Annotated in this window: 100 protein-coding genes and 2 tRNA genes (2 of these 102 only partly in view); 52 read left to right on the forward strand and 50 right to left on the reverse strand. The window is 38.9% G+C overall.

Going from position 1 to position 115,343, the window contains the following annotated elements:
- Nucleotides 1–609, reverse strand: the start of a protein-coding gene (locus tag AC0IWT_RS11645) for a DUF2130 domain-containing protein (protein WP_471797344.1). Its footprint begins 645 nt before the window's first position; the window shows 609 of its 1,254 coding nt (coding positions 1–609); its start codon is at nt 607–609; its stop codon lies beyond the left edge, outside the window.
- Nucleotides 610–698: 89 nt separating this feature from the next.
- Nucleotides 699–1,079 (reverse strand): OsmC family protein, encoded by a 381-nt coding sequence (locus AC0IWT_RS11650; RefSeq protein WP_056870008.1) that lies wholly within the window; start codon nt 1,077–1,079, stop codon nt 699–701.
- 106 nt (nt 1,080–1,185) lie between these two features.
- Between AC0IWT_RS11650 and AC0IWT_RS11655 the strand changes: the two genes are divergently transcribed.
- Both AC0IWT_RS11655 and AC0IWT_RS11660 read left to right on the forward strand, forming a co-directional pair.
- Complete coding sequence (locus AC0IWT_RS11655) at nt 1,186–1,551, forward strand: YtxH domain-containing protein (protein ID WP_056870007.1); 366 nt, start codon at nt 1,186–1,188, stop codon at nt 1,549–1,551.
- 53 nt (nt 1,552–1,604) lie between these two features.
- Nucleotides 1,605–2,354 carry a YdcF family protein gene (locus AC0IWT_RS11660; RefSeq protein ID WP_471797345.1) on the forward strand — a complete coding sequence of 250 codons (750 nt, stop codon included), beginning with the start codon at nt 1,605–1,607 and terminating at the stop codon, nt 2,352–2,354.
- A gap of 29 nt (nt 2,355–2,383) precedes the next feature.
- Here AC0IWT_RS11660 and obgE read toward each other — a convergent pair whose 3' ends face one another.
- The 5 genes from obgE to AC0IWT_RS11685 form a co-directional block, all read right to left on the reverse strand.
- Nucleotides 2,384–3,379, reverse strand: coding sequence for a GTPase ObgE (gene obgE / locus AC0IWT_RS11665; RefSeq protein WP_056870005.1), 996 nt, complete (start codon nt 3,377–3,379; stop codon nt 2,384–2,386).
- 116 nt (nt 3,380–3,495) lie between these two features.
- The gene (locus AC0IWT_RS11670) at nt 3,496–4,065 is read right to left on the reverse strand and encodes an adenylate kinase (protein WP_471797346.1); all 570 of its coding nucleotides are present in this window, start codon (nt 4,063–4,065) and stop codon (nt 3,496–3,498) included.
- Between the two features lie 73 nt (nt 4,066–4,138).
- Nucleotides 4,139–4,212, reverse strand: a tRNA-Arg gene (locus tag AC0IWT_RS11675).
- Between the two features lie 98 nt (nt 4,213–4,310).
- Nucleotides 4,311–4,775 carry a redoxin domain-containing protein gene (locus AC0IWT_RS11680; protein ID WP_471797347.1) on the reverse strand — a complete coding sequence of 155 codons (465 nt, stop codon included), beginning with the start codon at nt 4,773–4,775 and terminating at the stop codon, nt 4,311–4,313.
- Between the two features lie 94 nt (nt 4,776–4,869).
- Nucleotides 4,870–5,778 (reverse strand): SDR family oxidoreductase, encoded by a 909-nt coding sequence (locus AC0IWT_RS11685; protein WP_471797348.1) that lies wholly within the window; start codon nt 5,776–5,778, stop codon nt 4,870–4,872.
- A 400-nt stretch (nt 5,779–6,178) separates the two neighbouring features.
- Here AC0IWT_RS11685 and atpD point away from each other — a divergent pair, with 400 nt between their 5' ends.
- The 19 genes from atpD (at nt 6,179) to AC0IWT_RS11780 (ending at nt 25,852) form a co-directional block, all read left to right on the forward strand.
- Nucleotides 6,179–7,681: a F0F1 ATP synthase subunit beta gene (atpD, locus tag AC0IWT_RS11690; RefSeq protein WP_056870000.1), complete on the forward strand. Its 1,503-nt coding sequence runs from the start codon at nt 6,179–6,181 to the stop codon at nt 7,679–7,681.
- An 81-nt stretch (nt 7,682–7,762) separates the two neighbouring features.
- Nucleotides 7,763–8,008 carry an ATP synthase F1 subunit epsilon gene (gene atpC / locus AC0IWT_RS11695; protein WP_056869999.1) on the forward strand — a complete coding sequence of 82 codons (246 nt, stop codon included), beginning with the start codon at nt 7,763–7,765 and terminating at the stop codon, nt 8,006–8,008.
- Between the two features lie 558 nt (nt 8,009–8,566).
- Nucleotides 8,567–9,457 (forward strand): aminotransferase class IV, encoded by an 891-nt coding sequence (locus tag AC0IWT_RS11700; RefSeq protein ID WP_471797349.1) that lies wholly within the window; start codon nt 8,567–8,569, stop codon nt 9,455–9,457.
- A gap of 110 nt (nt 9,458–9,567) precedes the next feature.
- Nucleotides 9,568–11,250 carry a dihydroxy-acid dehydratase gene (ilvD, locus tag AC0IWT_RS11705; RefSeq protein WP_471797350.1) on the forward strand — a complete coding sequence of 561 codons (1,683 nt, stop codon included), beginning with the start codon at nt 9,568–9,570 and terminating at the stop codon, nt 11,248–11,250.
- 47 nt (nt 11,251–11,297) lie between these two features.
- Entirely contained in the window at nt 11,298–11,522 is a 225-nt protein-coding gene (locus AC0IWT_RS11710) for a hypothetical protein (RefSeq protein ID WP_471797351.1), read from the forward strand.
- Nucleotides 11,523–11,588: 66 nt separating this feature from the next.
- A complete protein-coding gene (gene ilvB, locus AC0IWT_RS11715) occupies nt 11,589–13,340 on the forward strand; it encodes a biosynthetic-type acetolactate synthase large subunit (protein ID WP_471797352.1) in 1,752 nt (583 codons plus the stop codon).
- A 119-nt stretch (nt 13,341–13,459) separates the two neighbouring features.
- A complete protein-coding gene (gene ilvN, locus AC0IWT_RS11720) occupies nt 13,460–14,098 on the forward strand; it encodes an acetolactate synthase small subunit (protein WP_056088599.1) in 639 nt (212 codons plus the stop codon).
- 98 nt (nt 14,099–14,196) lie between these two features.
- Nucleotides 14,197–14,580 (forward strand): glyoxalase superfamily protein, encoded by a 384-nt coding sequence (locus AC0IWT_RS11725; RefSeq protein WP_056869993.1) that lies wholly within the window; start codon nt 14,197–14,199, stop codon nt 14,578–14,580.
- A 1-nt stretch (nt 14,581) separates the two neighbouring features.
- Nucleotides 14,582–15,064 carry a DinB family protein gene (locus AC0IWT_RS11730; protein ID WP_471797353.1) on the forward strand — a complete coding sequence of 161 codons (483 nt, stop codon included), beginning with the start codon at nt 14,582–14,584 and terminating at the stop codon, nt 15,062–15,064.
- Between the two features lie 290 nt (nt 15,065–15,354).
- Entirely contained in the window at nt 15,355–16,836 is a 1,482-nt protein-coding gene (ilvC, locus tag AC0IWT_RS11735) for a ketol-acid reductoisomerase (RefSeq protein WP_056869991.1), read from the forward strand.
- A 123-nt stretch (nt 16,837–16,959) separates the two neighbouring features.
- Nucleotides 16,960–18,366 carry a 3-isopropylmalate dehydratase large subunit gene (gene leuC, locus AC0IWT_RS11740; protein ID WP_471798498.1) on the forward strand — a complete coding sequence of 469 codons (1,407 nt, stop codon included), beginning with the start codon at nt 16,960–16,962 and terminating at the stop codon, nt 18,364–18,366.
- 54 nt (nt 18,367–18,420) lie between these two features.
- Nucleotides 18,421–18,708 (forward strand): antibiotic biosynthesis monooxygenase family protein, encoded by a 288-nt coding sequence (locus tag AC0IWT_RS11745; protein ID WP_056869989.1) that lies wholly within the window; start codon nt 18,421–18,423, stop codon nt 18,706–18,708.
- 7 nt (nt 18,709–18,715) lie between these two features.
- Nucleotides 18,716–19,399 (forward strand): class I SAM-dependent methyltransferase, encoded by a 684-nt coding sequence (locus tag AC0IWT_RS11750; RefSeq protein WP_056869988.1) that lies wholly within the window; start codon nt 18,716–18,718, stop codon nt 19,397–19,399.
- Between the two features lie 60 nt (nt 19,400–19,459).
- Nucleotides 19,460–20,041, forward strand: coding sequence for a 3-isopropylmalate dehydratase small subunit (leuD, locus tag AC0IWT_RS11755; protein ID WP_471797354.1), 582 nt, complete (start codon nt 19,460–19,462; stop codon nt 20,039–20,041).
- A gap of 54 nt (nt 20,042–20,095) precedes the next feature.
- The gene (locus AC0IWT_RS11760; protein WP_471797355.1) at nt 20,096–21,556 is read left to right on the forward strand and encodes an ATP-binding cassette domain-containing protein; all 1,461 of its coding nucleotides are present in this window, start codon (nt 20,096–20,098) and stop codon (nt 21,554–21,556) included.
- A gap of 2 nt (nt 21,557–21,558) precedes the next feature.
- On the forward strand, nt 21,559–22,650 hold the full coding sequence (gene leuB / locus AC0IWT_RS11765; protein ID WP_471797356.1) for a 3-isopropylmalate dehydrogenase: 1,092 nt from the start codon (nt 21,559–21,561) through the stop codon (nt 22,648–22,650).
- Between the two features lie 10 nt (nt 22,651–22,660).
- Nucleotides 22,661–23,821: a 2-isopropylmalate synthase gene (locus AC0IWT_RS11770; protein WP_082491350.1), complete on the forward strand. Its 1,161-nt coding sequence runs from the start codon at nt 22,661–22,663 to the stop codon at nt 23,819–23,821.
- Nucleotides 23,822–24,130: 309 nt separating this feature from the next.
- Nucleotides 24,131–25,381 (forward strand): threonine ammonia-lyase IlvA, encoded by a 1,251-nt coding sequence (gene ilvA, locus AC0IWT_RS11775; protein ID WP_471797357.1) that lies wholly within the window; start codon nt 24,131–24,133, stop codon nt 25,379–25,381.
- Nucleotides 25,382–25,504: 123 nt separating this feature from the next.
- On the forward strand, nt 25,505–25,852 hold the full coding sequence (locus AC0IWT_RS11780) for a cupin domain-containing protein (protein ID WP_471797358.1): 348 nt from the start codon (nt 25,505–25,507) through the stop codon (nt 25,850–25,852).
- An 81-nt stretch (nt 25,853–25,933) separates the two neighbouring features.
- On the opposite strand, the gene AC0IWT_RS11785 is transcribed toward AC0IWT_RS11780, so the two are convergent.
- Nucleotides 25,934–26,494 (reverse strand): DUF4230 domain-containing protein, encoded by a 561-nt coding sequence (locus tag AC0IWT_RS11785; RefSeq protein ID WP_056869983.1) that lies wholly within the window; start codon nt 26,492–26,494, stop codon nt 25,934–25,936.
- Between the two features lie 135 nt (nt 26,495–26,629).
- On the opposite strand from AC0IWT_RS11785, the gene AC0IWT_RS11790 reads away from it, so the two are divergent.
- Complete coding sequence (locus AC0IWT_RS11790) at nt 26,630–27,040, forward strand: hypothetical protein (protein WP_056869982.1); 411 nt, start codon at nt 26,630–26,632, stop codon at nt 27,038–27,040.
- Between the two features lie 7 nt (nt 27,041–27,047).
- On the opposite strand, the gene AC0IWT_RS11795 is transcribed toward AC0IWT_RS11790, so the two are convergent.
- The 14 genes from AC0IWT_RS11795 to hemA all read right to left on the reverse strand — a co-directional run bounded on the left by AC0IWT_RS11795 (nt 27,048) and on the right by hemA (nt 42,120).
- Nucleotides 27,048–28,040: an ABC transporter ATP-binding protein gene (locus AC0IWT_RS11795; RefSeq protein WP_471797359.1), complete on the reverse strand. Its 993-nt coding sequence runs from the start codon at nt 28,038–28,040 to the stop codon at nt 27,048–27,050.
- Nucleotides 28,041–28,160: 120 nt separating this feature from the next.
- Nucleotides 28,161–28,973, reverse strand: a complete 813-nt coding sequence (locus AC0IWT_RS11800; RefSeq protein WP_471797360.1) for an outer membrane beta-barrel protein — start codon at nt 28,971–28,973, stop codon at nt 28,161–28,163.
- A gap of 132 nt (nt 28,974–29,105) precedes the next feature.
- On the reverse strand, nt 29,106–29,849 hold the full coding sequence (locus AC0IWT_RS11805) for a hypothetical protein (protein ID WP_471797361.1): 744 nt from the start codon (nt 29,847–29,849) through the stop codon (nt 29,106–29,108).
- Nucleotides 29,830–30,399, reverse strand: a complete 570-nt coding sequence (locus AC0IWT_RS11810; RefSeq protein WP_056869978.1) for an RNA polymerase sigma factor — start codon at nt 30,397–30,399, stop codon at nt 29,830–29,832. The genes AC0IWT_RS11805 and AC0IWT_RS11810 overlap by 20 nt, the downstream gene beginning before the upstream one ends.
- Nucleotides 30,400–30,770: 371 nt before the next feature.
- The gene (locus AC0IWT_RS11815; RefSeq protein ID WP_471797362.1) at nt 30,771–31,925 is read right to left on the reverse strand and encodes a hypothetical protein; all 1,155 of its coding nucleotides are present in this window, start codon (nt 31,923–31,925) and stop codon (nt 30,771–30,773) included.
- Nucleotides 31,926–32,125: 200 nt separating this feature from the next.
- Nucleotides 32,126–32,686: a CopD family protein gene (locus tag AC0IWT_RS11820; RefSeq protein WP_471797363.1), complete on the reverse strand. Its 561-nt coding sequence runs from the start codon at nt 32,684–32,686 to the stop codon at nt 32,126–32,128.
- Between the two features lie 15 nt (nt 32,687–32,701).
- Nucleotides 32,702–33,727 carry a uroporphyrinogen decarboxylase gene (gene hemE, locus AC0IWT_RS11825; RefSeq protein WP_471797364.1) on the reverse strand — a complete coding sequence of 342 codons (1,026 nt, stop codon included), beginning with the start codon at nt 33,725–33,727 and terminating at the stop codon, nt 32,702–32,704.
- Between the two features lie 186 nt (nt 33,728–33,913).
- A complete protein-coding gene (locus AC0IWT_RS11830; protein ID WP_471797365.1) occupies nt 33,914–34,429 on the reverse strand; it encodes a hypothetical protein in 516 nt (171 codons plus the stop codon).
- The gene (locus AC0IWT_RS11835) at nt 34,429–35,133 is read right to left on the reverse strand and encodes a response regulator transcription factor (RefSeq protein WP_025146905.1); all 705 of its coding nucleotides are present in this window, start codon (nt 35,131–35,133) and stop codon (nt 34,429–34,431) included. The genes AC0IWT_RS11830 and AC0IWT_RS11835 overlap by 1 nt, the downstream gene beginning before the upstream one ends.
- A gap of 8 nt (nt 35,134–35,141) precedes the next feature.
- On the reverse strand, nt 35,142–36,008 hold the full coding sequence (locus AC0IWT_RS11840; RefSeq protein WP_124912747.1) for a sensor histidine kinase: 867 nt from the start codon (nt 36,006–36,008) through the stop codon (nt 35,142–35,144).
- A gap of 345 nt (nt 36,009–36,353) precedes the next feature.
- Nucleotides 36,354–37,724, reverse strand: a complete 1,371-nt coding sequence (gene hemL / locus AC0IWT_RS11845) for a glutamate-1-semialdehyde 2,1-aminomutase (protein WP_471797366.1) — start codon at nt 37,722–37,724, stop codon at nt 36,354–36,356.
- A gap of 142 nt (nt 37,725–37,866) precedes the next feature.
- The gene (gene hemB, locus AC0IWT_RS11850) at nt 37,867–38,835 is read right to left on the reverse strand and encodes a porphobilinogen synthase (RefSeq protein ID WP_471797367.1); all 969 of its coding nucleotides are present in this window, start codon (nt 38,833–38,835) and stop codon (nt 37,867–37,869) included.
- A gap of 185 nt (nt 38,836–39,020) precedes the next feature.
- A complete protein-coding gene (hemC, locus tag AC0IWT_RS11855; protein WP_471797368.1) occupies nt 39,021–40,601 on the reverse strand; it encodes a hydroxymethylbilane synthase in 1,581 nt (526 codons plus the stop codon).
- Between the two features lie 292 nt (nt 40,602–40,893).
- The gene (gene hemA / locus AC0IWT_RS11860) at nt 40,894–42,120 is read right to left on the reverse strand and encodes a glutamyl-tRNA reductase (RefSeq protein WP_056869970.1); all 1,227 of its coding nucleotides are present in this window, start codon (nt 42,118–42,120) and stop codon (nt 40,894–40,896) included.
- Nucleotides 42,121–42,224: 104 nt separating this feature from the next.
- Here hemA and AC0IWT_RS11865 point away from each other — a divergent pair, with 104 nt between their 5' ends.
- Entirely contained in the window at nt 42,225–42,617 is a 393-nt protein-coding gene (locus AC0IWT_RS11865) for a DoxX family protein (protein ID WP_471797369.1), read from the forward strand.
- A 35-nt stretch (nt 42,618–42,652) separates the two neighbouring features.
- On the opposite strand, the gene AC0IWT_RS11870 is transcribed toward AC0IWT_RS11865, so the two are convergent.
- Nucleotides 42,653–42,880 carry a YtxH domain-containing protein gene (locus tag AC0IWT_RS11870; protein ID WP_056869968.1) on the reverse strand — a complete coding sequence of 76 codons (228 nt, stop codon included), beginning with the start codon at nt 42,878–42,880 and terminating at the stop codon, nt 42,653–42,655.
- Nucleotides 42,881–42,938: 58 nt separating this feature from the next.
- Between AC0IWT_RS11870 and AC0IWT_RS11875 the strand changes: the two genes are divergently transcribed.
- Nucleotides 42,939–43,763, forward strand: coding sequence for an alpha/beta hydrolase family protein (locus AC0IWT_RS11875; protein ID WP_471797370.1), 825 nt, complete (start codon nt 42,939–42,941; stop codon nt 43,761–43,763).
- 92 nt (nt 43,764–43,855) lie between these two features.
- On the opposite strand, the gene AC0IWT_RS11880 is transcribed toward AC0IWT_RS11875, so the two are convergent.
- The 6 genes from AC0IWT_RS11880 to AC0IWT_RS11905 form a co-directional block, all read right to left on the reverse strand.
- Nucleotides 43,856–45,130: a mechanosensitive ion channel family protein gene (locus AC0IWT_RS11880; protein ID WP_471797371.1), complete on the reverse strand. Its 1,275-nt coding sequence runs from the start codon at nt 45,128–45,130 to the stop codon at nt 43,856–43,858.
- Nucleotides 45,131–45,289: 159 nt separating this feature from the next.
- A complete protein-coding gene (gene ispG, locus AC0IWT_RS11885) occupies nt 45,290–47,272 on the reverse strand; it encodes a (E)-4-hydroxy-3-methylbut-2-enyl-diphosphate synthase (RefSeq protein ID WP_471797372.1) in 1,983 nt (660 codons plus the stop codon).
- A 65-nt stretch (nt 47,273–47,337) separates the two neighbouring features.
- The gene (locus AC0IWT_RS11890) at nt 47,338–47,946 is read right to left on the reverse strand and encodes an RDD family protein (protein WP_471797373.1); all 609 of its coding nucleotides are present in this window, start codon (nt 47,944–47,946) and stop codon (nt 47,338–47,340) included.
- 59 nt (nt 47,947–48,005) lie between these two features.
- Nucleotides 48,006–48,983, reverse strand: coding sequence for a LiaF transmembrane domain-containing protein (locus AC0IWT_RS11895; protein WP_471797374.1), 978 nt, complete (start codon nt 48,981–48,983; stop codon nt 48,006–48,008).
- Between the two features lie 5 nt (nt 48,984–48,988).
- A complete protein-coding gene (locus AC0IWT_RS11900) occupies nt 48,989–49,663 on the reverse strand; it encodes a PspC domain-containing protein (RefSeq protein ID WP_471797375.1) in 675 nt (224 codons plus the stop codon).
- Nucleotides 49,664–49,682: 19 nt separating this feature from the next.
- Nucleotides 49,683–50,372, reverse strand: coding sequence for an SDR family oxidoreductase (locus AC0IWT_RS11905; protein WP_056870252.1), 690 nt, complete (start codon nt 50,370–50,372; stop codon nt 49,683–49,685).
- A gap of 146 nt (nt 50,373–50,518) precedes the next feature.
- On the opposite strand from AC0IWT_RS11905, the gene AC0IWT_RS11910 reads away from it, so the two are divergent.
- The 6 genes from AC0IWT_RS11910 (at nt 50,519) to AC0IWT_RS11935 (ending at nt 55,913) form a co-directional block, all read left to right on the forward strand.
- The gene (locus AC0IWT_RS11910; RefSeq protein ID WP_056869961.1) at nt 50,519–51,253 is read left to right on the forward strand and encodes an MlaE family ABC transporter permease; all 735 of its coding nucleotides are present in this window, start codon (nt 50,519–50,521) and stop codon (nt 51,251–51,253) included.
- A complete protein-coding gene (locus AC0IWT_RS11915) occupies nt 51,253–52,005 on the forward strand; it encodes an ABC transporter ATP-binding protein (protein WP_056869960.1) in 753 nt (250 codons plus the stop codon). Before AC0IWT_RS11910 ends, AC0IWT_RS11915 begins: the two co-directional genes overlap by 1 nt.
- 69 nt (nt 52,006–52,074) lie before the next feature.
- Nucleotides 52,075–52,956, forward strand: a complete 882-nt coding sequence (locus AC0IWT_RS11920) for a class I SAM-dependent methyltransferase (RefSeq protein WP_056869959.1) — start codon at nt 52,075–52,077, stop codon at nt 52,954–52,956.
- A gap of 101 nt (nt 52,957–53,057) precedes the next feature.
- Nucleotides 53,058–54,104 (forward strand): hypothetical protein, encoded by a 1,047-nt coding sequence (locus tag AC0IWT_RS11925; protein ID WP_471797376.1) that lies wholly within the window; start codon nt 53,058–53,060, stop codon nt 54,102–54,104.
- 61 nt (nt 54,105–54,165) lie between these two features.
- The gene (locus tag AC0IWT_RS11930) at nt 54,166–55,578 is read left to right on the forward strand and encodes a hypothetical protein (RefSeq protein ID WP_471797377.1); all 1,413 of its coding nucleotides are present in this window, start codon (nt 54,166–54,168) and stop codon (nt 55,576–55,578) included.
- Nucleotides 55,579–55,769: 191 nt separating this feature from the next.
- Entirely contained in the window at nt 55,770–55,913 is a 144-nt protein-coding gene (locus tag AC0IWT_RS11935) for a hypothetical protein (RefSeq protein WP_471797378.1), read from the forward strand.
- Nucleotides 55,914–55,931: 18 nt separating this feature from the next.
- Here AC0IWT_RS11935 and AC0IWT_RS11940 read toward each other — a convergent pair whose 3' ends face one another.
- From AC0IWT_RS11940 to AC0IWT_RS11960, 5 genes are all read right to left on the reverse strand, one after another.
- A complete protein-coding gene (locus AC0IWT_RS11940; protein ID WP_471797379.1) occupies nt 55,932–57,020 on the reverse strand; it encodes an acyl-CoA dehydrogenase family protein in 1,089 nt (362 codons plus the stop codon).
- Nucleotides 57,021–57,085: 65 nt separating this feature from the next.
- On the reverse strand, nt 57,086–57,706 hold the full coding sequence (pnuC, locus tag AC0IWT_RS11945) for a nicotinamide riboside transporter PnuC (RefSeq protein WP_471797380.1): 621 nt from the start codon (nt 57,704–57,706) through the stop codon (nt 57,086–57,088).
- A gap of 537 nt (nt 57,707–58,243) precedes the next feature.
- Nucleotides 58,244–59,554: a DEAD/DEAH box helicase gene (locus AC0IWT_RS11950; RefSeq protein ID WP_056869954.1), complete on the reverse strand. Its 1,311-nt coding sequence runs from the start codon at nt 59,552–59,554 to the stop codon at nt 58,244–58,246.
- Nucleotides 59,555–59,953: 399 nt separating this feature from the next.
- Complete coding sequence (locus AC0IWT_RS11955; RefSeq protein WP_471797381.1) at nt 59,954–61,291, reverse strand: MFS transporter; 1,338 nt, start codon at nt 61,289–61,291, stop codon at nt 59,954–59,956.
- 219 nt (nt 61,292–61,510) lie between these two features.
- Nucleotides 61,511–62,848 carry an APC family permease gene (locus tag AC0IWT_RS11960; protein ID WP_471797382.1) on the reverse strand — a complete coding sequence of 446 codons (1,338 nt, stop codon included), beginning with the start codon at nt 62,846–62,848 and terminating at the stop codon, nt 61,511–61,513.
- A 459-nt stretch (nt 62,849–63,307) separates the two neighbouring features.
- Between AC0IWT_RS11960 and AC0IWT_RS11965 the strand changes: the two genes are divergently transcribed.
- Nucleotides 63,308–65,176, forward strand: a complete 1,869-nt coding sequence (locus tag AC0IWT_RS11965; protein ID WP_056869950.1) for a DNA topoisomerase IV subunit B — start codon at nt 63,308–63,310, stop codon at nt 65,174–65,176.
- A 41-nt stretch (nt 65,177–65,217) separates the two neighbouring features.
- A complete protein-coding gene (locus AC0IWT_RS11970) occupies nt 65,218–67,359 on the forward strand; it encodes an ATP-binding protein (protein WP_471797383.1) in 2,142 nt (713 codons plus the stop codon).
- A gap of 7 nt (nt 67,360–67,366) precedes the next feature.
- Here AC0IWT_RS11970 and AC0IWT_RS11975 read toward each other — a convergent pair whose 3' ends face one another.
- From AC0IWT_RS11975 to AC0IWT_RS11985, 3 genes are read right to left on the reverse strand one after another with little or no spacing between them, the layout of a single operon-like run.
- Nucleotides 67,367–68,389, reverse strand: a complete 1,023-nt coding sequence (locus AC0IWT_RS11975; protein ID WP_471797384.1) for a YihY/virulence factor BrkB family protein — start codon at nt 68,387–68,389, stop codon at nt 67,367–67,369.
- A 7-nt stretch (nt 68,390–68,396) separates the two neighbouring features.
- Entirely contained in the window at nt 68,397–70,697 is a 2,301-nt protein-coding gene (tamL, locus tag AC0IWT_RS11980) for a translocation and assembly module lipoprotein TamL (protein WP_471797385.1), read from the reverse strand.
- Nucleotides 70,681–75,678, reverse strand: coding sequence for a translocation/assembly module TamB domain-containing protein (locus AC0IWT_RS11985; protein WP_471797386.1), 4,998 nt, complete (start codon nt 75,676–75,678; stop codon nt 70,681–70,683). The genes tamL and AC0IWT_RS11985 overlap by 17 nt, the downstream gene beginning before the upstream one ends.
- Nucleotides 75,679–75,826: 148 nt before the next feature.
- Here AC0IWT_RS11985 and AC0IWT_RS11990 point away from each other — a divergent pair, with 148 nt between their 5' ends.
- The 3 genes from AC0IWT_RS11990 to AC0IWT_RS12000 all read left to right on the forward strand — a co-directional run bounded on the left by AC0IWT_RS11990 (nt 75,827) and on the right by AC0IWT_RS12000 (nt 81,170).
- Entirely contained in the window at nt 75,827–76,315 is a 489-nt protein-coding gene (locus tag AC0IWT_RS11990) for a cytidine deaminase (RefSeq protein WP_471797387.1), read from the forward strand.
- 23 nt (nt 76,316–76,338) lie between these two features.
- Nucleotides 76,339–78,018: a PNGase F N-terminal domain-containing protein gene (locus AC0IWT_RS11995; protein WP_471797388.1), complete on the forward strand. Its 1,680-nt coding sequence runs from the start codon at nt 76,339–76,341 to the stop codon at nt 78,016–78,018.
- 266 nt (nt 78,019–78,284) lie between these two features.
- The gene (locus AC0IWT_RS12000; protein WP_471797389.1) at nt 78,285–81,170 is read left to right on the forward strand and encodes a DNA gyrase/topoisomerase IV subunit A; all 2,886 of its coding nucleotides are present in this window, start codon (nt 78,285–78,287) and stop codon (nt 81,168–81,170) included.
- A 165-nt stretch (nt 81,171–81,335) separates the two neighbouring features.
- Here the strand turns inward: AC0IWT_RS12000 and AC0IWT_RS12005 are convergent, their stop codons facing one another.
- Complete coding sequence (locus tag AC0IWT_RS12005; protein ID WP_471797390.1) at nt 81,336–84,608, reverse strand: leucine--tRNA ligase; 3,273 nt, start codon at nt 84,606–84,608, stop codon at nt 81,336–81,338.
- A gap of 237 nt (nt 84,609–84,845) precedes the next feature.
- A complete protein-coding gene (locus AC0IWT_RS12010) occupies nt 84,846–85,250 on the reverse strand; it encodes a hypothetical protein (protein ID WP_056869943.1) in 405 nt (134 codons plus the stop codon).
- Between the two features lie 202 nt (nt 85,251–85,452).
- Between AC0IWT_RS12010 and AC0IWT_RS12015 the strand changes: the two genes are divergently transcribed.
- The 10 genes from AC0IWT_RS12015 to AC0IWT_RS12060 all read left to right on the forward strand — a co-directional run bounded on the left by AC0IWT_RS12015 (nt 85,453) and on the right by AC0IWT_RS12060 (nt 94,586).
- Nucleotides 85,453–86,331, forward strand: a complete 879-nt coding sequence (locus AC0IWT_RS12015; protein ID WP_056869942.1) for a cell division protein FtsX — start codon at nt 85,453–85,455, stop codon at nt 86,329–86,331.
- Complete coding sequence (locus AC0IWT_RS12020; protein ID WP_056869941.1) at nt 86,331–86,558, forward strand: DUF3098 domain-containing protein; 228 nt, start codon at nt 86,331–86,333, stop codon at nt 86,556–86,558. The genes AC0IWT_RS12015 and AC0IWT_RS12020 overlap by 1 nt, the downstream gene beginning before the upstream one ends.
- A gap of 37 nt (nt 86,559–86,595) precedes the next feature.
- A complete protein-coding gene (gene vapB / locus AC0IWT_RS12025; RefSeq protein WP_056869940.1) occupies nt 86,596–86,799 on the forward strand; it encodes a type II toxin-antitoxin system VapB family antitoxin in 204 nt (67 codons plus the stop codon).
- Nucleotides 86,799–87,185, forward strand: coding sequence for a type II toxin-antitoxin system VapC family toxin (locus tag AC0IWT_RS12030; protein WP_471797391.1), 387 nt, complete (start codon nt 86,799–86,801; stop codon nt 87,183–87,185). Before vapB ends, AC0IWT_RS12030 begins: the two co-directional genes overlap by 1 nt.
- 18 nt (nt 87,186–87,203) lie before the next feature.
- On the forward strand, nt 87,204–87,998 hold the full coding sequence (locus AC0IWT_RS12035) for an undecaprenyl-diphosphate phosphatase (protein WP_056869938.1): 795 nt from the start codon (nt 87,204–87,206) through the stop codon (nt 87,996–87,998).
- 26 nt (nt 87,999–88,024) lie between these two features.
- Nucleotides 88,025–88,756, forward strand: a complete 732-nt coding sequence (truB, locus tag AC0IWT_RS12040; protein ID WP_471797392.1) for a tRNA pseudouridine(55) synthase TruB — start codon at nt 88,025–88,027, stop codon at nt 88,754–88,756.
- Nucleotides 88,753–89,613 (forward strand): YitT family protein, encoded by an 861-nt coding sequence (locus AC0IWT_RS12045; protein ID WP_471797393.1) that lies wholly within the window; start codon nt 88,753–88,755, stop codon nt 89,611–89,613. Before truB ends, AC0IWT_RS12045 begins: the two co-directional genes overlap by 4 nt.
- 133 nt (nt 89,614–89,746) lie before the next feature.
- Nucleotides 89,747–90,742: a bifunctional riboflavin kinase/FAD synthetase gene (locus AC0IWT_RS12050; protein ID WP_056869935.1), complete on the forward strand. Its 996-nt coding sequence runs from the start codon at nt 89,747–89,749 to the stop codon at nt 90,740–90,742.
- A gap of 514 nt (nt 90,743–91,256) precedes the next feature.
- Nucleotides 91,257–93,470: a cation:proton antiporter domain-containing protein gene (locus AC0IWT_RS12055; protein ID WP_056869933.1), complete on the forward strand. Its 2,214-nt coding sequence runs from the start codon at nt 91,257–91,259 to the stop codon at nt 93,468–93,470.
- A 72-nt stretch (nt 93,471–93,542) separates the two neighbouring features.
- Nucleotides 93,543–94,586 carry a DUF2157 domain-containing protein gene (locus AC0IWT_RS12060; protein WP_471797394.1) on the forward strand — a complete coding sequence of 348 codons (1,044 nt, stop codon included), beginning with the start codon at nt 93,543–93,545 and terminating at the stop codon, nt 94,584–94,586.
- Nucleotides 94,587–94,651: 65 nt separating this feature from the next.
- On the opposite strand, the gene AC0IWT_RS12065 is transcribed toward AC0IWT_RS12060, so the two are convergent.
- Both AC0IWT_RS12065 and uvrA read right to left on the reverse strand, forming a co-directional pair.
- A complete protein-coding gene (locus AC0IWT_RS12065) occupies nt 94,652–95,305 on the reverse strand; it encodes a LysE family transporter (RefSeq protein ID WP_056869931.1) in 654 nt (217 codons plus the stop codon).
- Nucleotides 95,306–95,313: 8 nt separating this feature from the next.
- Nucleotides 95,314–98,127 carry an excinuclease ABC subunit UvrA gene (gene uvrA, locus AC0IWT_RS12070; protein ID WP_471797395.1) on the reverse strand — a complete coding sequence of 938 codons (2,814 nt, stop codon included), beginning with the start codon at nt 98,125–98,127 and terminating at the stop codon, nt 95,314–95,316.
- 262 nt (nt 98,128–98,389) lie between these two features.
- Between uvrA and AC0IWT_RS12075 the strand changes: the two genes are divergently transcribed.
- From AC0IWT_RS12075 to recA, 5 genes are all read left to right on the forward strand, one after another.
- The gene (locus tag AC0IWT_RS12075) at nt 98,390–98,974 is read left to right on the forward strand and encodes an RNA polymerase sigma factor (protein WP_056869929.1); all 585 of its coding nucleotides are present in this window, start codon (nt 98,390–98,392) and stop codon (nt 98,972–98,974) included.
- Between the two features lie 87 nt (nt 98,975–99,061).
- Nucleotides 99,062–99,256: a hypothetical protein gene (locus tag AC0IWT_RS12080; protein ID WP_056869928.1), complete on the forward strand. Its 195-nt coding sequence runs from the start codon at nt 99,062–99,064 to the stop codon at nt 99,254–99,256.
- 131 nt (nt 99,257–99,387) lie between these two features.
- On the forward strand, nt 99,388–100,572 hold the full coding sequence (locus AC0IWT_RS12085; RefSeq protein ID WP_471797396.1) for an MFS transporter: 1,185 nt from the start codon (nt 99,388–99,390) through the stop codon (nt 100,570–100,572).
- A 392-nt stretch (nt 100,573–100,964) separates the two neighbouring features.
- Entirely contained in the window at nt 100,965–101,630 is a 666-nt protein-coding gene (gene nth, locus AC0IWT_RS12090) for an endonuclease III (protein ID WP_471797397.1), read from the forward strand.
- A gap of 136 nt (nt 101,631–101,766) precedes the next feature.
- Nucleotides 101,767–102,780 (forward strand): recombinase RecA, encoded by a 1,014-nt coding sequence (gene recA, locus AC0IWT_RS12095; protein WP_056869925.1) that lies wholly within the window; start codon nt 101,767–101,769, stop codon nt 102,778–102,780.
- Between the two features lie 68 nt (nt 102,781–102,848).
- Here recA and AC0IWT_RS12100 read toward each other — a convergent pair whose 3' ends face one another.
- Together AC0IWT_RS12100 and tsaD are read right to left on the reverse strand one after the other, a co-directional pair.
- Nucleotides 102,849–103,052 (reverse strand): hypothetical protein, encoded by a 204-nt coding sequence (locus AC0IWT_RS12100; RefSeq protein WP_056869924.1) that lies wholly within the window; start codon nt 103,050–103,052, stop codon nt 102,849–102,851.
- A 132-nt stretch (nt 103,053–103,184) separates the two neighbouring features.
- Nucleotides 103,185–104,186: a tRNA (adenosine(37)-N6)-threonylcarbamoyltransferase complex transferase subunit TsaD gene (tsaD, locus tag AC0IWT_RS12105; protein WP_471797398.1), complete on the reverse strand. Its 1,002-nt coding sequence runs from the start codon at nt 104,184–104,186 to the stop codon at nt 103,185–103,187.
- A gap of 74 nt (nt 104,187–104,260) precedes the next feature.
- Here tsaD and AC0IWT_RS12110 point away from each other — a divergent pair, with 74 nt between their 5' ends.
- Nucleotides 104,261–108,691 carry a translocation/assembly module TamB domain-containing protein gene (locus AC0IWT_RS12110; RefSeq protein WP_471797399.1) on the forward strand — a complete coding sequence of 1,477 codons (4,431 nt, stop codon included), beginning with the start codon at nt 104,261–104,263 and terminating at the stop codon, nt 108,689–108,691.
- 92 nt (nt 108,692–108,783) lie between these two features.
- Here AC0IWT_RS12110 and AC0IWT_RS12115 read toward each other — a convergent pair whose 3' ends face one another.
- The 3 genes from AC0IWT_RS12115 to AC0IWT_RS12125 form a co-directional block, all read right to left on the reverse strand.
- Nucleotides 108,784–109,995: a bifunctional 3,4-dihydroxy-2-butanone-4-phosphate synthase/GTP cyclohydrolase II gene (locus tag AC0IWT_RS12115; RefSeq protein WP_056869921.1), complete on the reverse strand. Its 1,212-nt coding sequence runs from the start codon at nt 109,993–109,995 to the stop codon at nt 108,784–108,786.
- A gap of 140 nt (nt 109,996–110,135) precedes the next feature.
- Nucleotides 110,136–111,560 carry an LptF/LptG family permease gene (locus AC0IWT_RS12120; RefSeq protein WP_471797400.1) on the reverse strand — a complete coding sequence of 475 codons (1,425 nt, stop codon included), beginning with the start codon at nt 111,558–111,560 and terminating at the stop codon, nt 110,136–110,138.
- A gap of 29 nt (nt 111,561–111,589) precedes the next feature.
- On the reverse strand, nt 111,590–111,970 hold the full coding sequence (locus AC0IWT_RS12125) for an START-like domain-containing protein (protein ID WP_056869919.1): 381 nt from the start codon (nt 111,968–111,970) through the stop codon (nt 111,590–111,592).
- A 137-nt stretch (nt 111,971–112,107) separates the two neighbouring features.
- Between AC0IWT_RS12125 and AC0IWT_RS12130 the strand changes: the two genes are divergently transcribed.
- A tRNA-Met gene (locus AC0IWT_RS12130) sits at nt 112,108–112,181 on the forward strand.
- Here the strand turns inward: AC0IWT_RS12130 and AC0IWT_RS12135 are convergent.
- From AC0IWT_RS12135 to AC0IWT_RS12150, 4 genes are all read right to left on the reverse strand, one after another.
- Complete coding sequence (locus AC0IWT_RS12135; protein WP_471798499.1) at nt 112,141–113,754, reverse strand: recombinase family protein; 1,614 nt, start codon at nt 113,752–113,754, stop codon at nt 112,141–112,143. The two genes, AC0IWT_RS12130 and AC0IWT_RS12135, sit on opposite strands and share 41 nt — an antisense overlap.
- 51 nt (nt 113,755–113,805) lie before the next feature.
- A complete protein-coding gene (locus tag AC0IWT_RS12140) occupies nt 113,806–113,994 on the reverse strand; it encodes a hypothetical protein (RefSeq protein WP_265836352.1) in 189 nt (62 codons plus the stop codon).
- Nucleotides 113,995–114,172: 178 nt separating this feature from the next.
- Complete coding sequence (locus AC0IWT_RS12145; protein WP_471797401.1) at nt 114,173–114,652, reverse strand: hypothetical protein; 480 nt, start codon at nt 114,650–114,652, stop codon at nt 114,173–114,175.
- Nucleotides 114,653–114,843: 191 nt separating this feature from the next.
- A protein-coding gene (locus AC0IWT_RS12150) for a DNA adenine methylase (RefSeq protein WP_471797402.1) crosses the window boundary here: on the reverse strand, nt 114,844–115,343 show its 3' portion. It continues 325 nt past the right edge of the window; the window shows 500 of its 825 coding nt (coding positions 326–825); its start codon lies beyond the right edge, outside the window — the gene reads right to left on this strand; its stop codon occupies nt 114,844–114,846.

Consider the following 115,343-nt stretch of genomic DNA (forward strand, 5'->3'; position numbering starts at 1 on the left):
TAATTCCTGAACCTCACCCTGCAACTGCATGCTGCCTTGTTCGGCTTTTCGTTTCATTTCTTCGGCTAATTTCTTCTGGTCGTCGAGTTGCTTTTCGAGTTCCTTTAAACGCAGCTGATGTTCAGTATCTTTAATGCTATTTTTTTCGGCTTCCTGTTTACGAATTTGCTCCACCAATTCAGTTCTTTGCTCCTGCATTTTACGCTGCAGAGAAAGTTCCATTTCCTGTTCTTTTAAAAGCAAACTTTCCTCCCGTTTCAAAAACTGAAGTTCCTTTTCGCGGGCAAGCTTTAATTTTTCGGCATTATCTTTTGCCGAACCCTCCAACATCTGCAGTTTAGTTTCGTAGTCGGAAGCAATACTTTTTCGCAGATTCTCTTCTAAATCAGTCTTCAGCTTATGCTTCTCCTCAGCCATTTTGGTATCAAAGGCTTTCTGCTGCAACTGCTTTTCATTTTCGAGCGTTGCTAATTTGCGTTGAAATTCTTCATCTTTCTGCCTCGTAAAGGCGACCATTTTCTCACGCAACTCTTTCTTATAATCTTCGGCCATGGCTTCTTCCATAGGAAAAACATGAGCACAGCTAGGACATTTAATTTCGGTGGCCATAATAATTTATTCACTTCAGAAAAAACTGAAAGCCTACAAATATATTAAAGCTTTTTAGCATTGTGTAAACGAGTTTTGCACCGTTGCCTTTACAGTACTTTCGAACGAATATCATGGCCGGCAGCTAAAATTTTGCTTACCGGACACTTTGAAGCAATATCTTCAAGCCTGAGTTTCTGTTCATCCGTTAATTGGCCAGTGCAGGTAATTTCTTCTAAAAATATCGTTTCGGCATTTTCAACACTAATGTTAACTTCTACATCGATTTTATCTACCTCCCACCCTTTTCTGTCGATGTACATTCTCAAAGTAATTGCAACACAAGAAGCCAGCGATGCCATTAACAAACCTTTTGGAGCAAAACCTTTGTGTGTTCCGCCTAATTCAATCGGTTCATCTACCACAATTTCGTGCGAACCGTTCGTTACAGAACAGGCATAATGTTCTTTATTTATCGTTGCTTTTACCATTTTTTTTGAAGTTAATTGAACGATAAACTTAACAAATAATCTACTTATTAAGATTTTTATGAAACATTATAACATAGGATTTGTTCCTTTAAAAAAATGCTACGTTATGAAATACAGAAAGTTAATCGGAAAATATTTAACGAAGAAATCGGATAATAACGCACAAATCGCACTAGCTCTGGTTGCGGGTTTGGCTGCTGGGGCAATCATAAGTATTTTATTTGCTCCGGATAGCGGCGCTGGCACACGAGGCAAAATTGCCGGTGGCGCTAAAAATTTACGTTACGGATTTCAGGATAAATACAATTTGCTAAAGGAAAAAGTGTTCGGAGTTGAGGCAATTGAAAATGATATAGTGGAACATGAAGTTCCTCATTTTAAGCACACCGTTGCTAAAAAGCCAAAATCGAGCGTTAAAGAAATATTAGAAAACGCCCACGAAAACACTCAGGTTCAGGAAGGCCAGGGTTAAGGGACAAAACACAATCGAAACATTTTATTAGTTTTACAGGATAATATCAACCCATGATTTTTATCCTCTCGAAGATTCTATTGTTTCTGATTAAGCCCTTTTTCTGGTGCTGCAGCATGTTGGTTACCGCTTTTTTTATAAAAAGCCCGAAATTAAAAAGACGATTTTTTAGTTTCGGGCTAATCATTTTATTGTTGTTTTCTAACGGTTTCATCATCAGGAAAGTTTATAATTTGTACGAACCTGAATATCCCAAAGCAATAAAAAATTATGATGTAGCCATTGTGCTGGGCGGCTTTTCTGGCCTAAACAAACGTAATAACGATATCCAGTTTAACAGAACCAGCGACAGACTTTTTCAAACCATTTCCTTATACAGGAAGGGGAAAATCAGAAAGATTTTGATTGCTGGTGGCAACGCCGACCTAACTGATAACCAGGCTAAAGAAGCCGATTTGGTAAAGGTATTTCTCCATCAAATTTGTATACCTGATTCTGACGTGCTTATTGAGAATCAAAGCAGAAATACAGTAGAAAACGCCAAATTCAGCAGGGCGATAATTGATAAGTATAATCCAAGCGCAAAGGTTATTGTTGTAACCAGTGCATGGCACATTCCGCGGGCAAAACTAATATTCGACAGAACCCTTGCAAATAAGCCAGACTATTTGCCTACAAATTACAATGGCGAGGTTTCGAAAATATCTTTCGACGATTTTGTTCCGGAAGCGGGCGCAATGTCTTCCTGGGATACACTATTTAAAGAATGGATTGGACTGGCTGTTGATAAAATCAGGAGTTAACGAATTGTTTCAAGCAAGTCGTTGTATGATTATCCTTCTATAGCTTTAACCAACATATCCTTCAACTCTAAGATGTTTTTCTCAGCAACTGATGAAATAAAAATTGAAGGAATATTTGGCAAATCCTGCTTCATTTCGTCCATAAGTTCCTCATCCAGCATATCAGATTTTGTAATGGCCAAAACGTGCGGCTTTTGCATTAATTCCGGATTGTAGGATTCAAGTTCGCTTTTTAAAATTTCATATTCTTCTTTAATGCTTCGGCTAGTATCTGCGGGCACCATAAAAAGCAGTACAGAATTACGTTCGATGTGGCGTAGAAAACGGTAACCTAAACCCTTTCCTTTTGAGGCACCCTCGATGATGCCGGGAATATCTGCCATTACGAATGATTTACCGCCTCGATAACTTACAATGCCCAGGTTAGGAACAATTGTAGTGAAAGGATAATCGGCAATTTCGGGCTTAGCAGCAGAAACCACAGATAATAAAGTAGATTTTCCGGCATTTGGAAAACCAACCAGACCAACGTCGGCCAAAACCTTTAGTTCGAGAATATTCCAGATTTCTTTTCCAGGCTCACCAGGTTGCGCATAACGGGGAGTTTGTTGAACCGCATTTTTAAAATGTGCATTCCCTAATCCTCCACGGCCACCTGGCGTAAGTATTTTAGTCTCGCCATCTTTAGTTATTTCGAAAAGAACTTCTCCTGTTTCAGCATCTCTGGCAATTGTTCCAAGCGGAACTTCAAGAATTTCATCAGTACCTTGTTTCCCGAATTTATGCGAGCTTCCACCAGCACCACCATCCTCAGCAATGATGTGTTTTCGGTATTTAAGGTGTAATAAAGTCCATATGTGCACACTTCCTTTTACAATGATATGGCCTCCGCGACCGCCATCACCACCATCAGGACCGCCCATTGAAGTTAAAATATCACGATGCAAATGTGCAGAACCTGCCCCGCCTTTACCAGAACGACAACAAATTTTTACATAATCTACGAAATTTGAACCTTGTGACATATTGATTTTACATTTTAGATGGGCAATTTTTGTTGACAAAATTCGCTAAAAAACAAACATCCGCAAAAAACAACTAATGCTTTTTTTGCGGATGTTAAAACTTTAAATTCTACGGTTTAAAACTGATCGATTACAGCGCAAAGATCATTATAAACTGTTTCTATTTCTCCGATTCCGTTTACTTTTTTCAACTTTCCCTGCGCCTCATAATAAGGCAATACATGAATCGTTTTATCGAAGTATTCCGAAATTCGTTTCTTTAATTTCTCGGCATCATCATCCGGCCTGCCACTAATTTTGTGGCGCTCAGCAATGCGTTTGGTCAATTCGGTCTGGTCTACATCTAAAGCGATTACGCCGGCAATTTTACTGCCCTTGCGCTCCAAAAATAAATCGAGTTCTTTTGCCTGAGGAACAGTACGTGGAAAACCATCAAATACAAATCCCTTAGCTTCCGGATTTTTATCTACCTCTTCTTCAAGCATCGCAATCGTAATTGCATCTGGCACGAGTTCTCCATCCGCTAACAACTGACTAACTTTTTTCCCTAATTTGGTTTCTCCCTTAACATGCGCTCTGAACAAATCGCCGGTTGAAATATGTATTAATTGATATTTTGATATCAATTTTTCGGATTGGGTGCCTTTACCCGCCCCCGGAGGGCCAAAGAGAACTAAATTAAGCATCAACGTGGTTTAGGTTATCTTTAAAATTAATAAAGCCTCACCGCCATGGGGCGACAAGGCTTCATCCAAATTGTGCACTTGTAGGGATTCGAACCCCAAACCTTCTCATCCGTAGTGAGATGCTCTATCCAATTGAGCTACAAATGCAATTCCGTTTGTTAACGGACTGCAAAAGTAAGATTTGAGTTTTAAATTCGCAATTAAATTTGAAAAAAAATCCAGCTCCTACCTTGCTTTTAATGAATTTAAGCTTTCAATGAATCATTAATCGCTTTAAAATCAGGCAAATCACCAGCATTCTCCAAAACTTCAGCATAAGCAATTTTACCCTCTTCATCTATTACAAAGGCTGCTCTTTTCGAAACACCTTTTAATCCGAACACAAATTCATCGTAAAAAGCACCGTAAGCTGAAGAAACATCTTTGTTAAAATCAGACAGTAGTGGGAACTGATAGTTTTGAACTTCTTTAAATTTAGCTAACGAGAACGGAGAATCTACAGAAATACCCAGCACCTGTGCATTAATACCTTCATAGAAACTAAAATTATCTCTCATGGTGCAAAGTTGTTCGGTACATGTACCGGTAAAAGCCATCGGAAAGAAATGGATAATTACTTTTTTTCCTTTAAAGGCTGATAAAGAAACTTCAGCTAATTCTGAACTGTATAATTTAAAATCAGGGGCTTGATCGCCAATTTGTACTGACATATATTTTTTGTTTTGTTTTTTGTTTAAGTTTATTTCGTCATTGGTCATTCATTATTTCGTTTGCTAAATGACCAATAAACTAATCACTAATGAACTAATTTACCTTTTTAATTTGCTCATCCACAATCTTCAAACCTTCCTCAAAGCTATGTGGATTGTAACCTAAATCTTTAACCGTTTTATCGAGTATAAAACCAGTTTTCACGGGTCGTTTTGCCGTTTGGTTTAAGCTCTCAGAACTTATTTCTGTAATTATCGATCTATCAAGCGCCCAATTATCGGCAACTTTCCGCACTAAATCTGCAATACTCATGTAATCTTTACCCGATACATGATAAATGCCGCTCGCATTCTGTTCAACAGCCAGCAAACAGGCTTCTGCCAAATCTTCCGCCAGGGTTGGCATCCGATACTGATCATTCACCACATTAATTGGCAAACCCTTTTCTAGCGCACCTTTTGCCCAAAGCACAATATTGCTTCGGCTCATATCATTGTTAATGCCGTAAACCAATATCGTTCTTAAAATTGCCCAATCGGCTTTTGAGTTCTTTATTAATTCTTCGGCCAACACTTTCGATTCACCATAATAACTAACCGGATTGACGGCATCATCTTCTTTATAAGGCCCATCCGCGCCGTCGAAAACGAAATCGGTACTTAAATGGATGAGTTGAGTATTCTTTTCTTCGCATAGCGATACTAAAGTTTTCACAGCATCAACATTTAACTGACGGCAAAGTTCTTTATTCGCCTCGGCAGTATCAACATTCGTCATTGCAGCGGTGTGTATAATCGCATCTGGCTTATGTTTTTCAATAACTGCTCTAACCTGAGCTGGATTTAGAATATCCATTTCTGCGTATTCATAACCATTTATTATGGGGTAACGATTCGCACCTTTTGAAGTTGCTATCAATTTCACCCTTCCCTCCGCTAAAACCTTTTCAGTTATTTTTTGCCCTAATAAACCGTTGCTTCCTGTTGTTAAAATGGTTTTCATTTATATTATTATAGTAATAAGTAATAAGCTACGATACCTTTGTTACGATCATCCCTATTAAAGATTGAAATTAACACAATTATAAATATGGAACAAACAAACTATATTTCTGCTTAACAAAAATGTAAAAGTGCCAAAAGAGAAAATAATTTCTCGTCAAACAACTAGTTCTATCACTTCTGATGATGACGTTCGGAAATTTAAATTCATCCATAAACAGTAAAAAAAATAGCTCCATTTTGGCATTAGCCCAAACTGAAACAACCCCTTTTAATCATGTTGAAAAAATTTGTAATATATATTTAAAATTAAGCAAGAATAACTTAACTTTGCCAACCGAATTGGAGCCCCTACAAACAGCTTTAATTCATTGATTGTAATAAATTTACTCACAACAGATATGCCTAACTTAGGAAAAATAGCACAAATTATCGGCCCAGTGGTTGACGTTAGCTTTGCTGATGATGCCCATCTACCTAAAATTTTTGATGCGTTAGAAATAACGAAAGAAAACGGACAAAAAATTGTTTTAGAAGTTCAACAGCACTTAGGTGAAGATCGCGTTCGTGCAATCTCGATGGATTCTACAGATGGTTTAGTGCGTGGAATGAAGGTACTTGATACTGGTTCAGCAATTAAAATGCCTGTAGGCGATCAAATTAAAGGTCGTTTATTTAACGTGGTTGGTGAAGCGATTGATGGTATTACAGCTGTAGATAAAGCAGACGGTCGTCCTATCCATGCTACTCCTCCTAAGTTTGAAGATTTATCAACCGAAACTGAAGTACTTTTTACAGGTATTAAAGTAATCGATTTGTTAGAGCCTTACGCAAAAGGTGGTAAAATTGGTTTGTTTGGTGGTGCGGGTGTAGGTAAAACAGTATTAATCATGGAGTTGGTTAACAACATCGCTAAAGCTTATGCTGGTTTGTCAGTATTTGCAGGTGTTGGAGAGCGTACTCGTGAGGGTAACGATTTACTTCGTGAATTTATCGAATCTGGTGTAATCAACTATGGCGACGAATTTTTACATTCAATGGAAAAAGGTGGATGGGATTTGAAAGCTGTTGATACTGAAAAATTAAAAGAATCTAAAGCAACATTGGTTTTCGGTCAAATGAACGAGCCTCCTGGTGCACGTGCACGTGTTGCATTATCAGGATTAACTGTTGCAGAATATTTCCGTGATGGTGATGGCGAAGGCGCTGGAAAAGATATTCTTTTCTTCGTTGATAACATTTTCCGTTTTACACAGGCAGGTTCTGAGGTATCGGCTTTGTTAGGCCGTATGCCATCTGCAGTAGGTTACCAACCAACATTGGCAACCGAAATGGGTTTAATGCAAGAGCGTATTACTTCAACTAAACGCGGTTCAATTACATCTGTACAGGCTGTATATGTACCTGCAGATGATTTAACTGACCCTGCACCGGCAACAACATTTGCCCACTTAGATGCAACTACTGTACTTTCCCGTAAAATTGCCGAGCTAGGTATTTATCCTGCGGTAGATCCATTGGATTCAACTTCACGTATCCTTTCTCCAGCGGTTTTAGGTGATGAGCATTATAACACTGCACAACGTGTTAAAGAAACATTACAACGTTATAAAGAACTACAGGATATCATCGCGATTTTAGGTATGGACGAATTATCTGAAGAGGATAAATTGGTTGTATCAAGAGCTCGCCGTGTTCAGCGTTTCTTATCTCAGCCTTTCCACGTAGCCGAACAATTTACTGGCTTAAAAGGTGTATTGGTTGATATCAAAGATACCATCAAAGGTTTCAATATGATTATGGACGGAGAAGTTGATGAATATCCGGAAGCTGCATTTAACTTAGTTGGTAGCATTGAAGATGCTATTGAAAAAGGTAAAAAATTATTAGCAGAAGCTAATTAAGACGTTGTACGTAATAAGTTATACGTTATAATTATGGTGGAAACGCTTAAAACTTAAAACGTAGAACGTAAAACTTTAAAAATGAATTTAGAAATATTAACTCCAGATAAAAAAGTTTACGAAGGTGAAGTAACGGCAGTTACTGTTCCGGGTACTTTAGGTTCTTTTCAGATTTTGAAAGACCATGCCCCTATCATCTCCACTTTAGAAGATGGGGAAGTAATTATCAAAGCGAACAAAACCGATGAACAACGCTTCTTTATCAAGGGCGGTGTGGTTGAAGTTATCCACAACAAAATTGTTGTTTTGGCGGAAGGTATTGCTTAATTGAAATTCTTATTGCTGAAAGCTCAGCATTTATAAAGCCTTTCCGATTTTCGGAAAGGCTTTTTTTTTGATTAATATTTAATTAAAAAATTCAACTTTCGCTGTTTTTTATTCATTTTAAGAAGAATGTAACCTATTTTATAATGCTTGCATAATAAACATACCGTATACCGTTTCGATATTTGGTATAAGGTTGACGGCATTAAATCACTAAATCTATTATATGATAGAATAATATTCGGTAGCAACAGCGTATTATAAAATATTATTCTAAATTCACTTTTTTTTGATTTCTCTTGCATATTAATGAACCAAAAACTAAATTGGTATTTATAAATCATCAGGAAATAATGACAATTCGAAGCAACACATTTTTTAATAATAGCGCTACAACCACAGGTGGTTTTGCGCTGTTGTTGCCTGTCATTATTCTCAATCTCCTACTCCTAATTTTAGGAAAGAAGACGGGTGGCTTTTAAATAGATTATTAATAATTAATATACTTAAAGCGTCCTGACAAAAACAGGACGCTTTTTTTAAATAACAAAACGCGGTATTATGAAATACTATAATTCTAATACGATTATTTACCTTGATGGTCGGTTCGAAAAAGCTGTGGATAGCAGTACAGACTTATACGGGCAGTCGCTACATTATGGTTACGCTGCCTTCGAAGGCATTAGGGCTTATAAAACACATAATGGAAACCGCATCTTTAAGGCTGCAGCACATTTCGACCGCTTAGAACGTTCTTGTCAACTGGCAAACATTCCCTTTCCCTGGGATAAACAGGAGCTGATTAAGGAAACCTACAAGCTACTTACTTTAAATAAGTTAAAGGACGCTTATATCCGGCCCTTGGTTTTTTGCCACCCTAATATGAAGTTAAACAGTCCAGGCGGTGTTTCAATTTTCATATGCGCCTGGGACTGGGATGCCTACTCTGGAAATAAGCTTTTAAAACTAAGCATTTCAGATTATGAAAGGCCAAATCCTAAATCGACTCCAATGGAGGCTAAATTGAGTGGAAATTATGTAAACTCGATTTTAGCCACAACTGCGGCCAATGTGAAAGGTTACGATGATGCCTTGCTGTTAGATATGCACGGATTTGTAGCTGAATCGTCGGGTGCAAACATTTTTCTTGAGAAAGACGGAAAGTTATACACCCCATCATTGGGCAATATTTTACCGGGAATTACCAGGGCAACAGTGAAAGAACTTTGCACAGTTCTGGATATTGAATGCATCGAAAAAAAATTAACAGTTGAGGATTTAAGGAAGGCTGATGGTGCATTTTTATGTGGAACTGCTACAGAGATAGCAGGTATTGCCTCAATCGATGACATCGTTTTTCGTACGCTTTGGAGAGAATCAATAGGTTATACAATACAACGTGCTTATAAAAATCTTGTGCTTGAAAAAGTAAACTACGAGGTAATTATCTAGCAGAAAGCTGTTAACAGAAATTGTCTGGTAAGAAGCACCTTGTAAAATTATCTAATACCTGGCATGAATATAAATGAAAACCAATAGAACCAGAATATACATTTTAAACAATGAGCGAATTAAATAAGTACAGTAAAACATTTACACAAGACCCAACACAACCTGCGGCACAGGCCATGCTTTACGGAATCGGATTAACCGATGCAGATATGGCAAAAGCACAGGTTGGCATTGCAAGCATGGGTTACGATGGAAACACCTGCAATATGCACCTGAATGACCTTGCGAAAGATGTAAAGGCTGGGGTTTGGAAAAATGATTTAGTGGGCTTGATTTTTAATACGATTGGAGTGAGTGATGGCATGAGTAATGGCACCGATGGCATGCGGTACTCACTGGTTAGTCGCGATGTAATAGCAGACAGTATCGAAACCATTTGCGGCGGTCAATATTATGATGGAATAATTTCTATTCCTGGTTGTGATAAAAATATGCCTGGTGCAATTATGGCAATGGCTCGTTTAGATAGGCCTTCAATAATGGTTTACGGTGGAACAATTGCTCCTGGCCATTACAAGGGCGAGGAATTAAATATTGTTTCTGCTTTCGAGGCTTTGGGACAAAAAATTTGCGGAAATCTTTCTGAAGAAGATTATCAGGGCATCATTAAACACACTTGTCCGGGTGCCGGCGCTTGTGGAGGTATGTACACAGCAAATACCATGGCATCTGCTATTGAGGCTTTAGGTATGAGCTTACCTTATTCGTCTTCCAACCCTGCAATTAGTCCAGAGAAAAAGCAAGAGTGTCTAGACGCCGGAAAATACATCAAAATTTTATTGGAAAAGGATATCAAACCATCTGATATCATGACAAGAAAAGCGTTTGAAAATGCGATACGCTCGATTATTATTTTGGGTGGAAGCACCAATGCGGTATTGCATTTTATTGCAATGGGTAAGGCTATTGGTGTAGAAATTACTCAGGATGATTTTCAAAAGATGAGCGATGTTACGCCTGTTCTTGCAGACTTTAAACCAAGTGGTAAATACCTGATGCAGGATTTACACCAGTATGGCGGTATACCTGCGGTGCTAAAGTACTTGTTGAACGAAGGTTTGTTACATGGCGATTGTTTAACCGTAACCGGGAAAACTGTTGCTGAGAACCTGGCCGATGTTAAATCCATTATGGACTACGACCAAAAAATTATACAAAAATTGAGCGAACCCATCAAGCCAACGGGCCACTTGCAAATCCTTTACGGCAATCTTGCTGAAAAAGGTTCAGTTGCAAAGATTTCTGGTAAAGAAGGAGAAAAGTTTGAGGGACCTGCACGTGTTTTTGATGGGGAGCATGATTTAATTGCAGGCATTTCAAGTGGGCGAGTTCAACCTGGCGATGTAATTGTGATTAAAAACTCTGGTCCGGTTGGTGCGCCAGGCATGCCTGAAATGTTAAAACCAACTTCTGCTATTATCGGGGCGGGTTTGGGCAAATCGGTTGCTTTAATTACCGACGGCCGTTTCTCAGGCGGAACACATGGTTTCGTAGTTGGCCACATCACGCCTGAATCTTACAAGGGCGGGTTGATTGGTTTGGTAGAGGATAACGATCCAATTTTAATTGATGCTGTAAACAATATTATAAGTTTACAGGTAAGCGAAGAAATTATCGTAGAGCGAAGAAAAAAATACGTTCAGCCAGCTTTAAAAGTAACTAAAGGTGTGCTTTATAAATATGCCAGAACAGTTTCAGACGCTGCCAGTGGTTGCGTAACTGATGAATATTAAATTTTAAAGTCATCCCGACAATAAATTAATATTTAAATGAATACAATATGCAAATTATTAAAAGCATTGAAAGTAGAATTGAGCGGGCAAGTATGCGGCCGCAAATTGTGTCGGGCTGTGATGAGCCAAAATCAGCATCACAGACTATGACTTTGAGTTGGGTTGGCACCCGGAACATGCCAAAGGCGTTTGAAACTCAACGTAGAGCTATTCTTAGTGGAGGTTTGCAAAATGCACACCTAATCGATAAAAAGGAGAGATTGCTCAATTAATTTGGAAAAACCGGGGGAAGAATTCGGTTTTAGCTTAAAGAATATTACAACCGCAAAAACAAGATTATGGAAACTGCACAAGATATAATACGACAACCCGAGGTTAAAGCAGAAACCTCAAAAAATTCGTTTAAAGGAACGGGATCGCAGGTTTTATTGAATGGATTAATTGAAGAAGGCGTAACCACTATTTTTGGTTATCCAGGCGGTGCAATTATGCCAATTTACGATGCACTTTACGATTACGCAGATAAATTAGAACATATTTTGGTTCGCCACGAGCAAGGTGGCATTCACGCAGCCCAAGGTTTTGCCCGGGCAAGTGGCAAAGTTGGAGTTTGTTTCGCAACAAGCGGCCCGGGTGCAACAAATTTAGTTACCGGTTTGGCAGATGCTCAAATTGACAGCACACCGTTGGTATGTATCACGGGACAGGTTTTTGCGCATTTACTGGGTACAGATGCCTTCCAGGAAACAGACGTAATCAACATTACTACTCCAGTTACCAAATGGAATTATCAGGTTACCGATGCAAAGGAAATTCCTGAAGTTTTAGCTAAAGCATTTTACATTGCTAAAAGCGGCCGGCCTGGTCCGGTGCTAATAGACATCACAAAGAATGCACAATTACAGGTTGAGGAATTTCCTGAATATGTAAAATGCAATCATATTCGCTCCTACCGCCCCAAACCAAAAGTGAGGGTCGCCTATATTGAGCAGGCAGCAGAACTTATTAATGCTGCCAAAAAGCCTTTTGTTTTATTTGGCCAGGGTGTAATTCTAGGTGGTGCAGAACAAGAATTTAAAGCCTTTATTGAAAAAAGCGGTATTCCTGCAGCTTGGACAATCATGGGCGATGGCGCAATCCCGACAGCACATCCACTAAATGTTGGCATGTTGGGCATGCATGGAAACTATGGCCCAAATGTTTTAACTAACGAATGTGATGTGTTAATTGCCATTGGTATGCGTTTCGACGACCGCGTTACCGGTAGGTTGGATAAGTATGCGAAGCAAGCAAAAGTTATTCACATGGACATTGACCCTGCTGAAATTGATAAAAATGTTAAGGCAGAAGTTGGAATTTGGGGCGATTGTAAAGAGACCCTTCCCCTGCTTACCAATTTAGTAAATGAAAACAAACATGAAGATTGGTTGGCTAAATTCAAAGACTATAATCAGCAGGAAATAGACCAGGTTATTACGCCAGAACTTTATCCTACCGGTGATGAAATGACTATGGGTGAGGTTTTGCGCAACATCAACGAAATTTGTGGCGGCGATGCAGTAATCGTTACCGATGTTGGTCAGCACCAAATGGTTGCCTGTCGTTACGCCAAATTCAATAACACCCGCAGCAATATTACCTCTGGTGGTTTAGGAACAATGGGTTTTGGTTTGCCCGCAGCAATTGGCGCTAAATATGGTGCGCCTGCTAAAACGGTAATTGCCATCATCGGCGATGGTGGTTTCCAAATGACGCCGCAAGAACTGGGTACGATAATGCAATTCGGGGCAGCGGTAAAAATCCTGATTTTAAATAACCGTTTCTTGGGAATGGTTCGCCAGTGGCAACAATTATTTCACGATAAACGCTACTCTTTCGTAAACATTACCAGTCCGGATTTTGTCGCCTTGGCAAAAGCCTATTATATTGAGGGCGCTAAGGTTGATGAACGGGCTAATTTAAGAAAGGCATTGGAAACCATGATTAACCACGAAGGTTCTTACCTGTTGGAAGTAATGGTTGGAAGAGAAAACAACGTTTTTCCGATGGTTCCGCAGGGAATGAGCGTAAGTGAAATTAGGTTGAAATAAAGCCAGGAACGAAAGGCGGCGCAAGCGTTAACTCGACTGGAGCGCAGCCAAATGGAGAGAACTTAAAATAAAGTTTGCTCCGCACGGTTGAAATGGACGATACGGTTAAAAGAAACATCATGAGTACTGAAAATACAATAGAACATAAAATAGATAAAGCTGATTTAGACGGAAAGCAGGAATACACCATAACGGTATATGCCGAGAACCGGATTGGCTTGTTAAACAGGATTGCGATTATTTTCTCAAAAAGAAAAATCAATATCGAGAGCCTAAATAGCTCGGCATCTGAAATTGATGGGATTCATCGCTTCAACATCGTCATTACCGAAAGTTATGAGGTTGTGAGGAAACTTGCACGACAGATTGAAAAGCAAATTGAAGTTTTGAAAGTTTATTTCAATACTAACGACGAAATTATCTGGCAGGAACTAGCGCTTTATAAAGTTTCTACCGATGAAATTGCTGAAAAGGTAACTGTTGAGCGTTTGTTGAGGCAATATGGCGCAAGTGCCGTGGTTATTCGTAAAGATTATACTGTTTTCGCGGTAACTGGCCACAGAGAAGAAACTGATGCACTCGTAAAAGCACTTGAACCATATGAACTGATAGAGTTTGTGCGTTCGGCAAGGGTTGCCATTATAAAAGATAGCGCTGGTTTCCATGAAAAACTGAAAGAGTTTGAAGCTTTTGAACCCGGAGAGGAACTTGTAGAAAACGAGTTTTTAGATAAAGGAGAAAAGATTTTTACGATGTAACATTGAGCAAGAGGAAAAAGCAGAAAGCAGGGATTACAGGCATAATGCCTGGCAATCTTTAGCAAAAAGTTCCTCTTTGCGGTCAAAAACTTAAGAAAATGAAATGTAAAAGTGTTAAGCCGATTCTTAGAATATTCGATTATGATAAAGCGATTGAATTTTATGTGAATTGGCTGGGCTTTAAAATTGACTGGGAACATCGGTTTGAAGAAAATACGCCGGTTTATATTCAAATCTCCTTAGGTGGAATTGAATTACACCTGAGTGAGCATCACGGCGATAGTTCTCCGGGAGCGCACATTCACGTCGATTGTACTGGCTTACATGAATTTCATAAGCAAATAATAGATAAAAAATATAAATACAACAGGCCAGGCTTGGAAAAAACTTTCTACGGAAGCTGGGCTGTCACCGTAAACGATCCGTTCTTTAACAAGATTACTTTTAATCAGCCATTGGACGAATCAGAGATAGAAGCATAAAATGATAAACGAAGTATTTGATTTCATAATTAATTCCAGAAAAGCCTTTATCCAGCTTATCGATGACTTAACAATTGAACAGCTGAACAAAATTCCGGATGGCTATAATAACAACATCATCTGGAACTTTGGCCACATTGTAGTGAGCACACAAACACTTTGTTATGTACGCACAGGCATACTTGCAGATGCAGGCTCGGTAAAGTTTAATGAGTTTTACAAAAAAGATACCCGCCCAACTTACAGGGTAAGCCAGGAAGAGGTTGCAGAATTGAAGGCGATTGCGCTCGAAAGCATTGAAAAAATAAGAGATGATTATGCAAAGGGTGCGTTTGCAAATGCAATGGCCTTTTCAACTTCAACTTACGGGGTTGAAATGAAGAATATTGAGGAGGTACTGATTACAACAATCGGCCATGATAACCTGCACTATGGTTACGTCTGGGCACTGAAGAAGGTGATTGTTGATGTTCAGTCTGCATAAAAAGTGAACGTAAGTTTGCCGCTGATTTGTAACCATGAGGGACGCAGGAAAATTTTGAAACACAGGACCGTGGTAAAATAAACCCGATTGGCGTGGATGCCGGCTTTTCTCCGGCAGGAAAAAAAAGCGGGACTGAAATAGCCGAAAAGCACAGGATTTGCTTTTCAAAAAAATAAAAATGTTTTGTCAAGATACTAAACAGGCCATTAGATGGATTAAGCAAAAATCTTTTTACGAGCTCGGAATGACTGATAATTAGAAAATAGAACCATAAAATAAATAACAAAACGATGTCAAATTATTTTAACACATTACCTCTTAGAGAAAAATTAAACCAATTAGGTGTATGCGATTTCATGGAAAGTTCAGAGTTCCTGGACGGCATTAGTGCTTTAAAAGGCAAGAAACTGGTAATTGTTGGTTGCGGTGCCCAAGGCTTAAACCAAGGTTTAAATTTAAGAGATAGTGGTTTAGATGTAAGCTACACATTGCGCAAAGAAGCAATTGAAGGTAAGAGAGATTCATGGAAAAATGCAACTGAAAACAACTTTAAAGTTGGTACTTACGAAGAACTAATTCCTACTGCTGATGTGGTGATTAACCTTACTCCCGACAAACAACATACGGCAGTTGTAAATGCAATTATGCCTTTAATGAAAGATGGAGCCACATTATTATATTCTCACGGCTTCAACATTGTAGAAGAAGGTATGCAAATCCGTAAAGATTTAACCGTTATTATGGTTGCACCTAAATGTCCTGGAAGCGAAGTTAGAGCGGAATATGTTCGCGGTTTTGGCGTGCCGACTTTAATTGCTGTACATCCTGAAAACGATCCTCAAGGTAAAGGATTAGCACAGGCGAAGGCCTATTGTGTAGGTACTGGCGGGCACAGGGCTGGTGTTTTAAAATCGTCTTTTGTGGCTGAGGTGAAATCTGATTTAATGGGCGAGCAAACTATTCTTTGCGGCTTGTTGCAAACCGGATCCATCTTATCGTTTGATAAAATGGTAGAAAAAGGCATCGATGCTGGTTACGCATCAAAACTTGTTCAATACGGTGTTGAAGTAATTACTGAAGCTTTAAAGCAAGGTGGTATTACCGCGATGATGGACAGGTTAAGCAATGTTGCTAAAATCAAAGCCTTCGAAATTTCGGAAGAGTTGAAAGACATTATGCGTCCGCTTTTCCAAAAGCATCAGGATGATATTATGAGTGGTGAATTTAGCCGGACAATGATGGAAGATTGGGCAGCGGGTGATAAAAATTTATTGAAATGGCGGGCAGAAACTGGCGAAACAGCCTTCGAAAAAACACCTGCCGGCGATGTTAAAATTGGTGAGCAGGAATATTTCGATAACTACCTGTTAATGGTTGCTTTTGTTCGTGCCGGGGTAGAGCTCGCTTTCGAAACTATGGTTCAGGCAGGAATTAAACCGGAGTCGGCATATTACGAATCGTTACACGAAACACCACTAATTGCGAATACGATTGCCCGTAAAAAGCTGTTCGAAATGAACCGCGTAATTTCCGACACGGCTGAATATGGTTGTTACTTGTTCGACCAGGCTTGTAAACCATTGTTAGCAGATTTCATGACGAAAGTAGATACAGATTTGGTTGGTAAAAACTTTAACGAAGGTAAAGATGGCGCTGTAGATAACAGAAAGCTAATCGATGTTAACGAAGCAATTCGCTCACATGAAGTAGAACAAATTGGCGCCACACTGCGTAAAGCAATGACGGCAATGAAGGCAATTAAAACTGCATAAAAAAGAAACCAGCATTTCGCTGATTAAAAGAGTATATGCCTTTAAGAAGGTAAGCAATTTATTAACACACTTGCTACTCCCTCCCTACCCGGGAGGGTTGAGGTGGGGCTAATAACACATATGATGTCAAAAACATTAGTAGAGAAAATTTGGGACGCACACGTTGTAAAAAGTGAAGAAGGCTTTCCTGATATTTTATACATTGATACACACTTAATACACGAGGTAACCTCTCCGCAGGCGTTTGATGGTTTGCGCAAAAGAGGATTACCGGTTTTTAGACCGAAACAAACGGTGGCTACGGCAGACCATAACGTGCCAACTTTAAACCAGTTACAACCTATTAAAGAGGAACTTTCCCGCTATCAGGTAGATATGCTGACAAGAAATTGCGCAGAATTTGGGATTGAACTTTATGGCCTAGGCCATCCTTTCCAGGGAATTGTTCATGTTATCGGACCAGAACTGGGCCTTACCCTACCGGGCAAAACAATGGTTTGTGGTGACAGTCACACATCTACCCATGGCGCTTTCGGAGCAATTGCTTTCGGGATAGGAACATCGCAGGTAGAACAAGTTTTTGCAACTCAATGTTTGTTGCAATCGAAACCTAAGACGATGAAAATTGAAGTAAACGGGCAGCTTGGAAAAGGTGTGGGTGCAAAAGACATTATCCTTTACATTATTGCCCAAATTTCTGCCGCCGGTGGAACCGGATTTTTTATCGAATATGCTGGTTCGGCTATTGAAGCTTTGAGCATGGAAGCGAGAATGACAATTTGCAACATGAGCATTGAAATGGGTGCCAGAGGCGGATTAATTGCGCCAGACGAAACTACTTTCGATTATATAAAGGGTAGAGAATTTGCCCCGGCCGGCGCGGAATGGGACAAAGCGCTTGCTTACTGGAAAACATTATACAGCGATGCAGACGCGAAATTCGATAGCATTTTAACTTTTGATGCGGCTGATATCGCTCCGATGATAACTTACGGTACCAATCCTGGGATGGGGATGGGCATTCGTGAAAATATTCCGGCAACTCTATCACAACCAGAAAAAGAAAAGCTTTCATATCAAAAAGCACTGGACTACATGGGCTTTGATGACGACGCAGCTTTAATAGGCAAACCGGTAGATTATGTTTTTATTGGAAGTTGCACAAACTCACGCATTGAAGATTTACGTGAAGTTGCAGAGTTTGTTAAAGATAAACGCAAGGCGGATAACGTAACCGTTTGGATTGTTCCTGGTTCTAAACAAGTAGAACAGCAAGCTAAAAACGAAGGTTTGGATAAAATTTTTGAAGCCGCTGGTTTCCAACTCCGCGAACCAGGTTGCAGTGCCTGTTTGGGAATGAATGAGGATAAAATTCCGGCAGGGAAATACTGCGTTTCAACTTCAAACAGAAATTTTGAAGGGCGGCAAGGACAAAACGCAAGAACATTATTAGCCAGTCCGTTAACTGCAGCAGCTGCCGCCGTTACGGGCGTAATTACTGATGTAAGAGAATTTTTAGTTGAAGGCTAAAAGCAAAAAATAGTTAAAACAGCCGGTCGTTGCTGAACACAAATATTAAGAAAGATGATATTAGAAGTTGCGATATTAAATGTAAAAGCCGGCCTTACTGCCGAATTTGAAATGGCCTTTGCAGAGGCTCAGAAAATTATCTCAGCGATGGAAGGTTACCTCTCACATCAACTTAAAAAGTGTTTAGAAGATTCGGATAAGTACATTTTGCTGGTAAACTGGGAAACATTGGAGGCGCATACCGGAGGCTTTAGAGGTTCTTCAGAATACCAGGACTGGAAAAGATTGTTGCATCATTTTTATGATCCTTTTCCAACCGTTGAACATTATGTAGCAGTTTAAATTAGAGATGGAAACATTACAAATACAAAACCAGTTTAATGCGGTTTCTGAAAAATACGACAGGCAGAGGCGGTTTCTAATTCCCTGTTTTGATGATTTCTATGGCATCGCCTTAAGTTTATCTGAAGAAGTTGGAACGGTTAAAAACATTTTAGATGTTGGTGCCGGAACCGGATTGATGAGCGCATTCTTCCACGAAAAATATCCGCAAGCAAAAATAACGCTGATTGATATCTCTGAAGCAATGCTTAAAAAAGCCGAAGAGCGTTTCGATGGAAAAGAAAACATTAGCTTTTTAAACGCAGATTTTGCAACAGTCGATTTACCCGAAAATCAGTATGATTTAGTGGTTTCAGGCTTGGCTATTCATCATCTACCCAACGAGTTAAAGCGCCAGCTTTTTGAAAAAATCGCAAAAGCTTTAAGTCCGGGTGGCTGGTTCATTAACGCCGACCAGGTATTAGGCGAAACAGATTTAGCGGAAAAGATATATACCGAAAACTGGAAGAATCATGTACAACAGAACCCTAATTTAACGGAAGAAGAGAAACAAAGCGCTTTTGAACGAATTAAGGTAGACATTATGGCGCCGCTAAAAGCACAATTAGAGTGGCTGGAAAGCGCCGGATTGAAGAACGCCAACTGCTATTACCAGCATTACAATTTTGTAGTTTTTGCCGCAAACAACTAAATATTATATAGGACGGTGGAAAAATAGTGATACATATACCGGCTACTTGATACTAATAAAATGAGAAAGTTTACAAAATTAACATCGGCAGTTGTGCCGCTAAACATAGAAAATATTGATACCGACCAGATTATACCTGCGAGGTTTCTAAAAGCAACCACCCGCGAAGGATTTGGAGAAAACCTGTTTCGCGATTGGCGCTATGAAAATGATAACCAGCCAAAAGCAGATTTTGTGTTGAACAACCCAACCTACAGTGGTAAGATTTTAGTTGCGGGGAAAAACTTCGGATGTGGCAGTAGTCGCGAGCATGCCGCATGGGCAATACAAGATGCAGGTTTTGATGCCGTAATTAGTAGTTTTTTCGCTGATATTTTTAAAGGCAATGCATTAAATAACGGCTTGCTGCCAATACAGGTAAGTGAGAACTTTTTGTCGCAAATTTTTAAAGCTGTTGAGCATCATGCAGGCTCGCCTTTAGAGGTTGATTTGGAAAACCAAACGGTAACGATTATCGAAACGGGCGCACAAGAAGCTTTCGAAATTAATCCATACAAAAAATCGTGTTTAATTAACGGCTATGATGATATCGATTTCATTCTGGCGCAAAAAAATTTAATAGAAGAATTTGAGCAAAAATAATTGCGCAAAGCCAAAAACGCAAATAACACCCATTTAATCATCCGAAAGGAAAATATGAAGGAGCATTTCGTCAACATTCAGCATTTAAATTTAAAATACCAGCAAAAGCAGGTGTTACAGGATTTAAACTGGACGATAAATTACGGCGAAAACTGGGTTTTAGGAGGAATGAGCGGAAGTGGCAAAACCGCTTTGGCAAAAGTTATTGCCGGGCACTTAAGTGCCTTGGGCGATGTGAACATCAATTTTGCCTTAAATAGCCAACTGCCTGCCGAAGTCTTATTAGTTGAAAGCTGGTATCAATTTAAAAACCTGGAAGGCGTTGCAAACTTTTATTATCAGCAGCGCTACACCAGTTTGCAAGCGAAAGATACTTTAACCGTTCATGCAGAATTGGTTGCTTTTGGCAGCGAAAAGCATTTGCATTTCGATAAAGTGGAGCCGATTTTAGAAGCGTTAAATTTTTCTTCATTTGCAAGTTCTCAATTAATCGAGTTATCGAGCGGAGAACATAAAAAGCTGCAATTGATTAAAGCACTTTGGTTGAAACCACAATTGCTCATTCTCGACCAGCCTTATACAGGATTAGATTCCGCATCGCGTAAAAACTTAAATGCTTTATTAGATGAAATTTCGGCCGAAGGTGTTCAGTTAATTTTAATAAGCAGCGAGGTCGAGCTACCAAAGTCGATAACTCATTTTGCAGAAATTAAAGGCGGTAAATTGGACGAGGTGGATTCAATTGAGCTAGCCGCTGATGTTGTGAAGCAAGCGGGAGAAATTCCTGACTTTTTAAAGCAATCGCCAATTTACGCATCAGAGAATATCGTAAAAATGGTCGGTGTGAACATCAGTTACGGCGAAAAACAAGTTTTAAAAAATATTAACTGGGAAGTTAAAGCCGGCGAAAAATGGTTGTTGCAAGGACATAACGGATCTGGCAAATCAACGCTACTAAGCTTGATAAATGGCGATCACCCGCAATCTTATGCCAACGAACTTTATTTGTTTGGCAACAAACGTGGAAGTGGCGAAAGCATTTGGGATATTAAACAGCATATCGGTTTAATTTCTCCGGAGTTTCACTGGTACTTCGATGCCACTGCAACGGTTTGGCAAAGCATCGCGTCGGGCTTTTATGATACAGTTGGACTGTTTCAGCAACTTCCGTATTCAAAAAGCGCACAGGTTGATGAACTTGTAGAATACTTCGGCTTAACTGAAAGCAAAAATGAGTTGTTAAGCGCTCTTCCATTGGGCAAACAACGACTGGTTCTGCTGGCAAGAACGATTATTAAAAACCCCGGACTTTTGATACTCGACGAACCTTGCCAGGGATTGGACCGGCGACAAACAACACAATTTAACCAGCTGGTTGATGAGTTGTGTAACAACGGAATGACCTTAATTTATGTTGGCCATTTTGAATCGCAGCTGCCAACCTGCATAGAAAAAAGAATATTATTAGAAAACGGCGAGGTAAAAGTCGTCGAGAATATACTAGAAAGCGTTTAAGAATGAAGAAGAACATTTTAGTAATACCTGGAGACGGTATTGGACCCGAAGTAACCACGTGGGGCAAAGCAGCATTGGAAAAAATTGCCGAAATTTTTGGGCATGAATTTCTGTTTGATGAAGCATTGATGGGCCATGTGGCAATTGAAGCTACCGGCGAACCCTTGCCAGATGAAACTTTAGAGAAAGCAAGGAAGAGTGATGCAATCCTTTTTGGTGCAATCGGCCATGCAATGTATGATAACGACCCAAGTTTAAAAGTTAGACCAGAGCAAGGTTTATTAAAAATTAGAAAAGAACTCGGCCTTTTTGCAAACCTTCGCCCAATATTACTATTTGATGAACTTCTTCAGGCTTCGAGCATTAAACCAGAAATTTTAAGGGGAACAGATATCTTATTCTTCCGTGAATTAACGGGTGATGTATATTTTGGCGAAAAGTCTCGTTCTGAAGACAGGAATACCGCTTCAGATTTGATGATTTACCACCGTTACGAGGTTGAGCGTATTGCGCACAGAGCTTTTCAGGCAGCACAACAGCGTAGCAAAAGGCTATGTTCGGTAGATAAAGCAAACGTTTTAGAAAGCTCTCGCCTTTGGCGTGAAACCGTGCAGGAAATTGCAAAACAATACCCTGACGTAGAAACCGAACACATGTTTATCGACAATGCGGCAATGCAGCTAATTAAGAACCCGAAAAAATTCGACGTGGTTTTAACGGCGAATTTGTTTGGTGATATCTTAACAGATGAGGCTTCGCAAATTGCTGGTTCTATGGGTATGCTTGCTTCGGCATCTGTTGGCGAAAGCACAGGTTTTTTCGAACCGATACACGGCTCTGCTCACGATATTACGGGGAAAGACCTCGCAAACCCACTGGCCTCTATCCTATCGGCAGCATTAATGCTCGAAATTGGCTTCGGGTTAAAGGACGAAGCCAAATTATTGGTAGATACCGTTGATGAAGTTTTAAAAGAAGGTTTTAGAACACACGATATTGCCGACCAAACCACCAACCGCTTTAAAGTTTTAGGTACAGCTGAAATGGGTAAGTTGGTAATGAAATTCTTATCACAAAAATTAATCAATTCCTAAATAAAAGATTATGATTCACGACCCAAACAAAGTTTATATTTTCGACACGACATTACGTGATGGCGAGCAGGTTCCTGGCTGCCAGTTAGATACAAACCAAAAAGTAGAAATCGCTAAATCACTCGAACTTTTAGGAGTTGATGTAATTGAAGCTGGTTTCCCGGTGTCTAGTCCCGGCGATTTTAATAGCGTAATCGAACTCTCAAAAGCAGTTAATAATCCAATCATTTGCGCCTTAACGCGTGCAAATAAAAACGATATCGATGTTGCTGCTGATGCTTTGCGTTATGCTAAAAGGCCTCGTATACATACGGGAATCGGCGCCTCAGATTTCCACATTAAACACAAATTTAACAGCACGCGTGAAGATATTTTGGAACGGGCCGTTGATGCGGTAAAATACGCCAAAAAGTACGTTGAAGATATTGAATTTTACGCAGAAGATGCCGGCCGTGCCGATATTGAATTTTTGGCTAAAATGGTTGAAGCGGTTATTGCCGCAGGTGCTACAGTGGTAAATATTCCAGATACCAATGGCTATTGTCTTCCAGACCAATACGGCTCGAAGATTCTTTTTTTGAAAGAAAATGTTAAAAATATTGATAACGCCATTATTTCTGTTCATTGCCATAACGACTTGGGCTTAGCTACCGCAAATTCTATTGCTGGTTTGCAGAATGGTGCCCGCCAGGTAGAATGTACCATTAACGGTATTGGTGAGCGTGCCGGAAATACATCGATGGAAGAAGTGGTTATGATTTTGAAAACGCACAAAGTTTTAGGTTTGAATACCCAAATTGATACAACCCGTTTCTACGAAATGAGCCACATGGTGCGTAATAAAATGAATATGCCGGTGCAGCCGAATAAGGCTATTGTCGGCGGAAACGCATTTTCTCATAGTTCTGGTATTCACCAGGATGGTTTCTTAAAAAACCGGGAGAATTACGAAATTATTAAGCCTGAAGATGTTGGTTTCCCGGATGCAACAATTGTATTAACTGCAAGAAGTGGCCGTGCAGCCTTGAAACACCATTTAGATCGCTTAGGGCATAGAATGGAAAAAGAGCATTTGGATATTGTTTATAAGCAATTTTTAGTGTTGGCAGACAGCAAACAGGGCATAAACGATATTGATTTAAATCAGTTGGTGGCTTTGCACCTGGCTTAAAAAAGCCGAAATGTTAACGACTAAAGCCTGCAATGCCAAGCGACTTTTTGTGGTAAAATTTGCGACAACATCAATTTTTAATTTAGATTAGAATTTGGCCTGGTTTTAGTTTGATGCACGAACCGAATTTTTTAAACCTGATAGTAGTGGAAATACTTTTTGGTGCAGATCTCTCCGAATTCGGATTGACGATAGCAAAAAGATTGCAACGAATAGCAGGGCTAAGCAGCCGGGAAGCACTGATTTTACTTTTCAAAAAAAATTAAACGATAAATATTCTATTACTTATCGCGACTTGATACTATAAAAATGAATACAATAACTCCGAGTAAACTGGATTTTGATTCTGCGCTGCAGCGACTTAAAGGCGTAGTAAAACGTACGCCTTTGGAGTTTAATGCAGGCCTTTCGGCGCAATACAATGCTAATGTTTATTTAAAGCGTGAGGATTTGCAAATTGTCCGCTCCTACAAGCTAAGGGGGGCATATAATAAAATTAGTCAGTTGCCAGAAAGTGCTTTAATTAATGGCGTGGTGTGTGCCAGCGCCGGAAACCATGCCCAGGGTGTTGCTTATTCATGCAAAAAATTAGGTATTAAATGTGTGATATTTATGCCCGAAATAACGCCCAAACAAAAAATTAAGCAGGTAAACATGTTTGGCGGCGACAATGTTGAGATAATTTTAGTTGGGGATACCTTTGATGATTGCCTGAAGGAGGCGCTTGTTTTCTGCGAAGAAAAATCGTCAACCTTTATCCCGCCTTTTGATGACGAGAAGGTAATTGAAGGACAGGCGACAGTTGGGATGGAAATTTATGAGGATTTGCCTGAGCTGGATGCTATCATTGTACCCGTGGGCGGCGGCGGTTTGGCATCTGGTGTAAGTGCTTACCTGCAAACCGTAAAACCATCGGTAAAGATTTTTGGTGTAGAACCAATGGGGGCTCCATCACTAAGCGAGGCCTTAAAAAACGGCGGACCGGTAACAGTAGAAAATATTGAACGGTTTGTAGATGGGGCGGCGGTAAAACGAATGGGTTGGATTACGTATCAATATTGCCAGGAACTGCTTAGCTCCACTTATCTCATTCCGGAAGGGCAGATTTGTACAACAATACTAAAACTTTATAACGAAGACGCAATTGTTGTTGAGCCTGCCGGCGCTTTATCTGTTGCGGCGCTGGAGCAGGTGAAAGACCAAATTACCGGTAAAAATATTGTTTGCGTAATTAGCGGCGGTAACAACGACATTGAACGCATGCAGGAAATCAAAGAGAAATCTTTGTTGTTTGAAGGCTTGAAACATTACTTCATCGTTCGTTTCCCGCAACGCCCGGGTGCTTTAAAATTGTTCGTGAACGAAGTTTTAGGTCCGCACGATGATATTACCAGGTTTGAATTTATTAAAAAAACGAATAAAGAAAATGGCCCCGCACTAGTGGGTATTGAACTTTCGAACAAGAATGATTATGCGAGTTTATTGCAACGCATGGAAGATTTTAAGTTCGAGATTATTGAACTGAATCAGGACCAGACGTTGTTTGAGTATTTGGTTTAGTGCTTAAAAGCAAAAAGCCTAAGTTCATTACGAACCAGTCAAAAGAAATAATATAGAAATTGTCAACCCGAAGCTGTAGAATAATAGCACATCTGCAGCTTAGATAATATAATTTGCTAAAAGATGAATTTTAAGGATTTAACAAATAAAACGTTAATTGCTGATAACGATTTAACCTGGGAAGATTTAGGCGCTGGGGTAAAAAGAAAAGTAATGCCTTTTGATGATAACCTAATGCTTGTTAAGGTTGCATTTGAAAAAGACGCCGTTGGCGCTATCCATAACCATCCGCACCTACAGGTAAGCTATGTTGCAAAAGGAAGTTTTGAGGTTAGTATGGGCAATGAAAAGCGAGTTCTTAACGAGGGCGATGTTTTCTTCGCTCCATCAAATGTTTTTCATGGTGTTGTTTGCCTCGAGGCTGGCTTGCTAGTTGATATTTTCAATCCACACCGGGAAGATTTCCTGTAAAATCCTGTAATCGTTATTTAGCGGCTGATCAAGTGAAATCTTAATGCTTAAAACCAGAACCTTAATAACCCAGGTGCTAACTTAATTAAAAGTCAGCCTTACATTTTTATAGCCCAGGCCCTCAATAATCGGCTTCAATACGTTTGCGGCATTAGTTTTAGTTTGTGCCAGAATATCAGATTTTTTAACTTCTGCGGTAACCTGTTTTTCTGCCGCCTTGTATGCCTCATCAACCAGGCCGGCTTCGCGAAAGAAGGCCATCTTTGTGTCGTAAACCCGCGAATTTTTATGGTCGATTTTTACGTAACAAATTTCGGGCTGTGGTAAATTTACTACAGCTGTATCTGCAGAAACTTCAATATCATCGCGGGTAATTTTAGTAAGGTCGATACAACCTACAGCTTCAGCTTTTACAATTAACAGCACGCTTGCTTCAGGTAAAAAGTCGGTTTTATTTTTATGTTCTAAAACATCGCTAATTTGGTAGCGAACCAGTTCCAGTTTACCAATAGCCTCAATTTTTTCGACTAAAAGCTGGTGTTTACTTTCGACCGAGGTATTAATGCTAAACTTTTTTGAGATGAAAAAGTATCCCGCAACAGCTAAAACGAGCCATGGTAAAAGTCTAAAAAATATTCTCATTGCAAGGGTGGATTATTTCAATTTTCGAACTTGTTCTGTACTGAATTAACAATTATTAATCCACTTTGTGTGTTCAGGTATTTTTGGCAGTTGTTTTGCATTACGCAAAGTACACACAAATAAAAACTAATCAACATGAAAAAACTGACTATTCTAATGCTTTGCATTGTCACACTGGGTTTGGCATCTTGCAAAAAGGACACTATTGTTTATCCAGCATCAGCTAAAACCTACAATCGTTACATAGAGCCAAATCAATGGGTTCAAAATGCGAATGGCACTTATTCTTTTACGTGGAATAAGCCAGAATTTGACGGCGTAACGTTGGACGACGAAGGCGTACTTGTTTACTTCACACATCCAACTAATGATAATAGCGATGTTCAACTTCCATACACATTTAACTATACAGCTTACAGTTATGAGCTATTTAGCGGAGGTATCACATTTGATGTTCAGGACAGCAGAAATTTGGCGGCTTCCGTTAGACCAAGTTACCGCATTCTTGTAAAGGTTGTTGTAATTCCGTCGGAATATGTAAACTAAAAGAATTTTAAAACTCTAAGAAACGACTGATGTTCAATTGAACGTGGTCGTTTTTTTTATGCTCTCCCCTGTTCAATTGCAATGCCCGAACCGTTACGCCGTTTCTTTCCAGCAGCAGTTCATCGTAAAAACCTTTGTAGTAAACATCTTTAACTTCGAACCGCCTGCTGCTCCAGTTGCTGCTAATTTCTGCCCATTCGGGATAAAAAGCTACCGACGCCGCAAAAGTTTTAATACCTAATTTTTCTGCATCGCCACGAGATAAAACTACTGCATTGCCCAGAATTTGTGCTGTGTAGATGTGTTTTGGATGCTGATAAATTTCTGCCGGCGGACCGGTTTGCAGGAGTTCTCCGTTGCGAAGAATAAGCAATTGATCGGCAAGAAACAAACCATCGGCAGGATCGTGAGAGACCAAAATTACGGTAACGCCGGTTTCCGCGGCAACACGCTTAATATCTGCACGCAACTGGTTCTTCAACAAGGCATCCACCTGACTAAAAGGTTCGTCCAGCAACAAAACTTTAGTATCTGCAACCATGGCCTTTGCTATGGCTACACGCTGCTGCTCGCCACCACTCAATTCGATTATTTTTTTATTCTGAAGTGGAAGAATCCGAAGATGTTCCATAATCGATAGCGTTTTTTCGGCTTTGGTTTTTAAATCTGTGTTGGATAGTTGTGAAGCAATGTTGTCGTAAACCTTTGCATAAATATTGAGAGAGAAATCCTGGGTAACCATTTTCATCTGTTTATGGCCAGGAATTAGTTGCTCATCGGGCCCTTTTATCTTTTCATTTTCAAAAAAGATTTCGCCCGAATCGGTTTTTAATAAACCATAAATCGATTTTAACAGCGTTGATTTACCACTTCCACTCTCACCGATAATGGCAACCACATCGCCCCTGTTTATTTCGAAACTGATATTTTTTATACCGCCCGCCTGCTCAGCCTGATATTGCTTGGTTAAATTTTTAACGTTAATTATTTTATCGCTCACAGGGTAAATATAAAGCTTAAAGCAGAAAGACTAAAGCTTAAAGAGAAATGTTTTTACGCAAAAAATCCTGTTCCGCCTAACCGGAACAGGATTTCACTATTTTGTGTGTTGTAAATTTTTTTAGTTTAATCCGAATGTGATACCGAAACTCATATTTTTCAATCCGGCCTGAGCTGGCGTTGTAAACATATCGTTGAAATAGTATTTGGTAAACAAGCCTAAACCTCCGTATCCAAATCTAACGGTACCGCCGTAACGAACTGATTGGAAATGATAACTATCATATTGCTTTTCTTTTCCGCGTTCTTCGCTAATTTGTTTCACCTTACCGTTTAACAAGAAACTTACCTCCGGACCTACAACAAAGTAGAATCTTTTGCCTTTTTTACTCTCGCTGGTGCGAAATTCGAAGTTTAAAGGAATGTGTACGTAGCTACTGGAGAAACGGTTTTTAGAAAATTCGATTGGCTCATTGATGTAACTTAAAGTAGGTTGATTTTTTTGAATGGTGATATTGTCTCTCAAACGAATCAATGTCCAATCGAAACCGCCGGCTACGTAAACTTTGAAATTCGAGTTAAAACGATATCCAAACTGCAAAACATCAAAAGAAAATGTGCTTGTTTTACCTCCTTTATAATCTAAAAATTCATTGTTTGGAGATAGATTGAAATCGCCATTATCGATTAATCTCGAGAATCCTAAATCAACTCTGGTAAAGGTAACACCGCCAACGAAGCGGCCTTTTTTTGGGTTTTCAGCTGAATCAGCATTTTTAGTTATCAGGTTCCCACCACCAATTGTAAGCGTATACTTGCTTTTCTTTTTAATCACGGTATCCTTAACTACCGTATCTTGTTGCGCAAAAGCACTTGGAGCCATAACACCGGCAAGCCCGCTTACCAAAAGTGTTGTAAAAATTAGATGTTTCATATATTGTGTGTGTGTTTATTAATGAGTTATCTGAATTAGTGATTTTAGTGAGCGAATTATATCGATTGCTTTTTAAGTAAGCTTAGATTAACTTCCAACTTACAATCGTTGAAGGCTCAAAAAATTCTGACGCTATTTTCTATTTCTTTTACCAATTTTAAAAGGCCCTATGTTTATCGATGAAAGTGAAGAATCATCATCATCTGTACGGAATTGGATAAATTTATCTTTCCGTTTATCAACTTTGTTTACAATCAGGTTTACAACATCACCTACATTTCTAATGCCTTTATTTTCGGCCTGATTATCTTCTCCTGTCACATCATCTGCTTTAACAACCGTTGCAGCAGCTGCAAATACCGTTTCCTGATTAACTTTAGCAACAGCATTCTCAATTTTAGCTTTAATATCTTCCTTCGGCTTATCCACCTGTGCAATCATGATTTCCTGTTTCTGCATTTCGGGCGCTGTAACCACTTTCTGTTTTTCTGAAGGTTGATTGGTTACTTTAACTTTCGCAACAGCTTCAACCGGTTTTGAACTATTTCTTAGAACAGGCAGCGGTGTTTTAACCGTAATCGCTTTTGCAGAATCTGCTACAGGTTGCGTTTCAATCACCGGCTTAATTACCTTCGGCTCAACGTTGTTTGCAAACTGCTTTGGCTTAATTTCCTGCTGTTTAAAAATCAAAAAACCAACAGTGGCAATTAGTAAAACCGCAGCGGCAGATAACCAATAGATTGGAATAATCTTCTTTCTTTTCGGTTCAATTTCACTTTCTATGTTGCTCCACAAATCTCGCGATGGCGAAATTTCGGCCTCTTCGAAAGCATTTTTAAATAACTTATCAAAATCCTTATCCTGTATAGGTTGCATAACCAAATCCCTCCATTTTTATAATTTCCTCTTTTAATATTGCCCTGGCTCTCGATAACTGCGATTTACTGGCGCCTTCCGAGATACCCAATGTTTCGCCAATTTCTTTATGCGAATAGCCCTCAATTACATACATATTGAAAACCATTCGATAACCATCAGCAAGCTTTTGTATTACCTTCATCAAATCCTGCATACCCAATGTACCGAAATCAAAACCGGTAGATGGTTGCTCGTAAGCTTCATCTATTTCCACTACATTAAGGCTGCGTAGGTTTTTACGATAGCTTTCTATTGCGGTATTTACCATTACTCTTCTAATCCAACCCTCAAAAGAACCATCGCCACGGTATTCTTTAATCTTTTGAAAAACCTTAATATATCCCATTTGTAATACATCTTCAGCCTCCATCCTGTCTTTTGCGTACCGCATACAAACCGCCAACATTTTCGGTGCAGTTTGCCTATAAAGCAGCTCCTGCATCTTCCGGTCGCCGGCTTTGCAACCTTCCATCAAATCGTTTATCGTATAGCTTCGCGTCAATTTCATTGTGTGTTTGTATATAGAAGATGGCAGATTACAAACATTGGTTGCATCAATCGTAAAAAAAAGTTAAATAAATGTTAAAAGGCTATTTTATATGCTGGTTATCAAGAAGATAGCCTAAAACTAATTTTCAAGAAAGATATAGTTTTTTGTTTTGGAAATCAATTGGCCGGATTTTTTTGGAACTCTTAGTAAGGATCCATTCCTGCGCAGAATACAGGCGGGCAGCACCAAAAGGAACTTCTGTAATTCTGTTGGCTAAGGCCAGTAATAAGAAATCACATGAGTTTAACAAAGTTTGCATTCCACGGCCGTCAGCTTAGCTTAAGGATATTGAAAAGAAAATTAGCAGCAATTCGCAGTCAGAAAAATATTTAATCTTTTTTCTTGACCTTAAATAATTTAAAATCCTGCTTGTAAGTGATAAAAAATGAATGATTAAACTGCAGCTGTTTATCTGTATTGTCCAAATCGATATGAGGCTCAAATCGAACGTCGAGGTACAAATGTGGAATCAGTTCTTTCTGATAAGCATAGCGCAGGGATACAATGTTCCGGCCACTTTGCTTCAACCCGTTTGTATATAAATTACTCGAAACCGATTCATAAAGCGGCATTCCTTTTATGGAAATAAAATTATTTCCCTTCCAGTAAGATGCTACCAGGCTGCCCCATTTGCTTTCTACGCCGGCATTTAACCACATCCCGAAGCCGCCCTGGTAGGCCCTTCTTTTATCAGGAGAAAAATCTTTGTAAACGGCGAGGTAATTATCGGTGTAGATTTGTTTAATGTTAGTATTAATTGCTTTGTGTAATTTCAAGCCTGCTGCGCCATTAAACACCGTGCTGATTGGAATTTCTTTCAAAACATCAATTTGTCCGCCCTGATGAAACGCAAGAAACTGAGCCGGAAAACTAAACTTCCAGCCATTATTTTCAGCAATTGTAGTTTCGGTAGATAAACCACCAATAATTTCTTCTTTTGCGGCCTCGCCTTTATAAATCATCTTCTGCCAGGCAATCCATGCATCAAGGTTAAACTTTTTTCTTTCAACCAATAGTTGTGTTCCGTACTCAATTGGGGTGGTAATCGTTCGTTCGAAATCGTACAGTGGCTCAATGTACTTATGTTGTATTCCGCCTTCCAGGCTACCAAAAACAAGTGTTAAGTTGCGTTTATGATATTTTAAACTAAATAATGGTTTAGCATCACTTATTCCGTTTCTGCCAAAATCTTTACGGATAAAAGCACCTGCGGTTATGGCTAGATTCGGGTGGGCATAATATACGATTTGAGGTTGCAGTTGCGTTCCGTATAACGTATAACCATCATGAAAATCATTTGTATATTCATAATTCCGCACGTAGTTAAAGTTATAGAAATTGAAATGTACTTCGTTTGTTAAACTGCTATCAGGGCGGATTCTGTTTTCAATTGCTGTTTGGTTAAATTGTGCAGAGGCAATAAAAAAACTGAAAAGAAATGTTATGAGGAATAAGGCCTTCTTACGACCCGGGTTTGTAAGCATCTGTCTGGATTTTAGTGCCCAAATTTAGAATAGTTTTTTCGTAAAGTTTAAATTATCGAACAGCGGGAACTTAGAATTGATTACAAGTTTACTCAAAGCAAACAAAGTTTTATACTTTCTGGCTTCAACATTGGTGGATTCCAAATAAAATCGGGATGATGTTGAGTTTTGATATCGCTTACTCTGGCTTTTGCAAAGGGTTATTCGCCGCGTTTCTTACGGTAATTTTTATACAACTTTACGGCAATCATAATGGCCATCGCTACGCCCATAATTCCAATCAAGCCGTAAATCCAGTTTATTGCACTTTTAAGGATAACTACAAACACAATTGCAATCATAAAAATTGTTGCGAGCTCTCGCCACAGACGCAGCTGAAAACTACTTAACTTAAACTGGTTATTTTTTAGTTGCTTAACAATATTTCTACAGATGAAATGATAAACGAGCAAGCCGACCACAAAGGCCAGTTTTACCTGCATCCAATCTGCGCTTAAGAGGTCAGGATTTAAGGTTAGCATAGAAACCCCAGCCAAGACGGTAATTACCATTGCCGGCGCACAGATAATTTTCCACAGCGTGGCTTCCATTTTAACAAACTGATTTAATAAGATGGATTTCTCAGGCTCAGATTTAGCGTTAGCTTCGGTATGGTAAATAAATAAGCTTAAGATGTAAAATAAACCTGCCATCCAGCTAATTACGAATACAATGTGCATTGCAATGAAATATCGATAATATGGAAGCAGGCTCTCTATCATTTAAATAAAAACTGATTAATACCTAAATTCTTTAACCACTTCAATCGCGTATTTCACATTATCAAAAGGAATATCCGGCATAATTCCATGTCCCAAATTGAAAATGAAACCTTCCGTTCCACGCATGCGTTCGAAAAGTTTATGAATTTGTGCTTTAATTACAGGTTGGTCTGCGTATAAAATGTGTGGATCTAAGTTCCCCTGAACAGCAATTCCTGCTGGTAAAGCATTTTTAATGTTCAATAAATCAGCATTCCAGTCTACAGAAATTACATCAGGCTTTGCCTCTGCCATCATTGGCGCAAAAACCGAGCTTCCTTTGCAAAATGAAATTACAGGAATATCAGTTCTGTTTAAATTAGAGATAATTTCCTGAATATAACGATGTGAAAATTCCTGGTAGTCATTCCAGGATAATGCAAGCGCCCAGCTATCGAAAATCTGAACAGCGTTTACACCGGCAGCAATCTGAAGATTCAGGTAATCGGCCGTTACTTTAGCAATTTTTGCTAATAATTTATGGGCCAATTCTGGCTGGTTATGAATAAAAAGCTTCGTTAATTTAAAATCTTTTGAAGAACCACCTTCGATTAGGTAACTCATCACCGTAAAAGGTGCACCTGCAAAGCCAATTAAAGGAATATCGCCAGCCAAACGCTGCTGAATCACTTTAATCGCATCAGCAACATACTGCAACTCATCCAAGCAATCAACATTCAGGTTTTCAATATCCTGTGCATTACGAACAGGATTTGCAAATTTCGGCCCTACACCCTGGGTAAAGCTTAAATCGCCTCCCATGGCTTCGCCTGTCACTAAAATATCACAGAATAAAATCGCTGCATCAATACCCAACAAATCAACGGGTAACATAGTTACATCGGCGGCAATTTCAGGAGTTTTGCACATCTCTAAGAAAGAGTATTTGTTTTTAATTTCCCAGTATTGTGGCATAAAACGGCCAGCCTGGCGCATCATCCATACCGGTGGGCGTTCTGTTTGTTTCGAAAATGCAGCGTCTAAAAATAAATTATTCTTCATGATTTGTAATTGTCTTCCTTAATCAACGTCAGGCTGGTGCTTAGTCGGGTTCTTTAAAGCGAAGAAGCTGAGCCAAACCCGATAGCCCTGATGACGGGTTGGCCGCAAAGGTATAAAATAAAAAAAAACGAAGTACCTTTTTATTCCTAAAGCGGCTCTTCGTTCCTCAAAATGACAATACGAATATTATAATTTTCCTATTTCTTTCTCAATCTTTACGATTATATCTTTAGACCGGGGGGATTCTGCAAGTTCTTTGGCAACTTTAACATAGGCCTCGGCCTTTTCTTTATCTTTTTTTCGCAAAGCGAGGTTAGCTAAATGAATTAACACAAACGACTTTTGCGTTTTTCCGCCAACGGGAAAGCGGCTTGCCAGTTGAAAGTGATATTCGGCTTTATCCCAAAGTTCCTCTTTCAAGGCCATATTGCCCTGCATAAATTCGTAATATCCCCTTCTGTTTTTTGAAAGCCTTTCAGGATTAGGAACTTCAGCCAGCATCAGCTTTGCTTTCTCAAATTCGTTATTTTTAAAATATTTTGAGGCCATTAAAACAGAACTATGCCTGAAATGGCTCCAGATAACAAACAGGAACAAAAATCCCGCAACCGCGGCTAGCTCGTATTGGGTAAAAAACACGCACACTAAAGCAGCCATCAAAAAAATGGCCATTAGCGCATACCTGCCTAAACTATTGTACATTAATGACTATCGGTGAATTTGTAACCAACCCCGCGGATTGAGTGAAAATAAACAGGGTTTTTTTGATCTGGCTCAAAATACTTACGGAAAGTTAAAATGAAATTATCAATCGTTCTGGTTGATGGATAAACATCGTAATTCCAAACGGTTTCCAAAATCTGCTCTCTTGAAACGGCATCATTTTTCCGCTCAATTAACAACTTCAACAACATCGTTTCCTTTTTTGTTAACGGCGTAATCGTGCCATCATCATGTTTAAGTTCGAAAGAGTTGAAATAGATTGTTTTATCGCCAATTTTGTAAGAATTTAATTCTTTTAAATCATCAGATTTTAAACTGCGTTTAACCAAAATACCCACGCGAAGAATAAGCTCCTCAAGGTTAAAAGGTTTAACCAAATAATCATCAGCGCCTTTTTTCAAGCCTAAAACACGATCTTCAGAAGTGTTTTTGGCAGTTAAAAACATAATTGGAACTTCTGCATTTTCTAAACGAATTGTTTCACAAACCTGGAAACCATCCATTTCCGGCAACATTACATCTAAAATAATCAGATTGAAGCGTTCTTCTTTAAAAATTTTAAGAGCGGTTTTGCCATCTTTAACGGCGTGAACTTTATAACCCTCAAGTTCCAGGTTTAATTTGATAGCATCTAACAAGTGATCCTCGTCTTCTACCAATAGAATTCTAAGTTTTTGTGACATAATTGAGATTAACTAAATGTTACTTCAAAAATACTTCCCTGGGGCAAATTGTCTTTAACTGTAATATCTGCATCATGGTATTGTAAAACCTCTTTCACAATAAACAAGCCTAAACCTGTTCCTTTCGCTTTCCTGACATTCTCATTACCAACGCGGTAAAATTTATCAAATATCAACATTTTTTCGGCATCCGAAATACCGGGCCCTTTATCAATCACACTTAGCTGAATATGTCCATCCACCTTATCTAAAAGCACATTTATTTCATCACAAGGACTGGAATATTTAACCGCATTTTCTATCAAATTCGTAACTACTGACGATAAGGCAAACTTGTCACCCATTATCTGCAAATTTGGCTGAATTTGCGCATTTATCAACTGTTCATTTCCACATGAATGAACCTGCAACCTGTCGGTGATTTTGTAAACCAATTCCGAAAAATTAAACTCCTCTTTTGGAAACGTGTAAGAACGGTTCTCAATTTTGGTGGCCAGCAACATGTTCTCAACCAAATCATCCAATCGTTCGATATCTTTTAACGAATTATTTAAAAGCGAAACCTGACGAGCCTTATCCAAATCTCTTTTAACAATAGTCTGGATAGAAAGTTTTATTGCTGCCAAAGGCGATTTCAATTCGTGCGTAATAGACATGAGGAAATTCTGTTGTTGCTCTCTCAGTTTATCTTCACGTTTTAGCGATTGATGCAGGAAATAACCCCCAATGCACAGCAAAAACAGAAACACAGAACCCTCTCCCATAATCATCGTCATGCGGCTGGGCTGCAACCGCACCACCAAAGTTCCCCATGAAATGAGCTGAATTAAAGCATAAAGCAATAATGCGTAAAATATGATAATCGATTTCTTCATCTGTCTTTACCGAAATTTTCTATAATTTGAGGATTTAAAGATTATCCTTTAAGTGCAAAATGTATTTTTTGCCCTTTAGTTTTGTTTTACACCAACCATTTTTCGCAAAAAAGCGTAAACTGAGTATGGAAAGCAATTTACTGTTCATTCGGTTATTTCAGTCCCGCTTTTCGTTTCAATCTTTTTGCGATTGTTGTCTTCGTCTGTTAACAACGTGCATCAAAAAAATTTTCACTGCAATCGGGTTTAGAGAACATAAGTACGTGCAAGAAATACAAAACCAACTTTGTAGTAATATAATCGTTTTTATATGCCTTTTGAAACTGCAAAGGCAGTATAAAAAAACTATTTCTTAAACACCAAATCCAGGGATTCAAAAATCGCCCGTTTAGCTTTTTCCAACTCAATTTTTGTATGTGCTGAAGATACGAAACCAACTTCGTAACCTGATGGCCCTAAATATATGCCGCGGTTAAGTAGTTCACGGTGCATAACTTTGAATTTTTCCATCGTGCTTGCGTCAATATCATCAGCCGATTGAATTTTATCCTTATCGGTAAATGCAAACCAGAAAATAGACCCAACCGTAAAAACTTTAAACTTATAATTTCTGGCAGTGGCAAAACGTTGAATGCTTGCTACAAACTCCTGCGTTTTGTTATTCAAATCTTTGTAAAAACCAGATTTGTTCAATTCGCTTAACGTTGCAATACCTGCCGCCATAGCCACCGGATTGCCCGATAATGTACCAGCCTGGTAAACCCCACCGTCCGGAGAAATGTGGCCCATAATTTCAGCAGATGCACCATACATACCCACTGGCAAACCGCCGCCAATAATTTTTCCGTAGGTTACAATATCAGGTGTGGTGTTGTAATAAGCGGCGGCACCCTCAAAACCAACGCGGAAACCGGTGATCACTTCGTCGAAAATAAGCAATGAACGATTATCCGTACAAATTTTACGCAAGAAGTGAATATAATCTTCGTCCTGCATAATCAATCCATTGTTTGCTGGAATACCTTCAATTATTACCGCAGCAATCTGATCTTTAAACTGCGAAAATGCCTGTTCAATAGCCGTCTTATCATTCAAAGGAATTACGATTGTTTCTTCAGCGAAAGATTTTGGCACTCCGGCAGATGACGTTTCCCCGAAGGTAACCAATCCTGAACCTGCTTTAACCAAAAGTGAATCGCTGTGACCGTGGTAGCAACCTTCAAATTTTAAGATTTTATCTCTCCCTGTAAATCCTCTGGCCAAACGAATCGCCGACATTACGGCTTCTGTTCCAGAACTTGTGAACCTAATTTTCTCTACAAAACGATTATTTTTAATTATGAGCTCTGCCAATTCGTTTTCCAACGCAGTTGGCGCACCAAAACTCATCCCGTTTTGCATTACTTCGGTAACCTTTTCTCTAATTTTAGGGTTGTTATGGCCCAAAATCAGGGGACCCCAACTTCCGCAGAAATCGATAAACTGATTTCCATCTGCATCCCAGATATAACATCCATCGCCCTTTTCGATAAAAAGCGGGGTTCCGTAAACAGATTTAAAAGCCCTTACGGGAGAATTCACGCCTCCAGGAAAATACGTTTTCGATTTCTCGTACAACTCGGCAGATTTTACCCTTGAAATATCAGGTTTGCTTCCTGTATTTAACGGCACATCGGCCTCGTTGCCTGAAAAAATTTTCTTTAATGAGTCTAACATCTTGTAAAGTTTTAAGTTGTACGTATTAAGTGCTAAGTATCCGAAAGGACGCATAACTTATTGCCTACAACTTTTTATTTTTAAGGTGTAAATTTCAAGTTTTAATTAAACGCCAAAACGTAAAACATAAAACTTACGACTTTTAAATCCAGTCGTTATTTAAAATATCTTTTATGTGATAAGTTGTAATAATACTTGCACCTGCTCTCGCAAAGGCATACATTGTTTCCATTACAACCTTCTGTTCATCAATCCAGCCACGTTCTGCAGCAGCTTTTACCATTGAATATTCGCCTGAAACATTGTAAACTGCTATTGGTAAATTTGTATCCTGTTTTAACCTCTGGATAATATCTAAGTAAGCCAAACCTGGTTTCACCATTAATACGTCTGCGCCTTCCTGCTCATCAAGCTGTGCTTCGCGTAAAGCTTCGAGCGGGTTTCTAAAATCCATTTGATAAGCCTTTCTATCGCCCTTGCTAGGCGCACAGTCGGCCGCTTCTCTAAAAGGACCATAATATGCAGATGCAAACTTTGTGGCGTGGCTCATAATTGCGGCGTTTACGAAGCCGTTTTCATCTAAAAGATTGCGCATTGCCTCAATTCTGCCATCCATCATATCAGAGGGGGCAAACATATCAGCGCCAGCCTGAGCATGTGTGAGGGCCATTTTTGCAATTACATCAACCGTTTTATCATTTTGAACGTAATCGTTCTCCATAATGCCGCAGTGGCCATGGGTAGTATAAGAACAAACACAAACATCGGTAATTACATATAAATCTTCACCGAACTGATTCTTCAACTCGCGAACTGCAGTTGGAACTAAAGAATGACCATGATAGGCAGATTTAGCATCAGCAGACTTCTCATCGCCCACGCCAAAAAGCATAATTTTATTAAGGCCCTTTTTCATTCCGGCTTCAACATCTTTAATCAAAGTGTCGACAGAATAATGATTTACGCCAGGCATTGCATCAATTGCATGGGTAACATTTGTACCGGGCACTACAAAGTACGGGTACACAAACATATCTTTCGATAGTCGGGTTTCGGCTACCATCTCTCTAACCAACGGGTTCTTCCTTAATCTTCGCGGACGATGTAACATTCTTTTAGTATCAAATATTTAATCTCAAGTATCAAGACTTGAGTATCGTATTTTTTTAGAGCAGTTAGTTTTTTATGGTCGGTATTGGGAGGCATGAAGCAATGACGAGGCGGCTTTTCTTTACGCTTTTAGCTTTGTTCTTTCTGCTACCAAACTCTTCGCTTTCAGTTTTGGACTTTCATCTCCTATCTAATCTCTATTCCAAAAACGGCTTCAGATAATCCAATTTCATCAGGCGAGTACGGCAAAACGTATTTCACGCCCATTTCGTCGAATTTCTTTCCTGTAGAATTTCCGATAGCAATAACCTGTTGTCCGGGTTCGAGTAAGTTATCAGCAAAATAAGCGTCAACATTCGATGGACTGGTAAAAATTAATACATCGGCAAAACTCTGGTCGATATTTTCTTCGATTACGGTTTCGTAAATAGGTAAGTCAATTATTTTTGCGTCGGCCGGCAACGATTTCTGAATCGATTGCAGAGAATCCTGCGCTCTTGGAAATAAAACATTTTTTCCAGAAACTAATTTTGCAAAATCTCCGGCAACTTCAGCGATATCGCCACTTTCGCCAACGAAATCAGCAAAATGATTAAACTTTCTCAACGCATCTTCCGAACCTCTGCCAACAACGCCAAACTGCGTTTTTTTCGGCAATTGTGGCTTTAAGTTGAAAAAATATTCCACACTGTTTCTACTGCTAAAGAAAATCCAGTCGATGTTCTTTAAAATAAACTGATCTAAAACCGTTACAATGGGGAACGTCCGAATCAGAGAACGACCCTCAATTTCTATATTCTTGCTTTCTAAAGCTTTACGAAAGTAACTATGCTCACCTATTTCTCTCGAAATGAAGACTTTTGCCGGTTTCTTTCTTTGTTTATCAAACTTGGCAACGATTTTCTCAGCTAAACCATCAGTGGTTGCAGAGCGCAAAAACAAACGCTCGGGAAAATCATCTGCGGTGTCGGCTTTTGAAATCCACACTTCAAAAGAACCGTTTTCTTTTTTACAATAACAACCCAAAGGCATATGGCAACCACCTTCGAAAAGATTAAGCACCTTCCGTTCTACAGCAACTTCCTCAGCCGTTGCAAAATCGTGAAGCTTTTGTAATGCTTCAAACAGCTCGGTATCATTTTCCCTGATTTGTATTGCTAAAGCACCTTGTGCGGGCGCCGGCACAAATTCTGTCGGTTCTAATTCTTCAACATGAAACTCACTTACATCCAGGCCAAGGCGCTTTATTCCGGCTTTCGCCAACATAATCGCATCGTAGTTTTCGTCTCTCAATTTTTGGATACGCGTTGGAACGTTTCCCCGCAAATCTTCAATTTCCAAATCTGAGCGTAAACCGAGTAACTGGGCTTTTCTTCTGTTGGATGATGTGCCTACCATCGCACCTTTTTTTAACGAAAGTTTTTGCGAAACATCAACACAATCTTTTAAAATTAAAAGATATTCCGTTGCCTCTTCACGTGGAGGTATAGCAGCAATGGTTAATCCGGCAGGATGATTTGTAGGTAAATCTTTAAGGCAGTGTACCGCCAGATCGATTGTTCCCCCCAATAGCTCTTCCTCAAGTTCTTTGGTGAAAAACCCTTTTCCTTCTAATTTATCTAATCTCAGATTCAGGATTTTATCACCCTGCGTCTTGATTATTTTAATTTCCGCTTCAATTCCTATAGCAGCCAATTCATTTTGAATATAATTTGCTTGCCATAAAGCCAATTCGCTACCGCGTGTTCCGATGGTTAATTTCTTCACTATAAAGGTTAAATGAGCTACAAATTTAAGGGAATTTTACTTTATACCATGAATTGTTTAAAAATGCGACAGTGAGGTTACAGAATTTTCTTTTTTATTACCAGTTAGGCACAATTTCTTATATTCAGATGGAATTAACAACCTGGCTTAGAGCGCAATACCAGCAAAATGTTGATTGGGTTAAATGGATGGTAGAAAAAAATATAGATAACTTATCTATTTTAATTTGCCGCTGTGAAGAAAATCCGGTGGAAATCAGACCGTTTCGTAGGCCGAAAGAGTGAAAAATTAACTAAGATTCTTTAACCAGAATTTCCTTAGCCATAATCATTGGAACGCTGATGTACTTCTTTTCCATGTAATTCATCACACGTTCCAGAACCTCGCGGGAAGCATCGTCCATTTGACTAATCTCCTCTGCAAAAACACCATTCAATGCAGTATGCTTAATTTCCTTAATTTTGCGGGGAACTTCCTGCATCGCTAACTCGATACGGCGCTGTTTTAAAACCGTGAAAAATTCAGTGATGTTGTTGCTGATAATTTCTTCAGCGTGTACCAATTCGTTGTAGCGTTCCTGGATATTTTTACGGGCTACTTCTTTCAAAGATTCCACTTCAATGTAATGAATTGGATTATTATGAATCACCGCCGGTGCAACATCGTTCGGAATCGCCAAATCAACAATTACCTTTTTTCCGGTATCGCCGTTAAGCAACCTGGCGTAAAGTTCTTCGTTAATAATGGCTTCTGTAGAACCTGTACAGGTAATAATCACATCGAAACCTTCTGTGTAAGTTTCTAAACTTTCTAAACTAAAAGCTCTTCCATTTAGCTCCTGAGCCAAAGTTTCGGCTTTAGAAAGGGTGCGGTTGAAAATTGAAAAGTTGGAATATTTATGCTTATTAAGGTATTTAGCAATGTTTTGATTGGTATCGCCGGCGCCAATAATAAGCACACGGGAATTGCCACACATATTTAACTCTTTAAGCTTGCGATAGGCCAACGAAACTACCGATACCGGATTTTTAGAAATATTGGTATGGGTGTAAACCTCCTTTGCGGTTTTTACAACCCTGTCCATAATCATCCGCATGTAATCGCCAGTAAAACCGGCGTCGCGGCAATTTTCATATGCTTTACGAATTTGTGCAAGGATTTCTTTTTCGCCAACAACTAAACTTTCTAAAGAGCAGGAAGTTCTCAGAAGGTGATTAAAAGCCTCTTCATTTTCAAAAACCGTAACATTATCAAGAAAACGCTCCATAAATTCCGGAGGTAAACCCATATCTAAAACGGTCAAAAATCGGGTAACAAATTCTTTGTCTGTTTTTTCTTTGGTAAGAAAAACAAACTCAACACGGTTACAAGTTCCAATATAGAAAATTTCGCTAACGGGAAGTTCAGCCTGAAGATTTTTCAACCTGCTGTCTAAACTCTGGTCACAAATTACTAATTTCCCTAAAGATTTCAGGTCGATGTGGTGATGCGTAAAAGCTATTACTTTTAAATATTCCAATTGCTTCCGTTATTAACTATTGTCGGGATACAAAAGTAACATGGTTGGTGCATGTCACCGTCATTAATCTGTAATTTACATCAATTTAGAACGGTTTTAAATAAATGCATCAAGCTGACAATCGCACATTCACTTTCAAACTTTTCTTATGGATTTATGCCCTTCTTTACGTTCTGGCGGGATTAAATCATTTTATATCAACTGATGTATATTACGCAATAATGCCAGAATGGTTGCCTGCGCATTCATTATTAATTTACTTATCGGGAATAATTGAGATAGGCTTAGGCGTTTTATTGCTTTTTTCCGGCGTGAGAAAACTGGCTGCAATACTCCTGATTGTTATGTTAATTTCCTTTCTTCCTGCCCACATTTACATGATACAGAAGGCGCCTTTTATGCTTGGAAAAATTTTGATAACGCCTATTATTGCCTGGACGAGATTGCCTTTGCAGGCGCTTTTAATTTATTGGGCATTTTATTATTATAACAAATAGATGAGCAGAGCAACCCACCTATTTGCTGGGGAAACCTAGTCTTTTTTTTCCTCATCTGAGGTCAAATCTTCCCATTTTGCCTCGGCCGATTCTTTTAATTCTGTAGCTTTTTCTTTGGTATCTTCCCAAACATCAGCGGCTTTATGCTGTAGATTTTCCAAAGTATCTTCAGCCTTTTCTTTAAATTCGTTTAATTTATCACTTAAGTTATCAAAAAATCCGTTTTCTGATTCTTGCTTTGGGTTTTCGTTTTCTATCGACATTTTAATTGTTTTTAGAAGTAAAAACAAACACTATACCATTCAACTTTGTTAAAATGTTATGATTACACAGCAAGATTTCAGCCTAATCGGTTCTGATGGAAAACTAATCATCGGGGATGTTACTTTCGAAGACAAAAATCCAAACACACCGGTTGTACTTTTTATCCATGGCTTTAAGGGTTTTAAAGACTGGGGAGCACACAATCTGGTCGCCAGGTATTTTGCTGCAAACGGCTATCGATACATCAAATTTAACTTATCTCATAGCGGTGTTCCTACCGAAAATCCAAGTGACGTTACAGATTTGGAAACTTTCGCAAACAACACGGTATCGAAAGAGCTATTTGATATTAATGCCGTGTTGGATTACATCGAAAAAGCATACGGACGTTCAACCGAGGTTAATATTATAGGACATAGTCGCGGTGGTGGACTAGCAATTATTGCTGCAGCTAACGATTTAAGAGTTAACAAACTGATTAGCTGGAGTGCTGTGGCTGCCTTTAACAGCCTTTGGAAAAAAGAAGAGGAAGCGGAGTGGAAGAAAACGGGCAAAATTTTCGTTGTTAATGCCCGGACTAAGGAACAGATGCCTTTAAATGTTAGCCTACTTGAGGATTTAGAAGAGCACGCAGAAGCATTAAACATCATTGAGGCTGCGAAGCGCATCAATATTCCATGGTTAATTGTTCATGGTGATGATGATGTTAATGTCCCTTTCGAAAATGCACAGAAACTTGCGGATTCTAACCCAAACAGCAGGCTTATAAAAATAGAAGGTGCAAATCACGTGTATGGTGCATCGCACCCTTACGAAAATGAAACCTTGCCACCATTACTGTTTAAAGTGTGTGAAAAGTGTTTAACCTTTTTAGCAGAGTAATCATTGGTATTTATTTTCGCATGGAGAGAACAACCTAATTAAAAATTAAATTGAGTGCATTATTACTAGGTTAAAAATTTACTAATTCCGGCTTAATCGTTACCTCTTCCAACAAAACCCCGCATGTCACTCCCGCTAGGACTTTGAAAAATTTCCAAATCAAAATATGGAACCGCAGCGAGTAAGTGGTCGAAAATATCTGCTGCAACTTCCTCAAATTTCTTAAGGGCTTTTTCTTTTGAAAAAACATAAATCTCAATCGGCAAACCATTCTCTGTGGCTTGCAACTGCCGAACCATGAATGTTAAATCAGTATTGATATATGGATTACTTTCGAGGTATTTTTCAGCGTAAACCCTAAACGTTCCAATATTTGTAATGTGCCTTCCGTTGACTAAATTATTAGGATTTACCGTGTTTTCGGCATTGAACATTTCAATCTGGAGTTGAGTTTCCGCAAGGTAATCCTTTAAAAAATCGATGCTTTTTAAACGATTAATTAGGTCTTCATCACAAAATTTAATGCTCGAAATTTTAATGTTAATGTGCCTTTTAATTCGTCGGCCTTCACTTTCTTCCATGGCCCGCCAGTTCTTAAACGATTCGCTTACAATAGCATAACTTGGCACAATCGTTACCGTCTTATCCCAGTTACGAACTTTTATGGTCGTTAGGTTAATCTCGGTTACCTCGCCATCTGCGCCATATTTTTCTACCGTAATCCAGTCGCCCACCCGAACCAAATCAATGGCACTCATTTGCACTGACGCTACAAAACCCAAAATAGGATCGCGAAAAACGAGAATGAAAACCGCCGTTACCGCACCAAAGCCACCAAAAATATACAGGGGTGATTCATTCAAAATAATCGATAAGATAAGTACGAAACCAACAATATAAAAAACAATCTTTGCAACCTGCTTATAACTTCTTATAGGCTTGTCGGCATATTTTCGGGATGATTCCATGATGGAAACCACCGCATTAAGAAACGCATTTACCGCAAACATTACTGCGAGTACAATGTATATTTTGGCAATAATTAAGGCGTAAAAAAGCCAGCTTTTGAAATCAATGAAAACAAATGGAACAGCATTATAAATGATATAAGCTCCAAAAATTAAAGCAAAGGCCCTGAAAACCCTGAATTCGAAAAGGGCCTGTTGCCAATTGGATTTTGTTTTTGCACTTTTTATTACTGCGATAAAAACCTGGCGGGTTAAAAAGATAGTGATAAACAGAAATAGCGTAACCCCAATTAAGCCAATAAAAAAGTAAGCGTAGGTTAAATCTCCGTCAGACAGGCCTTTATTCATCAGCCAGTTTCTGAGCCCTGTAAATATGGTGTGAAACTCAGGAATGTTCATGAAGCAATATAAGTTTATTGATTAGAAATTTTAGATAAAGAAATTGCCCGGCAAAATCTTTATTTCGAAGCGTTTAGCAGTTTCTGGCAGACAACTCATCTCCAGATTTTGAAGCCGAACGATGATTTCAATTTGATCTTCTGTCAATCGGGAAGCAAACTAAGCTTTCTCTATCCAGTTTCCATCACCCTTGATGATATCAATCAGTTCATCAAGCGCAAAAGCAGTATTTACGTTTTTCTTAACAACTTCCTGTCCGCGGTAGAGCGTAATTTTATCAGGGCCGGTGCCAACATATCCATAATCCGCATCGGCCATTTCTCCAGGACCGTTAACGATACAGCCCATAATGCCAATTTTCAGCCCTTTTAAATGGTCGGTTCGCGAACGAATCAGTTGTGTAGTTTCCTGTAAATCGAAAAGCGTTCGCCCACAACTTGGGCAGGAAATGTATTCTGTTTTGCTTATTCTGGTTCTGGTTGCCTGCAAAATGCCAAAACTCGTTGCATTGAGCAGCGCCAAGTTCTGTCCTTCGGCATCAATCCAAACACCATCGCCGAAACCATCCGTTAGTAAAGCGCCCAAATCAGTTGCAGCATAAAGCATCAAATTATCTGCCGCTAAACTGTCGTAACTTCTTTTAATAATTACCGGGGTTTGAATGTTTTTCTGCTGTAAAGCAACAAACAACGCTCTCTGTTCTGCCATTCCATGGTTTGCGTTTGTTTTCAAAATAAAAACCACGTTAGTTAATTGGTGTAGAGACAGATGACTAAAACTTGATGAATCGATTTCTACAAAATTTAAATGCTCATCTTTAATTGCTGCATCATTAAATTCATCCAAAGTAAACAAAGGGTGACAATTATTCTTATCCCTTAATGCCAGCCAGGTTCTGTAATTATAGATTTGTTTTAGGTTTCCCGGAAAAGAGAACGAAGGCAGGCTATCTCCTAGAAAAACTAAATCGCAAGCCTGATCGGCCAGATTATATTTATCTAAGACAGCACTGTAATTGTAGCCAACAGCGTTCAAAAAATATGGGTCTTTCAGGTTTTCCTTTGAAACATCAATCATAACCACAGGGTGATGATGACCGCCAATGTGCTGAACAGGTTCGGTGATTCTCCTTGAATAAGCATATGGAGAATAGGTTTGCGGTTCGTGGTTTAAAACTTCAGGTTCCGGCGCATTGGCAAAGCCTTGATTTCCAGTCGCCGGGTTAGCACGTCTTGAAGAATATCTATCAGCTAATGCTTTTGCAACAGGCGCTTCAAATTCCGGGTCTTCAGTTAACGACACACGAATGGTATCACCTAAACCATCTTCAAGCAATGTGCCTATACCAACTGCAGATTTTATACGGCCATCTTCACCATCTCCCGCCTCCGTAACGCCCAGGTGCAAAGGGTAGTTCATTCCTTCTTTAACCATCGTTTCAACGAGTAAGCGATAGGCCTGAACCATAACCTGGGTATTGCTGGCTTTCATGGAAATAACCAGATTGAAATAGTTTTCGGCCTCGCACATGCGGATAAATTCCATAGCAGACTCAACCATGCCTCGAGGCGTGTCACCATAGTGACTCATAATTCTGTCGGAAAGTGAGCCATGATTGGTGCCGATACGCATTGCGGTACCGTACTCTTTACAAATTTTTATTAGCGGAATAAATTTTTTATTGATTCGTTCCAGCTCCGCCGTATAAGCTGCCTGTGTGTATTCTAAATTTTCGAACTTTTTCTTATCCGCGTAATTCCCTGGATTTACACGCACCTTTTCAACAATCCTGGCTGCCATTTCAGCTGCATTCGGTGTAAAATGAATGTCGGCGATGAGCGGCACATCATATCCGCGATAACGCAGTTCTTTTTTAATATTGGCTAGGTTTTCGGCCTCTTTAATACTAGGCGCAGTGATACGAACGTATTCGCTACCAGATTCTACCATCCGAATGGTTTGCTCAACAGTCCCTATGGTATCCATGGTATCGGTTGTGGTCATCGACTGTATACGGATTGGATTGTTGCCGCCTAAAGCGATATCTCCAATCTTTACTTCGCGGGTTAAAAACCTTGAATAAGTAGTTAAACTATTACAATAACCACCCGCTAAACCATCTTTTACCGATATATTTTCCATGCAGTTGCAAAGATATAGATAGAATTTTGAATGAGAGAATTTTGGATGAGAGAATGACTTAAAATCTATATCAACCTGTCTTTGATAACTAAGGTATCGGCCGCCACATCGTGCCAGCACTGATTTCTTTTATTTAGAAAGCTATAAAAGTAACCGAAGAAAGCAGGAATAACAGATAATATTTTTGACAGATTTCGAATTAACGAGCGACCAATAGAAACCCTCGTACCTTCCAAATCAGTTACTTTTATATTCACCAATCGCTTTCCAATAGTTGCTTGCCTTTTTGAGGCTTCTGCAAAACTGCCATAAATTAATTTTATAATAAAAATTGATGGCAGCGGAATCAGGAATGCCATGATGCGCTGGTCTTTACCATCTACAAAAATAAAACTGATCAGGATAGCGAGGCAATAAATTACGAAGATTAAAAAATGGTCGATAACCGATGCAAGCAGCCTCAAATCGAAAGCCGCGAAATACTGGGGCGCAGTTTTTTGATGGCTAAAACCAAGAAGCTCACGCAATTCTTCAATCGCATGAGCTTCTTTATAATCGTCCATTCCTGGCTTACGAACAAATGTATTGGGGGTAATATTTAAGCCACTAAGCTGGGATAATGTGTACGGACCTTGCGGCTTACCATTAATTACGACTGTGTACTCAGGATTCATTGAATTTAAGATTTAAAGGTACTGCAGCTTTAGTCTTTAAGCTTTTACCTTTTTGCTTTCTAATACCTTGACACCTCAAAGTTACTCAATCCGCCATCTAAATTAATGAAGATTTTTTTTGTTGAAGATTTATAGTTTGATGTTTCATAAACACCATCGCTTAGCTTCTCGAAACCTTCAAAATCTTTGGCTGATAAACCTGTTTTAGTTTTGATTCTGCAGCCGGAGGTTGTTGGAACTTTAATTTTAACGTCGGCGACACCAGATTTCACAATTACATCGGTAATTGGCAACAAATTACCAACTTTTATGTCTAAAGATGCGGCACCGCCATCGAAACGAAAAGTACGCACTTTATAATCTTCGAAGTTGAAGTCGGCTTCACCAGCACCAAGTTTCATAATTATATCCCAGTTTGGTGATTTGTTAAGTTTAAAATCTACATCATTACCGCCATCACCAAAATTCCATTTGTTCTTTTTATCGCCCATTTTAAAGGTAAGCAATGTAGCGGTATCAGTAGTTTGTTTCGTTAACGAGAAATCTCCGTGCCTCTTCTTAACGTCTGCTTTAATTAAATCAGTTGTTTCGCCGTCCAGGTTAAAGGAAATACCTCCACCGGAAATATTTAACACTGCTTTCTTTGTACTATCAACTGCGGCAAAAGGTTCAGATAAATTTAACTGCTTATAAGCTTTGTCGTTATTATCATTATCATCGTTGTTATCATTATCATCAATGTTTACATCGATATCTTTTTTAAAATTATGGCCCCACCATGAGCTTCTGTCTGGTTCTTGCTGGCCTTTAAAGAACAGGAAACCCAGAGTTAAAACCAACACGGCAATGGAAATCATACTACCGGTTTGCGAGTTGTTTTTGTTGAACAATATGTTTACCCCTGCAATGATTAGAAATACAGGCCAGAAATGCCATACATTTCGCCAGTAAAATTCGATTACGCCAAAGTTTTCCAGTAAGAGTACACCGCCTACAAAAAGCAGTAAAATACCCCAAATTAATCTATCTAATTTCATAATGTTTATACTTGAGGGTTGTTAGGTGTTGAATTGTTTTCGTCTTTGGTTTCCTCAACAATTACCGCGTCGGTAACGGTTTCGGTTTTCGGTTCTTCTGCCGCTTGTTGCTGGTTTTGAAACGCAGCCCATTCATTTTTCCTTTTTGATTTTGCGATAATGCTTATTCCAAGCACGATAAAAATTACAGGCCAGAAATTTCTAAGTCTGAACCAATCGGGAATGAAGTCAAATTCACGCATCAGGAAAAAACAACCAATTACGAGTAGCAATAAGCCGCCGATGGTTCTGCCGGTATCGTTCGGCTTGTTAAACTTTCCAAAATCTGCCTGCGTTTCGAAGGGGGTTTTTTGAGCATCGTTTACTGGCTGTGTCCAGTTTGTGTTGCCCATACCCGCAGCGCCGGCGAATGAATCCGGCTGCCCAAACGGAGCCGCATTTGGATTGTTCTTATTAAAATAATCGTTAAACTTTGAGAATTTTGCTGCCGGATCATTATTAACCGGAACAATAATCCACATGATAATATAGGCTATAAGGCCTCCACCTGCCATAAAAATGGTAGATAATGCAAACAATAATCTAACTATGGTTACCTCTACCTGCATGTATTCTGCAAGACCTGAAGCTACACCGGCAATCATCTTATCGTGTTCGTTTCTAAAAAGCTTCTTTTCCATAACGCTGTTCATTTTGTGTTTAAAAATCAAGCGGAGTAATTAGCACTTCATCAACATTTACCCCTTTACTTAAGTTTAAAATGGTGAACAAAGTTTCTGCAATATCTTCGGGTTGAACGAATTTTTCATCAGGAATTGTTGTCCCTTCCCAGGATGAAGTTTTGGTTGAACCCGGCAAAAAAGCAGTTACTTTAACATTGTGTGGCGCTAATTCTTGCCGCAATACATGATTAAGACTAAACATCGCTGCTTTTGTTACACTATAACTTCCACCATTTTTTACAGGTGCCTTACTGGCTACCGAACAAATGTTAAAAATATGACCACGACGTTCTGAACGCATTTTTTTTCCAAAAAACTTAGAGATATAATAAGCTGCATTGACGTTAATATTCTGCTGTTTTTCGAAAACTTCGTCGTCTTCATCGAGCATACTGCCAGGCAAAAAAGCGCCTACGTTGTTAACCAAAACGTCTGCAAAGCCAACGTCCTGCCCGGCAGCATCTAAAAAACCGTATATGCTTTCCTTAACACCAGCATCGGTAGAATAAATTAAAATTTGTCTGCCGGGTGTTAACAATTCCGCTTTAAGCCGCTCCAGTTCACTGATGTTTCTGGCTGTGAGTACTAAGTCGTAACCCTCTTGCCATAACTTAATTGCAACTGCCCTACCTATTCCCTTTGTAGCCCCGGTTATAACTGCTTTCATGCTTTTATGGTTTAATTTTTGTAAGCAAAAAACCATATTTATATTTAAAACCACGAATATTTTTGCAATTAACAAAGCCCTACAACTTTTTTATCGTTTCTTTGTAGTATTATAAATTAACATTTAAATTAAGCAACACATACGGAATGAATTTTACGAATTTCGGCAGGTACATACTGCTACTCAAATCTGTATTCAGAAAGCCGGAAAAACTGAAGATATATTTAAAGGAAATAGCCAAGCAAATGGATTATGTTGGTGTTGGTTCTCTGGGACTAATCGCCATCATTTCAACATTTATCGGTGCGGTTATGACCCTGCAAATCGCTTTCCAGCTGGTAAGTGATTTCATTCCAAAAACGATTATCGGTTCTGTTAACAGGGATTCGAGTATCCTGGAACTGAGCCCCACAATCAGTGCGATTGTTTTGGCCGGAAAAATCGGCTCCGCTATTTCTTCTGAAATAGGTTCTATGCGTGTAACCGAGCAAATCGATGCCCTGGAAATTATGGGTATTAATGCACCTGGTTATTTAATTCTGCCAAAAATTATTTCCGGCATTACCATGGTACCCATGCTGGTTATTATATCAATGTTTTTAAGTATTTCTGGTGGTTATATTGGCGGTTCTGTTTCCGGAGCTGTTACGCCTGCTGAATATCTTCAGGGTATTACAACCGATTTTAATCCATACACAATTGTTGTAGCCCTGGTTAAAGCATTTGTTTTTGGATTCATAATAACTTCAGTACCTGCTTATGAAGGTTTCTACGTACGTGGAGGCGCCCTTGAAGTATCGCAGGCAAGTACAAGAGCCGTTGTAATAAGTTGTATTTCTATTTTAGCTTGCGATTATATCGTAACCCAATTATTGTTGTAATGATAGAGATAAAAGATATTTATAAATCATTCTCCGGAAACGAAGTTTTACAAGGCATTTCGGGAAAGTTTGAAGAGGGTGTAACAAATCTTATCATCGGAGGTTCGGGTTCAGGAAAAACGACCTTACTTAAATGTATGGTTGGTTTGCATCAACCAGATTCGGGTTCAGTGTTGTATGATGGCCGCGATTTTACGCCTATGACCTATGAGCAACGCATCGAAGTTCGTAAAGAAATAGGCATGCTTTTCCAGGGTTCGGCACTTTTTGATAGTATGACTGTTCAGGACAATATCATGTTTCCTTTGAATATGTTTACCGATCAAACCCGAAGTGAAAAAATAGATCGGGTAAATTTTTGTCTTGAGCGTGTTAACCTGGCAGGTAAAAACAATTTATTCCCGGCAGAATTATCTGGCGGGATGAAAAAACGGGTTGGTATTGCCCGTGCAATTTCAATGAATCCAAAGTATCTGTTTTGTGATGAGCCAAATTCTGGCTTAGACCCAAAAACATCCATTGTAATTGACGAATTGATTCAGGAATTAACGGAGGAATATAAAACCACCACGATTGTTGTTACCCATGATATGAATTCGGTAATGGGGATTGGTGATTATATTTTATTTCTCCACGAGGGCAAGAAATTTTGGGAAGGCAGCAATAAAGAAATAGCTCACACCGAAATTAAAGAACTTAACGACTTTGTTTTTGCGAGCCGTTTCATGAAAGCCGCAAAAGACAAATTTTAAAAAATAATACAACAGCAGTCGGTTTAAGATTGCTTCGTGCCTCGCAATGACGAGTTATATATTTAATAAATGATACAATTACTTGCTCCAACACATTGGAAAGATTACGAACTAATTGATTGTGGAGATTTTGAAAAATTAGAACGTTTTGGCAACGTTACCCTTATCAGACCTGAACCGCAGGCTGTTTGGAAAAAAACAATGTCGGAACAGGAATGGAAAAAAATTGCCAACATAACTTTCAGAGGCCGCTCTGCTACTTCCGGCGAATGGGTAAAAAAAAATCCCGCCATCCCCGATCGTTGGCATGTTGAATATAAAAACAATGAAGTCGCTATAAAACTTCGTCTTGGTTTAACTTCTTTTAAACACGTTGGGGTTTTCCCTGAACAGGCCGTAAACTGGGATTTTATTTCATCATCGATTAAAAAATTTAAAACTACGCAACCCCGGGTATTAAATCTTTTTGCCTATACAGGTGCTGCATCATTAATTGCGAATGCTGCCGGCGCAGAAACCACTCACGTAGATTCGATAAAACAGGTTGTAACCTGGGCAAATGAAAACCAGGAATTATCAGGTTTAAAAAACACCCGATGGATGGTTGAAGATGCGTTGAAGTTTGTTAAAAAAGAACTTAAAAGAGGCAAAAAGTACAATGGAATTATCCTGGATCCGCCGGCATACGGCCATGGTCCAAATGGAGAAAAGTGGAAACTTGAAGATCACATTCAGGAAATGATGCAGGATGTTGTTCAATTGTTAGATGAAAAGGAACATTTCTTGATTCTTAATACATATTCACTCGGATTTTCTTCCGTAATTGTAGAGAATTTAATTCGCACATCATTCCCCGAAGTTAAAAATTTAGAAACCGGAGAATTATATCTTCAAGCCACAGCAGGCGTAAAACTTCCATTGGGCGTTTTCGGCAAATTCTGTAATGTGTAAATGTTGATTACTTTATTTTGAACTATCGGTTTTCCATCCTACTTTCATGCACAAACAGATTCGGAAAACCTGAAAAACATTAATTATCTATAAATATATCTATGAAATTTCCTCAATTAGCGGGCACTCTTATCTTGGGTTTTGCCGCAATCTCTTTATTCGCCAACTGCAATACGGATGGCAAAAGCGGTGGCATTGGCAAAATGTTCTCATCAGACAGTAGTAAAAAGAAAACAGATTCTACTGTTAATGTAATGAAGCCCGTTGATCCTAAATTGTACGATTCTCTTGTACGCAAACTAGCCAACGGCGACACGACCGGGAAATGGCCGGTTAAAAACCAGCCGATTCCGTTAGCAGGCGCAATTTTACCTTTTAAGCGAATTGTTGTTTATTATGGTAACCTACATTCAAAGAAAATGGGCGCTTTAGGAGAATATGCACCGAAAGAAATGTGGCAACGCTTAAATGCAGAAGTTAAACGCTGGGAAAAAGCAGATCCAACCACTCCTGTGCAGCCGGGTTTGCATTATATCGCTGCCGTAGCTAGTGGTACAGCAGGTAAAGATGGAAAATATATTAACAGAATGGGCAACAAACAAATCGATTCTGTTTTAAAAATTGCGAAAATGCAACCAAATACCATTGTGTTTTTGGATTTACAAGTTGCCCTAAGTACGATAAAAGCAGAACTTCCTCACATCGAAAAATATTTAGAATTGCCATATGTACACCTGGGCATCGACCCGGAATTTTCGATGAAAGACGGCTCTCTGCCAGGAAAAAAAATCGGAACATATGATGCAGCAGACATTAACTACGTAACCGGTTATTTAGCTGACATTGTTAAAAAGTACAACCTGCCTCCAAAAGTTTTCACCTTGCACCGTTTTACTAAAAAGATGGTTACAAATTCTCAAAGCATTAAATTGCGACCTGAAGTTCAGGTAGTAATGCACATGGATGGATGGGGCGAACCAGAATTAAAGAAGGGCACCTATCGCCACTTTATTTTCGGCGAACCGGTTCAGTTTACCGGCTTTAAATTGTTTTATAAAAATGATTTAAAGAAAGACCCAAAAAGACTGATGACACCTGAAGAGCTTTTAAAGCTCACGCCAAAACCAATTTACATTCAATATCAATAATATTAAAGCCCGCAATTAAATTGCGGGCTTTACTTTTACCGCATCGAATTATAGCCTCCTCATGAAAAGCCTTCTCCTTACCACCTTCATTGTTGCACTTGCAACCATTTGCACTTTTGGGCAAAAATTAAATAGTCAAAATTCGTTTTCTAAAGCTGCCGAATTAGCATCTAAAAAAAATGTGCCTATCCTTTTAATTATTACTGTACCTAATATACAACGTCCGGTAACCGTTCAAGGTGTTAAAATAGATTTCAGCACTGCGCTGGATGACAAGGAGGTTATCAAGAACATAAACGAAAATTTTATTGTCTATAAAACAGTAATAGGCGACACTTCCGTAAGATCTGTTTTATCGAAATCGTCAGTCAATACCTTTCCCGCATACGTTTTTTTACACCCAAACAAAGACGTGTTTTATAAAGACTTCGGGAACTTTGGAAATAAGGAACGATACTTTTCAATGATTAAAATGGCTTTAAGTGCAGAAAAAGAAAAATCACTTTCTGAACTGGAAAAAGACTATCTGGCAAACGAAAAGGATTATGTACTTCTAAAACAGCTGATTGATACCAGGAAAAAGGCTGGAATAAATACCAATGCAGACCTGATAGAGCAATATGTAAATTCGCGTAAAACAGGCGATTTCAATAACTATGAAAGTGTTCTATATATCCTCGAAGCCGGACCATATATTAACGGGAATGCCTACAAAATGGCATTTACGAACCGGAAAATCACCGATAGTATTTATAAAACGGAACCGCTGCAGAAACGTTTGGCTTTTAACAACCAAATGATAAACAATACCATAACCGAGGCCATTAAGAAAAAGAATATTGCAATGGCTTATTCGGTAGCCAATTTTACTAGAGGGACATGGAATAGCGACTTTACCCGTGGTGGAAAGGCTTACGATAGTCAAATGATGCGTTACTATCTAGGCATTAAGGACACCGCTAATTATATGCGTACAGCGATGTTTCATTACGACAGATATTACATGAAAATTGGCGCTGATAGCATTAAAAAGATTGAAGCTAAAGATAGAGAAGCTTCTATACAGCGAAATATGCCAACGATGATTTCGAAAGCAAACATGTTATCAAAAGAAAAGATGGATAGCCTTATGAAGTTGCCTGGCAGTGCTAAAATAACTCAATCACTTACTGCAGTGGGTTCAACTTCTACCAGCTACGCGATGGAACTGAATAACGCGGCATGGCAGTTTTACCTAACTGGTACAGACAATATTAACTACTTAACCAAAGCAATGATTTGGAGCCGCCGTTCAATAGAACTTAATCCTTTGAGTGGCTATTACGACACGCTCGCACATATTCTTTACAGGATGAAGTTTTTCGAAGAAGCAATTAAAACCGAAGAAGATGCAATTAAAAAGTCGAAGACTGAGGGAAGAACTACCGATGCACTGGAGGTTGAATTAAAAAAGATGAAAGCGAGGAAGATTTAGTCGCGATGAATAAACCCATAACGATTCTACTTCTTATTAGCGGCTTTTATTAAACAGCCTATGGTCAGCGAATGAAGCAAGTAAAAACCCGTTTGGGTTGATGCACTTTATGAAAAAAATTCTTCAAGACCGTTAAAGAGGAATTTTATGCCCATTACGCGTTCTCTATAAACAATATCTTCCAAAAAATAATGGAACAGAAGGCAAATGCAGAATACCCGGCTTTCTTCTTTTTCGACAGGCAAGGGAAAATTGTTTATCAAGACTTGGGCATTTCGGCAAAACAGGAAAAGTATGTTATGATGCTCGAAAATGCAAGAAAAGCAATAAATTGAGTGCTAGTTATATTTAAATCACTCGATAAAAGTTAAAAGTGCATGCTGACTTGCAGTGTGTATATCTCTCCAAACCCTGTTAATTTCCGACTCCTTCTTTGCAGCTTCCAATCCGCAATAAGGAAAAAGTGTATCTGCAGACTGCCTGCAAGCGTGGGCCAATTTCCGGCTAATCAAACTGACAGCGGAGCATGTTTCTTCATCAATTTTTCCCTTAGAAATTAACTCATCCCACGATTCGTCAAAAGCCTTGTAAAAGTTGTTTCTTAATTGCTGGATGTTATTTTTGCATTCGTTTAGTTCATAGTTGAAAAACTCGATCTGCTTATCTGTGTATCTTTTCAAACCTGATCGCTTATAAAACGACTCTTCCGTCAACTTTAAAAAATGATTTGCCATACCCAAACTATTTACTGCCAAGGTGGTTTCGGCCAATTGTAAAAAGGGATAGTCGAAACCATTATCAGCAACCTGAATGGTGTTGTTAATTTCAAACGTTCTATTCTTAGGTACAATTAAGTTACTAACCTCAAAAGCATGACTCCCGGTGGCAATTAACCCAAAGTAAGACCAACCAGAAAGAATTTTAACTTCATCTTTTTTAAGAATAAATGACAATACTTTCGGATTGCCTAACTCATCCAAAACATCCGTTCCATCGTTATTTTGAAGGATGCAATTTGCCGTGAAGATTGTTGCATGCAAAGCGCCGCTGGCGTATTTCCAATGCCCATTAATCACATAGCCATCTGATGTGTTTCTTGCCGTACCCCCCACAGCGCCGCTACCTGCAAAGCAAACAGTTCTTTCGGCAAAAATTTCTTTAGCCAATTCCGGATTTAAAAAACCTGCAAACCATGCAGCACCAGCACACAAGGTAACGGTCCAACCCAGACTTCCATCTGCCTCTGCGAGCTCTTCTTCAAGTCTTAATATCTCTGGAAGTTTTTTCCCAGGCCCGCCATAAATTTCAGGCACAAAAAGTTTAAACCAATTTTCATCGTAGGCAAGTTCTAAAATTTCCGGATGTAATTCGCCCATTTTTTCAGACAGGGCTGAAAATGCGCTTACTTTCTCTTGCCAGGTTTGTGTTAATATATTTTGCATGAATCTTTTTTTAAACTGAATAGGTAACATGACTTAACGGGTTCAGAATGCGTAACCTTGAAGTTTTACAGCACGCTCAATTTTCTTTTCCCGATGATCTTTTTCCACTCGATAAAACCGAAGATTGCCACGATAAAAAGAAAAGTAGTTAAACAAGCCATTAAGGGCAATTTTTTATGAAACAGCAGAGGAATTGCCACGATATTTGAAATGTTGAGAAAAATCCAGTTTTCTATTTTGCGTTTCGCCAGAAGCCACATTCCTGCCCAGGCAGTGGATGACACAAAAGCATCAAACAGTGGAACATCAGAGTCGGTATGGTTTCTCAAAACAAAATAAAAAACAAAAAATCCGACTATAGAAATTAAAATGGCAATGAGCAATTCGCTGTTTGTACTCCACGATACCTGATTCTCGCCGTCGAGTTTTCGTTTTTTCCAAATTACCCAGCCATAAACACTCATCACTAAATAGTAAATACTCAGAAGCATCTCCGCATAAAGTTTCACTTTAAACAAAAGAAACATTGATAATAGTATGGAAATAATTCCAGTCGGATATAGCCAGATGCTGTTCCTTTTGGCAAATAAAACTTCTGAAACCCCAAAACCCACCGCAAGCCACTCAATTAATGGGGTATTTAAAATCTGCTCCTGAAAAAGCCTGATCCACTCTTGAAAATACATCTACAATACGCTTGTGCCTTTCGGCCGATAAAAATTATTGAAAACTGCTTTCGGGGCGAAACAGTATTGTAATGTACCTCTTCCCTACGTCGGCATTATCCGAATCAGGTGCATTAAGTGGCGAACTTTTGATAGAAGAGTTGTAAGTGAGCACCTAAACCCTAATCCCTAAACGTAAGTCACTTAAATGGGTTTAATCTCAGCCTATTAACTGCTAAACATCGCAATGTTAATAAGCACCCCTTTGAGTATGGCAAATATAGTTTTTAAATTTGAAGATTTAGATTTTTATCAAATTAACGGTTTCCAGCCAGGCAAGTACAGCAGTCCTGAAGACCCGGAGCCGGCCTAAACGACTAAAATTCGATATAATTCAGCCGTTGCCAAACGAAATTATTAGAGATGACTTTTGCCAAAAAAAACCCGGACTGTAAAATTACAAACCGGGCTTTTATGTAAATGGCAAAAAGCAAGCATAAGGATTTAAGCTTTAGCCTTTCAGCTTTAGTGTTTAAGCTTTAATCAGTCACTTGAAACCTATTTCGCTTTAGCTTTATTTCTGTTACCGCCGAATCTGCGGTTGTTACTTGCGTTACGAGGCTTTCCACTCATATTTCCCTCAGCACCATTTCTCTTTGCGCCGCCGCCACCGCCCTTAGATTGTGCCTGTGGTTTACGTTTTACCTGATTTTTTGCCAACATACTCTCCCAGGTTAATGGGTAAGGATGGCTGTCAACAACTGGTAAAGTGATTTTTATCAGTTTCTGAATGTCTAACAAATATTCATTTTCTTCAGCATCACAAAATGAAATTGCAATTCCATTTGCACCCGCACGGCCTGTACGGCCAATTCTATGCACGTAAGATTCAGGAATATTTGGCAGTTCGTAATTAAAAACGTGCGACAACTGGTCGATATCAATACCACGGGCAGCAATATCAGTAGCCACTAAAACTCTAATTTTTCTGTCTTTAAAATCAGTTAACGCCCTTTGTCTGGCATTTTGCGACTTATTACCGTGAATAGCTGCAGCTTTAATTCCGGCATGAGCCAAATCTTTCACAATCCTATCTGCACCATGTTTAGTACGGGTAAAAACCAAAGCAGTTTCAATGGCTTTATCCTCTAAAAGATGGATTAATAACTTCTTTTTATCTGGTTTGTCTACAAAATAAATCGACTGGTTAATGGTTTCGGCCGTAGAAGAAACTGGTGTAACCTCTACTTTCGTCGGATTCGATAAAATTGTATTTGCCAGTTTCTGAATTTCATCTGGCATGGTTGCCGAGAAAAACAATGTTTGACGCTTTGCGGGTAACTTGGCAACCACTTTTTTAACATCGTGGATAAAACCCATATCCAACATCCGGTCGGCTTCATCCAACACAAAAAGTTCGATAGTATTCAGGTTAATAAAACCCTGGTTCATTAAATCCAGTAAACGGCCAGGTGTAGCAACTAAAATATCGACACCTTTTTTAAGCGCCTCTACCTGCGAGTGTTGGTTTACTCCGCCAAAAATTACCAAACGGCGTAAATTTAAATTACTTCCGTAAGCTTTAAAGCTATCTTCAATTTGAATGGCAAGCTCGCGAGTTGGCGTTAAAACCAATGCTTTAATATTTTTTGTGGCCTTGGTATTGATGTGTTTTTCGTGCAGTAACTGCAACATCGGGATGGCGAAAGCGGCGGTTTTACCCGTTCCGGTTTGAGCGCAGCCTAATAAATCTTTTCCTTTTAATATTGTTGGGATGGATTGCTCCTGTATGGGTGTAGGTTGTGTATAACCTTGGGTCTCAAGCGCCTTTAAAATTGGCTCAATGAGGTTTAATTCTTTGAATAACATGTATTTTTTTTTGTAATATTTATCGAAGAAGCTAGAACAATCATTAATTGAAGGACTAACTTGCGGAGAGAATATGCCATTAAGAATGGCAAGCCCTTATTCCTGCTTCGCTGCAAAGGTAAACAAATTTATTAAGATTAAGAATTGGAGGGAAGGCACTGTGTTTGGCGCAGCACTTCTATTTTTTTTGGAAATGTTAGTGCGTCTGTTCTGGCCGATTACAGCCCTGCCCTCCGCTACAATCTTTTAAAGCTTTGGTAACTTAAAAGTTGAACATTAATGCGCCTTTAAAAGTATTTTCGCCAGGTCAGGTTTATCATGAAAGTATTGTGCGGCTGGCACCAGAATACAATAAGCCGAGCAAGTTAACCTAAAACCTGTCGAGGTTTAGAATTCTTTTCACTCCTTATTTTCTTTAAACCGGCTGAAACAAATTAAGGCAATCAGGCACAACGCGAAGCCAACAATGCCGTTCAATCGTAAACCAAAATCGTTTCCGGGGTCTTTTCCGTAAACGGTAAGCATTGCAAAAACCGCAATACCCAGGGTTTGACCAAGTTTTACAAAAAGGTATTTAACTGCAAAAAACATTCCTTCATGGTTTTCTCCAGTTTCCAAAGTATCTTTCTGGGCAATATCTGCCAAAATCGCGTTAGGTAAAATCCCTAATGCCGCTAAAGGAAAAGACGCTGATAAAACGAGTATATACAGTTGTGTTCTTGGTAATAATGGCAACTTTCCTAAAAAGAAAATGGTAACAAAAATTAAGCATAAAACCACGAACGCGGAGAGTACAAACGGTTTTTTACCAACTTTGGCAGAACCGAAGTTAACAATAGGATAAAATATTAATGATGCCAAAACCATAACGCCCATAAATTTCCCACCTTCTGATTCATCTAAACCCAGTAGCACCGTACAAAAATACAACAGGCCACTCGAAATAATGCTCAGGGCGGTATAAAATGCAAAATCAGATACGAGATAATATTTAAAATTGCTGTTTTTGAAGGTGTTTTTAATGGCTGGCCAAAGCGGAATGTGGGTTGGCTTTGCTACAGAAAATTCCTTCTCATTGATAAAAAAAACCGGAAGCAACATAACCAGGCCAGACAGAATACATAAACCCCAAATCGCAATTTGAACGGCTTCACTACGGTTTGCAACCTGAAAATTCTGCTGCACTAAATCGGCGAAATTATTGGTACAGGCTGATAGAATAATCCCGATTACAAAGCCAACTTGCTGATAACTTGATAGCTTTACTTTTTGCCGCGGTGTGTTGGTAACTTCAGCCAATAAAGCGTTGTAAGGAATAATATAAGTGGTTACCGAAACGAAAAACAAACAAAGGGTTATGGTGAGCCACCAGGCATTATGCAAACTTTCGCCTTTTTGTAAAGGATAAAAAACTAACCCACAAAAAACCATGGCAGGGAGAATTGCCCATTTCATAAAAGGCATGCGCCTGCCATTTGGGTTGTTGCTCGCATCACTTTTCGAGGCAATAAAAGGATCGAAAACAGCATCAACCAATCTGCCGGACGCTGCAATTATTGATAGAATATTAAACAAACCTAAAAAAACAAGTTGCGGAACCAGCGGTGGTAAACCAGCGTTGCTTGGTGGCAAATAAAAGTATGGCAGCATTACGATGATAATATTGGTCATCGTGCTCCACCCTATCATACCAGCAGCATAAGCGATTTCTTGTTTTAAAGAGAGTGTTTTGTTCATTAAATTATAATCATTTTAAAATGATAGAATTACGTACTTCATTATTGGCCCTGCATTGATACGCCAAATTGAAGTACCAAATTGCCATATAAACCCGACAGCAGCGGAAATACTTTTTAGGTTAACTAACGCCAAACTTAACCGTGGCGTGTTCTAAAAAGATTGTAGCGTATGGCGGGGCCACACTAACCAAAAAGCACTGCATTTGCTTTACAAAAGCTATTTCTTGTTAAACAATCTCGAAATGAAATAGATTAACAAAAACCCCACAAAAATATACAATCCGTTCAGTGCAGCACTTGGGTCGTCGGCATAAATGCTAAAGGCTACAAAAGTATAGGCGGCAATAAATATTAGAGGCAATATAGGATATAATGGAACAGTATAAATGGTTTTTTTATCAAGATGGGCTGTACGCTTTCTTAAAATAAAAATTGTTGCTGCAGAACTTGCCATACTAATGCTTTCCAGGAATATGGTATAATTTAAAATCTTATCGAAAGTTTTGGCATAAAAGATTATAACAACCGCAACAAGGGTAAAAATAGTTAGGCTCCAGGTGATTACCTCTGTTTTCGCATTCATTTTGCTAAACAATTTGGGCAGCGCACCTTCCTCGCCCATAGCAAACATAGCCCGCGGGTTGCTAAGTAAATTTACATTTACATAACCCATTACGGAGATAAAAATAATTACCGAAAGCATTTTAAAACCTGCAGGACCAAATATTTTCGATGCTAAAATTGCGGCAATGCTTTCAGCGGTTTTTAATTCTTCGAAGCCTATAACTTTAACGTAAACATAATTGAGCAGTAGATAGAGTGCAACAATTATGGTCAACCCGATGATTATTGAGCGTGGTATTACCTTTTTTGCTTCTTTAACTTCGCCTCCAAAATTGATGGTTTGTGCATAGCCGGCGTAAGAGAATGATACCGCTATTAAACATAGACCCAACGCTTTCCCATAATCTGACCAGTTTGGCAACGCGTTGCCTGGTGTTTTAAATACCGGTGCAACAGTTTGTATTTGCCCACCAAAAAAAACCGCACAAATTAAAGTCAGAATTAAGCCTATTTTAATTATTGTTAGAACGTTCTGCGTTTTCGAACTGGCTTTTAAGCCCAAAAGGTTGATTAAGTAAAATATTAAAATGGTGGTAATTGCAATCGCGACGCGGTAGGTTTCGTTCTGCATTTCTACCGGTAAAATGATTTTGCCTAGATATTCTGCTCCGATTATCGAAATTGCAGCAACAGATGCAGCGCTCGAAATTAGCACGATGCAATTGATTGCAAAGGCTATGGAGGGATGATAGGCAATGGAAAAGATTTTATAATAACCGCCAGTTACCGGATAACGGGCACCGATTTCTGCATAAGTGAGTGCGCCACAAAAAGCAACAAAACCGCCGATAAACCATGCGAGGTAGAACAATTCGGGAATTTGAGCTTTCGCAGCCACATTTACAGGTGTACGAAAAATGCCCATACCAATTACCAAACTGACTACGATCATGGATAAATCGAAGAGCGAAAGTTGCTTTTTTTGCTGCATTAAAAAAAATTATTATTGATTGGTTGAAGATAGGGAAAATAGGGTGAATGGATGCTGGAAGATGCAGAAAACAAAATAACGCTCTCAAAAAAGGGTAATTTTATAACTGCAAATGGTTAAAAGTTCCTGCTTGGTTAGCGGTTTTATGAAGTGAAAAAATGTATAATTTTTTATACTGCGGCAAACTGGCCACACACGCTTCAATAACCCGCGGGTTAATAAATCGTTTTTTGTTGAAATTTTCTTTTGCTACCCTCAAAGAATAAATCTATTATTGTATAATAATTTTTGCTACTCGAGATTCGTGAAACCAAACAGCTAAATTTTCCGACTCCCGATATCAAATCATCCCTTAATATTTGTCATGTTGAACGTTAAAGCTTGCTCCGAACATCCCTCGGTATAGCTGCTTTGTGTGAAAACGAAGTTCATTCAACCTGGTAACACTTTACTAAATTTATGGCAGAAGTAATTTATAACGACGACAGTATTCGCTCATTAGATTGGAAAGAACACATCAGACTGCGGCCCGGTATGTATATCGGTAAGCTTGGTGATGGTTCTGCGCAAGACGATGGAATTTATGTTTTGTTAAAAGAAATTGTAGATAACTCTATTGATGAGTTTGTGATGGGTACCGGAAAAACCATCGAAATTACGGTTTCTGAGCAAAAAATAAATGTTCGCGATTATGGCCGGGGAATTCCTTTAGGAAAAGTTATAGATTGTGTAAGTAAGATAAATACCGGCGGTAAGTATGATAGTAACGCCTTCCAAAAATCAGTAGGTTTAAATGGTGTAGGTACGAAAGCGGTAAATGCGCTATCAACCAGTTTCACTGTACAATCTTACCGGGATGGAAAAACCAAAAAAGTTGAGTTCTCGAAAGGGGAAATTGTAAATGAACAACCTGTTATTGACACAACCCAGCGAAATGGTACGGCCATAACTTTCTATCCGGATGAAACCATTTTCAGAAACTACCACTACATCCCTGATTTTGTGGAGAGTATGGTTTGGAACTATGTTTTCCTGAATACTGGTTTAACAATCAATTTTAATAATCAAAAATATTTTTCAGAAAGAGGACTTTACGATCTACTTTCAAAATTTAACAAGCCAGAAGAAATACGGTATCCAATTATTCATATGATTGGTAATGATATCGAGATTGCGATGACGCACGGGCAACAATACGGCGAAGACTACCACTCGTTCGTAAATGGCCAACATACTACACAAGGCGGCACACACCAGGCTGCTTTCAGGGCCGCAGTTGTAAAAACCGTACGGGAGTTTTTTAAGAAAGAGTTTGATGCTGCCGATGTGCGTTCATCAATCATCGCGGCAATTTCCGTCCGCGTGCAGGAGCCGGTTTTCGAATCGCAAACTAAAACCAAACTTGGCTCTCAAAATATGGGACCAGAAGGACCATCTGTTGCTACTTTCATCAACGATTTTGTTAAAAAAGAACTTGATGATTATCTACACAAAAATCCTGATGTGGCTGATGCGCTTTTAAAGCGAATAAACCAATCGGAACGGGAGCGTAAAGATATTGCAGGGATTAAAAAGTTAGCCAACGATAGGGCTAAAAAGGCATCGTTGCACAATAAAAAACTTCGTGATTGTAAGGTTCATTTTAATTCTACACACGAAAAACGTTACGAGACTACCTTATTTATTACCGAGGGAGATTCTGCATCGGGTTCGATTACCAAATCTCGTGATGTAGACTGCCAGGCTGTTTTCAGCCTAAAAGGAAAACCACTAAACTGCTACGAGCTGACTAAAAAAGTGGTTTACGAGAACGAAGAATTTAACCTTTTACAGCACGCCCTAAATATTGAAGATGGATTAGACGGTTTGCATTACAACAACATTGTAATTGCTACCGATGCCGATGTAGATGGCATGCACATCAGGTTGCTGATGATGACCTTCTTTCTTCAGTTTTTTCCTGATTTAGTAAAAGCAGGACATGTGTACATTTTACAAACCCCATTATTCAGGGTTCGCAATAAAAAGGAAACCATATATTGTTATAGTGATGAAGAGCGCCGGAATGCCATCGAAAAATTAGGTAATAAACCTGAAATTACTCGTTTTAAAGGATTGGGGGAGATTTCTCCTGATGAATTTGGTTTGTTTATCGGTAAAGATATCAGGCTGGACCCTGTTATTTTGAAAGATCAGACCATTAAAAGTTTGCTTGAATACTACATGGGTAAGAACACCCCCGACAGGCAACAGCACATCATCAAAAATCTCCGGGTAGAAAAAGACGAAGTACAAGAAGAACCAAAAATAATCGATGAAGTAGCATAAATTCTGGCGTTGATTAATCGCAAAATTAAATCAACGTACATTTGAAACCCACTAAAAGTTCAGCAGGAAAGTATTTAATAGTTGTATTTTTACTCGTAGCCATTTTCGGAATAACGGCAGGATTATTCGTGAATTTCTCAAAAATACCACTGTTAAAATCGGTTAATAAAATCGTTCAGGTTCAGAGTGATTTTAGTAAGCTGGATAGCTGTATTTTTAAACTGTACAACGCGGAAAACAGCTGTAGAATGTATATTGTTAGTGGCGAAAAAAGTTTCTACACGCAATTTGCGCATGAAATTAAAGAGGTTTCTTTAATCATGGACACCATCGAAAGCCAGAATTTAAAGGAAAATGCGTTTTCTAAAGAAAGCTTTACGGCGTTAATCAGGCAAAAAAAGCTGCGCACAAGCCAGTTTATCCAGTTAAAAAGATTATCAGACAGCTTAATTAACTTTTCGATCGCCGTAGACAAGGATGTTGAAAAGATTAGTCCGAACAGCGAACTTTTTACGGCCAGGCAATTCAAAAGTATCACCAGAATTGACACCCTGAAACCTAAAGTTATCGCCCAGGCTAAGAAAAAATTCTTCGGCAGAATTATCGCTGCAATAAATGATAAAGGGAAAAAAGGTACTGATAGTACAACAGCGACACTTGTAAAAACTGTTATCACTGCGGATACATCATCTGTAAATGGTGAATACAACAAAATGCAGCTAAAAGCTATAAATACTTACTACCTTAAACTTTACAAAATAAACAAGCGCTTAAAAGACAAAGAACGAGAACTTTTAGATGTTAACCATGAGCTGATTGTAAATATTGTAAACGGCCTGAAACAGTATAAAAAAACCGAAAAAAACTATTATTCATCTGTTCAAAAATTAGTTACAGTAAACGCATTCAGCACGCTGGAGAACCTGGACAAATTCACAATCATATTGCTCCTTTTTGCTGCAGGCCTGCTTATTCTGGTCTTTTACTTTATTTATACGCTCTACAAAAACGGGCAGGCACTAATCGAGTATAGTAACAAGGCTGCCTTATATGCCCTTTCCAAAAGTCGTTTTCTGGCAAATATGAGTCATGAAATTCGTACCCCCTTAAACTCTATCGTCGGTTTTTCGGAGCAATTAACACAAGTTGATCTCGAGGCCCAGCAAAAAGAGCAAATCAGTGCTATACGAAATTCTTCGGTAATGCTGCTCGACGTTGTTAATGATATTCTCGATTTTTCAAAATATGAAACCGGAAAAGTTACGATGGAACAAATTCCGTTTTCTCCGTTTACAGCTATTCAGGATGTATTTGACGGCATGAAAATACAGGCTGAAAAAAAGAAAATTGGCTTCATACTGGAAATGTCAATCGAGAAGGATTTATTCATACTTGGCGATCCGTTACGATTAAAACAAGTGGTTATGAATCTTTTAAGCAATGCTATTAAGTTTACAACTCAGGGGGAAGTTGTTTTAAAGGCAGCTTTAAGCAAAACTAGTGGTAAGCAGGCGCTGCTAAATGTGAGTGTTTCCGACACTGGTTTGGGTATAAATCATTTAGATCAGAAAATTATTTTTGATGAATTTGCGCAAGTATATTATGCATCTACCAAAGAGAAACAGCAGGGAACTGGTTTAGGGCTTGCCATCTGCAAAAAGATTGTTGAATTTCAAAATGGTACAATCAGTGTTAGCAGCGAAGAAGGAAAAGGCTCTGTTTTTTCTTTCGAGTTGCCATATGAAATCACCGGGAACAGTAAACCGGAAGAAGCCACTAAACCAGTGCGTTTGGAAGATGCGAAAATCCTGGCTGGGAAGCGTGTGCTTTTAGCCGACGATAACATGCTTAATATCCTGTTGGCAAGTACGATTCTAAAAAAATATAAGGTAAACTTTGATACCGCTTATAATGGTCTCGAAGCTTATGATTTGTTCAATGAAAATGTATACGATCTGATTTTAACGGATATTCAGATGCCCGAAATGGGCGGGATAGAACTGACAAGAAACATCAGACACGGAGAGGATGTTGCCAAAAGAGGAATCCCTATTTTGGGTGTAACAGCAAACGTGATGCAGGAAGACAGAAAAAAATACCTGGAATCTGGCATTAACGAGCTGGTTTTAAAGCCATTTTTGGAAAAAGAACTGGTAGAAAAAATGATTTTATTCTTGAAGTAGGATTGCTTTAAACCTTTGGTGCATGGATGGTATCTTCAGGGTGTTGAGGCGGAAGCACGTCAACTTTTTTCTCTACAATCGTAATCTTAGTAAATACTGCGTACTTGCTTGGGCTAATCCCACCATCGTACTTTTCTGCATAAGCCTGGGTAAATTCGGCCCCAAAGTAAAGGATAATTGAGGTGTAATATATCCAAAGCAGTATTACAATTATCGAACTTGCTGCGCCAAACGCTGAGCCCGGATTTCCTTTTTCAATATAAATGCCAATTAAATATTTACCCAAACTAAAAAGAACCGCGGTAAATAAGGCACCAATAATCGCCGATTTCCATTTGATTACAACATCAGGAAGCACTTTAAATATCACTGTGAATACAGCTGTAACCGCAGCCAAAGTAATTACATTGTTCAAAATGTAGATGATTAAACTCATTGTATCATCTGCGACAGGAACGACCTTATCGATATTTGTTTTGGAAAGCAGTTTTATCAACTTATCTCCTAACCCAACTACAACACTATTTATAACCAGAGAAACCAGTAATAAAAAACCCATCGAAACAATTAAGGAAAACGAAAGCAACCTGTTGGTAAGCATTTTCAGCCAACCTTTCTTAGGAATTGCCTTTACTTTCCAAATCATATTGATGCTATCCTGAATCTCAATAAAAATAGCCGTAGAGCCAATGACCAAGGTAGCTATACCAATAATTAAACCCATGGTAGATTGCCCGCTTTTGTTTGCATGTTCCACAAAACCCTGGATTTGTATAGCCGCATCTTTACCGACCATTTCCGTAACCTGCGCAAAAAATTTACCTCTGGTAGAGGTATTCATTTTATCGCCAAAAAAAAGCGTTGCCGCCGATAGCACGATGATAATAAGCGGTGTAAGCGAAAAAATTGTATAGTATGCTAATGAAGCACTTAGTTTGGTAATCCTATCCTCAGCAAAGCCTTTACCCGCCGCAATGAAGAGGTGATAAAGTGCAATAAAAAACTGTTTAATCTTTTGAATTATTTTCATTGAAAAATTAAAATGGATAGCCAATCCCGATATTAAAGATTAGGTTTTGCCTTCTCCAGTCTTTATTACCGAACGCAAGATCGTCAAATACCCAGCGTTGTCCTTCTGGCAAGAAAGGTTTCCGAACCGGAAAAGCCACGTCTAACCGAATAACGAATATGGTTGCATCTACCCGAACACCCGCTCCGGTGCCTACCGCCAATTCATTTAAAGCATTTTTGAGCTTAAATTCAGACCCTGGTCTGCCAGTGTTTGTAGTTCCTGGTATTCCGGTGTCTTCTTTACGCAGCCAAACGTTACCCGCATCTACAAATAATGCGCCATAAAGAATACTGACAATTTTAAAACGCAATTCTGAATTGAGCATCAACTTTATATCCCCGCCCTGGTCGGCAAAAATAGCATCTTCAGGTACTTTGTAAGTTCCCGGACCTAACGTTCTCGCCGGAAATGCTCTTATATCATTACTTCCGCCAGCAAAAAACTGCCTTACAAAGGGCAAAGAAGTACTGTTGCCATAGGCATAACCGTACCCAAGGTTTAGCCTGTTAGCCCAAACTACGTTCCTGGTAACTTTATAATAGTCTCTTAAATCTGCCTCTAACCTAACAAACTGAGATAAGGGTACGTTAAAAAGCGAACGTTTACCTTGATCATCTTTAGGCACAAATGCACCCCAAACATTCCCACCTGTTTCCACACCGCCGAAGAAATAGGTATTATTTCTGCGATTGTCTTCCATTTGGTTTGTAAAGGTGAAATTATAATTACTCCCGATTATAAACTGATTCTCTAAAGTTGAACGGAGCAGCGGATTTTGTTCGTAAAGACGTTCCTTTGTGGTATCGGAAGGAAAAGTTGTCGAAATATAACTTACCGAGATTGGATTGAAGTTATGTTCCTTGTATTGATTTTCCTTGAAGTTATAGCCAAATTCTCCTTTAAAAGCATGTAAAGTATATTCCGAACCGCGATTTAGCATCTGGTAAGAAAGGGACGTAATCGTTTTCGGGATAAACGCTGTTGTACTGTTTGGTTTGTAAAACGGAACAATAAATCTTGGAAAGGTTAGTTTGCCTTCTGCTGTTAACGAGATTGAATTTTTCCCAAGTGCTGTTCCCTTAGTTTGCGTTTCAAAGCCACCGCTAACGCTAACGTCTAATTGTTCGGCCCCGCGGAATAAATTTCTGGTGGTTTGCGTAACTTTCACTTCTGAGCCGACAAAATTGTTCGATTTGCTGGTTCCGGTTACCGAAAATGTTAACGAATTTTTCTTAAGCGGCGTTAAGTAGATATTTAAATCCAGCTGGTTATTTTTGAAGCTGTCAAGCGGCAAAAATTCGGCCCTAACATCCTGAAAAGCCCCAACATTTACCATTCTGTTTAGCGATTGATTATGGTCTTTACGATTGTATAATTCACCCTTCTGAAAAAACACCAATCTATCAAATAACCCTGGTTTAAAGGTATTCCGGTCATCATAAATATTAAAATCGTGGTACTGCACTGGTTTAAGCCTGCGCAATACGCTGTCTCTCCTTATGGAATAAGCAGGATAAATGTTAATATTATTAATGGTATACGGTTTTAAACCCGCTTCAGGGGCAATATCTTTTACTTTTACGGTAATGTTAACGAGGTTTTTGCCTATTGTACTATCAACCTGCATAATTAAATAATCCGGACTGAAATAAAAGTATCCACTTTCTTTCAAGTCGTTGTCGATTCTTATGCGTTCATTTTTATAGACATCTAAATCGTAATAATCTCCTACTTTTAACAGTGTTTTATCTTTATTCGAATTGATAATTTTTGTCAGCACACCAGAATCTGGCGGGAAATTTATTTTATTTATTTTATACCGTTCTCCGGTAACAGCGGTGTAAATCGCTTTACCTTTTTTGTCTTTTACAACCGTATCTCCGGTAACAACCGCCTGTAGGTAGCCTTCGCTCAACAAATAACTCGTAAGTACATCATTGTTGTATTTCAGTTTAACTTCGCTTAAAAGAACTGGGGCCTCCCCTTTTTTTCTAATCCAATTCCTTAAACCCTTTGGCTTCTTAGGCTCGCCGGCAAAGTTATAAATGGCAAGCTTTAACTTATTATTAGGGCGTGGTCTGGTTTTACTTTTTAAATCTGCCTTTACCTGCTTTTCATCATCGATTTTACCTGACGAATCGGGATTAATATTTATCTCTGCGCCTGTATATAAAATCTGGCCAGGTTTTAAGGATTTCGTGCTACTACAACCCGCATAAACTAAACAGGCCAATACAAATAAAATAGGTCTAGTTAGTTGTCTCATCTTGTGCTTTCTGTTCAATGTTTCTCGTTCTTCTATTTCGTTTTTTCTGGAAAATCTCTTTGAATTTATTGTAATCAACAACTAAAGTAAATCCCAGTCCTGTTTCAATGATCTGGCCTTGTACGATTACATCGTTCTGATTTCGCCTGTAAGCCCTCAACCGGTACCTTCCATCGGCAGATAATGCATATTCTACGTTTACGTTTCCTGCAATATTAGTTGATTTTTCTCCTGGCGCCTGCGGGCCCTCAAGTGCGAAAGAACTTCCTACAGTTACGGTCAACCTGTCGTTAAGGAGTTTTTTCGATAAGCCAACCTCCAAATCCGTTTTCTGTTGCAACGAGCCTGTAGAATAATCTTCTGAAGAATTTACCCCAAAATTAAGATCAACACCTTGAATCAAATCTGATGTTAGGTTGTTTAATTGCTCTGTTAATAATTTGCTCACACTCGATCTTGCAAGTGTAGATACGCCTCCGCCTCCACCGGCTAAACTTTGAAATGGGTTATTTGCGATAAACCTGTTAAGCGCCAACAAGGCAAAAACCTGTTTATTAAGCTCGCTTTCATCACGATTTACATTTTGAAGCCTGGTATAAGCCAAACTTCCAATTTCTGTTGCTCTTTCATTTTCCGGCAGATCAATTTTGAAAGAAATGATTGGTTTAAGCAACTCCCCTTTCATCATCAAATAAACCTGAAACGGAAGCTTCGTTTTTGCCTGTACCAAATCCGGCTGGTTTAATAAATCGATAGGTGCTGCATTTACTTCGTACATTGCAGATAAGTTAACATTTGCCGTAGTAGGCTCGCCGGTCCACACGATTGTGCTTCCTTTAACTATTTTAAATTCTTTTTTACCTAACGGGCCAACCGACAAATTATAAGAGCCATCAACAACTTCATAGCGTCCGGTTAAACTAATTTTCCCACTTGGATCCATTGTTGCGTTCAAATCCGCATCGCCTTTTATATTAAGCGCATCACCGTTTGATGGGTCAACAACTACATTAAGTTCCGCTTCAGGATCTATTTTAACTGCCGCAACGAGGTTTAAGCCTTTAATTGGTGATTTACTTACGCTATCAACCTTCAATGCTTTTTGCCCGTTAAAAGGCGGCGCATCAGCATCAATAAACTGAACTATACCTTCCTGGTCAATAATAGCAGGGTCGTTTGCAGGCAAAGCAAAGAAAAACTTAGTGCCTTTGTTAACGTTCACCGTCATGTTTACATCAGGCTGGTTCAAATCTCCTCTAACCTTAATATTACTGGTTAGAAAAACAGTTCCGTAAATCATTTCATTATCCGCCGCAGTAGAATTTATTGCCCTGAAATTATTCATCCGAATGTCGAGTCCGAACTTATAATTTTTGTAGTCAGTGGTTAACACCTTTCCGTTAATTGTTGCCTTTTGATTAAGCGAATCGATAAGCGTAAAGTTGTTAAAAGCTATGCCTTCATTGGTGAATGAAATTTTCTCGTTCGGCAATCTAAAATATGAATTCACGTAAGCAACGTTTATGCCTGCATTATTGAATGTTAAATCGCCCAATATTCTTGGCGCAGTTAAAGCGCCTTTAACTGAAAGTGCTCCAGTTAATGTTCCGGTTCCATTTTTTAACTGTCCCTGCGATAAACTTTCAATGTTTTTCATTTCAATCTTATCGATATTAACCGTTAAATCGAGCTCACTTTGCGGGGCGGTGTAATAAAAGCCGTTAACCCTAAGTTCGTGTACACCTGTCAGTGCCACATTCACTTCAAAAGCATTTTTGGTATTATTGTTCACAGCCAATCTCAAGGTGCCCAACTGGTCTTTTTCATAGCGCAGCTGGTCTATCGTTAAGTTTGCTTCAAATTTAGGAGTTGATGCTAAATCTTTAACATTTGCGGTACCATTTAAGCGCCCACCAACCAAAGTTGTATCTGTTTCTGCAAATTTGGTGAGTGTTTCGAGTTGGAAATCTTTAAATTCTACAGCTAATGGTGCATTAGGCTGAGTTGGATTACTATTAATGGATAGAGACTGACCACTGTTACTAATCTGAAATTGATTTACCAGAATGCCCGATGCGCCAAATTGTATATAGTTATCTTGCGAAACTACCCATTTTTGATAATCCAGCAACAGCTTTTGTGGATCCAAAGAAAATTTAAAATCTTTATTAATCGATTGGAATGTTCCGCCTATAACGTATTTGTCCTTAAGTTTTCTATCACGAAGGAAAATGTTGACGCCGAGGTTGTTGTTCGCAGCATCGCCACTAACCTCTGTGTTAAACAACGCAATTGATGGGCTCTGTAAACTCTTTACAGTTAAAGCATAATTTAATTTATTATTGTCGTTGTTGATGTTCAAAACTGTCGTGTCAACTTTAAAATCGCCGTAAACAACCTGCGGGAAATTACCTTTAATTTGTAAGCTATCTTTCTGAGTGTCGATTAAGCCATAAAATTGAGATTGTTTAAATACTGCGAGTTCTGGCACAAACTGTTTCAACAGCTTGGAATCATAAATTTGAACAGCAAACCTCATTCTTTGGTCTGGAATTTTCGTTACAGTTCCAAAGGCATAGTACTTATTAATTTCGTTGATAATGGCATTGCTTATCTTTGTCAACTGATATTTACCATCTACCCTGGCAGATAAAATTTCCGATTTCAACGTTAATTCATTGGCTGTTTCGGTGGTTTTAGCCTTAACAGAAATTGTATCTACATTAATGCGCTGTGCATCTTTTAGCAGCTGTAAACCTGTAATGTCAACAGTACCATTTAAATAATCTGCATCAGCAGTTGCTAAATCTACTTTGACCAGGCCGGCGGCCGTTAAAATCGTCGGACTAAAATTAAGTGCCTGCAAATTCAATTGCTTTAGATTAAGATTTGCCTTTACAGCAGGATATTTGCCCGCAAGGTTAGCTTTGGCATCGAGTGTAAAGTTTGCATTATTATCTGGCATGCTTCCTTTTATTGAAACATTCTGGTTGGCGTACGTACCAGCAATATTCAGATTGCGATAGGTATATTTGTTGTAATAAGCATTTAAAACGCGGGCGTTAAATCTGGCATTTATCTTTTTCGGGTCCAAACCTGTTCCTGCAACGTTTGCCTTAACCGAAACGCGACCCAGTTTTGGCTGCATTTTTAACAAACGGCCAACGTTAAAGTTGTTGAGGGTAACATCTGCTTTGTAACTTTCTCTGCCTTTTGGTCCCTTCATTGTGGCGGCTAAAATCGCAGCACCCATATCCGTCTGGATATTCATGTTGGTGTTGAAATCCGTCATTGAGCCAGTAAACCTTCCTTTGGCATTTATTACATTTGGCAACTCGATGCTTGGTGGTAAGGATTTTCTTGGCACCGCCACCAGGATATCGCTCTTGGTTAAGTAAAGTTTTTTAATGTTTAAATCCAGAAAAGTTTTGTTAATATCCGGTAGTCCCTTTGCGGTTCCGCTTATGTCTATTTGCGTGTTCTTTAGCCCGCTAACCTGCAACCGTGGGATATTGAGATTATTCAGGTAGCCGTTTACATCAGCATTTATCTTAATTTTTTCGTTGCGGTAGTTTGCCGGAACAGCATCGCTAAAATAGCCTGCATCTTTTAATCCAATTGTGGTATTTTTTAAGCTCAAAGCCAGTTTTACCCGCTCCGGATGCTTTGTCAAATCATCCATTGAAGTAAAATTCAGTTCAGTGGCATTTTCAATGTTCGTATTTGGTGTTCTTAAAATAAAATTGCTCAGTTTAATCTGCTTGTCGTTATAAACCGCATTTCCCTTTAACTCATTCAGCTGGAAACCGCTTTTTTCCTTTAACGAACCATTTTTAACATTTGCTTTAATGCCGGCTGCACTGTAACTCACATCGCCTGCGCCAAAAGTTAATCCGGTGATTTTTAAATGATTAAAATCCATTCCCTTTGCAGCGGCCTTTGCACCTAAATTATCGAACTGAACATTATTTTCTGCTAAACTTATGTTCTTAATCATTAAGCCTAAGGTAGATTTCTGAGCGACAACAGTGTCTTTAACTTTTTTAAGGTCGTTACTCGGTGCCGGCTTAAAGGCGAAAAGGATATTTGATTTATTTAGTTTGGCATCATCAACTGTATATTTACTATTTGTTAAATCTACTTTTAGGTTTGTTAAGCCTAATTCAATTACATCCGCAATAGCCTTGGTTGTTGAAATCTGATCATCGTAATTTACTTTAACATTGTTAAAAGCAAAGTTTTCTACCTCAATTAACGGAAGTTTCCCTGTTGCTTTCTGGCTGCTATCTACCGTATTTGTAATGTGCTGCACCAATTGTGTTAGCGGCTTTTGCTGCAAGTATTTTAACGATGTGTTGTTTAATGTCAAGTCGCGGATAACATAGTGCTGATTAGCCAAATCAAAAGTTTTCAACTTAGTTTTGAATGCACCTAAGTGCAGTTTCACATCGTTTCCAGCAACGTCATCACGGTAGGTAATACCAATATCTTCAAACGACACTTTATCTACCGAAAACTTCAAAGTTGAAGTGGTGTCTTTGTCGACCTTTTCTTCAGGTTTTTTCTGGTCGCTCATGAAAGCATCTACCAAAAAAGAAAAGTTAAAAGTCGTATCGGGGTTTATCCTTTTAACATTCGCCCGTATGTTTTTTAGTTCGATATTATTAATCTCAACAGTATTTTTTAAGAGTTTGAAGAGGCTGATATCAACAGCGAGTTTTTCGGCATATAAAAGCGTATCGCCTTTTCTGTCTTCGATATAAAACTTGTTTAAAACAACATCTTTGGGAAGCGCAATTTTAATGCTTTCGAGACTAACCTCCGTTTTCGTTTTATCTTTAAGGTAGTTTATCGCTTTCCCTTTTACAAAATTTTGTACCGCAGGAATGTTTAGAGACAAAGCCACCGCGACAACCAAAATTATCACCGAGGCGATGATCCAGAGTAAAACTTTAAGACTTTTACGTACGTATTTATTCAAAGCTGATAGTGTTTGGTAATTTACTAAATGCCAAAAGCATGCCACTAAAATTAATTTAAGGCAGATCTTTGTAATTAATACAAAAAATAAACTAAATTGTTCGCCCCGCTATAAAATTTAACATTAGCGTTTTTATAAATCACTATAGATGAAATCATTAAATCTAAATATAAGTTTTGAGCAATACGCCGGCATCGATGAACTAAGTGATAGCGAGCGCAAGCTGTGTGCGCTCTCCGAAAAAGCGCTGGCGACTTCATATTCGCCTTATTCAAAATTCAGGGTTGGCACCGCCATTCGTTTGGCCACGGGCGAAGTTGTTTTAGGAAGCAACCAGGAAAACCTTGCCTATCCTTCCGGGTTATGCGCCGAACGGGTAGCACTCTTTTCAATCGGCTCTACTTACCCAAATGCGGTGATAGAAAGCATGGCGATAACCGCCCAAACGGATAATTTCGAAATCCTGACGCCCGTAACTTCTTGTGGTGGTTGTTTACAGGTAATGGCAGAATTTGAGCGCAAACAATCTACACCTATTGAGGTGATATTTTATTGCTTAAATGGCGAAATTTTGAAAGTGCCGAGTGTAAAGAATTTATTGCCTTTCGCTTTTGTGGAGGATAGACTGGAGCGATAACCTATATTTGTTTTTTTTAAGTTATGAGACGATTTTACCTTATCAGCGCTGCTATTTTAAGTTTTTTCTGTAGCCAGGCACAGCAAGTTTTAAAGGCTGATTTAAATTACAGAGTAGAATACTGGCGCTCTGCAGATGGCAAACCAAAGGAAGATAGAAACCCTTCGATAATTATTACAGGCGCAAAACAAAACCTCCTTACAAGCGAAAGCATTTTAGCTGGCAAGGCTAAATTTCCTTACGAGCAAACTGTTGTTACAAAGCCCGAAAATATTTTATTCCAGCTCGCAGATTTGGGCAAGTCCAATCAGATTTCAACTTCAGATAGCACTTCAATTGGTAAACAGACTTTTGAATTCAGTTCTGAAACGAAAGTGATTTTAGGCTATACCTGTAAAAAGGCAAAAACCGTTGTAAACTCAAATACAATAGAATTATGGTATACCACGGAAGCCGGAATTAAGGCTGCACCAACAGCTTTAGGCCAAAACCTTGGTTTGGTGCTGGAGCAAATCCGCAATGGAAACAGCTATTTAACGGCTGTAAAAATTGAAGAAGCGAAGAAAATTAAGGCAGTGGAATTAAGTACACTAAGCCTTACAGATGGTTTATCTTATAAAGATTTACTTTGGAAAAGCAGGTTTACCACCTTAAATGTGTTCACTAATGAAACCATCAATTTTGTAGATAAGCCACAATCGTCGGATTCTATTTTCAGGTTTGCCGGAGGAACGGTTATTGCCCGAAAAGTTAGTTTTCCTGCGTGGGCTTCAAACCCAAATGTTTTTGTGGATTTGACGGAACAATCTAACGGCGATGCATACGACAGAACGGGTTCCGTTTTTGTAATTCCGACGGATAAAACAGTTAGCTTGATGGATGCATTAAAGCGTTCGGTAAAAGAATTGCCGATTTACGACAATGGTAACGGAAAAACTTACCAGGGTGTTGTTGCTACACCAACTTACAATCCGGTAATAGAACTTATGCGGTTTTTTACCCCTTTCGGCGTGGGAAAATACAATAACCTGAAGCTTAAAGATAAAACCTGGGCCGATAAGGTATATTACCGTCAGGACATTTCCGAGCTTTTTCCTTTGGTAAACGGAAAGGAAGTTTGGGTAGCGGTTTTTATTGGCAATTACGATAAAGGCGGACATAAGGTATCGTTAAACATAACACTTCATAATGCGGGGAGAGAAAAGGCTGATAGAAGTTTAATTATGCCTTTATTTAACTCGACTAACGTAATGGAAATGGCCGGCCAGGAATACGCAACCATGTTTAGCAGCGAAAAAGGTTTGGAGGTTTCTTTTGTGCTGGCGAAAGATGTAAAAGATGCCAAACTGCGTTACATAACAACCGGCCATGGTGGCTGGGGCGGTGGTGATGAGTTTGTTCCAAAGAAAAACACGATCTCGCTGGATAATAAAGAGGCGTTTGCATTTATACCATGGCGGCAAGATTGCGGCTCTTATCGTTTATCAAATCCTGCTTCGGGAAATTTCGAAACCGGCCTTTCATCTTCAGATTTAAGCCGATCGAACTGGTGCCCGGGTACGGTTACCAACCCAAATATAATTAGCCTTGGCGATTTAAAAGCTGGCACTCATACCATAAAAGTTAGTATCCCGATGGGCTTGCCGCAAGGCTCTAGCTCTAGCGCCTGGAATGTTTCTGGCGTTTTACTTGCCAAAGAGTAGTTTGTACAAATTGCAACTGGGCAAAATTTGCAGAAATTACGTTCTTAAACCTAATTGCAGCGGCATCCTTTTAGCTGTAATTCTGAGCGCAGCGACGGAACAGCTAAAAGATACAGCGTAAAGCAGGAAGAAACGTTTAAAAAAGCGAAAGAACCTGCTTTTCAAATCTTCTTTAAACGAAAAACAGTCTACGGAATGTGCATAACCTCTCTGCATTCTGTGTAATCATTTTTATTATATTTACGGCTGCCAATTTTTGTAAATAGATGAGTGAAGAATTAGACCAAAACATAAACGAAGAGCACAAACATACGGTAACCCCAATTAACGGTTTATACGAAAACTGGTTCCTCGATTATGCGTCTTACGTAATTCTGGACCGTGCCGTTCCACATATTCATGATGGATTAAAGCCTGTACAAAGGCGCATTATGCATTCGTTAAAGGAAATGGACGACGGACGTTTTAATAAAGCGGCGAATGTTATTGGCAACACGATGAAGTACCACCCGCACGGTGATGCCTCTATTGGCGATGCGATGGTGCAGATTGGTCAGAAAGATTTACTTATTGACATGCAGGGAAACTGGGGCGACCCAATTACCGGTGATAGTGCCGCGGCGCCTCGTTATATTGAGGCCCGTTTATCGAAATTTGCGAACGAAGTTGTTTTTAATCCGGATACTACGGAATGGCAGTTAAGTTACGATGGGCGGAATAATGAACCGATTACTTTGCCTGTTAAATTCCCTTTGCTATTGGCGCAAGGAGCAGAAGGTATTGCCGTTGGTTTGGCTACCAAAGTAATGCCGCACAATTTTATTGAGTTGTTAGATGCTTCTATTGAAGCCCTGAAAGGCGTTCGGCCGAATATTATGCCCGATTTTTTTACGGGTGGTATGGCCGATTTTTCGAACTACAATGAGGGCCAGCGTGGCGGCAAAATCCGCGTACGTGCAAAGATTACCGAAAAAGACAAAAAAACCTTGGTAATTACGGAGGTTCCGTATAGCACCACAACAAGCTCCGTAATTGATAGCATCCTGGCCGCCAACGACAAGGGCAAAATCAAAATCAAGAAAATTGAAGACAGCACTGCTGCCCATGTTGAGATTATTGTGCACCTGGCGCCAGGCATTTCGCCCGATGTAACCATTGATGCGCTCTATGCGTTTACTGCATGCGAGGTTTCAATCTCGCCGAATACCTGTATTATTCAGGGTGATAAGCCACACTTTATGAGTGTGAATGATATTCTTATTGAAAATACAAAACACACCAAAAGCTTATTAAAAAAGGAACTGGAAATTCGGTTGCATGAATTGCAGGAGAAAATTTTCTTTAGTTCTTTACTAAAAATATTTATTCAGGAGGGCATGTACAAGAATCCTGAATATGAAAACGCCGCTAATTTTGATACTGTTGTTGACGTTTTGCATTTATTGTTCGACCCTTTTAAGCCATCTCTTTATCGCGAGATTTTACCTGAGGATTTCAAAAAGCTAATCGACAAGCCGATGAGTAGCATCACAAGGTTTGATGTTAAGAAGGCTGATGAGCAAATGAAAAACCTCGAGGATGAAATAAAAGTGGTAAAAAATCACTTAAAGCACCTAACCGACTATGCCATTGCGTGGTTTCAAAAGCTTAAGGATAAATACAGTAAAGGCCGGGAACGCAAAACTGAAATTCGCTTGTTCGACCGTGTTGAAGCATCAAAAGTAGCTTTGGCAAATGTGAAGCTTTACATGAACCGTGAAGATGGTTTTATTGGAACTGGTTTGCGGAAAGACGAATTTATTGCAGACTGTTCTGACATTGATGAAGTAATTGTTTTCCGCGAGGATGGAAAATGTATAATTACTAAAGTGGCCGACAAAACTTTTGTGGGCAAGGGCATTATACATGCGCAGGTGTTTAAGAAAAATGATGAGCGGACGATTTATAATATGATTTATAAAGATGGCTCGTCTGGAACAGCTTACATTAAACGTTTCGCCGTTGTGGGCGTAACCCGCGATAAAGAATACGACTTAACGAAGGGCTCTAAAGGCTCGAAAGTTTTATACTTTACAGCAAATCCAAACGGAGAAGCAGAGGTGGTAAATGTGGCTTTAAAACCGCATTCTAAGTTACGCAAGCTGCAGTTCGACCAGGATTTTGCCGAAGTTGCCATAAAAGGCCGGGGTTCGCAGGGAAATATTATCTCGAAATATCCCGTTAAAAAAATCATATTAAAAACTAAAGGTGTTTCTACTCTATCTGGATTAAAAATCTGGTATGATGATTTGCTGAAACGCTTAAATGTTGATGGCCGCGGGAAATACCTTGGCGAGTTTGATGGAGATGATAGAATTCTGCAGATTCATAAAGACGGTTACTATGAATTAAGCTCTTTCGAATTGAGCAACCATTTTGATGATGGCTTAATTTTAATTGAAAAGTTTGATGCTGAAAAGGTGTTCGCCGCAGTGCATTTTGAAGGAAAAGCACAAAATTATTTCATTAAACGTTTTAATTTCGAATTGCAATCTAATGGCAAAAAGGTTGTATTTATAAGTGAGGAACCGAAATCAAAGTTGTTGTTTTTAACATCAAACGCAGCAGCCAAAGTTGTTGTAGATGTTTTAAAAGGAAAAACACAAATTCCGGAAACACTAGATTTGGTGTTAGCTGATTTAATAGATGTAAAAGGATTGAAAGCAAATGGAAATCGTTTATCACCGCATGACGTACAAAAAGTTGTTTTACAAGAACCTGAAACCGCGGTTGAAGAGGTAGAAGAAACTGAGGATGGCGGCGGAAATGACATTTCTGGTGAGGTAGATGATGTTGAACAAGACGAAGCTGCAAACCTTGAAACGGAAGAACAGTTAGTACCTGAACAGGTTGCTGAAAACATCGTTTTAGATAAACCCAAAGTAAAATTTGAGCGGAAACCAAATCCGGCAGCACCGCAACAACCAGTTGTTAACGAACAGCCAATTGCGGAGGAAGTGCCCGAAATACCCCAGCCTGCGCCTGCAAAAACAGAAGAACCAAAATCAGCTGAAAAGCCAAAAGAAGAAAAACCTGTCAAAAAAGTTGATTTTGAGATTACCAATCCAGATGATATCGAAATTGACGAAAAAGGTCAGCTTGGATTGTTTTAGTCGCTACGGCAAGTTAAACAGCTAGAAAGTTTTTTCCATGCATGACTTGAATTGGATTGCAAAAGGTAAATAAGCATAAACCCCGACTTGATCTGCTCAAATCGGGGTTTATATTATTTAAGAGGTAATGGCGATGAGCCTTACAACCAACTTTTAACTTTAGGCTTAAACTACAACATTAATAATTTTTCCTTTTACGAAAATGATTTTCTTAGGTGCTTTGCCATCAAAAAACTTGAGGAACTGCTCGTTTGCCAACAGGATAGCCTCAACTTCCGGCTGCGCTAAAGTTAAGCTCAGGTTCAGGTTCATTTTCATTTTTCCATTCACAGAAACCGGATAAGCAAATTCGTCCTCTACCAGATACGCAGGATTAAAAACCGGAAACGCTGTGTATGACAAACTGCCCGCCTGATTACCCAGCTGAACCCAAAGTTCTTCGCAAATATGGGGTGCATATGGCGATAGCAAAACAACCATTTCTTGTAGTATGCTACGTTTATTGCATTTCAAATCTGTTAATTCGTTAACAGCAATCATAAAGCTGGAAACGGATGTGTTAAAAGAAAACCGTTCAATATCATCCTGAACTTTTTTAATGATTTTGTGCAGGGCTTTCAGTTCTGTTTTTGCAGGTTCTGCATCAGTAACCGTAAATTCCCAGGTTTCGTTGTGAAATAACCTCCAGAACTTACGAAGGAATTTGAACACACCCTCAATGCCATTTGTATTCCAAGGCTTGCTCTGCTCCAGCGGACCTAAAAACATCTCATACATACGCAAAGTGTCGGCGCCATAACGCTCTATCAAATCATCGGGATTAACCACATTGAACTTCGATTTCGACATTTTTTCTACTTCGACGCCGCAGATGTAATCAGCCCCCTCACGGCCTCCCTCTGATGGAGAGGAGATGGAACCGTCCTCTAAAATAAGAACAGCATCTTTGTATTCAGGAAACCAGTTTCTGAATTTTTCAATATTCAGCTTGTCATTTTCTACAATATTCACATCAACATGCAATGCTGATGTTTTGTATTCTTTCCTCAAGCTTGCAGAAACGTAGGTATTTGTTGGCTTTCCATCAACATCGTTGATACGATACACAAAATTGCTTCTTCCCTGAATCATCCCCTGGTTAATCAATTTCTTGAAAGGTTCTTCCTCTTTGGTATAGCCCAAATCTTTCAAAAATTTATTCCAGAAGCGGCTATACAATAAGTGGCCGGTAGCATGCTCGGAGCCGCCGATGTATAAATCCACGTCCTTCCAGTAATCAACGGCCTCTTTAGATGCAAACTCTTTATCATTGTTTGCATCCATGTAGCGGTACCAGTACCAGCTGCTACCCGCCCAACCAGGCATGGTGCTCAGTTCGTAAGAATACCCTGCCCCACCTAAATCCTCCCCAGTGGGGAGGACTTCCAGATCTTCCATAAGGGCAAGTTTCTGCTTAATTTGCGTAACAACTCCCTCAGGGTTCCCAATAACTTCTTCGTTTGTAAATCGGATCACTTCATAATTATAAAGCGATAAAGCTTCGGTTCTTTGCTTGTCCTGTTCTATAATTGAATCATGGTAACCGCCATCAACTTCAATAATCAAACCTTTTTTAAGGGAAATAAAATCAACAATATACTTATCTACCGGATGCTGTCTTCTAAACTTTACACCAGTTTGATTATCCCTTAAAAACTGCCATAATATATTCTCGGCCTCTGTAGGCTCAGAACGATGTTGCTTAGCATTATCTTTTAAAACACCATAAAGCGCTGGGTCAGCTTTAGCCCGGTAAGCATCATGCGACTCCCTCCCTCCCGGGGAGGGTTGGGGTGGGGCCTGATACCTCCATCCTTCCGCTCTCGCTAAAGGCGGTTCGCCGGTTTCTGTTGGTAAATATTTATCAATCTCAGGCAGGATTAATGGCAACTCTTCCTCTTTCAATAAATACGGCAAACCATCCTTAAAATAAACCGGAATGGGCTCGCCCCAATAACGCTGGCGGCCAAAAATCGCATCACGCTGACGGAAGTTGACCTTTGCTTTCCCAACTTTTTCGGTTTCTAACCAGTTATTCAAAAACGGAACAGCTTCTTTGTAAGTTAATCCATTAATGAAACCAGAGTTAATATATTTCCCTTCCTTAGTGGCATCCGCTTGTGTTTCTATATCTTTCTGTCCATCCAAAATCTGGATAATTGGCAAGTTAAAATGTGTTGCAAATAACCAATCGCGTTGGTCGCCACTTGGCACACCCATTACCGCACCGGTTCCGTAACCTGCAAGCACGTAATCGGCAATCCACAAGGGAACACGTTCGCCATTAACCGGATTAATTACATAACTACCGGTAAAAGCACCAGACACAGTTTTTGTATCCGCCATGCGGTCTAGCTCAGATTTCTTTTTGGTTTGAGCAATGTAACTATCCACCTCCTGTTTTTGTTCAGCTGTGGTTAATTCGGCAACCCATTCATGTTCTGGTGCCAAAACTAAATATGACACCCCAAAAATGGTATCTACGCGAGTGGTGAAAACTTCGATAGAGGCCTCACTGCCCTCAATTTTGAATTTTACAGACGCTCCAACGCTTTTCCCAATCCAGTTGCGCTGCATTTCTTTTATCGGCTCAGGCCAGTCGATGGTGTTCAAGCCTTGCAAAAGCCTGTCGGCATAAGCAGTGATTCTCATGCTCCACTGCATCATTTTTTTTTGCTCAACAGGGTATCCGCCACGCTCAGAAAAACCATCTTTCACTTCATCATTGGCTAAAACTGTTCCCAAAGCCGGGCACCAGTTTACAGTACTTTCGCGAAGGTAAGTCATGCGGTATTTAAGCAACTCGACTTGCTTTTCTTCGTCCGTAAACGTTGCCCAATCGCTCGGCATAAAAGATTTCACGTCTTCATCACAAACAGCCTTAACATCGGCGGTGCCGGATGAATTAAATTTTTCAATTAGGGTTGAAATGTCCTCTGCCCGGTCATTTTCAATGTTATACCACGAATTGAACAATTGCATAAAAATCCATTGCGTCCATTTGTAATAGGAAGGTTCGCTTGTGCGAACTTCACGACTCCAATCGAAAGAAAAACCAATCTGATCTAACTGGCGACGATAAGTTGCAATGTTTGCCTCTGTTGTAATGGCCGGATGCTGACCGGTTTGAATTGCATATTGCTCTGCCGGCAAACCAAAAGAATCGTAACCCATTGGATGCAAGACGTTAAAACCCTTAAGGCGTTTATATCTCGAAAAAATATCTGATGCAATGTATCCCAGTGGATGGCCAACATGTAAACCTGCTCCCGATGGGTAAGGAAACATATCTAAAACATAATATTTTGGCTTTTCAGAGTTACTTTCGACTTTAAATGTCTGATTGTCGGCCCAAAATTTCTGCCACTTTTGTTCTATTTCTTTGAATTGGTAATCCATTGCAAGTTTTAAATTTTTAAAGGGGCGAAATTACGGAAATTAAGGGGTTTAGTGAAACATAATTTTGCGCTGAAACACAAAATTATTAAGTACTGTACAGGTTGCTGATAGCGAATATTTCGCCATTGCGAGCTAAGAAGCCATCAGTTTCAAACAAACACCTTCGACTTATAAAAACAAAAAGCGCCATTGGTTTAGAACCAATGACGCAAGCAAATAATCGGGGATAAGATCTTTCTATCTTGTGAGGTAATATTTTTTAACAATATTAGTTTTGTCGATTTTAGCGGTGAATTGAAGTTGCGTACCAGAAATTGTAGAAACCGTACAATAAGACGTTCCTTCGGGGAAAATCATACCAAAGTCGTTGCCAAGCGAAACGGTATAGTTGCCGATTGTTCGTTGATTGGTTAAACTAAGTTCAACCTGATCATCTTCATTCGATTTAAAATCAAGGTAATCGTTCGCCGTGTAATTAAAGGTTCCATTTAGTGTTTGATTGCTATTACCTGAGACTTCAATTTTATTAACCGTCCATTTGCCAATCATTCTTGCCTTCAGAGAAGTTTCATCCTTTTTGCAGGAGAATAACGTGGCTGTTGCTAAAAAAAACAGGCTTAATAAGGTAATTCGTTTTTTCATTTAGGGTAGATTTAAGTTTTAGTTACGATTATTAACGTCCCTTATCCAAATTTCGTACAGATTTAGCAAAAAAAGCTAATTGCGGTTACCAAATTAGCAAGAAATAATTCCAATAGTATTGCGTTAATATTCATTTAGAAAACGTTTATATTGGTGTTTATCAGGTATAATTTATATTTTCGCAAAAACAAAATTTAAATACATGGAAGAATTCGAAGTAAGTGACGCATCTAAGAAGACCAAGACTGTTTATATCTCGACGATTATAAGCATCGCTTTGGTTTTGTTAATGCTGGGGCTGCTTGGGTTGGTACTTGTACACGCCAAAAACCTATCTAACTACGTAAAAGAAAACATCGTTTTAAATATTATTGTAGATGAAGGTGCAAAGGAAACTGATATTTTAGCTTTTCAAAAAGAACTGAATGCAAACCCTGCGGTAAAACAGACGCAATACGTTAACAAAGAACTTGCTGCCCGTAACTTAACTCAGGATTTAGGCGAAGATTTTGTAAACTTTTTGGGTTATAACCCACTTACTTCAACCTTTGATGTTTATCTGAAAGCAGATTATGCCAACAACAAGAGTATTGATGCACTGAAAGCCAACATCGCGAAAAACCCGGTTGTAAAAGAAGTCGTTTACCAGAGTTCGTTAATTGATATGGTAAACAAGAACATTAACACTATTGGGTTAATTATTCTTGCGTTCGCTGCCTTACTTCTGGTTATCTCTATCGCATTGATTAACAACACAATACGCCTGGCAATTTACTCACAACGTTTTTTAATAAAAAGTATGCAGCTTGTTGGTGCAACGAAAAATTTTATCAGACGTCCTTTCTTATTATATGCTGCGCTGCATGGTTTAATTGCGGCCTTTATTGCAATTATAATTTTACTTGCTACATTAATTTATGCACGTAAAGAGGTTCCTGAAATCATAATTTTGAATAACTACAAAGAATTTGGCTTTGTATTTATCAGTCTGGTTATCATTGGAATTTTCATTACTGGTTTAAGCACATGGTTTGCAGTTAGCAGGTATTTACGTTTAAAATCTTATCATCTTTACAGGTAATGGCAGAGAAAAAAACAAGTCCGGTTGCTAAGGACGTTAAAAGCGAACTGGTTTTCAACAAAAAAAACTACCAGTTATTATTGATAAGCATGGCGATTGTTGTAGTTGGTTTTGTACTGATGATGGGCACAACCGGCGACATTTACGATTTCCGAAGAACACTGTTGGCGCCTTTAGTTGTACTCTTCGGTTTCGCGTTTGGAATTTATGCCATCCTGAAAAAATAATTTGGCACAACCAATGCATTTTTTTTAACTTTAATTCATGACAACAACTAATTTGCAAATAGAAATAAACTCACTGCCTATGAATCTTAGGCAGGAAGTTGCAGACTTTGTTGAATTTTTAAAAACAAAAAACGCAACGCAACCCAAACCAAAATCTCGCGAGTTTGGGTATGCAAAAGGCAAAATTAAACTATCTGATGATTTCGACGAGCCTTTAGATATGTTTGCTGAATACATCTAATGGCTTTTCTTTTAGATACACATGCATTTTTGTGGTTTGTAGCCGGAGATAAGCAATTGCCCGCATCGATTAAAACCCAACTCAGCGACATCAATCAACCTTGTTTTTTAAGTATCGCGTCGTTGTGGGAAATAGCTATTAAGAAGCAAATAGGAAAGCTAGAATTGAAGATTGATTTTAACGAACTATTTCGATTTACAGAGCGAAATCAAATTGAGATTATTTCGATCAATGAGGCCCACCTTTCTACATTGCTTAATCTGGAATTCGCAAACAATGATCCATTCGACAGGATTATTGTATCACAAGCTATTGCCGAAGATTTAGTCTTGATACCAAAAGATAAAAAATTAAAAAACTACAAATTAAAATTAATCTGGGAATAATCCACAATTTCTAAAACTATGAATTCTTTTGAAGCGATTATCCTTGCAATTATTGAAGGACTAACCGAATTTTTGCCTGTATCAAGCACCGGTCATATGATTATTGGCTCATCTTTAATGGGCATAGCCAGCGAACCATTTGTGAAACTTTTCACTGTTGCCATACAACTGGGTGCCATTCTTTCTGTAGTGGTATTGTACTTCAAAAGATTTTTCAAATCCATAAATTTTTACATCAAATTATTAGTTGCATTTATTCCTGCGGCGATATTTGGCTTATTGCTCAGCAAAAAAATAGATGAGCTTTTAGAAAGCCCGATGGCGGTTGGGATATCCCTCCTAGTTGGCGGAGTGATACTTTTATTTGTTGATAATTGGTTTAACAAACCAACCATAAATGAGGAAGAAGAAATAACTTATTTAACAGCTTTAAAAATTGGTTTCTTTCAATGCATTGCTATGATTCCGGGTGTTTCACGCTCCGGGGCAACAATTGTTGGAGGAATGACTCAGAAATTAAGCAGAAAAGTAGCCGCAGAATTTTCGTTCTTTTTAGCTGTGCCAACCATGTTCGCTGCAACGGCAAAAAAACTGTACGATTTTTATAAGGAAGGTAACACAATTACCCACGAGCAAATTAACCTGTTAGTAATTGGTAATGTGGTGGCTTTTATTGTTGCACTTCTGGCCATTAAAAGTTTTATCGGCTACCTAAATAAACATGGCTTCAGAGTTTTTGGCTGGTACCGAATAGTAGCCGGATTAATAATCATAGGCTTGCTGCTAACCGGACACAACTTACAAATTATTTAATCTGTATCTTTGCACAAAAAAATTTTGTGAGTACAGAAAGTTCAAAGTTTAAAGATTTCAGTTTTGCAGAGGGAGAGCTGCTGCTTATCAACAAGCCATACAAATGGACTTCTTTTGATGTAGTTGGCAAAATACGTAACTCCTTAAAACCATTAAAGCTTAAGGTTGGCCATGCCGGCACTTTAGATCCACTGGCAACCGGGCTGCTCATCATCTGCACCGGTAAACTAACCAAACAAATAGACACCTTTCAGGCCGAGGAAAAAGAATACACAGGCACCATGATTTTGGGCGCCAGTACCCCATCCTTTGATATGGAAACGGAAATTGATGAAACGTTTGATATCAGCGCCATCACCGAGACTGAAATTACCGAAGCCTGCAAGCCTTTTATTGGCGATATAGAACAATATCCACCTGCACATTCTGCGGTAAAAGTAAATGGCGAACGCCTATATGTTAAAGCCAGGCTCGGCGAAGAGGTTGAACTCCGAAAACGTTTTGTTTCTGTGCCCGAATTTGAAATTACCAGAATAGAATTGCCCGAAATTGATTTCAGAATCGTTTGTAGCAAAGGCACTTACATCCGCTCCCTGGTTTCCGACTTTGGTAAAAAACTAAAAAATGGTGCTTATCTTTCTAAGCTCACCCGAACACGTAGCGGAAACTTTTTACTCTCTGATTCGTTTGAGGTTTTAGAGCTTGTTAATTATATTCGTAGCAAAAAAGAAGTAGCTAAAGCACAGGAGGAAGCATGAACAACATCAAAAACAAGAACGCACGCTTAATAAAAGAATTCCTTTTAATTGTTGCGGGGGTTACCTCGGCTTGTTTTGGTTTGAAAAGTTTCTTAATGCCAAGCCACTTTATAGACGGCGGTGTTACGGGTATTTCCTTATTGCTAAGCACCCTTACAGGATGGAATTTATCTTACCTGATTGTTCTAATCAACATTCCATTCGTTATTTTAGGCTACCGGCAAATTGGCAAAGGTTTTGCGTTTAGAACCGCGGTTGCCATTGCCGCACTTTCGCTGGCATTAGTTTTTCTACCATTTCAACCAATTACCCACGACAAGCTTTTAATTGCCTTTTTTGGCGGATTGTTTTTAGGGGGCGGAATTGGTTTAGCAATGCGTGGAGGCTGCGTTATTGATGGAACAGAGGTTTTAGCCCTCTACATCAGCAAAAACAGCATATTAACGGTTGGCAATATCATCCTGATTTTAAATGTAATAATTTTTGCGTTTGCAGCTTATTTCCTAAATATCGAAACTGCGCTATATGCCATATTAACTTATCTGTCAGCCTCTTACACCATCGATTTTATTGTAAATGGCATCGAACAATATACCGGTGTAACCATTATTTCCGAACATCAGGATGCTATAAAGAGCTTTATTATTGGCGAAATGAGGCGGGGCGTTACCATTTATAAAGGTGAAGGCGGTTACGGAGAAAAAAAAGACATTGATATTATTTTTACAGTTGTAACTAAACTGGAAATGAGCAAGTTGCAAACAGCAATCCGCCAGATTGATGCCGATGCATTTGTGATACAACAACAAATTGCCGACTTAAAAGGTGGCGTGGTTAAAAAACACGCTCTGCATTAAAAATATTTAAAAAAATTATGGCGTTACCCCAAGCTACGCAAGGGGTCGGGCTGTACGCTAAATCCCCGATGAAAAATCGGGGGATATCGCTTCCATCCCTAACGCAAAACCAAAAACCATAAAAAATCTACAATTGAAAATTTATAATAACCTTGCTGATTTCAATAAACTAGACAATGCCATTGTTACCATTGGCACATTTGATGGTGTACATTTTGGTCATCAAAAAATAGTAAAACAACTTGTAGAAAAAGCCAAAGCTGAAAAAGGCGAAAGTGTAATTTTAACATTCTTCCCTCACCCGAGGATGATTATCGACCCAGAAAATCAGGAATTGAAGATGATTAACACGATGGATGAAAAAGCGGAGATTTTGAAACAGCTCGGGGTAGACCACCTTATCATCACCCCTTTTACCAGAGATTTTTCCAATCAGCTCCCTGAAGATTACATCAGAAATACGCTGGTAAACAATATCGGCACTAAACATATCATTATCGGTTACGACCATCGCTTTGGCAAAGACCGTAGAGGCAACCTGGCAGATTTAAAAGCTGCCGGAATTCGTTTTGGATTTACAGTTGAAGAAATTATGGAGCAAGATATCCACGATGTAGCGGTAAGTTCAACCAAAATTCGCCAGGCACTTTTGGCCGGAGATGTTGCCTTGGCAGCTGATTATTTAGGTTATCCCTTTTCTATTTTCGGAAGGGTAATTAAAGGAGACAAAATTGGCCGTACAATTGGTTTTCCTACGGCAAATATTTTTGTGGAAGAAACCTATAAGCTCATTCCCGGCGATGGAATTTATGCTGTTACCGTGGAAATGCATACAAATCCTGAAATTCAGAATTTGGACAAAAACACAGAAGCGTTAACTGTAAATGACCAGCCGTTAACCTACAAAGGAATGGCTTACATCGGCCAGCGGCCAACCATTAACGGCATGACAAGAAATATCGAAGTTAATATCTTCGATTTTGACCAGGAAATATATGGTCAGGATATAAAAATGAATTTCTTAAAATTCTTGCGCCATGATGTAAAATTTACCGGTTTAGACGCCTTAACCATCCAACTTCAAAAAGATAAGGAGGCTACGCTGGCATACTTCGAAACGATAAACTAAGGCACCGAATTCATATTTTCCTTTCAAAAAGGGCCATTTTTTGCTACATTAGCAGCAATGAGGGTTTTTTACATCATTATTTTTCTGCTGTTTTCTATTAATTCTGCAAGCTACGCTTCGCAGTTTAAAAAGAATAATGCCGTTGACAGCGCTTCAAAAGTTGTTTCATTTTCTCCAAAACGACCGGTAAAAATTAATCCGGGTTTTTGTAGCGAAAATGAACATTTGCAGAAAGATTTTATCAGCAATAGCGCCTTAAAGCTTGCGCAATCCCCTTTCATACTCTTCTCATTTTTCTTATTTCTTTTTTTAAAGAACAAAAATATCAATGCAAAAGTTATCATTAAACGGTTAGGCTTTAAATATTGGTGTTTATTCAAAATGCTCTATCCGAAACACGTTTTCTGGTAGTTATAATCTGCAATAAAAGCGCAATGATGCCGCTCCTGCGTTAACTTACGCTTGGCAGAAGCCAGGCTTTTGTATATTTTACCATTTTTCCGAATTTTTATAAATGCATTTACCAGATTTAATTGCCGATTTAGGTTTAATTCTTGCAGCAGCAGGAATAACCACGCTTATCTTCAAAAAAATTAAACAGCCATTAGTTTTAGGTTATATATTAGCAGGCCTTTTGGTCGGCTCCCACCTTAGTTTTTTTCCATCAGTTACCGATACCAAAAGCATCAATATTTGGGGTGAAATCGGCGTTATATTCCTTTTATTTAGTCTGGGCTTAGAATTTAGTTTTAAAAAACTTGTTAAAGTAGGTGGCTCCGCATCCATAACAGCGATTGTAAAAGTGCTCTTTATTATTCTGGCCGGTTATCTGGTTGCGAAGGCAATGGGCTGGTCAAACATGGATAGTTTATTCCTCGGTGGGATTTTATCCATCTCATCAACAATGATTACCATAAAGGCCTTTGAAGAACTTGGCTTAAAGCATAAAAAATTTGCCGGGTTAGTTTTCGGCGTTTTAATTGTTGAGGATTTGGTTGCCATTTTGTTACTTGTTCTTTTTTCAACTTTAGCCGTTAGCCAGCAATCGGCAGGTACGGAAATGTTATTTTCAATCTTAAAACTTGCATTTTTCCTTGTGCTTTGGTTTCTCGGAGGCATATTTTTAGTGCCATCCTTCTTAAAAGCAACAAAAAAATTGATGAATGATGAAACGATGCTTGTTGTTTCATTGGCGCTTTGCCTGGTAATGGTTTTACTGGCTGATAAGGTTGGCTTTTCGCCCGCACTCGGTGCATTTATTATGGGTTCAATTTTGGCAGAAACCACGCAGGCAGAACGAATCGAACACCTCACTAAGTCTGTAAAAGACCTGTTCGCAGCAGTGTTTTTCGTATCAGTTGGTATGTTAATAGATCCGGCCATGTTGGTTAAATATTCCGTTCCAATTATTGTTGCCACGGCAGTAATTATTCTCGGCAAAATACTGTTCACCATTCTCGGGGCATTGCTTTCTGGTCAGCCTCTTAAAACATCGGTACAATCCGGAATGAGTTTGGCTCAAATTGGAGAGTTCTCTTTTATCATTGCATCGCTTGGCTTGACCTTAAAAGTTACAAGCGATTTTCTGTACCCAATAGCCGTTGCTGCAGCTGCCATTACTACTTTTACAACACCTTATCTGATAAAGCTTTCTGAGCCATTTTATCAGTTTTTGAAAAGAAATTTACCACAAAAATGGCTCGACGGAATTGAGAGATACAGTTCGAGCACGGAAGGAATTACGACCCTTAGCGATTGGAAAATACTTTTACGCTCGTATATTTTCAATACTATTATTCATTCGGTCATAATTATTGCCATTATTTTCCTGGCTTATCGGTATGTGCAACCATTTATCGTTAAAAATATTGCCAACAGCTTAACCTCAATTATTATAAGTGTTGTGGTTTCTTTTGTGTTAATGTCGCCATTTTTATGGGCGTTATCCATCCGCAGAATTCAAAAAACCGCATATTCGCACCTCTGGTTAAACAAAAAATATACCCGCGGACCATTAATTGCCATCGAAGCCTTCAGGATTGCTTTGGGCATTTTCTTCGTCGGATTTTTAATGTACGAGTTTTTCGATACCTGGATCGCTGCCGGAATTGCTCTGGCAATGATTGTTTTGGGTATGGTAATTTTCTCAAGAAAACTCCAGTCGTTTTACGACAAACTCGAAAAACGCTTTATGCTGAATTTAAATGCCCGGGAAAATCAAAAACCAGCAATTTTGCCCTGGGATACCCACCTTGCCGAATTAACCGTGTCGCCAGAATCGGAAGTGGTTGGCAAAACATTGGCGAGTTTAATGATTAGGGAGAAGTACGGAGTTAATATTGCCATGATCGAGCGGGGCAGAAACAACATTCCAACACCCGGCCGGGATGAGCTACTCTACCCTAATGATAAGTTATTATTAATCGGGGCTGACGACCAGCTCGCTGCCGTCAAAGCTATTTTAGAAGTAGATATTCCGGAAACAGAACAGGAAAAAAGCTTCCCCGATAAAGAAATGACGCTGCAAAAAGTTGTTGTAAATGCCGATTCTCCGGTATATGGTTTAAGCATTAGGAATGCTGGAATACGGGAAAAAGCGCAGGCTTTAATTGTTGGCATTGAACGTGGCGCCGACAGGATTTTAAATCCGTCATCCGATTTCATTTTCGATAATGGCGATGTAATTTGGATTGTTGGTAACAATAAAAAAATTAGAGAAGTTATATAGTTTGATAATGTGCTTTGAAACCAACACTTTTATCTTTACACTAATTTTATATCTTCGTATACAAACCTGGCTATGAAAGTTGATAAAGAAAAAAGCGAGTTTCTGGATGATATGATTGAGCACTGGAGAGCTGACGGTCTGATTGACGAAGAAACCGGAAAAAAACTGCGCAAAAGTTACGAGGCTAAAAATTTCGATTGGCTCCGCCTTGCACAATATGCATTTTGGGTTGCCCTGGCTTGTGGTTTTATTGCACTTGGTTCATTACTAATCGATAATTCTATTTTAAATTACCTGAAAAGGGTTTATGATACCCCGAATATTGTTATTGCAATCGTTTCTGCCGTCCTTGGCGCCTGGCTCTATATTTTAGGTTTTCGAAGAAAGAAAAGCTTATCTCATTTAAAATTCAGTAACGAAGCGATTGTTTTTTCTGCCATTTTGCTAACAGCCAACGCAATCGCTTATTTCGGAAAGGCGATAGATAACGGCTCCGGTAACTTCTCCATTCTAATTTTGATATCTGTATTTATTTATGGGGTGTTGGGCTACATTTTTAACTCAAGGTTAATCTGGATTTTCGCCTTAATTTCGTTAGGCGCCTGGTTTGGGACAGAAACCGGCTATTTAAGTCGATGGAACTACTATTTCCTTGGAATGAACTACCCATTGCGTTTCGTTTTATTTGGCGCAATCTTAACTGCCGCGTCTTTTATAATGAAAGTAAAACCAAAATTGGCGCATTTTTTTCAGGTTACCTACATCGCCGGAATGGTTTATCTCTTTGTTGCATTATGGGCTTTATCCGTATTCGGAAATTTCGCCAGCCTCGAAGAGTGGTACAGCGTAAGGCAATTGAGTCTTTTCTACTGGGCCTTAACATCGGCGGCCGTTTGCGTTGCCAGCACTTTATTTGGGCTGAAATACCATGATGATGTTGCAAGGGAATTTGGCATTACGTTTTTATTCTTAAACCTTTACACACGGTATTTTGAATACTTTTGGGATAGCTGGCACAAAGCTTTGTTTTTCGCTGTTTTAGCAGCCTCATTCTGGCTAATTGGCAGGAAGGCCGAGAAGATTTGGAATGTAGAATTTTTGACAAAAATCCGGTAACTTTGCTAATCTGATATTCCTTAAAAACTATTCTATAACAAATTGAGCCGGCTTTAAATTATGCGCTAAAATATAATAAACAATTGCTTTCCAATTAGATAAAGCGCCAATACGTACAGAAATATCGCTATAGATTTATTAATGATCAAGCTACTCAACGCAAACTTCTCCTGAATAAAAGTTGCAAAATGCGCATAAACGTACAGGGCCAGGGCTGAGCCAAAACCAGAACCAATACTAAAAATAATTAGCGATAAATAGTCGGTTTTTATCCACTCGTGTAGAATTACATAATTTCCAAAAAACAACCAGAAAGGTATCTGAACGGGATTTAAAACACCAAGTATTAATCCATACAAAACACTGCCACTGCGCTTATCTTCTTTTTTATTGCTTGTTTTAGGCGCCTTTTTGCGGTTAACCCACGTTATTGTGCCCATAACAATAAACATAACAATCATAAAGCAATCCACCAGGGTACCAAGTCTTACCTCGCTTACTGCTGCGTTTGGGTTAATGTCGCTCATTGCCCAGCGGGCAAAGCGCATCATACCGAAGGTGAAGCAAATTTCCACACACGAAAAAGAAAGGATAAAATACCAAACCTGCCGCATGCCTTTATTTATGGCCAGCTGCGCTACAGTAAGGTTAATATTCCCGGGAGGAATGTAACCCATTGCATTGAGTAAAATGCCAATGAAGAACGTTATAAGTAGCATTGCCGAAATTATGGATTTAAATTCAAATGCGATGCTAAATATTTCCCGGTGTATGAACTTTTCTCATTAACCAGGTCTTCAGGTATGCCTTCGAAAACAAGCTGCCCACCACCGTCGCCCCCTTCCGGACCGATGTCTATGACCCAATCTGCACACTTAATCATGTCCATATTGTGCTCAATAACCAGAATTGTATTTCCTTGTTCTATTAAGGTATTTAAGGCCTTAAGCAGTTTTTTAATGTCGTGAAAATGCAAACCTGTTGTCGGTTCATCAAAAATGAACAAGGTTTTGTTGGCATTGTTACCTTTAATTAGAAAAGATGCAAGTTTAATTCGCTGGGCTTCTCCGCCAGATAATGTGTTGGATGACTGCCCCAAATGAACATAGCCTAAACCTACATCAACCAATGGATTAAGCTTGTTTAAAATTTTCTGTTCATCCTTAAAAAACTCGACCGCATCATCAATGGTCATATCCAGAATTTCGGATACATTTTTCTCCTTATAAGTAACGTCCAAAACCTGCTGTTTAAAGCGTTTGCCTCCGCAGGCTTCGCAAGGCAAATAAATATCGGCCATAAACTGCATTTCAATTTTCACTTCGCCTTCGCCCTGGCAAACATCACAACGGCCACCCTCCACATTAAAAGAAAAAGCTGCCGGTTTAAGTCCCGCCGCCTTTGCTGCTGCTAAACCAGAAAATAATGCCCTTATGTCATCCCATGCTTTAACATAAGTAACCGGATTTGAGCGACTGGAGCGCCCTATAGGGTTTTGGTCGACCATTTCAACGGCGCTTACCAAATCATAATTACCGAAAATACCATCGTAAGTTCCGGTTTGTTCGCCTGCATAATTGCCTATTGCCTTTTGCAGCGCCGGATACAAAATCTTTTTAACGAGACTGGTTTTTCCAGAACCGGAAACGCCACTTACGGCAGTAAAAACCCCTAAAGGAAACTTAACATCAATGTTCTGAAGGTTATTTTCCCTTGCGCCTTTAATAAGAACATGGTCTTTCCATTTACGACGTTTTTCAGGAATGGCAATTTTTTCCTCGCCAGATAAATACCTTCCCGTTAAACTTTTTTTATCTTTTAAAATTTCTTCGTAATTGCCACTAAAAACCAGGTTACCACCATGAGTACCTGCCTCCGGACCAATATCTATAATGTAATCGGCAGCACGCATCATTTCTTCTTCATGCTCCACAACCAACACGGTATTGCCAACATTCCTGAGAGAGATAAGCACCTCAATAAGTTTATTTGTGTCGCGGGGATGCAAGCCAATGCTCGGCTCGTCCAGTACGTAAATAGAACCCACTAAGCTACTGCCTAGCGAAGTCGCCAGGTTTATTCGTTGCGATTCGCCACCTGATAAAGTATTTGATAAACGATTCAACGTTAAATAACCCAAGCCAACATTGTTTAAATAAAGAAAACGATTATCGATTTCCGCAAGCAGGCGTTTGGCAATTTTAGCATCATTTGCATTAAGCTTTAAGTCATTGAAAAAAACCAAAGCTTTAGATAGAGGCATTAAAACTACGTCGATAATGGATTTATCTGCGATTTTTACATAAGAAGCATCTTTACGCAAACGAGAACCCTTACAATCAGGGCAGGTTGTTTTACCGCGATAACGGGATAACATTACCCGGTACTGAATTTTATAGGTCTGCTCTTCCAGCTCTTTGAAAAAAGCATCCAAACCGGCGAAATATTTATTACCTGTCCAAAGCAGGCGTTGCTCTTTTTCTGTTAACGCACTGTAAGACCGATGGATCGGAAAATCAAATTTTGGCGCAACTTTTATAAAGTTTTGCAACCAAACGCTCATTTTTTCACCACGCCATGGCGCTATTGCATTATCATAAACACTCTTGCTTTTATCAGGAACAACTAAATCTTCGTCAATTCCAATTACATTGCCATATCCTTCACAACGTTTACAGGCGCCGTAAGGATTATTGAAAGAGAAGAAATTTGGGGTTGGCTCCTCGAAACGCATGCCATCAAGTTCAAACCTGTCGCTAAAATGTTTGGTTTTACCTTCGGCTTCCACATAACAATCGCCCTTACCTTCAAAAAATGCGGTTTGCACAGAATCTGCAAGGCGGCTCAAAGTCTCTTCATCGGTACTACTTACAATCCTGTCTATAAGAATCTGCACCGTTTCATCATTTGTTAGTTCAGCATCTTTAAAGTCAGCATCATCCAGCACGGATTCAATTTTTAAAATTTTGCCATCCATTAATACTCGTAAAAAGCCTTTTTGTAAAAGGATAGCAAGTTCTTCTTTAATGGTTCTGTTATTGTGTGGGTAAAGTGGGCAAAAAATAGTCACCGTGGTATCTGCCGGCAAGGCGCCAACAAAATCAACAACCGTACTAACCGAATCTTTTTTTACTTCTTTTCCTGATACAGGAGATATTGTTTTGCCAATTCTGGAAAAAAGCAGCTTTAAATAATCATAAATTTCTGTTGATGTACCTACGGTAGACCGGGGATTTGAGGTAATTACTTTTTGCTCGATTGCGATTGCCGGCGCTATACCTTTAATGTAGTCCACATCAGGTTTATTCATTCTACCCATAAACTGACGGGCGTAACTAGAAAGACTCTCTACATAACGTCGCTGTCCTTCAGCATATAAAGTATCGAAAGCAAGCGAAGATTTTCCCGAGCCCGACATACCTGTTACAACAACTAATTTATTTTTCGGAATTGCAACATCTATATTTTTAAGGTTGTGCACACGGGCACCTTTTATAATAATATTTTTATGCGGATCTTTTTCGGCTTCTTTTTTGCTCATGAAATATAACAGATATGGAATATAACCTTTTTAGGATAATTAGTGTTTTATAAATAATATACAAAAATAGCGTACTGAGGTGGTTAATTTATTTTTTAACATTTTATTTTTTGCTTTTTGATAAAAAAAACACTTTCTTTGAATATTAACAACCTCAAAACCAAACTAACACATTCAAAAAACATAGGAGAGCAGCTATAGAAATTAAACTTCTACAAATTAATTTTTAGCAAATAGTACGGGATTTAGTGTAGGTAAACCTATGAATTTACAATCATATAATGATCAGGACCTGGTAAAGTTATACGTTGCCGGGAACGAGAATGGATTGCAGGAACTTTTACGCCGACATAAAAGCAAGATTTATACTTCTATATATTTATTGGTTAAAGACCAATATCTTGCGGAAGATATTTTTCAGGATGCATTTATAAAGGTAATTAACACCCTGCGCTCCGGGCGATACAATGAAGAAGGCAAATTTTTGCCATGGGTAATGCGTATAGCCCATAATTTAGTTATCGATTACTTCAGAAAAGAAAAAAGAACGCCAATTATTACCAGTTCTGATGGCATGGACGTATTCAACATGCTGCACTTTTATGATGAAAGTGCAGAGGATAAAATGCTCCGCGACCAAACTCATAAAGATTTAAAAGCAATGATTCATTTACTACCAGATGAGCAGAAAGAAGTGCTTTTAATGCGTCACTACGCAGATTTAAGCTTTAAAGAAATAGCAGATTTAACTGATGTGAGTATCAATACAGCATTAGGTAGAATGAGGTATGCATTAAGTAACCTCCGCAAGATGCTTAAAACTAAGGAAATGACTTACAAAGGGTAACTTAAATATTACACAAAATGTTTTTTCGATTGAAATAAAGCATCTCAACTATCGTTAAGTTTATAAAACAAAAACATTTAGTTGCTTATGACAAAAACCTCTACATCAAAAACAAATGTAAATTTACCTACCCAAAACATGTTTCAGTCGATAACTGATAATGATTCTGATGCGGAAATTGACTTATTTTATGATCAAATCAAAAGTAAGTTAGATGGGCTGATTAAAAATCCTTCGGATGATTCAATCAACAGGATATTAGCCTACAGCAAAAAGAAGTAATTTTACAAGAGCCAAAAGCTGCCCCAAAAATTGAGGCAGCTTTTTTTATGTGCTTCATTTACACAATAATTACAAAAACATTATTGCAAACTCATACCTTTGCTTAGTGTAATTTTAACACTAAGCACTTTATGAACAAGAATTTAATTCCCTTAACACTTGGTGGCCTTGGCATCGGCATTACAGAGTTTGTGATGATGGGCTTATTGCCAGATATATCTAAAGATTTAAACGTTACCATTCCTCAGGCCGGCCATTTAATATCAGCGTACGCACTGGGCGTTGTAATCGGTGCGCCACTGTTAATTATGATTGCAGGTAAATATCCACCAAAGAAGATATTAATTGCTTTGATGGTTATGTTTACAGTATTTAATGCGTTTTCGGCCTTTGCCCCTACTTTTAACACACTTTTTATTGCGAGGTTACTTTCTGGCTTGCCACATGGTGCATTTTTCGGTGTAGGCTCGGTTGTAGCAAGTCGCATTGCACAAAAAGGAAAAGCTGCACAGGCAGTTTCATTAATGTTTATGGGTTTAACCATCGCAAACATTGTAGGCGTTCCGCTCGGAACTTTCATCGGACACAATTTTTCATGGCGAATCTCCTTCGCGGTGGTCGTTTTAGTAGGTCTTATTACTTTGTTAAGCCTCAAGTTATGGTTACCTGCTTTAGAGGCGACTAAAAACAGAGACTTAAAAGCAGAATTGAGCTTCTTCAAAAAACAGGAAGCCTGGATAATTATCTTCATGATTTCAATCGGAACCGGCGGATTATTTACCTGGTACAGCTACATTGCACCATTAATGACGGATGTTGCCGGCTTTTCGCCAAACGCCGTAACTTACATACTTATGCTTGCAGGCTTTGGCATGATGGTAGGTAATTATATCGGTGGCTTATTAGCCGATAAATTTTCACCCGCAAAAGCATCGGCAGCATTGCTGTTAACCATGGTGGTAACGTTAACAATTGTCCATTTTGTATCAGCAAATCAACCCCTGGCATTGATAATGACATTCATTACCGGCGCTATTTCTTTTGCCCTGGCAGCTCCGATACAAATGCTGATGATCCAGTCGGCTAAAGGATCAGAAATGCTTGCCGCATCTGCAAGTCAGGCGAGTTTTAATATTGGCAATGCTTTGGGTGCGTTTTTTGGAGGCTTACCATTGGTTTATGGTTTCGATTACACCGCTCCAGCCTATGTTGGGGCTGCAATGGCTTTGATTGGCGCATTTTTTGCCTTTTGGTTAATTAAAAGCAAACAAGAAATAACAGAAAAAGTTAAGGTTCCGGCGCCATCATTTCATTAATTATCATTTGCAAATGAACGGCCTTCGCCTCTAAGAAATGTTCGCCCTGCTGTTCGCTGTAGCCTCGCAGAAAAATGCTCGGGCTGCCGCTGCCATCAGGTTTAGAAACTACAGCTTCTGCAATTAATGCGAATAACCTAGAATAGGTTTTCGCATTTGGGCTTTAGCTGCTGATTACAGGTTTTGACTTATAAACCAGATTGAAGCGAAAATACTTTTAAACTTCTGCCGAAAAAAGAACCTGTTAACATTGCCAGCTAAAGTGCAGCAAAAGAGGCACAACAGAAGTTGAAAAGATTGAAGCAGAAAGCGGGACTGCCCGTTAAAAAGTACCCGCATTTTGATTTCCTAATAAAAATCATTGGTTATAAATCTGCTCGCTATATTTGCAGATGCTAAAAAAAGAACGGTATCAACTTTTCGTAAAACATTTCTCGGCAAAACAGCCCGATGCCGAAACCGAATTGCATTATAACAATCCCTACCAGCTTTTGGTTGCAGTAATATTATCGGCCCAGTGCACCGATAAACGTGTTAACATGGTTACGCCATCGCTTTTTTTGCGGTTCCCTAATGCAAAAAGCCTTGCAGAAGCTACGCCAGATATCGTTTTTGATTATATAAAAAGTATAAGCTATCCGAATAATAAGGCCAAACACCTGGTGGGCATGGCCAATATATTGGTAAACGAGTTTAACGAGGTTGTTCCTGCCGAGATTGATGATTTGCAGAAAATGCCGGGTGTGGGGCGCAAAACGGCAAATGTTATCGCATCTGTTATTTATAATGCGCCTGCAATGGCGGTAGATACGCACGTTTTTCGCGTAGCAAACCGCCTGGGGTTAACCAACGGAAAAACCCCGTTGGCGGTGGAAAAAGACCTGGTAAAAAATCTTCCGCAACAAGATATACATATCGCCCACCATTGGCTTATTCTACACGGCCGGTACGTTTGCGTAGCCAGGAGCCCGAAATGTGAAGTTTGTGAAATTACCTACATGTGCAGGTATTTTGAGCGTTTGCAGGCTAGAAATGAACGTGAAAAACACCTGCCTTAAATTATTTCAAATTTACTATTGACATTAGCTAAAAAACCATTAACTTAGCTAAATATTTTAGTATTGCAAGTTATAAACATAAGCAGATAATAGCCGACAATTCGATTATATTTACGAAATCAAATCATAATAAAACATGGCAAGCGCAAATCCTGATAAATTAAAAGCCCTACAGTTAACGCTGGATAAATTAGAAAAATCTTATGGTAAAGGTACCATAATGAAACTTGGCGATACCGCTATTGAACCAATTGATTTTATATCAACAGGTTCTATCAGTTTGGATATCGCTTTAGGCATTGGTGGTATTCCAAAAGGAAGAGTAATTGAGATTTATGGTCCTGAATCTTCTGGTAAAACAACCTTGGCAACACACATAATTGCGGAAGCGCAGAAAAAAGGTGGCATTGCAGCATTTATCGATGCAGAGCACGCATTCGATCAGTTCTATGCTAAGAAACTAGGTGTTGATACGGATAATTTATTGATTTCGCAGCCAGATAATGGTGAGCAGGCGCTGGAAATTGCCGATAACCTTATCCGTTCAGGCGCTATTGATGTTATTGTGATTGACTCTGTTGCTGCATTGGTTCCTAAAAGTGAAATTGAAGGTGAAATGGGCGACAGCAAAATGGGTTTACACGCCCGTTTAATGAGTCAAGCACTACGTAAATTAACAGGTACAATTTCAAAAACCGGATGTTGCTGTATTTTTATTAACCAATTGCGTGATAAAATTGGCGTAATGTTCGGTAACCCTGAAACAACAACCGGTGGTAACGCATTGAAATTTTACGCATCTGTGCGTTTAGATATTCGTCGTATTTCTCAAATTAAAGATTCTGATGAAGTTTCTGGTAACCGAGTTAAGGTTAAAATCGTTAAAAATAAAGTTGCTCCGCCTTTCCGTATTGCAGAGTTTGATGTAATGTTTGGCGAAGGAATCTCTAAAAATGGTGAAATTGTTGATTTAGGTGTTGATTTTGGCATTATTAAGAAAGCCGGCTCTTGGTATTCTTATGGTGATACAAAATTAGGACAAGGAAGAGATGCTGTTAAGCAACTTTTGAGTGATAATCCTGAATTAGCTGAGGAACTGGAAGTTAAAATTAAAGCTGAAGTAACCGGCGACAAGCTAGAAGAAAAATAGTTTCGCAATAACGAGAAAAACCCTCAAAATTAATCAGTTTGGGGGTTTTTCTATTATATAATAAGCTTCTAATTGCCATCCTGGCTAAAAATTGCATTAAAATCTTTAGTTACGTAAACAATTACCAGTATTGCGGCAATTAATAAAGCACCCAGAATAATTACGCCCCAACTGCCCTTCAGTTTATTTTTGTCTTTTCTAATCAGATAATATAAAATCCCGATTAGCGGAATTGCACAAACTATCCAAAAAACTAATGATGCTCCTGTCATATAAAAATTAATTATCAAACTAAAATATTCAGTTCAAGGTTTCTACAAATTTACCGCTAGGCAAAAATAAACTCAGTACTGAATTTTTATGCCTTTGATTCTATTGTTAAACCTTCAAACTACCTTGCGTTTTTAAAACTCCATCCTTGCCATTGGCGAAACGTTCTGTTCCACAAAATCCTGGTTTAAATATTTATGATAACCGGCAATGGCAATCATTCCGGCATTGTCGGTACAATATTGAAATGCCGGGAGGTATACATTCCAACCTAACTGAACCGCCAAATCCTGTAAAGTATTTCTCAACCCTGAGTTTGCAGAAACACCGCCAGCAATTGCAATTTCTCTTATCTCGTATTGTTTTGCAGCTTTTTTCAATTTATCCATTAAAATTTGAATAATGCTGAATTGAACCGACGCACAAATATCATTTAAATTTTCGGCAATAAAATCTGGATTCTCTTTTTCCTGCTTTCTTATAAAATATAAAATTGAGGTTTTGAAGCCACTAAAACTGAAATTCAAATCATCGATTTTTGGTTCTGCAAATTTAAAGGCTTTGGCATTACCTAGTTGCGCATGTTTATCAATAAGTGGCCCGCCCGGATAAGGCAACTGAAGAATCTTTGCAGTTTTATCAAACGCTTCACCGGCGGCATCATCCAAAGTTTCGCCAACAATTTCCATATCAAAATAGTCTTTAACAAGCACAATTTGAGTGTGGCCACCAGAAACTGTTAAACATAAAAATGGAAATTTCGGCTTCGGATCTTCAATAAAGTGTGCCAATATATGTGCATGCATATGATTGACAGAAATTAACGGTAGATTTAGGGCTAAAGCAAAAGATTTTGCGAATGATACACCCACTAAAAGTGAACCCAATAAACCTGGTCCGCGGGTAAAAGCAACAGCATTTATGTCCTGTTTTGTAACATTCGCATTTTTTAAAGCTTGGTCTACCGCAGGTACAATATTTTGCTGATGTACCCTTGAAGCTAATTCAGGGATTACGCCACCATAATTTTGATGAATTGTTTGGTTTGCAATAACATTGGCCGTAATTTTGCCGTTGTTACAAATAGCGACTGACGTATCATCGCAGGAAGACTCGATAGCAAGTATAACAGACAAATTATTTTTATTTAAGCTGCAAAATTATTAAAAAACTATTTAAAATACTCCTTTGGGTAATTGCATCAATAATTTTGCTGCTCTCGCTACTTGTTTTTTCACTGCAATTTAAGTCTGTTCAAACTTATTTTGCACAAAAAGCTGCCGCTTACCTTGCAAAGGAGCTTAATACCACCGTATCAATTAAAAGCTTGTACATTAAGCCTTTCAAATCTATCGTGCTCGAAGATTTGCTCGTGCTCGATTTGCAAAAAGACACGCTTTTAAGTACACCAGCATTCATGGTTGATATAAGCCAGTTATCCATCAAAAAAAAGATTATCGATATAAACACTGTTCAAATTAACAACGGAACCTTCTTTTTAAAAGATTTCAAAGATAATTCTTCTAACCTCGATTTTATTATAAATTACTTTGATTCTGGTAAGCCAAGTGTAAAAGATCCGAATAAAAAGCCTTACAAAATTTCCTTCGGCAGAATTATCATCAATAAGCTAAACTTTAAGTATAAAAACTTCAAGGGAAAGGATTTAAGCCAGGGTAAAAGTGTAAATTTTGACAATGTTGACGTAAAAGATTTAAGCGTAATTTTAGAAGGCTTAGACACCAAAAATCACCTCTTCAAAACCAACGTAAAAAACCTTACCCTTAAAGAACGAAGTGGTTTTTATTTAAAAAACCTTACCGCCGAAACAACAGTTGATTCTAACGCGATAGAGCTCAAAAATCTTTTGCTTGTTACCAACCAGAGCCGGTTAACGAACTACTATCAGATGAAGTTTAAAACCTTCAGAGACTTTAATCATTATATAGATAACGTTCGCATGAAGGCTATATTTAAAGATAGCCACCTCACTTCCAAAGATATTGCATTCTTCGCTCCGGAAATGAACAAGATGAAGCTTGATATCGATGTAGACGGACAAATTTCTGGATTGGTAAATAACCTTCGGGCCAAAAAACTTTCTATAAAATCGGGAAAGGCAACCTACATAAAGGGAGATTTCATCATTAAAGGTTTGCCTAAGTGGGAAGAAACGTTCATGGATTTGAAAATTGAAATGGCGGGAACGAATAAAAATGACCTCGATGAAGTACTTGCCGGAATTACAGGAAAAAACAAGAAGTTGGTTCCAAAGATAGTTAGCAAGTTCGGCAACATAAACTTTAACGGAAGTTTCACAGGATTTCAAAATGACTTCATTGCCTACGGCGAATTTAAAACGAAGCTTGGAAGAATTGTATCTGACGTGAACATGAAAATTGATAAGAACGATGTTCCTTCTTATTCTGGAAATGTAAAAACATACGATTTCAACCTGGGCAATTTAATCGATGAAAAAAGCCTCGGCAAAATAACATCATCACTATATGTTAAAGGAAGAGGTACGGAATTAAAGCAGTTAACAGAAAAATTAAATGGAAAAGTCGATTATATAGATTTTAATAATTACCGCTACCGCAATGTTAAAATTGACGGCACATTCGACAAAAAGTATTTCGATGGTAAACTAAGTATAAACGATAAAAACATTAAGCTAAATTTTGATGGCGGCGTTAATTTGAATCCTAAACTGCCAGTGTTCAATTTTAGGGCTAGTATTTTTGGCGCAAAACTGAAAGCCTTGCATTTGCTTAAAGATTCCTTACGTGTTGATGCTAAATTTACGACCAATTTCTCGGGTACCGACCTAAACAACATTGAAGGAAAGTTGCGGATTCAGGAGATAACCTTAAAAAATCCAAAAGGAACGTACAGCATCGATTCGGTAGAACTCACTGCAAACGGAGTTGGCGTTGGCCGGAATTTAACAATTAAATCAGACATCCTTGATGCAAGTATTAGTGGCAAGTACGATTTAAATTCCATCGGCTCCTATTACAAGGCGATTGCAAAGACTTATGTACCGTCTTTTCAAACAAAGATTTACAAGTATAACGACCAAATTTTTCAGTTTAATTTAAAAGTTAAAAAATTCGAACCCTTGGCGCAACTGATTTCGCCAGGCCTGGAATTAGCAGAGGGTGCTAATTTTGTTGGAAACTTCGACTCGAGAAACAATACCGCAACGCTAAATGGTTTCATTAAGAATTTAAAATACCAGGGCATCGTTGTAAATAATATAATTGTTGATGAAAATACAACACCTCAACAGTTACAGTTAAACATCACCTCTGACAGAGTTCAGCTTAACGACAGTCTTTTTATCAAAGACGTGAACATCTCTAATATTTTAAGAAGTGATAGTTTGGCCTTTAACTTGAAAATGTCGAGCGCTTTGGAAGACAATCAGCTCGATTTAAACGGCCTGGTTGAGTTTACTAAAAACCAGGATACCGCAGCCAGATTAAGTGTTTTACCCTCAATTCTAAAAATCAATAACGAGGAATGGCGCATACAGGAAAAAGTCCGCATCATTTTAAATAATGGAAGAACAGAAATTAAAAATTTCGATTTAACAAATGGGCCGCAACAGATTACCGTTGATGGCTGGCTATCAGACGACCCAAAAGATTTACTTCAGGTTGGTTTTAAAGACTTTAACCTTCGAACCTTAAATCCTTTTACAAAAGGCTTTGGCGTTAAGCTTGGTGGAAAAGTAAACGGCAAAACCGATTTATATGGCATTTTGAAAGGGCCAAGAGTTAATGACGATGTAAAAATCGATTCGCTAAACTTTAACGACATCTACATCGGAACCCTTACAGATACATCGACATTTAACAGCGCACAGAACAAAGTAAATGTTTATACCAGGATTATGGCCGACGATTCTGAAACTTTTAAACTGACCGGTAATTTAGACCTGAAAGAAAAAGACATCGATTTACAGGTGAAAATGGATGATAGCAAACTGACGATTTTTGAGCCTTTCGTAAAAACGCTGGTATCGAACCTGAAAGGTAATGTTTCATCAGATTTAACTGTGAAAGGTAAGTTAGATAATCCGAAAATTAACGGAACATTATCGCTTAACAAGGGACAACTTACTGTGAACTACCTTAAAACCACTTATGTAATTACCGATGAGGTTCAGGTGAATAATAGCGTTATCAGGCTGGAAGACTTTAAACTCGCCGATCTCGAAGGGCATGAAGCCACTGCAAACGGATCGGTGGATTTAAACAATATAGACGACCCAACATTGAACGTAACAGTTAATGCGCAAAGTTTTATGGCGTTGAATACTACTGCTAAAGACAACTCTGTTTATTACGGGCGGGCTTATGGAACCGGGGTTTTTAAGTTTATCGGGCCGACCAGTAAAATGAAAATCGAAATTAAAGCGAAAACAGAAAAGGGAACAGTATTTAATCTGCCACTTAATAGTTCTGAAACCGTTTCCGATAAAGATTTCATCAATTTTATAAGTAGAGATTCGGCAAAGGTTGTGAAAAAAACAACCAGTTTTGAAGGCTTAACACTAACCTTTAAGCTAACGATCGACCCAAATACTACCGCTAATATTTACACCACATTGGGTAATTTAAGTGGAAAAGGAAATGCCGAACTGAACTTAAACATCAATAGTCTGGGCGATTTTGAAATGTCTGGCGATTATATTATCGAGAGCGGAAGCTTTGATTTTACAGCTCAGGAGGTTATTAACAAGAAATTTGAAATACGCCAGGGCGGAACCATCAGGTGGACGGGCAACCCGACAGCGGCCCAAATAAATTTGAAAGCTGTATATGCTTTAAGAGCCAGTTTGAACGAGTTATTTAAAGCGGCGAACAGAGATGCCAGTGCGAACGCAAACCAACGGGTAAACACGGAGGTAGAGATGGGACTTACAGGCTTACTTTTACAGCCAGATATCAAACTCGACATAAATTTCCCTGCAAACCCGGCAATTAAAGAAGAGCTACAAACCTACTTAAGTGATCAGAATAATTTAAATCTCCAGGCTTTCAGTTTAATTATCAGGAGAAGTTTCGCTCCTGGGAATGGTGGCGAGTCCATCGGCAAGCAACTTGGTTCCAGTGTATCAAGCACGGCAACAGAGTTGGTATTTAATCAGTTTAACAACGTACTATCATCTTTAAACCTGAATTTTGTTGATTTAAACGTAAAGTCGTTAAGCGAAGCAAATGCGTCATTCAAATTCTTTAATGATAGATTAATTGTAAATGCAGGTATTGTTGATAGAAACAGTTTAAATGACTTTACAGTAATCGATTTCTCGAAAAACAACGTTGGTAGCGAGGTAGAGGCATTATTCCTGATTAAAAAAGACGGAAGTTTAACCGGCAAGCTTGCAAACAAGCCACCAACCCAGCAAAGTATCTTCTTAAATAGCGGCATTAGCGCAACAGCCAATGTAACCTCTGTTGGATTGGTTTACACCCAGCAGTTTGATACATTTAAAGAATTTCTTCAAAAAATTACAGGCAGCTACCGTAGAAACTTACGTAAGAAACAAGCCGAGCAACCGGTTAAAACAAACAAATCGATAAGCAAAGAAGCGATTATTAACGATAGAAAAAATAACCCAAAAAGATAAACAGAAAACGGTTTTAATGTTGAGATTACAATCATAAAAAAAGCAACCTTCCGAAAGAAAGATTGCTTTTTTGGTATGTGGCATTGCAAGAATTAACCCTTCATAATGGAGTGACCCATTTTATCTCTTTTGGTTTTAAGATAACGTTCATTATGTACATTACTCTCAATTTCTATCGGAATGTTTTCTACGATTTCTAAACCGTAACCAATTAAGCCGGCACGTTTAGTAGGATTATTGCTCATCAGGCGCATTTTAGTTACGCCTTGCGATCTGAGAATCTGTGCACCCACACCGTAATCCCGTTCATCACCTTTAAAGCCAAGCTTTATGTTCGCTTCCACCGTATCAAAACCTGCATCTTGCAGGTTATAAGAGCGCAACTTATTAATAAGTCCGATACCACGCCCTTCCTGATTCATATACACCACAACTCCCTTGCCCTCTTTTTGTATCATTTCCAAAGCTTTGTGTAGCTGTGGACCACAGTCGCATCTGCATGAGCCGAAAATATCGCCGGTTACACATGAGCTGTGCACCCGGGCAAGAATTGGTTCGCCTTCTTTCCACTCCCCTTTTGATATTGCAAGGTGGGTGGCATTGTTATCAAGCTGCGTATAGGCAGTCATTTTAAAATCGCCCCAGGCTGTCGGCAAATCTATAGTAACCTCCTGTTTAACCAGGCTATCGATGCCCAACCGGTAGGCAATTAAATCTTCAATAGAAATAATTTTGAGCTGGTGTTGCTCTGCAATTTTAAATAGATCGGGTAAACGGGCCATTTCACCATCTTCCTTTAAAATCTCTACTAACACACCTGCAGGCCTCATACCAGCCAACCTTGCCAAATCTACCGCTGCCTCGGTATGGCCGGCACGGCGGATAACACCACCAGCTTTAGCCCTTAACGGGAAAATATGGCCTGGGCGACCAAGTTCATCCGGATTGGTATCAGGATTTACTAAAGCCAACATGGTTTTGGAACGATCGCTTGCAGAAATACCGGTTGTGCAACCGTGTCCAACCAAATCAACTGAAACAGTAAAATTAGTTTCGTAAGCAGCCGTATTTTTGCCAACCATTAAATTCAGGTTTAGCTCATCGCAACGTTCTTCCGTTAATGGCGCACAGATTAAACCCCGCCCATAAGTTGCCATAAAGTTGATTACTTCGGGCGTTGCATTTTCAGCGGCCGTTAAGAAGTCGCCTTCATTTTCTCTGTCTTCGTCGTCTACAACGATTATAACTTTTCCGGCTTTGATGTCTTCAATGGCCTCTTGTATGCTATTTAGTTTTGTTTGCATTTCTGTTATTAGAATAGATTAACAGCTGAAAATTAAAAAATAATTAACGGGAAACTCGCTATTAATGAGTACAAAGGTACAATCTTCTTAAGCAAATTTTTTAAGAATATATCATCTGGAAGTAAAGGAAAAGCGCCTCCTTATTGCTGCTTAATTCTAAAAAGCTTGATAAAAAACTGCTTATACTGGTTAACATCAAACAAAGCAGAATCGGCCGTAGCTTTATAGGTTAAAAACACCGCTAAAGGCGTCAGAATTATAAATGCTATCCACATCCCGAACACTGGATTAATTGAGCCTTCGCGGGCTGATTTTTCGGCCACGGTAGTAACAATATGGTAAACCAGGAAAAACGAAATGGCAATTACAACCGGCAAACCCATGCCTCCTTTTCTGATGATGGCACCCAGCGGTGCACCTATGAAAAATAGCAGTACACACGATGCCGCAAGGGTGAATTTGCGCTGGTATTCTACACTGGTAAAGATAATTTCACCTTTTAAATCTTCCTGTCGCGGAACACTATTGGCCAAACTTTGGGTAATTACTGATATCGTGTTGGCAGCATTTTGAACGCTTAGCAATCTTGAACCATTAGGAATACTCTTTAAAATATTATCATCGATGTTTTTCGGCGAAACCTTCAGTTTGGTATAACCCAATGTGGTGTTGCTTTGCTTAAAATTATTACCTAAACTTCGGCCAGTATTCCGATACAAAGTATCCATCTGTTTTGAAAGGGAATCTCTCTTTCTAACGATACCCTTAAGGTTAAGCATTACTGTACTATTACCGAAAGCACCCTGATCCGTTTTTTGCATATCGAATGATTCCATGCTGAATTTCGGTTTCGTTTCTTTAAACCTGCTCCGGTACATGATTTGCCGGGGATTATAAATGCCACTGCTACTCGGCTGTTCTTCGTACGTTACACCATCTTTCAGGTTAAAAATTAAAAACTTACCATCACTGGATTTGGTCATTTCGCCTTCTTTGGCTAAAATCACCTTTGGGATGCCATTTGTTCCTTTATGATCGTAAATCATGATTCCGAACATTTTCCCGTCCTCGTTTTTACTATCCACACGAATAGAATAATCGGGAATACTGTTATTAAAAACGCCCGGCTTAATCAGGAATGCGAGCTTCTTATTCCGCACATCGTACATTAAGGAATAAAACTTGAGGTTTGCTTTTGGTAAAATGTAATTAGAGAAAACGAAAGAACTTACCGTAAGGCAGAGAATGAGCACAACCAATGGCTGCATTGCTTTTTGGAGTGATATACCAGCTGATTTTATGGCAACAAGTTCATAGTTTTCGCCCAGCGTGCCAAAAGTCATGATTGAGGAAAGTAATACGGAAAGCGGAAGCGCCATAGAAATTTGAACCATCGATTGATAGTACATTAATTCGAGAATGGTATACCATTCGAAACCTTTTCCTATTAAATCATCTACATATTTAAAGAGAAAAAACATCAAAAGGATAAACATGACCACAAAGAAAGTGGCAATAAATGGCCTTATAAATGTTTTAATTACTAAAAGATGTATCTTTTTCACCTTACAAAGGTAAACAAAGGAGAGAAATATTATGCACCTAAAACGCTTATCAGATAATCAATCTGGTTATCCCAGATTAATTTTTTTTCTGCAAGCAATTCATCCGTCGAGAAATCGGTTATGGAAAGTGCAACATCATTCGTTAGTTCATCCTGAACAATTTCCATTTCGAAATAGCACTGAGGCTCATCATCAAGCCATTTAAATTTAACAAGCTTATTCTCTTTTATAGAAACAAGCTTTGCTTTTTGTGTTTCATCATCCCAGGTAAAAGTATAAACCTGATCGCGAAAATTAACATCATCGGCAAACCATTGCGATAAGCCATTTGGCTCACTTATAAAACTATACAGTATTCGTGGTGACGATTTAACTTCGTACTCAAGTGTGAATTTTTTCTTATCTGCCATGTTAATTCATTACCAGAATAAAATTCCGGACTACTTTTTTTATTTTATTTTTCTAAAGAAAGGTAATTTATTCTATATTTGCAACTCCAAAAAATAACCAAGCAAATATTTGTAATATAACATAAATATTTGAACCCGGCGGGGTAGCTCAGATGGTTAGAGCGCAGGATTCATAACCCTGAGGTCGGCAGTTCGATCCTGCTCCCCGCTACCGAATCGGCGAAAGAGGCATAATTCAGATTTAATTCTGGTATGCCTCTTTCCTTTTTAAGCATAATTTGCTGAAAATGAGCAATATACAAAAAGACTAAATTTATCTCACTGGTTCGAACTTTATCGTTTTTCTTATCGTAACTCATACCACTAGGGAACAGTAATGCTTGCAGTTGTTGCTTGGTGTGATAGTCCCCAGAAAGCCAGTTTAAAGGTAGCTGAGTGGCATAATCTATCGCCAACCTAACACATTTTACTAGGTTCGAACTTTTACTTGAGAGGACAAGCAAATTCCGCTCAATTTCCTTTTTTTCTTCTGAATACTTCTCGTGATATTTTTTGTAAAGCTCCTGACTGAGATCTTCTTCAATATACCTCTCCTCTAATCGTTCTACTTTCCTCTTTATTTCCCGGTGGTTGTTTTCCAACTCTAAAAGATCCTCCTGCTTATTTTGGGTCAGCTGGTTAAATGTTGCAGCAACCTGCTCAACCAATAGTTCGATGTATTCCCTGGCAATATCAATCTTAAAGAAATCGAGGATTTCTGCAAATCTGGAATTAAGAGAGTCTGCATTCTTGTTATTACAACATGCTTTGGTTTTACACTTATAATAATAGATATTCTTTTTGCGGTTGAGATAGCCGCTCAAGGGCTTCTCACATTCGGCACATATCATAAAGCGTTTTAAAGGGATATGTACATTTTCTTCATTGAGAGAAAAACCATGAGATACCTTATCAAGTATGCCATTAACTTTTAAAAAAAGTTCCCTGCTGACCAATTTTTCATGATTACCGACAACAACCTGACCCTCTAACATATTATGCACCATTAAGCCACAATAAAAAGGATTTCTAAAAATTTCTGATATACGCTGATGAATCAATTTAAGTCCTCTCTGAGCCAACCTATCCCGAATCACCTCATTCGACACATTTTCATAGCCTTTCCACTCAAAGGCCTGGCGAATGAGCCTTCCTTTGGCATTTATAACAATCTGTCTTTTATTCTTCGACCTGTCTATTTCAAATCCCAATGGGGGACTAGTCGGCCAATCACCACGCAGTAACATTTCCTTGATACCTGCACTACATTTTTGCTTTCTCAATTGATTATCAAACTCGCCAAACAGGAACAACAACTTTTGTTGCATCTGACCCGAAGCACTCGAGGTATCAATAGGTTGTGTTACGGAAATTATTTCTATCCCTAAACGCCTCAACTCCCCGCTTAGCCAGATTGAGTTATCATTTCTTGAAAACCTTTCCAGGCTGTACACTAAAATAGAAGATATTTTTCCTTTGAATTTTTTCACAAAAGAAAGCATAGCGGTAAATTGCTTTCTCTCATCGTTTTCAGCACTTTCATAGGTTCCTCCAAACTGAGCGGCAATATTAAACCCAAATTTCTCTGCGTATAGCATACATGCCTTCAATTGGGTTCCCAGGCTTAAATTATCAGCCTGCTCTTTACTACTAACCCTTGTATAGATGACGCATTCCAAGCTTTTGGAAACTTTTTTATTTTGTTTCCCTTTTGCAAATGAGTCGAAAAAAAAGATATCTGACATAAATAATACTTCTTTGATTACACTATAAGATACTAATAATCAATTAATTTATCAAGTTTTTTGCTCCTTTTTCTCACTTGCATTAAAAATGATTATAGACATTTTTTTGATAGTAAGGATCACATCATTAGCCTGCTCCTCGGTAAAATGTGAAAACATTTGCTTTGAAAGCACCTCTTCTATGGTTAGATCATGCTGGCGCACAATAGTTTCTATATTTAAATCAAACTCCATATCCATGACGTTTATTTTGAGTAACAAATATTTTTAGAAAGGTATTTTGAAGAATAACAGGATTGGATAATCACAATTAATTACGCTCCTGTTAGAAATAGATGCAAATAGGCATAAACTGGGGTACATCTATCATTAATGTACTCACATGTTGAGATGAGCACATGAGTCTCCTGTAAATAATTTATCTTTGCAAATCTGAATGATCTATTGCCAAAGAATCAATTACGCCATCGCGGATCACCTCAAATCCACCTACACAATCTGTATTGTAAATCGCGACTGTTTTTGGTGGCCAAAGTTTTGGGTCGTTTATCTTATCCCAGTCAACCCCAATGCCTGATGGATAATAATCCCAGTTTTCCCAGGCTCTCTCTTTAATTAAAAGTCCGTCGTAACCCAGTACCCTCGTAAGATATTCATTACGGTTACCTTCCCAGTCCATCCCGTAGCAGAGCAGATCAGCAACCTTGTAAAAATCAGAGAGCTGGTCATCGTGACGGTGATTTAGGTATCGCTCGGAAACTCCTGCGCACAGCAAAATACTCCGGACGCGAGATGCGTCCAGAGCTTTGTCAGCATCCAAAATGCTGGCATCCTTGCTGAGTGTTATCTTATAGATTTTGGCATATCCAAGATTATCAAACCCCGATTCACCGTTCAATCTTGACTTCTGGAGTACGAGATGGCTAAAAAGGCAGGCGGCGTCCTCACTTATTGAAGTATAAAATGCATTTCCGAGAGTGAGAGCGTTCCAGCCAACTCCTTTACCGGACTGGATGTTTATTTTCCCACCGTCCAGTCCAAGCGAACCATGATAAAGTGCCAGCGATTCTGGGTTTATTTCCTTTACTTTCAAACTCCAAATTCCGTCTTTAGGTCTATCGGGTAGTTAGCTGTTAGCACCTCCGTCTTGCTTTTCTTCTTTCCTCCCTTTGCATTAACGGAGACCTGTTGCTTTACCGACCATTGATGCCAGCCATGTTCTTTGGCATATTTTTCCAATAGTGGAGATGGGTAGGAAGAGAGCAAAAACTTGCCTTTTATTCCGGCCAGTAAAAAAAGAAGGGCTTCAAAATCCCCTTCAGAATAACCATCATAGTGACCACAGTCAGAGTTGTAGTAGGGCGGATCACAGTAAAAGAAACTATCTGCGGTATCGCGGCTTGCGATGATGTAGAGCGCATCTGCGCATTCTATCTGGCAGTTCTGGAGCCTGATAGCCATTTCCTCAACAAATCCCTCTTTCTTGGAATTTATTTTTTTTGTGGTAGTATTACCTGATTTATCATATCCCCAGCTGCTGTCAAGCTGCGAAGAAAAGCTCTGTGATGAAGTCAACCAGACTGCCCATG

This window comes from Pedobacter sp. AC464 (assembly GCF_979253075.1).

Bases quoted from the DNA above. Each gene is read 5' to 3' on its own strand.
- hemB (WP_471797367.1), bottom strand. From the start codon at position 38,835: ATGTTACATCGTCCGCGAAGATTAAGGAAGAACCCGTTGGTTAGAGAG.
- vapB (WP_056869940.1), top strand. From the start codon at position 86,596: ATGACAACAACTAATTTGCAAATAGAAATAAACTCACTGCCTATGAAT.
- AC0IWT_RS11935 (WP_471797378.1), top strand. From the start codon at position 55,770: ATGGAACAGAAGGCAAATGCAGAATACCCGGCTTTCTTCTTTTTCGAC.
- AC0IWT_RS11960 (WP_471797382.1), bottom strand. From the start codon at position 62,848: ATGCAGCAAAAAAAGCAACTTTCGCTCTTCGATTTATCCATGATCGTA.
- AC0IWT_RS11790 (WP_056869982.1), top strand. From the start codon at position 26,630: ATGAAAAAACTGACTATTCTAATGCTTTGCATTGTCACACTGGGTTTG.
- AC0IWT_RS12020 (WP_056869941.1), top strand. From the start codon at position 86,331: ATGGCAGAGAAAAAAACAAGTCCGGTTGCTAAGGACGTTAAAAGCGAA.
- AC0IWT_RS11710 (WP_471797351.1), top strand. From the start codon at position 11,298: ATGCAAATTATTAAAAGCATTGAAAGTAGAATTGAGCGGGCAAGTATG.
- ispG (WP_471797372.1), bottom strand. From the start codon at position 47,272: ATGGAAAATATATCGGTAAAAGATGGTTTAGCGGGTGGTTATTGTAAT.
- ilvB (WP_471797352.1), top strand. From the start codon at position 11,589: ATGGAAACTGCACAAGATATAATACGACAACCCGAGGTTAAAGCAGAA.
- AC0IWT_RS11895 (WP_471797374.1), bottom strand. From the start codon at position 48,983: ATGAAATTAGATAGATTAATTTGGGGTATTTTACTGCTTTTTGTAGGC.
- AC0IWT_RS12100 (WP_056869924.1), bottom strand. From the start codon at position 103,052: ATGACAGGAGCATCATTAGTTTTTTGGATAGTTTGTGCAATTCCGCTA.
- AC0IWT_RS11975 (WP_471797384.1), bottom strand. From the start codon at position 68,389: ATGAAAATAATTCAAAAGATTAAACAGTTTTTTATTGCACTTTATCAC.
- recA (WP_056869925.1), top strand. From the start codon at position 101,767: ATGGCAAGCGCAAATCCTGATAAATTAAAAGCCCTACAGTTAACGCTG.
- AC0IWT_RS11650 (WP_056870008.1), bottom strand. From the start codon at position 1,079: ATGGTAAAAGCAACGATAAATAAAGAACATTATGCCTGTTCTGTAACG.
- AC0IWT_RS12060 (WP_471797394.1), top strand. From the start codon at position 93,543: ATGAAAGTTGATAAAGAAAAAAGCGAGTTTCTGGATGATATGATTGAG.
- AC0IWT_RS11940 (WP_471797379.1), bottom strand. From the start codon at position 57,020: ATGCAAAATATATTAACACAAACCTGGCAAGAGAAAGTAAGCGCATTT.
- obgE (WP_056870005.1), bottom strand. From the start codon at position 3,379: ATGTCACAAGGTTCAAATTTCGTAGATTATGTAAAAATTTGTTGTCGT.
- AC0IWT_RS11730 (WP_471797353.1), top strand. From the start codon at position 14,582: ATGATAAACGAAGTATTTGATTTCATAATTAATTCCAGAAAAGCCTTT.
- AC0IWT_RS11760 (WP_471797355.1), top strand. From the start codon at position 20,096: ATGAAGGAGCATTTCGTCAACATTCAGCATTTAAATTTAAAATACCAG.
- AC0IWT_RS11805 (WP_471797361.1), bottom strand. From the start codon at position 29,849: ATGCAACCTATACAGGATAAGGATTTTGATAAGTTATTTAAAAATGCT.
- AC0IWT_RS12045 (WP_471797393.1), top strand. From the start codon at position 88,753: ATGAACAACATCAAAAACAAGAACGCACGCTTAATAAAAGAATTCCTT.
- hemL (WP_471797366.1), bottom strand. From the start codon at position 37,724: ATGTTAGACTCATTAAAGAAAATTTTTTCAGGCAACGAGGCCGATGTG.
- AC0IWT_RS12135 (WP_471798499.1), bottom strand. From the start codon at position 113,754: ATGTCAGATATCTTTTTTTTCGACTCATTTGCAAAAGGGAAACAAAAT.
- nth (WP_471797397.1), top strand. From the start codon at position 100,965: ATGCTAAAAAAAGAACGGTATCAACTTTTCGTAAAACATTTCTCGGCA.
- tamL (WP_471797385.1), bottom strand. From the start codon at position 70,697: ATGAGACAACTAACTAGACCTATTTTATTTGTATTGGCCTGTTTAGTT.
- hemE (WP_471797364.1), bottom strand. From the start codon at position 33,727: ATGAAGAATAATTTATTTTTAGACGCTGCATTTTCGAAACAAACAGAA.
- AC0IWT_RS11990 (WP_471797387.1), top strand. From the start codon at position 75,827: ATGAAATCATTAAATCTAAATATAAGTTTTGAGCAATACGCCGGCATC.
- AC0IWT_RS11890 (WP_471797373.1), bottom strand. From the start codon at position 47,946: ATGAATCCTGAGTACACAGTCGTAATTAATGGTAAGCCGCAAGGTCCG.
- AC0IWT_RS11770 (WP_082491350.1), top strand. From the start codon at position 22,661: ATGATTCACGACCCAAACAAAGTTTATATTTTCGACACGACATTACGT.
- AC0IWT_RS11955 (WP_471797381.1), bottom strand. From the start codon at position 61,291: ATGAACAAAACACTCTCTTTAAAACAAGAAATCGCTTATGCTGCTGGT.
- AC0IWT_RS12035 (WP_056869938.1), top strand. From the start codon at position 87,204: ATGAATTCTTTTGAAGCGATTATCCTTGCAATTATTGAAGGACTAACC.
- AC0IWT_RS11655 (WP_056870007.1), top strand. From the start codon at position 1,186: ATGAAATACAGAAAGTTAATCGGAAAATATTTAACGAAGAAATCGGAT.
- AC0IWT_RS12085 (WP_471797396.1), top strand. From the start codon at position 99,388: ATGAACAAGAATTTAATTCCCTTAACACTTGGTGGCCTTGGCATCGGC.
- AC0IWT_RS11880 (WP_471797371.1), bottom strand. From the start codon at position 45,130: ATGAACATTCCTGAGTTTCACACCATATTTACAGGGCTCAGAAACTGG.
- AC0IWT_RS11950 (WP_056869954.1), bottom strand. From the start codon at position 59,554: ATGTTATTCAAAGAATTAAACCTCATTGAGCCAATTTTAAAGGCGCTT.
- AC0IWT_RS11780 (WP_471797358.1), top strand. From the start codon at position 25,505: ATGAATTTTAAGGATTTAACAAATAAAACGTTAATTGCTGATAACGAT.
- AC0IWT_RS11785 (WP_056869983.1), bottom strand. From the start codon at position 26,494: ATGAGAATATTTTTTAGACTTTTACCATGGCTCGTTTTAGCTGTTGCG.
- AC0IWT_RS11910 (WP_056869961.1), top strand. From the start codon at position 50,519: ATGAATTTTACGAATTTCGGCAGGTACATACTGCTACTCAAATCTGTA.
- AC0IWT_RS11745 (WP_056869989.1), top strand. From the start codon at position 18,421: ATGATATTAGAAGTTGCGATATTAAATGTAAAAGCCGGCCTTACTGCC.
- AC0IWT_RS12000 (WP_471797389.1), top strand. From the start codon at position 78,285: ATGAGTGAAGAATTAGACCAAAACATAAACGAAGAGCACAAACATACG.
- ilvA (WP_471797357.1), top strand. From the start codon at position 24,131: ATGAATACAATAACTCCGAGTAAACTGGATTTTGATTCTGCGCTGCAG.
- AC0IWT_RS11865 (WP_471797369.1), top strand. From the start codon at position 42,225: ATGCATCAAGCTGACAATCGCACATTCACTTTCAAACTTTTCTTATGG.
- AC0IWT_RS12065 (WP_056869931.1), bottom strand. From the start codon at position 95,305: ATGCTACTTATAACGTTCTTCATTGGCATTTTACTCAATGCAATGGGT.
- AC0IWT_RS11930 (WP_471797377.1), top strand. From the start codon at position 54,166: ATGAAAAGCCTTCTCCTTACCACCTTCATTGTTGCACTTGCAACCATT.
- AC0IWT_RS11700 (WP_471797349.1), top strand. From the start codon at position 8,567: ATGAAATACTATAATTCTAATACGATTATTTACCTTGATGGTCGGTTC.
- AC0IWT_RS11920 (WP_056869959.1), top strand. From the start codon at position 52,075: ATGATACAATTACTTGCTCCAACACATTGGAAAGATTACGAACTAATT.
- AC0IWT_RS11995 (WP_471797388.1), top strand. From the start codon at position 76,339: ATGAGACGATTTTACCTTATCAGCGCTGCTATTTTAAGTTTTTTCTGT.
- AC0IWT_RS12080 (WP_056869928.1), top strand. From the start codon at position 99,062: ATGACAAAAACCTCTACATCAAAAACAAATGTAAATTTACCTACCCAA.
- leuD (WP_471797354.1), top strand. From the start codon at position 19,460: ATGAGAAAGTTTACAAAATTAACATCGGCAGTTGTGCCGCTAAACATA.
- AC0IWT_RS11725 (WP_056869993.1), top strand. From the start codon at position 14,197: ATGAAATGTAAAAGTGTTAAGCCGATTCTTAGAATATTCGATTATGAT.
- AC0IWT_RS11815 (WP_471797362.1), bottom strand. From the start codon at position 31,925: ATGCTTACAAACCCGGGTCGTAAGAAGGCCTTATTCCTCATAACATTT.
- AC0IWT_RS11680 (WP_471797347.1), bottom strand. From the start codon at position 4,775: ATGTCAGTACAAATTGGCGATCAAGCCCCTGATTTTAAATTATACAGT.
- AC0IWT_RS12125 (WP_056869919.1), bottom strand. From the start codon at position 111,970: ATGGCAGATAAGAAAAAATTCACACTTGAGTACGAAGTTAAATCGTCA.
- AC0IWT_RS11685 (WP_471797348.1), bottom strand. From the start codon at position 5,778: ATGAAAACCATTTTAACAACAGGAAGCAACGGTTTATTAGGGCAAAAA.
- leuC (WP_471798498.1), top strand. From the start codon at position 16,960: ATGTCAAAAACATTAGTAGAGAAAATTTGGGACGCACACGTTGTAAAA.
- AC0IWT_RS12075 (WP_056869929.1), top strand. From the start codon at position 98,390: ATGAATTTACAATCATATAATGATCAGGACCTGGTAAAGTTATACGTT.
- ilvD (WP_471797350.1), top strand. From the start codon at position 9,568: ATGAGCGAATTAAATAAGTACAGTAAAACATTTACACAAGACCCAACA.
- AC0IWT_RS12030 (WP_471797391.1), top strand. From the start codon at position 86,799: ATGGCTTTTCTTTTAGATACACATGCATTTTTGTGGTTTGTAGCCGGA.
- AC0IWT_RS12115 (WP_056869921.1), bottom strand. From the start codon at position 109,995: ATGCAAACAAAACTAAATAGCATACAAGAGGCCATTGAAGACATCAAA.
- ilvN (WP_056088599.1), top strand. From the start codon at position 13,460: ATGAGTACTGAAAATACAATAGAACATAAAATAGATAAAGCTGATTTA.
- AC0IWT_RS11905 (WP_056870252.1), bottom strand. From the start codon at position 50,372: ATGAAAGCAGTTATAACCGGGGCTACAAAGGGAATAGGTAGGGCAGTT.
- AC0IWT_RS11670 (WP_471797346.1), bottom strand. From the start codon at position 4,065: ATGCTTAATTTAGTTCTCTTTGGCCCTCCGGGGGCGGGTAAAGGCACC.
- AC0IWT_RS11925 (WP_471797376.1), top strand. From the start codon at position 53,058: ATGAAATTTCCTCAATTAGCGGGCACTCTTATCTTGGGTTTTGCCGCA.
- uvrA (WP_471797395.1), bottom strand. From the start codon at position 98,127: ATGAGCAAAAAAGAAGCCGAAAAAGATCCGCATAAAAATATTATTATA.
- AC0IWT_RS11750 (WP_056869988.1), top strand. From the start codon at position 18,716: ATGGAAACATTACAAATACAAAACCAGTTTAATGCGGTTTCTGAAAAA.
- pnuC (WP_471797380.1), bottom strand. From the start codon at position 57,706: ATGTATTTTCAAGAGTGGATCAGGCTTTTTCAGGAGCAGATTTTAAAT.
- AC0IWT_RS11660 (WP_471797345.1), top strand. From the start codon at position 1,605: ATGATTTTTATCCTCTCGAAGATTCTATTGTTTCTGATTAAGCCCTTT.
- AC0IWT_RS12010 (WP_056869943.1), bottom strand. From the start codon at position 85,250: ATGAAAAAACGAATTACCTTATTAAGCCTGTTTTTTTTAGCAACAGCC.
- AC0IWT_RS11820 (WP_471797363.1), bottom strand. From the start codon at position 32,686: ATGATAGAGAGCCTGCTTCCATATTATCGATATTTCATTGCAATGCAC.
- AC0IWT_RS11900 (WP_471797375.1), bottom strand. From the start codon at position 49,663: ATGGAAAAGAAGCTTTTTAGAAACGAACACGATAAGATGATTGCCGGT.
- AC0IWT_RS11870 (WP_056869968.1), bottom strand. From the start codon at position 42,880: ATGTCGATAGAAAACGAAAACCCAAAGCAAGAATCAGAAAACGGATTT.
- AC0IWT_RS11965 (WP_056869950.1), top strand. From the start codon at position 63,308: ATGGCAGAAGTAATTTATAACGACGACAGTATTCGCTCATTAGATTGG.
- ilvC (WP_056869991.1), top strand. From the start codon at position 15,355: ATGTCAAATTATTTTAACACATTACCTCTTAGAGAAAAATTAAACCAA.
- AC0IWT_RS11840 (WP_124912747.1), bottom strand. From the start codon at position 36,008: ATGAAGAAATCGATTATCATATTTTACGCATTATTGCTTTATGCTTTA.
- atpD (WP_056870000.1), top strand. From the start codon at position 6,179: ATGCCTAACTTAGGAAAAATAGCACAAATTATCGGCCCAGTGGTTGAC.
- leuB (WP_471797356.1), top strand. From the start codon at position 21,559: ATGAAGAAGAACATTTTAGTAATACCTGGAGACGGTATTGGACCCGAA.
- AC0IWT_RS11810 (WP_056869978.1), bottom strand. From the start codon at position 30,399: ATGAAATTGACGCGAAGCTATACGATAAACGATTTGATGGAAGGTTGC.
- AC0IWT_RS12055 (WP_056869933.1), top strand. From the start codon at position 91,257: ATGCATTTACCAGATTTAATTGCCGATTTAGGTTTAATTCTTGCAGCA.
- AC0IWT_RS11800 (WP_471797360.1), bottom strand. From the start codon at position 28,973: ATGAAACATCTAATTTTTACAACACTTTTGGTAAGCGGGCTTGCCGGT.
- AC0IWT_RS11830 (WP_471797365.1), bottom strand. From the start codon at position 34,429: ATGTACAATAGTTTAGGCAGGTATGCGCTAATGGCCATTTTTTTGATG.
- AC0IWT_RS12015 (WP_056869942.1), top strand. From the start codon at position 85,453: ATGGAAGAATTCGAAGTAAGTGACGCATCTAAGAAGACCAAGACTGTT.
- AC0IWT_RS11835 (WP_025146905.1), bottom strand. From the start codon at position 35,133: ATGTCACAAAAACTTAGAATTCTATTGGTAGAAGACGAGGATCACTTG.
- AC0IWT_RS11915 (WP_056869960.1), top strand. From the start codon at position 51,253: ATGATAGAGATAAAAGATATTTATAAATCATTCTCCGGAAACGAAGTT.
- AC0IWT_RS12005 (WP_471797390.1), bottom strand. From the start codon at position 84,608: ATGGATTACCAATTCAAAGAAATAGAACAAAAGTGGCAGAAATTTTGG.
- atpC (WP_056869999.1), top strand. From the start codon at position 7,763: ATGAATTTAGAAATATTAACTCCAGATAAAAAAGTTTACGAAGGTGAA.
- AC0IWT_RS12140 (WP_265836352.1), bottom strand. From the start codon at position 113,994: ATGGATATGGAGTTTGATTTAAATATAGAAACTATTGTGCGCCAGCAT.
- AC0IWT_RS11875 (WP_471797370.1), top strand. From the start codon at position 42,939: ATGATTACACAGCAAGATTTCAGCCTAATCGGTTCTGATGGAAAACTA.